The organism is Brevibacillus sp. IT-7CA2 (assembly GCF_949767855.1).
Classification (GTDB): domain Bacteria; phylum Bacillota; class Bacilli; order Brevibacillales; family Brevibacillaceae; genus Brevibacillus.
The window spans coordinates 1-115,343 of sequence record NZ_CATKQT010000004.1; the positions used below are offsets into that span (position 1 = coordinate 1).

Below are 115,343 nucleotides of genomic sequence, written 5' to 3' on the forward strand. Positions count from 1 at the left end.
ACTCTCAGCAGCCTTTTTTTGTTGCGCCCAAGAAGATGATTAAATCACACGTCTTCCAAGCTCAAAGCGTTTTTCCCAGGAAGTCCCTTTGAATTTGGTTGTCGTAACTCCCGGTTTACCGTACGTATGCAGCAGCTTATTGTCTCCAGCGTAGATGGCAACATGGGTAATGCGAGAAGAAGAGCTGCCGTAGCTGCGGAAGAACACAAGATCTCCTTTTTGCAGTTGATCCTTCGACACTTTTTGACCGACTTTGGACTGTTGACGTGAGTCTCGCGGCAGACTTACTCCGACCTCTTTAAACACTCGCTGTGTAAAGGAAGAGCAATCAAATGTACGCGTCGTTTTTTTGCTAGAACCAAATTTATAAGGTACGCCTTTATACTTCAATCCTTCTGAAATGACCTGATCGGCAATATCGGAAGAGGAAGCCGTTTTACTATCTATCTGTTTATTCTGACTACCATCAATAGTACTTTCCTCATTGGCTGTCAGATCATTATTCGTACCATCTTGCACCATTTGATCAAATTGCTCCATTACTGCTTGTTCATTGCCCTGATCTGCAACGGATTCTTCGATATTCTGTTGCAGGTTCTGGTCATTCTTATGTGGATCCTGCTGTTTATCCTGATTATGAGTAGTTGTGGAGGTGAGACTTGTCTCAGAAGCCGCGTAGGCTTGTCCGTTCATGAGAAGAGAAGTTCCCATTAAAATAGCTACGACCGTAGTAGTTGTACCTTTCCAGTTTCGCTTTGTCATGATGTTCCTCCTTCTGAATCGTTGATCTTGTTGTGTGTTTCTCATCCACGCTCTTATCGTACAGAACAAAACTAAGATTCCCGGTAGAATTTCATGAGAGTTTCCTGAGAAAACTGTTGGTAAGATATTCAAATGGAGATGATATGCATGCCTACGCCAGATGGAAAAGGCTATTTGCTGCTCGTGGAAGATGAGCATAACTTGGCAAGATACTTACAGTTGGAGTTGGAGAATGAAGGATTTTCGACGGATATTGAATACGACGGGCTTTCCGGATTAGAAAAGGCACTAACGATTGAGTACGACCTCATCCTGCTGGATGTCATGCTGCCCGAATTATCGGGGATAGAATTATGCCGACGAATTCGGGAAACCAAAGATGTCCCCATTATTATGATCACGGCTCGTGGAGAGGTTCCGGATATCGTGACGGGATTAGACAGTGGGGCCAATGATTACCTGGCGAAGCCGTTTGCCATCGAGGAGTTATTTGCCCGGATTCGGGCCTTATTGCGTCAGCGGGAATCAAAAGCGAATCAAGAGATAGTGGTTGGCCGATTGCGTATCCAGCCCAACGCGCGGCGAGTGTTCCTCGATGAAGAGGAAATCATGTTGACACCACGCGAGTTTGATTTGCTTTATTACCTGGTTCAAAACAAGGAGCAAGCGGTCTCGCGAGAGCAAATTCTCACAGCCGTTTGGGGTTTTGACTTTATGGGGAATACCAACATCGTGGATGTGTATATCCGGTATTTACGGAACAAGATTGAAAGTGATCCATCCGTCAAACTGATTCATACCGTGCGAGGAATTGGATATACACTACGAGATTAAAAGGAGAACGCAGTGCTTACACATCGCAGATACTCACTCAAATGGAGACTCACGCTGTTTTTTAGCTCTGGCATGCTTGTCTTGCTTCTCTTTTTGTCCATATTTATTTTTTTCAGCACCTCTAATCTCGTCCATCAACATGAGCAAAAATTACTCAATCAGAAGGCAACTGCGATCGCAGCCGATTTGAAAACGGAAATCACCGAAGAAGCATCGCTGACGATTACCTATTTGACTCGTTTGTTAACCAATTACGCTGACGTCAATCAATTCATAAACATTAGCGACCAAAACGGCAAGGAAATCGCTTCGATACAGGGAGCCAATTGGACAAAAGAGCCGGAAGACTATTATGAAAGGACCTTGGTCGCAAAAGAACCTGTGCAGCTGCCGTTCACATCGGAGCTTTTGTTTGTGCAAATTTCTACTACGACAGAAGCGCTTGAATGGTATTTTTCCATCTTGCTCACGATTCTTTTTCTCTCTTCCTTTTTTACCTTGCTTCTTTCGGCGATTGGAGGCTATTGGTTGAGTAACTGGGGACTAAAGCCTCTCGATCATCTTATCCAGCAAATCCATTCCATTTTCCCTCAACGGCTCTCCCAACGAATTCACCATCATCGCGTAGAGACTGAAATCTACGAGCTGATCCATGCCTTTAATCTGTTGTTAGATCGTATGGAAGAAGCAATGGTCTATCAGCAGCGATTCGTCACAGATGCCTCTCACGAATTGCGTACACCGCTCTCGATTATTGAAGGGTATGTAAGTCTTCTGCAAAGATGGGGGCAGTACAAACCTGAAGTAAGGGATGAAGCACTCGCTGCTGTTGAGCAGGAGTGTAAACGACTTTTCAAACTCATTGATGACCTGTTGGCGCTAGCCAAATTGCAGCATACCTCTCAACCAGGATCATCGAAAGTCGTTCAGCCATTGACCCCTCTGCTCCTTGAAGTAAAACAAGCGTGGGTACCCATTTTCCCTCCACAAATTAAGCTCCTTTTTGAATGGGAAGAAGCTCTTGTCCTTTTGATGGATCGGGAGCGGATTCGACAGTTATTGGACATCCTTTTGGACAATGCACGGAAATACACAGATGAAGGACAAGTGAAGGTACGAGCATATGGGGATGAAGAGGCTGTGCACATTGTGGTAGAGGATACAGGGATCGGTATTCAAGCAAAAGAGATTCCCCACCTTTTTAAGCGATTTTATCGCGTGGACAAATCCCGCACACGAAAAAGGGGAGGAAGCGGGATCGGTCTGGCCATCGCCCAAGCGATTGTCGCAGATCACGAGGGAAGCATCTCTATTGCTCCTTCCACGGAAAGAGGCTTGATTGTTCATGTTATGTTGAAAAAAGCGGGAATGGATTGACGACACGAATGATTAACGATGGGGCTCTGTGAGCTTTTTCCAAAAAACAGGTCAGAGCGGGCGTGCATTCCAGAGCCTTCGTTTCTCAAGGGTTTTCAGCATCCCCAGTATGTCATTACGATCAAAGACATCACTTTGGATGACTATTTGAATCAAAATACTCAGAGTCGTTCCTTTGAATTATTAGTTCCACCTATCGGGCTTTTTGATAATCGGGATCAGCAAAAAGTCCTTGAATTACTTTCTTTTACAAATGTAGCTCTTCCTGTTTTGGTTTGTTCAGATGACATGGATTTCTCTTGTACAGTTGTCACTAGGAATGTAGAGGAGGCGAAGGATTGCATCAGAATTTGTTGAAGCGTTCAAAGGCTTCATTCATCGTGATTCCCTATGATAATCATAGGGAATTTGTAATTGTTCCGAAAGATGGTCGCACCTATAATCAAATACGTAGCAATGCTACATAAAATCGATAGGAGCTGATTTCAAATGTTAAAAGCTATTTTTTATCATGCAGGTTGCCCAGTATGTGTAGATGCGGAGCAAGTCGTCCTTGATTACCTGGATCAAACAAAGATCGATATCGAAATTGTCCACCTTGGTACAGAGCGGAATCGTATTGAGGAAGCAGAGAAGGCTGGTATTCAATCAGTACCTGCTCTCGTGATTGGTGGAAACGTCTACCACATTAACTTTGGGGCAAGCTTGGAAGATGTGAAAAAAGGCTAAATGAGAAAAGGAGGTGCTATATAGGCGCCTCCTTTTTCCTATGCTTTTACACGACCCTGTTTGGCATTTACAATGGGAAGAAGAATGGAACAGGGAAGGTAAGATACGCTCATGATGTTTGATCCCCAACAACGTAAGGAAAATCGCTCAGCTCGTATCATGATGGCGCTATTTCGTATGTCCCAAGCGATAAAAAAGGTGACCCAGGCAGAGAGTGATGAACAGGGATTGTCACCCGTACAAATTCAGGCGTTACTGTTCACTTTGTACACGAGGAGCGACGTGGCTTCCATTGGTAACTTTGCCAAGGCAATCGGAACGACGCATGTGACAGCCGTAAAGATTATCAATGGACTCGTAACGAAAGGACACATGACGAAAGTACCTAAAAAAGAAGATCGACGAGTGACCCTGCTTCAACTGACAGCAAAAGGGGAAGAAGCTGCATCGAATCTTGAAAAATGGGGGCATACACTGGAGGAAGCCCTTCATTCTATTCCAGATGAGATACTGGAAGATTTCGAGATTGGGCTCGGCTCCGTGATAACAGCGATGCAAAAACGTGGTCATCTGGTTGTAGCGGAGCCCTGTTTAGGCTGCATTCATTTTCGGCCGAATACAGGTGATTCCCATACACCCCATTATTGCGCGTTCATTGAAAAGTACCTCACGTATGAAGCATCCTTGAAAGAATGCCCCGAGCATATTTCCTCTGGGAATGACTAAATAATGATAGGCAATACCTATCGAAATGATAACAACACTGCTATTGTACAATGATTTGCCTCATCATAAACTGATCTTGACTCTCGCATCATCGAACATCATCGCGTTTTACCGTGGCAATTAACTGCTCCATAAAGACTCGGCTTGCTGCACACAAATACTTGTTTTTCCGGTATACGATACCGATTTGCGCCGTGATAGTGGGCTGTTGGATCGGAATCGTGCGAATCCGTTTATCATCGATATAGTCGAGGTAGCCTTTCGAAAGTACCGTGACACCGACACCTTGTCCGACCATATTCGTAATCGATTCCATTGTGGTCATCTCCAAAACAGGTTGTGCCGAGAAGCCCAGCTCCTGACACTTTTCATCAATCAACTGACGCAAGAAGTACGTGTTGGGCAATAAAATGGAGGGGGTTTCTTGCAAAATCGCAAGTGAAACAAACGGTTCCTTCGCGATCGGATGATCCACCGGTACTCCTAATGCCAGATTTTCTGTATAGAGAGGAATGGTTTCCAGATCGTCATGCTCCATAGGCAAAAAAACAATGCCGAGATCGAGTTCGTTTTTCAGAAGTCCTTCGTAAATATTACCGGTTCTCAACCCGAAAATAGACAATTCAACCTTCGGATAACGCTGGTGAAACTCGATAACAGTAGGCGGGAGCAAGTAATTGACTACCGTTAGCAGTACGCCAATTTTTAATGCGCCTCTGCTTAAGCCTTGCAGCTCACTAATCGCTGCACGTGCCTGTGACAACTCATGAAACACATTATAGCTATGGTGAAGCAATGTTTTTCCTGCTTCCGTCATAACCGTTCGTTTGCCGACGCGATCAAACAAGGGCATACCGATTTCATGCTCAAGCAGACGGATTTGCTGACTGAGTGAAGGCTGCGCAATGCCCAATTTCTCGGCTGCGCGAGTAAAATTCAACTCCTGGCACAGTGCCATAAAGTACTCTAATTGCTTGAGCTCCAACGACCATCCCTCCGGATATTTATGATCGAACAATAGGTTTTTCCTATCATTATAGAACAAACTATTATGAATTTGTATGAATGTAGTGCGCATTGCGCATTTCCATAAAAGAATGAGGTGATCGTTTGTGAATATCGAAATCATTTCACTGAATGTAGGTAAACCCAAACAAGTACAGTATCAAAACAAAGAGGTTTCTACCGGAATCTTCAAAAGCCCTGCAACAAAAGCTCTTTATCTATCCTTTTTGAATTTCGAGGGAGATGGACAGGCAGATCTGGTCCACCACGGGGGCAAGGAGAAGGCTGTATGCGTCTATCCGTATGAACACTACCCATTCTGGGAAGCTGAATTACAGAGAGAGCTGGCAATCGGTGCCTTCGGAGAAAATCTGACGATTCGGGGATTAGTTGAGACGGACGTATGCATCGGTGATACCTTTCAGCTAGGGGAAGCAATCGTACAGGTTAGCCAACCGAGACAGCCTTGTTATAAATTATCCGTGCGTTACGGTGTACCTGATATGCTGCTTAAGGTACAGGAGACCGGCTATACTGGCTTTTATTTTCGCGTGCTAAAAGAAGGGCTTGTATCTCATACGGATGGATTGATAAGACTCTCTTGTCATCCAAAAGCGATAACGGTCTCCTATGCAAACCGAATTATGCATCAAGAAAAAGAGAATATCGACGGCATGAAAAAGCTGTTGGAAGTAGAGGAGCTGTCCTCAAATTGGCGAGCGACCTTTACCAAACGATTATCCGGCGTAGAAATTGATACGCGCGAAAGGCTGACCGGCAACTAATCATAGCTACAGCATTTCATTAATACGGACAACAAGTGTTGTAACTCCCGGGAAGTGGATATGATCTCTTCCCCAGTACATATCGGACTGGATGCCAAAATTAAGCTAGGCTGTACCCGAGATGGAAAACTAATGGCCGCCGAAATATTGCATTTGTATGACGGCGGTGCGTATTCCGATCGGGGTGCGGTCATGGTTACTGTACGTCAGGCTTTATTATGAACTGTGAAGGATTGCGGAATAATCACCCGCAAGCAGATGAAGAAACTATCAAAGTCTGGCAAGAATCCAACAATTGCAGATGCATGTCCTATGAAGAAATTCACAATGCGGTGAAGGACGTTTTTACACAAAAAAAATAAGCATAGGTCCTGCCGCCTTTGGTAGCCCAAGGAGGGGAGAGGTTGGAGGAAATCCATCGTATTTTGGAAACCATTCAACGTACCGATCTAAGAAGTGTGCTAGCGACGATTACCCAAGTCGAAGGGAGCGCCTATCGTCGAGAAGGTGTCTCCATGCTGTTTCTGGAAGGTGGTTCCCAAATTGGGGGAGTAAGCGCTGGCTGTTTGGAGGCTCATCTTGCGTCTTTCGTACCTGATATCTTGGAAGCAGGCGTTTCTCGCAGTTTCTTATTCGACATGCAATCACCGGAGATTTTGTCTTGGGGGGAAGAACAAGGGTGCGGCGGTGTCGTTCATGTAACAATGGAGCCGGTTTATGATACGTTACTAGATCATTTATGTGCATTGAAGCATTTCTTGGATCAACAAATCATGGTCATGCACGTTAAAAGATTAGGCTCTGACGGCTCTGTTACCGATTATGCTTTCCTGACCGAAAATCTTCAGTTGTTTGGGGAATGGAGAGGAGAATTTCCTCAAGCACTTGTAGATATGATGTCGACCAAGTCAGAGCCTTCCTGTACGAGCGGCATGAGATTTGTCCCAACTATCCAATCCGATGTTTTCGTGCATCGATATGACCCACAACCGCGTCTGATCATATTTGGTGCAGGACCTGATTCCAGACCGCTTGCTGCATTGGCGGCAGCCACCGGCTTTTCCGTGATCGTCTCAGATTGGAGACCCGCTTTATGCGACTCGACTTCTTTCTGATCAGCAGCTTCGTTATGTAGGAATTTTGGGATCGAAAAGGAGAACGGAACGTATGCTATCAGGCTTACAGGTTCCAATGAACGTTCATTTTCCCGTTGGACTCGCTATAGAAGCTGAGGGACCGGAGGAAATTACTGTCAGTATTCTGGCAGAACTGATATTTGTCCGTAGAAAAAAACGAAAGCAAGAAAGTGATTCCCATGAAGCCGGATAAAATCGTGGGTATATATTTGGCGGCAGGAAAAAGTACTCGAATGGGTTCGGATAAGCTTCGCCTTCCATTGGGCTCTATGCATTTGGGAAGTTATGCGTTGGCAGCGGCTTTACACTCCAAATTGGATTATGTCGCAATCGTATCTGGCGACGGTACGGCAGATTGGATCAATCGTACATTTTATCAGGAGCCCATTCATCGGAAATGGGCGGTATTTCACTGCTCGGAAGCGCACTTGGGGCAATCGTACTCGCTGCGTTGCGGCGTAGTGGCTGCACAAGCGAAGCACGCGGCAGCCCTTATGATTTTGTTAGCGGATCAACCATTGATTACAACAACGATGATCAATGAACTGCTCTTTCACTATCAGGTTACGACCGATGTGGGTTTGGTGGTTTTATTTTGAAGAAATATCAAAAGGGCCTAGAGATTTGAACAAGTTTATGGTCCGCACCATACACGAACGCTCGAATTGCCTATGTCGTAGCCGTTTTCGCTGCTATAGCGTTGGGCTTGGGAAAAGGCTTTTTGGTGGAAGATTTCGTGAGGTATAGTGCTGGGATTGCCGTCTCTTCACTGTTTGATCTGGCTTGTCTATGGCGCAAGCGCTCTTCCTAGCGTTCAAAGGTAAAAGGTCGACTAATCGTAGCAAAATCACCGGCTAAACTGGCGAGTGGCTCCCACGATTCAATGGCGAGCTTGAAATCTCCTGCGTAAGCAGCCGGATCGATATGGACGCATTCCACTGTACCCAATACCACATGATCGCTTCCAAGAGGGAAGATTTGATTCAGGCTTAATTCAAAGGCGATCGGGGCTTGTCTCACTGCTGGAACCTGTACACGAGTACCAGGACGCAGTGTAACGCCGGCAAGCTCAAATTCATTTATACCTGCATCTACGTTGGCAGCTGAGCGAATCATCGCTTCGCCTAATGGACGAGAAACCATATTGATGACAAATTCCTTTGCCTCCCGGATATTTGTAAGGGTATCTTTTTCAGTTCCTTTACGCTCTTCTACCCCGGGACCGATTGAAATCATGAGGGTGGGAGGCTGTCGAGAAGCGATCGTAAAAAAACTGAACGGAGCCAAATTCAAAACTCCACCCTTGCTTATCGTAGAGACCCATGCGATCGGTCTTGGTACTACCGATCCGATCATGAGTTTATACATATGGAATTCACTGATTTCGTTAGTATGAAAAGTGATGGTATCGCGATCTGACATCATTTATCTCTCCCGACTGATTGATTTACGCAGCAATCCCCTTCAGTATAAAGAGAAAGAGATAGAAAGCTAGTACGCACAATTTTGTGAGCGACTAACAAATGGGAGAGTGACATCAATGACTTCTGAAATTTCAGCAACCAAGAAGCTAACGCCTTTTGACTATACGCTATCAATCATTGGTGGGAAATGGAAAATGAAAATCATGTATCAATTAAAAAGCAACGAAGTTTTACGGTATGGTGATTTGAAAAGGAATATCCCAGGAATTACACATAAGATGCTTAGCTTGCATTTAAGCGACCTCGAACAAGACGGCATCGTCCAGAGAGTGGAATATCCTCAAATCCCGCCAAAAGTAGAGTATTCGTTAACAGCTCAAGGTCAGTCTTTACTGCCGATTTTGGAGGCAATGTGCTTGTGGGGGGTAAAAAATCAACCCTAATTGCACGACGCAACTCAACTCCGTTTAGAGAATTGGCTCTTCAGGGAGTTACCTGTCATTAGGTAACCACATAGGCTAAAGGGTAAATCCTTTTACTGGAGAGGAGATTGAGATGTACAACAACTATTACTATTACAATAATCAATGGCATTATCCCATGCTTGCCGGATGGAATAACAACCATTTTCCCTATGGGTGGAGTCCTTATTATTACAGCTGGAGCCATGTGAATGGGGATAGAAACGGGAATCCTTATCAGCGTACCATCGTATTGAGAGATTATGGACCAAAGCCATTCGTCGTGAATATTGAGCAAGCCACAAAGCAAAACAACACATTCCGTACGGCATTATGGACAGGGAAGCACTTGCAGGTGACACTGATGAGTATAAATGTTGGAGACGACATCGGTTTAGAAAATCATCCGAATACGGATCAATTCATCCGAGTAGAAGAAGGTCAAGGACTTGTTCGGATGGGGGATAGACAAGATCATTTAGATTTTGAACAAAGAGTAAATGATAACGATGCCATCATGGTCCCTGCGGGCAAATGGCACAATGTGATCAATACGGGTATTACGCCGCTTAAAGTATATTCCATCTACGCGCCACCTCATCATCCATTTGGCACCGTTCATGAGACGAAAGCCAGTGCCATGGCTTCTGAGCAAATCACTCAATAAGATGGAAGGTATGCCGCTCCTTTTTAAGGGGCGGTTTTTTTTAGTGGGATAGATATTTTCTCAAGGATATTTTCAACAGGCATAGAATATTAACATTATTCACAATCTTCGTTTAAGGAAGGTATAAACCTATGGATAAAGAAGCTCAGAGAATCGACCTTAGACAAGAACCGTTCAACATGAAAGAGCTGCTTCAGTCACTTGTTGAAACGACTACGGACGCGATTTCAGTTAGAGACATGCATGGTAAAATACTTTTTGTGAATAGTGCTTTTGAAAAAATCTATGGTTGGACGTATCAAGACCTCCTGAATGACCCGTACTGTCTCGTACCTGAAGATCTTATTGACGAGACAAAGGAAATTTTCCACGAGGTTAAATATGAAGGGAAAAATATTACGGGATATGAGACCATGCGTCAAAGAAAAAATGGCCAGATCGTGCAGGTTGGTCTAACAGCTTCCCCTATAAGAGATACAGAAGGAACGATTGTAGGCACTTCAGTTATCGCAAGGGATATTACGGACCGCAAAATGGCGGAAGAGGCTCTCGTGACAAGCGAGGCAAAGTACCGTATCCTCGTAGAAAATACAAGCGATGTTATTTGTCAACATGATGTAGACATGAATAATCTTTTTGTATCTCCTTCTATCGAACACCATTTGGGATACACAGCGGATGAATTTCTGCAAACGAATAGTTTTGATCTCATTCACCCCGATGATGTGAAAATCGTAAAAGACCTGCGTTCCTTACTCTCCACGAATCCCCAAAATGTACAAATGGAGATCAGAATACGTCATAAAAATGGATCGTGGGTGTACTGGGAGTCGCGTTGTGTTCCGATTATGTCTGAGAACAAAGAGGTTGATAGCTTTCTATTCGTTTCACGCAGTATCACCGAGCGAAAACAGTCTGAAGAAGCTTTGCGCAAGAGCGAGGAACAGTATAGATTCATTGCCGAACACACAGCAGAATTCATATCTGTGATTGATAAAAACGGTCACGTATCGTATGGTTCACCTTCACATCTGAAGAAATTAGGCACGAACCAAATTATCATTGAAAACATACATCCAGAAGATGCATCACTCGTCTTTGAACGCTTTTCCACTATGCTTCAATTCGATATACCTATTACATGTGAGTATCGATACAGAGTGGAAAACGAGAAATGGATATACCTCGAATCAAAAGGAATGCCTTTTTTCAGCTCGGATGGCGAAAGTCAATACTTTATCAACGTTACACGTGATATTACGGAGAGGAAGCAAAACGAAGAACTACTCAGGAGAACAGAGAAGCTGTCCGTAATTGGTGAATTGGCTGCAAGTATCGCTCATGAAATAAAGAATCCGCTTACGTCATTGAAAGGCTTTATCCAGTACTTGCGGCCAACGCTATCGGAGGGCGTCATTTTTACAGACATTATGTTGTCCGAGCTAGATCGCATCAACTTTATCGTGAGTGAGCTGCTTGTATTGGCCAAACCGCAAACTCTGAATGTGAAGCAGATTCTTTTACACCCTCTCATTGAAAGTGTGGTAAAGTTTCTAGAATCAGAAGCGAATCTAAACAACATTTCGATCAACACCATATTCAGCCATATTCCGATAGCGATCAAAGGAGAAGAAAATCAAGTAAAACAAGTCTTTATCAATATTTTAAAGAATTCCCTGGATGCTATCACGGCGAATGGCGAAATCAGCATTGAAACCACATGCCTACGTGATAACCAAGTGCTGATTCGATTTACCGACAATGGATGCGGCATTTCCCAAGAGCTGCTACCTAGACTCGGCGAACCTTTTTATACCACGAAAGAGAAAGGTACAGGCTTAGGCTTACTTGTCAGCAATAAAATAATGAAAGATCATCAAGGTACCATCACCATCTCAAGTGAGGTTAACAAGGGCACCATCGTGGAAATCATGTTTCCCATTTCGAAATAGGAAGGTGATCCTATTGAATACTCAAATCGTTCGCAATAAGGTAACATTCACCAAATCTCCACCTACTTGCGCTGAAAAAGTCAGAATTTTTAGAGGGGGAGAAAATCATGTGGAGGAAGTTACTGCTTCATCCGCTTGCAGTTCGATACAGCGTGTTTATGATCGGACTGGCGGTCATGGCGTTTGGTATTGGCATGATGATTGAGGCTCATTTAGGTGTTGCACCGTGGGATACACTGCATATCGGATTACAGAAGACATTTGGACTGACCATTGGCATATGGTCGCAGATCGTGGGAGCCATGATCATTCTCGCTTCCTACATCATTGGCAAGATCCGGCCGAACATGGGTATGTTTTTAAACATGTTTTTCTTCGGGCTGTTTATTGACTTATTCATGTGGCTGAACTGGATTCCTACAGGAGAGACCGTTATAGAACGAGCCATTTTGTTTGTTGTCGGTCTGCTCATCTATACGGTCGGCACGGGCATGTATATATCTCCCCGATTAGGAGCCGGTCCACGTGACAGTTTTATGTTAGCTCTACATGAGCGAATGGGATGGGGCATCGGTAAAGTCAGGATCGGTATAGAGTGCACGGTCATGGTGTTGGGCTTGTTGCTTGGTGGGCCCGTTTCGGTGGGAACCTTTGTGACGGCCCTTGCGATCGGACCGCTGATCAAGCTGTTTATTCCGATGTGGGAGCGAATCCTGGCAAAACCGTACGGAACCGCTTAACCAGCGCAAAAGAAAAAGGGTGCTCAAATTGAGTACCCTTTTTCACTTTGTTGCTGCTTGCGTTCAGCCATATAGGATGCGATTCCTAAAATCAGACCCAGTGCTACGAGCACAGCGCCGACCCATGGGAGAGAGGTAATATGAAGATGAGTTATAACCCATCCGCCAATGAAAGCACCAGCTGCATTTCCTAGATTTCCGGCAGAATGACTAGAGGTAGAAGCAAGCGCTGGCGCATTCTGTGCGAGATTCATCACACGCACTTGCAGCCCTGGAAATACAGCGAAAGAAGCAGCGCCCCATAGAAAAATGGTCAATACGGCAGCTATTGGACTGTACAGGGTAAACGTAAAGAGCGTGAGAATGATGCAAATAGTAAAGTAAAGTCCGAGTATGGAGGGCATCAGCTTCCAATCCGCAAGCTTTCCGCCCACGATATTTCCGATGGTCACTCCACAGCCGAAGAGGACAAGAATCCACGTTACATGATACTCAGCAAAACCGGTAATTTGTGTCAGCAGTGGCGTAATATACGTAAATACGGTGAATAGACCCGCGTTGCCCAGTGCTCCGATCAGGAGGTACAGAAGGAGCTTGGGCTTGAGAAGAGAGGTAATTTGCCCAGTGATACTCCCGGTGTTTTCTTGCCGCATTTTGGGGACGAAAACGAGTATTCCGATCAGTGCTATTACTCCCATGATTGCTATAGAGCCAAATGAGGCTCGCCACCCCATGTGTTGACCGATGAAAGTCCCCAAAGGTACACCAATAATATTGGCGATCGTCAGGCCTGCCATCATTATGGAAACGGCTGCGGCACGTTTTTCAGGACTTACAAGACTAGAGGCTACAACAGCCCCAACTCCAAAGAATGTCCCGTGTGTCAAAGCGGTGATCAGGCGTGCCCCCATCAGTATTTCGTAGTTGGGAGCAAAAACAGAGATTCCGTTCCCGAGAATAAATAGAACCATTAGTAGACAGAGTAGCTTCTTTTGGGGAATTCGGTGGGTGAGAACTGTCAGTATCGGTGCACCGATGGCTACCCCTAGAGCATACATGGTAATGAGCTGACCCGCAGATGAGATACTAACATCCAAATCCTCTGCAACATTCGGCAGTAGGCCCATAATGACAAATTCCGTCATCCCAATTGCAAATGAGCCTACGGTAAGTGAGAGCAAAGAGATAGAAGACTTTTCCTTGTTGGCCTGTTTCTTGGTAGTAGTTTGAGATAACGCCATGAAGTCAATACAACCTTTCTGCAGTATAAAATCCCGTTTGAATTGTCGGTTTATAGTAGCGGGTAAAGATTACCTGTTCTACTTTGTTTAGTCAAGGTATTCTTTTTAAAAGTCCCTTGTAAGCAACTCAGCGTGGTAATGAACAATGATGCAGTTGACAGATAACCAAATTGTGGATATGATGTACTCGTTAATAATCGTAATCATTACGGTTTATTTTTTCTAATTCAAATCGTAATGATTACGTTTAACGCGAAATAATTAGCTGCTCATTAAAAATATGGTAAGAGGGTAGGTTGTGATGAAACGGGAAATCGATTTTATAAAGTTTAATCCCACACAAAATATGACCATTCTTGTGAAAAATAATCATCCAGCGGAAGAGTATACGCTCATCGCCTCAAAAATGATGTCCTACGATAGTGTCCATGCTGAACAAGTGGGGTTTATCGAAAAACCGAATCATGATGGAGCGGCAGCCCATCTGCAAATGGCCGGGGGCGAGTTTTGCGGAAATGCATGCATGGCATTAGCGACGTTCATTGCGCATGAAAATGGGCTACAGCATAATGATTGGACCAAAATTGTTCTGGAAGCTTCGGGAACAGATCATTTCGTTGCTTGTCGGGTAAAAAGAATCGAAGACGAATATTACTGCCAAGTTTCGATGCCTCTACCTAAAAAGATCGAGCAACAATCAATCAACTATGAAGGCAACGAAATAAACATGGTGATTGTGAGGTATCCTGATTGCTTTCACATCGTGATTGAAGTGGACCAGTTCAATGAGATGGTAAGAAAACGTGCGCAAACTTTAGCCAAGCTGCTTGGAGTAACTGTAGGGGCGAATTTGATCGGTGTGCTATTGTATCAGCCAGCTTCGAATGAATTGGCTCCGCTTATCTTTGTTCCACCATTAGATAGCATGATCTGGGAAAGAGGCTGTGGGTCAGGTACTGCTTCACTTGGAGCCTATCTGGCTTGGAAAAAGCAAAGCGATATCGCTGCTCCAATCAGGCAACCGGGAGGCACGATTCATGTAACGGCTAATTGGCAAAGCGAAGGAGTAACAAGCCTACAAATTGAGGGGGCAGTCGGAATCGTGGCACAGGGCAAAGCCTTCATCGAGATACAAGATACCGTTTGAGGTTTCACATTTTATATAGCAAGGGGAGAACTGAATGAATAGACCAGAACAGTTGCAACAACATGTGACTGCATTTCTAGAAAGGTTCACCCATTTAGCAGATCGATATGACGGTACCATCTATCACAGCTCGGAGTTAGAGAAGATCATAGATGAGTATTCTACATTCATAACGGATGAAAGAAACCAAGTAGCCTGGGAGCAACTAGAACAGTCAATCGTAAGCCAGTTGAATCAGCTGGTGGAGGATGTAAGGAAAGCTTCGGCGATTTGCGTTGCCATTATGGAGAAATACCGTGCGCTGAAGTTGCTGGATGGGATTGACGATAGGACCGACTACTTTCAAAACATTGAATCATGTATTGAAGAAGAATTTGGGAGTTTCCAAGTTACTGTTGATTCAAAGGTGCTGATGGTTGGTTCAGGCTCATTTCCCATGACGCCATTGTTGATTGCGAAGCGTACTGGAGCGGACGTGGTTGGTATCGACATTGATGAGGAGGCTATCAAGCTAGGGCGGAGTGTTGTAGAAAGGCTGGGAAGTGGATTGCCTATCCGCTTGGAAAAAGAGTTTGTGGAACGACTTGATGTGACGAAGGTTGCAACCCATATCATCTTCAGTTCGACGGTTGCAAACAAATATGACCTGCTGGAACAATTGCATCCATTGACAAATGAACAAGTGGTCGTGGCGATCCGATACGGTAATCAAATGAAGTCTCTTTTTAACTACCCCATGAGAGAGGTAGATGAGCGGAAATGGACGCTGATTGAAACCATCTTGCGTCCTGACCATGTGTTTGATATCGCTTTGTATAAAAAAGCATCGGCTGCATGCTGATCGTAAAAGGAGGTTTCTATGGGGGCTTTGAAACGAATCTTGCTATTGGGAACAGGTCCTGCTTCCATTCAAATGGCTGTCATGCTTAAAAAACAATGGGATTGCTACATTGGGATCGTTGGGCGTGAGTCTGTTCGTTCTGAATCATTCTTCATTGAACTTAAGCAAAATAGGCAGCAGATTCGCGTAGATGTTCAAAATGAAAAGCATCAAAAGATAGAAGGCGACTGCCAAATCGATCATGTATTCCATGGATATGAGACTGTTACAGGGGAATGGGATACCTTCCTATTATCTGTCACTACAGATGCTTACATAGAGGTTTTACAACAAATCAATGATCATGTTTTACAGCAAATAAAGTGCATGGTTTTAGTTTCCCCGACCTTTGGTTCCAACAGTTTACTACGCCATTATCTAAACAGGATTCATTCAGATGCGGAGATTATCAGTTTTTCTACTTACCTTGGAGATACACGCTGGTACCACGATAAGCCTTCCAATCGTGTGATTACGACTGGGGTTAAGAAAAAAGTATACATTGGCTCGACGCACGAACCATCCCAGAATGTAAAAAAACTTTGTGAATTATATGAGCAAGTAGGTATCGATTTGGAAGTCATGAACTCTCCGATTGAGGCGGAAACGAGAAACATATCCCTCTATGTGCATCCGCCACTGTTTATGAATGATTTCTCGCTTCGCGTGATATTTGGAGAGGAACCAATCAAAAAGTACGTATACAAAATGTTTCCAGAGGGCCCCATCACGCAATCTCTCATTCGCGATATGTTGAGCCAATGGAAAGAGATCACAAATGTGGTGGAAAAGCTCAATATGAAAGGAGTCAATTTGCTGAAGTTCATGACGGATGATAACTATCCGGTGAGGCTGGAGTGTCTATCACGTGATGATATCGAAAACTTCGTTCATTTTGAAACCATTCATCAAGAGTATTTATTGTTCATTCGGTATACCTCCCTGTTGATCGATCCTTTTTCGGAGCCAGACTCAGATGGAAGATACTTCGATTTTTCTGCTGTCCCCATCCGGAAAATGTTTATCAATAGAGAAGGGTATTGGGATATCCCGCGCATGCCAAAGGAAGATTACTATCGGATAAAAATCATTCAGGGCATTGCTAGATACATAGAGATCAGTTGCCCTACCATCGATACATTCATTGAAACGTACGAGCGTAAAATTGCGGAAGTTGCGCGAACACGTAAGGACGAACGGTTATCAGATGCATTCGTTGTGCAAAGCTTTGAGGAAGATTTGAAGATGATATGCAGTGAGATTGGCAAGGGTATCGGAACAAAGAAACTGTACTAGTACGTATCTTCAGGAGGAATTGGTATGACAAGAAGAATGGGATATTTAGTAAGGACTTTCATGTTCTCAATCGTACTGCTGGTTGGCTGCAGTAATGGAGATACGGCAAAAACGGAGGCAACCGATACAGAGAAAAAGATCGTGTATGCCACTTCGAAAGATATTAACGATATGAACCCCCATTTTTATTCCGGCTCCATGCCAGCACAAGGGATGGTGTACGAATCGTTAGTAGAAAATACGGAAGATGGGATCAAACCATTGTTGGCTGAATCTTGGGAAGTTTCCAGCGATGGAAAAGTGTACACGTTTCACTTGAGAAAAAACGTGACATTCCATGATGGAGGGCCATTTAATGCGGAAGCAGTGAAAAAGAATATAGAAGCGGTGCAAAGCAATGCAACCAAGCATTCGTGGATCAAGCTCTCCACAAAGATCGTGGACTGCAATGTACTCGATGAATATACGGTTGAACTGGTCTTATCCGAACCGTATTACCCGACACTGGTCGAATTGTCGATGACAAGACCTTATGTATTCATCTCGCCCCAAAATTTTGTGAACGGGGGAACCAAAGATGGGGTTAGTGGTTATAACGGAACAGGCCCCTATAAGCTCACTGAGCATAAAGTCGATCAGTATGCCGAATTTGAAGCGAATGAAAATTACTGGGGCGGCGCGCCCAAAGTGAAGAAAATCACAGCCAAAGTACTTCCCGCAGGAGAGACTACTTTCTTGGCCCTGCAAAAGGGAGAAGTGAACTTTGTATTTACGGATGATCGAGGCGCGAATAGTCTCGATGTAGAAGCCATGAACCAATTCGTTGAATCAGGTGAACACCAAATGATTCGCAGTCAACCAATGAACACAGGCATAATTGTCGCTAATAGCAGCAAAACCGATAGTCCTGTACATGAAACGGCTGTGCGCGAAGCGTTTTGGCATGCGATTGACAGAGAGACCATCAGCAAACAAATATTTGAAGATACTGAACAACCAGCCTATACGCTTTTCTCTTCGAATGTTCATTATGCCAACGTGGATTTAGAGAAGCGGGGATACGATTTGGAAAAAGCGAACAAGATTTTGGAGGAGGCAGGCTGGGGTATCGGGAATGCGGACGAAATCAGAATGAAAAACGGAAAGCCATTAGCCATGAAGCTTTATTATGATGTAAATTCGTCCACTCAAAAAACGCAGGCTGAATTGATTCAACATACGGTAAAAAGGATTGGGGTTCATCTGGAGATTATTGGCGAGGAGTCTTCTTCGATTGCGAACAGAAGGTCTACAGGTGACTATGACCTGCTTTTCAATCAAACGTGGGGACTCGCGTATGATCCGCAAAGCACAATCGCTGCTTTTACTTCCAAGTCTTCCTATTACCATACGACAAGAGGCATCGCGCAAGCTAATGAGCTCTATAAAAAAATAGAAGAAGTCATGGTGACGACTGATGAGGAACATAGAAAATCGTTATATACCGATATTTTGACCATTGTCCATGAGGAAGCCGTATTTATTCCGATTACGAATGGAAGAGTCACGATCTTGGCTCCCAAAAACCTGCAGGGCATCTCGTTTAAGCAAACACAATTCGAGCTTCCATTTGAGCGGATGTACTTTGAATAAATACACAAGAGGAGCGTGCTATGGGCAGATATATCACCAAAAGGTTACTACTATCGATTCCTTTGGTTCTGATCATATCCTTTGTAACGTTTGCCTTTATTCATCTATCTCCCTTAGATCCCGCTGAAGTGGTGCTGCATTCGCAAGGCATACCCCAAATAACGGATGAGTTACTTGCGCAAACAAGAGCGAAACTTGGGATGGACCAACCCTTTCTGACTCGTTACCTAAACTGGCTTGTCTCATGCTTGCAGCTAGATTTTGGAGATTCATATGTAACGGGAAAACCCGTGTGGTCCATGCTAGGACCAGCCTTTCTCCATACAGTAAAGCTGACGCTGGTTTCAACTTTCGCCATTGTTGTACTGTCCATCGTATTGGGAGTAGCCTGCGCATTGAAAGCGGGAAAATGGGTGGACAAATCAGTCAGAGGTGTTTCGTTTTTCTTGACATCGATGCCGTCTTATTGGCTCGCAGCTTTACTAATTTGGTATTTTTCCGTCAAGCTGGATTTGCTTCCGACAAGCGGAATGGAGTCGTTTAAAAGCTATGTATTGCCCGTTGCTGTGATTACAATCAGCTATGCTGGCATCTATTTTCGAATCATCAGAAGTTCCATGTTAAGCAACATGAATGAAGACTACGTTCTCTACGCCAGAGCATGCGGCTTACCGGAGAAAAAGATCACGATGCACATTCTTAGAAATTCATTGCAGGTGGCCATTTCCGTAATTGGCATGGCAATTCCTATTATTTTGGGAAGTACAGTCGTCGTGGAAAACATCTTCGCTTGGCCGGGACTCGGAACACTAAGCGTCAAATCCATTTTAAGCAGGGATTTTCCGATCATCCAAGCCTATGTCCTTGTGTTGGCAGTCGTCTTTATTCTGTTCAACACCGTTTCCGACATCATCAATGTGGCATTGAACCCCAAACTAAGGGATGGTCTTTAGATGAAGCGATTACAAAATGTGTGGAAAGACAAGATCGCTGTCCTATCCTTATCGATTATTACGGTCACAGCAGTGGCTGGGATATTTGCCCCTCTCGTTGCGCCGCATGATCCCGAAGAAGTACATATGGAGCTTCGATTTGCATCCGCATCATGGGAATATCTTTTGGGCAACGACCACCTCGGGCGATGTGTTTTATCCAGACTCATTTACGCGATTCGTCCCAGCATGCTCTGGGTCTTTGCTGCGCTGCTCCTATCTGTATCGATTGGCTCGATTGTTGGCGTTCTTGCGGGTTACTTTCGTGGAAAAACAGATGCTATCTTGATGCGCGTTTGCGATGTGATCCTTTCTTTTCCTGGATATGTCATGACTCTGGCGATCATCGGCATATTAGGAGTAGGTTTTGAAAATATGATCATCGCCTTTGTATTGATCAAATGGGCGTGGTTTGCTCGAATCATCAGAACGTCAGTCATGCAATATGCGGAATCCGATTATGTAAAATTCGCAAAGGCAATCGGTGCAAGCAATATGGCAATCATGATCAGGCACATTGTTCCGGTTGCATTGCCCGACATTGCCGTCATTTCTAGCAGCTCTTTCGGTTCGATGATTTTGCAAATATCGGGTTTTTCCTTTCTGGGTTTAGGCATTCAAGCACCGGAAGCAGAGTGGGGCATGATGTTGAATGAAGCGAGAGACGTCATGTTTTCACGCCCGGAATTCATGCTAGCTCCCGGTTTGACCATCGTGATCGTTGTATCGGCCATTAACTACTTGTCTGATGCACTTCAAGTGGCTTTCGATCCCAAATTAATGACTTCTACATATCAGCAGCAAGGATTAGAAGCAGCCTCTGCCATTAAGCTCGAAGGAAAGGGGGTGGCATGACCGGATGATGAACATTTTGGAGGTAAAAAACCTGAAAATCTGGGACAGTCGCAATGATCGAGTGATTGTTCCAAATAGTTCATTCTATGTGAAGCAGGGAAGCTGCCTGGCCATTGTTGGAGAAAGCGGAAGCGGGAAGTCGGTGACTTGCAAGGCCATCATGAAATTGAATAAAGTCGGGATTCGCCAATCGGGAGACATTCTGTTACGAGGAGAAAACCTCATGGAGCTCTCCGAACAGGAGATGAGGAAAAAGCGGGGGAAACAGCTTTGCATGATTTTGCAGAATGGCATGCGTGCCTTTGATCCCTCGTGCGTGGTGGGCGTTCATCTAAAGGAGACGCTTGTGGAACATTTTGGATGGAGCCGTGACGAGATCATAACCAAAATGAAAATCGCCATGGAAAGCGTCATGCTGAAAGACCCGCTAGTGGTGATGAATAAGTATCCCCACCAACTGTCAGGTGGAACGCTGCAGCGAGTCATGATTGCACTTGCCATCGTATTGAAGCCGGACATTCTGATTGCTGATGAACCCACGACAGCGCTCGATACCATCTCGCAGTTCGAAGTCATTGAACAGTTCCTGCAATTGCGCGAACGAATGGGCTGCTCCATGATCTTTATTTCTCACGATTTAGGGATTGTCAAATTAATAGCAGATGAAGTTCTCGTCATGAAAGAAGGAGAAATTGTTGAAACCGGGACGACCCAAGCCATCTTCTCTGAACCGCAGCATACATATACCCGTTACTTACTCTCCACGAAGCTGGCGATGAATCAACATTTTAAGAGAGTCATGGGAGGAATTAGTGTTGCTGAGCGTTGAGTGCGTGGAGAAATCATATCGGAAAGGCGGATTGTTCTCAAGGGAAAGAGAGCATGTGTTGAAAAACATTAGCTTTGAATGCAAGTCTGGGGAGTGTCTAGGCATTATCGGAGAAAGTGGAAGTGGTAAATCAACACTAGGACGATTGCTATTGGGGATTGAAAAGCCTGATCGAGGTACCATCTTGTTTGAGGGCAAAAAAGTAGAGGACCGAAAAGTGAGAACAGGGAACATCAGCGCTGTGTTTCAAGATTACACTTCCTCCATCAATCCATTTTATACGGTTGAGGAGGCGATTCGGGAGCCTTTACAAATGAAAAGAAAGGCACGGGAAGATGCTCTAAGCGAGATTGACCATTTATTCTATCAAGTGGGGTTGGATCCTTCCTATCGAAAAAAATATCCGCATGAGTTATCAGGGGGAGAGGTTCAGCGGGTATGCATAGCGAGAGCCGTTTCAACTGAACCCAAATGCATCCTATTCGATGAAGCAATCAGTTCCTTGGACGGCTCTGTACAAATGCAAGTGCTTGAATTACTGAAGAACTTGAGAAAACGTTACGACATGAGCTATATCTTCATCACCCACGACATACAGGCTGCCGCCTATCTTTGCGACAGAATCATGATCATACGAAATGGTGAGATCGAAGAGATCGTGAAGGTTGACCAATTAAAAGATGCTCAGTCCGGCTATACGAAGAAATTGTTGCAAATGATTATTGCGTAATGGAATTGGCAATGAGAGTGAACAGAGGAAGGAGCAAGGAGCTATGAGAGGGGCTCTTTCTTGGCCATTTTTGCGATTGTACATCTTGACTCTTTTGTATTTTAGCGCGAACTCTATTCTGAATGTCATTATTCCCTTGAAGGGTGCAGAGTTGGGTGCGACCAATACAACAATCGGAGTCGTTATGGGAGCGTATCTGTTTACAACCATGTTTTTTCGGCCATGGGCAGGCCAAATCATCCAAAAACATGGACCAATCAAAATGCTCCGAACGATTCTTATATTCAATGGAGCGGCTCTCATTTTATATACGTTCACCGAATTAGAGGGCTTTATCGTTGCACGTATTCTGCAAGGGGTGTGTACCGCTTTTTTCTCCATGGTATTACAGTTAGGGATTATTGATGCGTTGCCGGACAAGGATCGTTCACAAGGGATTTCCATGTATTCCTTATGTGCTTATTTACCTGGTATTCTTGGTCCACTACTCGCTCTAGGCATATGGCAAGCAGGGGATAGCCATTTTTTTACAGTTGCCATGGTCACCATTGCGATCCTTACAGGAGTGGTGGGCTATAGTGCCAAAATGGACAAAAAAGTGGCCGAGCCAGATCAGGGGCAGACAGAAAAGGGAGCCACCATGTTTGGTTCCGTAATCTATTTAGTCAAAAACTCTCGTTTACGTAAATGCAGTGTCTTGATGCTTGCGGCATCCATTATTTTTGGAGCTGTGACTACCTTTATCCCGTTGTACGCTGTACAAATCGAATATGGGAATGCAGGAATTTACCTCATGATTCAGGCAGGCACCGTTGTATTATCCCGGTTTGTTTTGAGAAAGCAAATCCCGTCAGACGGCAAGTGGCGTTCATCGTTTATGATGGGAATTATGCTCACTCTTGCAGCAGCGGCGTTAAGTGTAAGCTTTTCTATCCTGGGTGGGGCAGCCTTTTTATACGTAGGCGCCTTATTAATGGGAATAGCTCAAGCCCTCCTTTATCCTACGTTAACGACGTATTTAACCTTTGTTCTGCCGAAGACGGATCGCAACGTGTTAATCGGGTTATTCATAGCGATGGCCGATTTGGGTGTTTCTCTGGGAGGAGTCATCATGGGGCCAGTGGCTGATTATTTCTCCTATTCCTTTATGTATATGATTTGCGCAATCTTAGGAGTGACGATGATCATTTTTGCCTATGAACGAAGCAAAACTTCTGTTGGGGTACAATAAGAGAAATCGTTATTGGACACGTAGGAGAATATTCAGATGGCAAGCCGAGTACATGCTAGGGGATCATACCTAGCGGTTACTCGGCTTTTTCATACGCAGATGCGAATCAAAACACAGTATCTATTTGATCATCATGTAGCGTCACATAAGATAGGGGAAGGTACCTATTTGAAAGGTGCTCTCCGTCTCTTACGATTGGATGATAGAAGAAATAAGATCAGTATGGAGGACCAATGATGGATCAAAGTCCGACTTATTTTGACTGCTATGGAGATGAAGGAAAGGCGATGGATAACGGTTATCTGAAGCAAATTTTCGACCACTTGCAGGACGGAATTATTCTCATGGATCAGGAACGAAAAATTATGGTGATGAATCCATCCGCAGAAAAAATGACCGGTTGGAAGCGAGGAGAAAAAGTGCCGTTCTGCTCCTACTGCCAGAGCAGAGCGCTGGAAGAGGGAGAAGAACGATGTTATTTGCTCGCCAAACGGGAGGTTCCCTATTTTCTTTCTGCGATGCCCACGTATGAAGGACGGTACGTTGACATGGAAATGAGCACGGCTGTCATCTATGAAAATGGCGAACAAAATATGCAGGATGTACTTCTGGTCTTGAAAGATATGACGGTCAAGAAAAAAGAAGAGGAGGTCAGAATCTCCAAGCAGGTGCTGCAAAAAACGCTAGAAGCCCAGGAAAATGAACATAAGCGTCTGGCCCAGGAGCTGCACGACGGCGTAGGACAGTCCTTGTATTCCGTTTCGGTTGGCATTCAAGCGATTCAAACACGTCTCAACCAGGAAGGACAATTCCGGGAATTCATGCAAGAGATCGTGAATGAGCTGGAAAAAGCGATACAAGACGTCAAGTTGTATTCTTTACAGCTGCGTCCGTATAGTCTTGATCAACTGGGGCTGATTCCTACGGTTCGGCATCTTGTTTCTAGCTTGAACAAAGCACATCAGGATGTTTCCATTACTTTTTCCTACAGCAATGTCAGCGATCATTTTCAGCCAATCTTGGAAATCAATCTGTACCGTGTCATCCAAGAAGCTTTACATAATGCACTAAAATACGCGAAGGCGACACTCATTGAAGTCATCTTGTACAAGGAAGACGACCAACTGACTTTGCTGATTCAGGACAACGGAATCGGATTTGTTCGCGATCAGGTTCAGGTCGGTCTGGGACTCAAGCATATGGAAGAACGAGTGGATCAGATGGAGGGGATTCTTCAGATTCAATCCGTGCTCCACGAAGGTACATCGATCAAGGTAACGGTAGTGGGAGAAGGAGGGAGAGCAGAGTGATACGAGTGCTTTTGGTTGATGATCACACGATGATTCGGAAGGGATTGCGTGTGCTTCTCGAAAGTTACTCTCAAATAAAAATTGTCGGGGAGAGTCATACAGGCAACGATGCTATCCTTAAAGCCAATCAGCTGGAACCCGATGTAGTGCTGATGGATTTGTCATTGCCCAATGGGCTGGATGGGTTTACAGCGAGCAATGAGATTCGCAAGTCAAATCCTTTCGTGAAAATCGTCATATTGACCATGCATGACGAGGAGATTTTTGTCCAGAAGGCTATTACCGTCGGAGCCCATGGGTACATTTTAAAAAACAGCCATGGCGAGTTGCTGTTTCAAGCGATTGCGGAAGTCTACAGAGGTAAGCGCTTTTACAAGACTTCCGTATCGCAAGAAATCATCAATCTATGGCTGAAATCGGATGCCAAAACGATGCCTTCTGTTTTAACGCTACGAGAAAAGGAGCTTGTCAGACTCATTGTGCTTGGCTATACGAATAAGGAAATGGCAGATAAGCTGTTGATCAGCGTCAAAACTGTGGAGAACCACAAAACGAATATCATGCAGAAACTAGGACTGGATTCCAAGCATCAATTGATCCAATACGCCATTAAAAATAAATATCTCGATCTGGCATTTTAATGGCCTGATTCCAAAAGTAGGGGACTTCCCCTATATGGAAAAAATGACAGAGGAATAAACTGAATATAGAGACTACACCTCATGAACTATCATCGTACGATTGGAAACCATATCGTCGTCGAAGGAGGAACTATGGCAAAACAAGCTCATTATACGGTAGTCATCGTGGGAGGAGGCTCAGCCGGTATCTCTGTTGCTGCCCGTATCGTCAGGGCTTCCAAAAGGCTCAAGGGACAAGTCGCCATCATCGATCCCGCGTCCAAGCATTATTATCAGCCTTTATGGACATTAGTCGGAGGTGGTGTCGCGAAAAAGGAGGAATCCGAGCGCGACCTTTCCTCTCTGATTCCCGCTGGCGTCGACTGGATTTGCGATGCGGTCACCATGTTTCAACCAGAACAACACACGCTAAGTACGAAGCAAGGGATCATCTTTTCCTATGACTACCTCGTTGTTGCTGCTGGTCTGCAAATAGATTGGGAGGGGGTAAAGGGCCTGAGGGATGCCGTCGGGAAGAACGGCGTTTGCAGCAACTACGCATACCAAACGGTAGATAGTACATGGGAAGCCATTCGGAGCTTTAAAGGCGGCACTGCCATTTTTACCCACCCAAATTCACCCGTAAAGTGCGGCGGAGCCCCTCAGAAAATCATGTATCTGGCTGATGATTACTTTCGCAAGTTACATGTTCGCAACCAATCAGAGATCATTTTTGCATCGGCGAAGGGAAGTATTTTTGACGTTCCCACGTATGCTAATACGCTCAATAACGTCATTCGTCGCAAAAACATCGAAACCAGATACAAGCATAACCTAATGGAAGTGCGGGCGGATTCCAAAGAAGCCGTGTTCGAGAATCTGGATACAAAAGAGCAGGTAGTATGGAAGTATGACATGCTTCATGTGACCCCTCCCATGAAAGCGCCCGATTTCATTGCAAACAGCGCATTGGCAGACACAGGAGGCTGGGTCGATGTCGATCCATTTACGCTTGTGCACAAAAGATTCCCCACTATTTTCGGCTTAGGCGATTGCGCGAATCTTCCCACGTCCAAAACCGGAGCTGCTATTCGCAAACAGGCGCCTGTCGTCGAGAAAAACCTCCTCGCGCTGATCAATGGTACTCCATTGGTTGCCAGGTATGACGGTTATACATCCTGCCCGCTTGTAACGGGGTACAACAAACTGGTGCTGGCCGAATTTGATTACAATCTGATGCCGTGTGAAACCTTTCCTTTTGACCAATCTGAAGAGAGATTCAGTATGTACCTGATGAAAAGAGAACTGCTTCCCATCCTTTATTGGAATGGCATGCTTAAAGGATTGATGTAAGGCAGTCTTGAAAGAGAGGAGGAGAGCATCATTTTGAACGCCAGGAAGGAACAGAGACAAGCTTCATGAAAGATCCCACCGTCCAACAGACACTTCGCTTTACCCAATCGCTGCTCGAAGTGCTCGCGGAAAAATCAAACAAATAATAGACATGTTAAAGGAGGAATGCACCATGTTGTTGCGTTACTTTTATGATGAAAAACTGTCCCATGCATCTTATCTGGTCGGTTGCCAAAAAACCGGGGAGGCGATTGTGATTGATCCCTCCCGCAATCTGGCTCCTTATTTTCAAGTTGCCAAAGCAGAGGGGGTTACCATTGTAGCCGCCACGGAAACCCACATTCACGCTGATTTTGTCTCTGGTGCCAGGGAACTGGGCGCAGCTCATCAGGCGAAGCTGTTTTTATCCAATGAGGGCGACGAAGATTGGAAATATCAATACTTGGAAGGTTTGAACCATCAGCTTGTGCACGATGGGGATCGCTTTTTTATCGGGAACTTGCTCTTTGAAGTCATGCATACCCCTGGCCATACACCCGAAAGCATCTCCTTCCTTTTGACAGACCTCGGAGGGAATGCAGATCGCCCCATCGGGATCTTCACGGGAGATTTTGTCTTTGTCGGCGATATCGGCAGACCGGACTTGCTCGAAAAAGCGGCGGGAATGAAGGGTACGTCCGAATCAGGTGCAAGAGCCATGTTCCAGTCCCTCCAAAAATTCAAGCAACTGCCGGATTATATGCAGGTATGGCCAGCTCATGGCGCAGGAAGCGCTTGCGGCAAAGCACTGGGGGCCGTGCCGTCTTCTACCGTCGGCTATGAAAAGCTCTTTAACTGGGCAATGTCACACTCCAGTGAAGAGGAATTCGTCAAGGCACTCCTGGATGGACAACCAGAGCCGCCATCGTATTTTGCAGTGATGAAACGCGTGAATAAGGAAGGTCCTGCCTTGCTCAACGAACTCCCTGTTGTTCAAGAGTTCAACTCGTTTAAACAGGTAAAGGAATCGTTGGAAAACGGACAGATTGTCGATACGCGTCCTTTCCAGAAATTTGCGAAGGGGCATCTGGAGGGAACACTTCACATTCCTTTTAACAAGTCATTCGCCAACTGGGTGGGCTGGATCGTCGATTACGATCGCCCGGTACATATTCTGGCCACCCCAGATGAGCTGGACGGGATTTTGCAAACCTTGTATTCCGTAGGGATTGATCAAGTAACAGGCTTTATCGCCAGCGGCAAGCTGATGGAAAGTGAAGTGTCTTTACTCGAGACAATCGAAGAGGTAACACCGCTGGAGATTGCAGAACGAGTGGAAAAGGGAGAGGTTCACGTAGTAGATGTACGTAATCTGGCTGAGTGGAAGGAAGGACACATTCCGGATGCACAGCACATCATGCTTGGTACGCTCGCCATGCGGCTGGATGAGATTCCACACGATAAGCCACTTCTCGTACAGTGCCGTTCCGGTGCCCGATCCGCTATTGGCGCAAGCATTCTTCAGGCAAACGGATTCAAGGATGTAATGAATTTGAGCGGCGGAATCTTGGAATGGCAAAAAGACGGCTTGACAGTTGTAGAACGAGGATAAAACGAAGCGAGGTGTTGCAAAGGGTGAGCCTATGACTATCGACCTTGTGATCACTCTGTTTGTTATCGGTTTCGCGGGATCGTTTATCTCTGGTCTCGTCGGAATCGGTGGCTCCATCATCAAGTATCCGATGCTTCTGTACATTCCGCCCGCCCTTGGATTCGTTGCTTACACAGCTCACGAAGTATCCGGAATAAGTGCAATCCAAGTATTTTTTGCCACCCTAGCTGCTGTTTGGACTCTGCGAAAAGATAAGCTTATTCATTACCAGCTCGTTCTGTACATGGGAAGTGCCATTATCGTAGGAAGCTTGGTTGGAGGGTATGGAGGAAAATATCTATCGGCAGAAGCCATCAATATTGTTTACGCCATCCTGGCCACTATTGCTGTAATCTTGATGTTCTTGCCAAAAAAGCGAATGGACGAACGAGAAAATACCGAGGTTATCTTTCATAAACCAACAGCCGTATTATCCGCTTTGATTGTCGGAGGCGCCTCCGGAATTGTCGGGGCAGCTGGCGCTTTTATTTTGGTTCCCATCATGTTGATCATCCTCAAGATTCCGACAAGAGTTACGATTGCTTCATCTCTGGCCATTACCTTTCTTTCTTCCATCGGTTCGACTGTAGGGAAATGGATGGCGGGGGACATATTACTGTGGCCATCCGTGATCATGGTAATCGCCAGTATCATGGCAGCGCCGCTCGGTACGAAGGTCAGCAAACGTTTGGACACACGGATTCTCCAAACCATTCTTGCCTTGTTGATCCTAGCCACCACAATTAAGATCTGGGCTGATATCCTCATATTCATACGTGTGTGAAGATTTACTTTTTTCATAAATAAAATAAAGAAAAATCAATTGTTATTGAACAACATTGACATATCCGAGTAAAGTGATAAGATAAAAAAGAATTTTACGATGAAATTAAATTTCATAGAACATTCTTATCTAGAGTGGTGGAGGGACTGGCCCGATGAAACCCGGCAACCTTGGTCTGATTGACCTTACGGTGCCAATTCCTGCGGAGTTATTCTGCGAGATGAGAAGGTGGGAACCGTGCAATTGCCCCTCTTCTTTTCGGAGAGGGGTTTTCTATATTTATAATTCATAGTATTCATATCATTTCACTTTGTATTATATGAAGGAGGAAACAACGTGCTTCATTATGCGGTAAAGCGTGGCTTTCTCATGATCGTTACCCTTTGGATTATTGTCACGGTAACGTTTGTGACCATGCACCTGATTCCAGGTGACCCGTTCGCGTCTGACGCCAAAATGCTTCCAGAAGAAGTGGTAAAAAACATGCGGGCGGAGTACAACCTGGATCAGCCAATCACGGTACAGTATCTGCTCTATCTGAAAGGATTGCTGCAATTTGACTTGGGGCCCTCTATCCAGTCCAAGACGAGGGATGTGAACACGCTGATTGCAGAGGGATTTCCCGCCTCTGCTGTTCTGGGACTCCAGTCGTTTATTGTCGCGTTGGCAGGTGGAATCACACTGGGAATCGTAGCGGCACTCTATCACAATCGAACCTTGGATTTCTTGTCTATGTTTGCAGCCATCGTTGGGATCTCCGTCCCCAGTTTTATTCTGGCGCCACTTTTGATCAAGTACTTGGCGGTCGAATGGGAGCTTCTTCCCGTTGCTGCGTGGGGGAGCTGGGAGCATTCGATACTTCCAACGCTTGCGCTCGCTATCGGTCCGCTCGCCATTATCGCCCGTTTCGTACGAGCCAGCATGCTTGAGGTTTGGCAACAGGAATACATAAGCACGGCGGAGGCGAAAGGGCTTGGCACCTTTTCTATTGTCGTTAGACACGGGATGCGCAATGCCATTCTGCCGGTTCTTACCTTTATCGGTCCGCTGTTTGCCAACCTGATGACCGGAACCTTTGTGGTGGAAAAGATTTTCGCCATTCCTGGGCTCGGCAAATACTTCGTGGAAAGCATTTTTAACCGCGATTACCCCGTTATTTTGGGAACGACAGTGTTTTACAGCTTTGTGCTCATTTTTACTTTGTACATCATCGACCTACTGTATCGGGTGATTGACCCCCGCATCAGATTGACGAGTGGAGGGAAGTAGCGTTATGGCCAATCCGGCAACACAACTGGATAGCCTGTTTCGACCAGTAGACCGAAACAGGCTATCCGAAGAAATTCGGGAACGTCCCAGTCTTGGGTATTGGCAAGAGGTATTGCAGCGGGTATGCAGCAACAAGCTGGCAATGCTCGGGTTCCTCTTGCTTGCAACAGTGGTGATTCTCTCGATCATCGGACCGATGCTCGTTCCCCACAACCCGCATGAACAGTCATTGACGAAGGGTAATCTGCCGCTATCGGGCGAGCACTGGTTTGGAACGGATGACTTGGGTCGGGACATGTGGGCACGTACCTGGGTAGGTGGTCAAATCTCTTTGTTTATTGGTGTAGCGGCAGCTGCCATCGACCTAGTGATTGGTGTATGCATCGGCGGGATTTCCGGTTACATGGCAGGGAGGAACAAGCTGGGCGACCGTGTGGACAACATCCTGATGCGGTTGGCTGAAATTCTGTACAGCATTCCGTATCTGCTGGTGGTAATCCTGCTGATGGTGGTTCTGGAGCCTGGTCTCACAACGATCATTATTGCCCTTTCACTAACTGGCTGGGTCGGAATGGCCCGCCTGGTCAGAGGACAAATCATGCAGATCAAGCGTCAGGAGTTTGTACTGGCTGCAGAAAAGCTGGGTACCTCTCATGCCAAAATCATCATCAAACATCTGCTGCCGAATACGATCGGCGTCATCATCGTCAACCTGACCTTTACGATACCGCATGCGATTTTTGCCGAATCGTTTCTCAGCTTTCTTGGACTGGGTGTGCAAGCGCCAACCGCCAGCTGGGGAACCATGGCCAATGACGCGCTAGCGGTTATGCTGAGCGGACAGTGGTGGCGGCTGTTTTTTCCGGGATTCATGATTTCCCTTACCATGTTCGCGTGCAACGCGCTCGGGGATGGTTTGCAGGACGCACTGGACCCGCGGATCAGGAAATGAGGGGGAGTACATCGTGAAGCCTTTGTTGGAAGTAGATCAGTTGCGCGTCTCCTTTCGCACGTACGGTGGAGAGGTGCAGGCAGTAAGAGGGGTTTCCTTTTCTGTGAAGGAGGGAGAGACGCTTGCGATTGTCGGGGAAAGCGGCTGCGGAAAAAGTGTGACTGCACGGGCATTGATGGGGATGATTCCTCCGCGATCCGGTCAGGTAAAAGGCGGCAGCATTCAGTTTCGCGGGCGTGAACTGACGGGGCTGACCAAGTTGGAATGGCAGCAGGTTCGTGGCTCGCAGATCGGTATGATTTTCCAGGACCCGATGACCTCGCTGAACCCCACGATGAAAATCGGCCAGCAGATTGCGGAAGGGCTGATCAAACATCGAAAGCAGACGAAGACGGAAGCAAAGGAAGAGACGTTGAAACTGCTGGAGAGGGTAGGCATTTCGGAGGCGGCGAGGCGATTTGACCAATATCCGCATGAGCTAAGCGGAGGTATGCGGCAGCGTGTCGGAATCGCCATGGCGCTTGCCTGCCAACCGCAGTTGGTTATTGCCGATGAACCGACGACGGCGCTCGACGTGACCATTCAGGCGCAGATTCTTCGTCTGATGAAGGAGTTGCAGGAGCAGTTGAACACCTCGATCATTTTGATCACCCACGATCTGGGAGTTGTCGCAGAGGTGGCCGATCATGTAGCGGTTATGTACGCAGGCGTAGTGGTGGAGAGCGGCCCGGTTGGAGAAATCTTTGACAACCCGCGCCATCCATACACACAAGGGCTGTTGCAGTCTGTGCCACGTCTCGATGCAGGTAAAAAAGAGCGGCTGATCCCCATCGAAGGGACACCACCGGATCTGTTTTGTCCGCCTGCCGGTTGCCCGTTCGCTGCACGTTGCCGATTTGCCATGGAAATTTGCTTAGAGCATACGCCGCAATCGAATTCGTTTTTCAATCAGCATGAGGCGAGCTGCTGGCTAAACGACCCGCGTGCCCGGAAAGCAGAAATGTGGATGGTAGCAGGGAGGGAGACACATGGTTGACAACATTGTAGGGGTGGAGAATCTCGCTAAATCGTTTGAGATTGGCGGCGGCCAACGGGTTAGAGCTGTTGACCGAGTCTCTTTTGAAATCAGGCGAGGGGAGACGCTCGGAATCGTTGGGGAAAGTGGCTGCGGCAAGTCTACGCTGGGCAGGACGATCGTGGGCCTGTACCCAGCTACTGCGGGTCGAATCCTGTTTCAAGGCAATGACATTGCCAGGATGGATAGACGCGAGAGACGGGAAGCAAACCGCCACATGCAGCTGATCTTCCAAGATCCGCAGGCCTCACTCAATCCGCGTTTACGAGTGGGGGACATCATCGCCGAAGGAATGGACTCCTATGGATTGGCAAAAGGCAAAGGGCGAGAAGAACGCATCTATCGACTGCTAGAGCTCGTAGGATTGCACCCAAGCCACGCAAAACGCTTTCCGCATGAATTCAGCGGCGGACAGCGACAACGTATCGGAATCGCCCGTGCGCTTGCGGTGGAGCCCAGCTTTATCGTGGCAGACGAGTCCATCTCCGCACTAGATGTGTCCATCCAGGCGCAAATCGTCAATCTTTTAGCCGATCTTCAGGCAGAGCGGTCCATCACCTATCTGTTTATCGCCCATGACCTGTCGATGGTGAAGCACATCAGCGACCGGATTGGTGTGATGTACCTGGGGCGGATGGTGGAGCTGGCACCGAGCGAGGAGTTGTTTGCTACGCCGCTACATCCATACACGCAGGCATTGATCTCGGCCATGCCCGTCTCCCATCCTTCCCAGCGCGAAGAGCGGGAGCAGATTGTACTGACCGGAGAACCGCCCAGCCCGATTCATCCGCCAAGCGGTTGCCCGTTTCGCACCAGATGTCCGGTTGCCCAAGGCGTTTGTGCAGAAACAGCGCCGGACTGGAAGGAGGTGAGGCACGGACACTGGATCGCTTGCCATCTTATACAGTAGATAGAGGAGAACAAGGAGGAAATCATAATGAAAAAGGGATTGCTCGCTTTTGCCGCATTGCTGGCGCTCGCTATACCTGCGCTTTCTGCGTGCGGCAGCGATAAACCGGCTGCGTCTTCCGATCAACAGACGGGAGCAGCCGTCAAACAAGTCATGACCGCTAACCTGCGGGGCGAACCGTACACGTTAGACCCGGCATTCGCTTCTGATACCACCTCGTACTGGGTGATTGACCATCTGTATGAAGGATTGTACCGATACAGCCAGCATGGAGACATCAGCGAAGGCGCAGCAGAAAAGGTAGCAGTCTCCCCGGACGGAAAAACCTACACGTTTACCCTGCGACCCGCGATGAAATGGTCAAACGGCGATCCGTTGACGGCGCATGACTACGAATACTCCTGGAAACGCGTGCTGAATCCGCAGACTGCAGCCTATGAACCATCCGCACTCTACTACATACAAGGCGCGGAGGCATATAACACGGGCAAAGGTAGCGTGGATGACGTTCAGATCAAGGCAAAGGATGACCGAACACTCATCGTCGGATTGAAAGACCCGATCACCTATTTCCCGAAAATCATGATGAGTCGCGCCTATCTGCCGGTGAACAAGAAAGTCGTGGATGCAGACAAAAACTGGGCGGCTGAAGCGAAAGGTATCGTGACCAATGGCCCGTACACCGTGGAGAGCTGGGACCACAACAGTCAACTGACAATCGCCAAAAGTAAGAGCTACTGGGAGAAAGAAAAGGTAACGATGGAAACCGTCCACTTCAAGATGGTGAACGAAGCGACCACCTACTACCAGATGTTCAAAACAGGAGCGCTCGACCTGATTGACTCCTTGCCGATCGACGTAATTGAGCAGGAAAAAGAAAAAGAAGAGTACAAATCATTCCCGGACTACAGCATTTATACGTACACGTTCAACGTAGAGGAAAAGCCATTCACTAATGCGAAAATTCGTCAGGCCTTTTCCTACGCGATCGATCGGGACATCCTGACGAAAAACGTGACCAAGGGAGGCCAGCTCCCGGCGTACGGTTATACGCCATTTGGGGTGAAAACTCCTTCGGGCAAGGACTTCCGAGAAGAAGTAGCGCCTTACTATCAGTTTGATCCGGTTAAGGCGAAGCAGCTCCTGACTGAAGGCTTGAAGGAAGAAGGCTGGACAGAGCTTCCGTCAATTACATTGAAATACAGCACCGCGGAAAACCACAAGAAGATTGCCGAAGCGCTACAAGAAATGTTCAAGCAAAACTTGGGTGTGCAAGTGAAGCTGGAAAATCAAGAGTGGAAAACGTACATCGATACGTTCAAGCAGAAAAACTTCCAGATTGCCCGCATGGGCTGGGGCGGCGATTACTTCGATCCGCTCGCGATGCTGGAGCTGTATACAGGGAAAAGCTCCCGTAACTTCACTAACTGGGCCAATTCGAAGTTTGACGAGCTGATCGAAAAAGCAAAGGTTGAGCAAAAAGAGGAAGCACGCATGAAGCTTCTGCACGACGCTGAAACCATTTTGATGCAGGACATGCCCGTCATCCCGGTTTATTTCAATAACGAAAACTACCTCAACAGCAAAAAGGTCGAAGGCATCCGCTTCAGTGTAACCGGGACACCGGACCTGCGCTGGGCGAAAAGAGTGGCAGAGTAACGATTAATAAAATGTGGTCGTAATCTACGATAACAAGGAGCAGCTGGCCTAAAGCATCTGCTCTTTGTTTTATGGATGAAAGTATCCTAAAATATAGAAGAAAGGAGGATACATGACGATCTATCAATGTGAAATCAGCGGATGATTGTCAGACTATACTGAACTCTTTGCGATTAAGAGCGCCTTTCCTTTCCTATGCTGGATCAAGCCATGAAGAAACTCACGAATGAAGGGGTATAAAACAAATGACAATAACTATGGATTCAAAAGAGTTCATCAATCGCCGTCAAAAACTCGCGGAAAAAATGCCTGACCACAGCGCACTTGTCCTATTTTCAGGGGTTGTCAAGACACGCAGCAATGACGATAAATATCCGTTTTCACCGAACCGCAACTTCTATTATCTAACCGGCATTGCGCGCAGTAACCTCATTCTTATGATCACGAAACGAGCTGGCATCGTGACCGAAACGTTATTTCTTCAGCGCCCAAATGAGCTGGAAGCGAAATGGACAGGGGCCGTCTTATCGGATCAAGAGGCGAAAGAGCAGTCTGGTATCGAACACTTCGACTATCTCGATGAGTGGCTGGAGTCATTTGGAACCTTTATGAGGCGCTGCGAAGGCAAGTACTCGCTCTATCTCGACTTGTATCGCTATTTGTGGAGCGACGAGCAGACTCCTGCAGAGACTTTTGCCGAAGACGCGCAGAAGAAATACCGGACCCTGCAGATTCACGATGCGGGCCCATGGCTGAAAGAACTGCGTATGGTGAAAAGTCCGGCAGAGATCGAAGAAATCAGACGTGCGATTGCGATCACAGATGAAGCAATCCAGCGCATGTGGTCGTATGCACGTCCTGGCATCATGGAATATGAGCTAGAGGCGCACTATGATTTCACGTTGAAGTCGCATGGTGTTCGCGAGCTTCCTTATTTACCCATTATTGCTAGCGGAATCAATGCTACTGTCTTGCACTATGAAGCTAATAATCAGCGTGCGGAAGATGGTGACTTGGTCCTCCTCGATCTCGGTGCAACATCGAACTACTATGCGGCGGATATTTCGCGAACGTTTCCTGTGAATGGTCGCTTTACAGAACGTCAGAAAGCGATCTATCAACTCGTGCTCGAAGCAGAAATCAAGACCATCGAAGCAGTCAAGCCTGGTGGCACACTCACACAACTCAATGATGTCACGAAACAAGTCCTGACAGATGGCCTGCTGCGCCTCGGCCTCATCCAAGAAAGCAGTGAGCTCTCCAAATACTACTATCATTCCGTGGCTCATCACCTTGGACTGGATACGCACGATGTCTCGGATTACAGTGCTGCTTTGCAACCTGGTATGGTGATCACGATTGAACCTGGTCTGTACATAGAGGAAGAAGCGATTGGCATTCGGATTGAAGATAATGTGTTAGTAACAGAAGACGGCTGCGAGGTGCTCTCATCGCAGATCCCGAAGGAAATCGAAGAAGTGGAATTGTTGATCGGGAAAAAGGTGTAGTGAACGCTTACGAGCGAATGGATTTATCCATTATAGAAAAAAACATCCTTTCGATAGGATGTTTTTTTCTATTCAATTTTTTCTTAGTTGGTGAATTCTTGCATATTCATTTATACTTGTTAATGTAATATTTTGTAAATCATAGGAGGTGCTTAACATAAAAGCTTTCGCAAGTTCATTAGAAAGGGACGTCCCTGTGCACCTAGGAACATCCCCGAAAAGAGAATTAGAAGGTGCCCCGAAAAGCAAGTGCACGATCTGGGGCGCGGGAATAGAAGCAAGTCGCCACCACTTGGATCTAGAAACAAGCATCGAACAACTACGACAACAAATGATTGAATTGGCAGGAAAACATGGTCTTACAAGTGACGTAGTTTTGGGTGTAAGCCAGCAATTGGACAAATATATTGTGATGGCACAAAACACCCATAAAGAAGATAGTATCTGGTGAAGGATTCACTATCGGCCTACTAAAAAATGATCGAAAAAGAGGAACCCTTAGCAAAATGGGTTCTTTTTTACTTTCATTTTTACCGCTGGGTGGATGCTGACCGCTACAGAGGAACCACCGAAGGATGAAAAATCCAGTGCGGTGGTTCTTTTTTTCTCTCGTCTCCCATGCCATCATTATAGACGGGGGCGATGAAGGATGTTCCAGGATTTCAAGCTTGTTGGTGACCGTCCAGTCGCGATACAAGTGAAAGAATACGTCAAACGTTTAATAATCAAAGGCGCGCTTCAGCCGGATCAAAAGCTGCCCTCCACACGAGAAATGAGCAGTCTGCTAAAGGTGAGTCGCAATTCGGTGATTGCAGCCTACGAAGGCCTAGAGGATGACGGATTTGCGTATGCGATTCCCGGCAAAGGCAGCTATGTTACCGCTATGGAGGGCCATTTGGCTGCGGATAAAGGAGGAGCTGACGGCACCGACTCCTGGCAGATCGACTGGAAGGCACGAATGAACGAATATGCTGTATCCGCTGCAGAGCTGGATATGATGAAGCAGGGCATTCGCGCCAAAAAAGGAACCATTTCGTTCACAAGCATCGCGCCGGATGAGCAGTTGTTTGATCTGGGGGATGTAAGGCGAGCCTTTATGGATCGGATGGCAATCGAAGGACAAGTGCTGCTCAACTACGGTTATGCCAAGGGCTACAAGCCACTAATCGATTACTTGATGCGTTATATGGAGAATAAGGGCGTCGATTTAAGTGGCAAGGATATGCTGATTACAAGCGGATTTACAGAGGGTTTTGACATAGTACTGTCGGCATTGCGCCCTTCTACCCGCCGCGGGGCAGCCATTTGTGAAAATCCAACCCATCATACAGCGATCAAGAATTTGAAGCTGCAAGGATTTGAGATTACCGGCATTCCGATGGAGAGTGATGGTATTGATGTGGGGGAGCTTGAGGCGGTATTGCAGGAGCAGACAAACAGCTTCGATCTGGCCTATTTGACTCCTTCCTATCACAATCCGACAGGTATTGTCATGTCGCCAGCGAAGCGCAGTGCCGTAATGAAATTACTGATGCGCTATCAGATTCCGGTGATCGAGGATGGATTCAATGAAGAGCTGCGCTACTCGGGAGCGCATGTTGCGCCACTAATCGCGACAGCAGGGCAAGGGAACGGAGTCATTTATATTGGTAGCTTCTCCAAGGTACTGTTCCCTGGATTGCGAGTGGGTTGGGTGCTAGGAGACAAGGCACTAATCGATAATCTGGAAAGCATTAAGCGTGCACGCACCATTCATACATCAACCATCGATCAATCGATACTCTATCAATATTTGCTGAATGGAAATTTCGATAAATATGTAAAAAAGGCCCGTATGGAATATAAGCGCAAATATGAGCTGACGAAGGCATGCTGTGAAGCACATCTCCCCGAGGCGCAACTGTCTGGCGATGGGGGCTTGCATTTATTTCTTACCTTTCCGTCAGCCGTAAATACACGCCAGTTGCTAGAAGTTTGCACAGAACACGGTGTCATTTTTACACCGGGGGACAAATTTTTTATTCAAGAAGGAACTGGGACGAATACCTTGCGACTTGGTTTTTCACGAGTAACAGATGAAAATATCGAGCGGGGTATTCAGATAATCGGCAAACAGGCGCGTCTCTTTCTTAAGGCATAACAATTACAAACCGCACAACCATTTGAAGAAAAATGAGGTGTCAGTATGAAGATAGGCGTTATCATGGGTGGTATTTCTTCTGAGCGTGAGGTTTCTCTGAAGACTGGTCAAGAGATGATCAATCATTTGGATCGCACTCGCTATGAGGCAGTTCCCATTGTCGTTACGCAGCGAGCGGATTTAATCACACAGATTCAGCAGGAAGGCATCGATTTCGCGCTATTGGCGCTGCATGGCCAATATGGTGAGGATGGTACGGTACAGGGAGCGCTGGAGACACTGGGTATTCCATATACAGGAAGCGGTGTCCTGGCAAGTAGCTTATGTATGAATAAGCAACTGTCCAAAATGCTGCTGAAAGAGGCAGGCATTCAAACGCCTGCAGGACTTTACTGGAAGGATGCTTATGATCCTCAGGCGATTGAGCAATTGAGTTACCCGGTGATTGTGAAGCCGAACATGGGAGGATCCAGTATTGGTGTCCAGCTCGTGCATAATGAGAAGGAGCTGCTGTCAGCAGTTCAGGAAGCCAGCCATTTGGATCAGGGAATCTTAATTGAGACCTATTTGAAAGGGACGGAGCTTACCTGCGCGATTCTGGATGGCGAGGTACTACCGATTATCGGCATCCGCTCCGCGCATTCAGAGTGGTTCGACTACCAAGCGAAATATGAAGACGGCGGTGCGGAGGAGAAGGTAATCGAGCTTCCTCCTGTTACTCAGCAGCGTGTGCGCGAGGCGGCGCTCGCTAGCTACCGACTACTGCAGTGCAAGGTCTATGCAAGGGTCGATATGATTTTGTGTGAGGATATGCCTTACGTGCTAGAAGTGAACACCTTACCGGGGATGACTGCCAACAGCCTGTTTCCAAAGAGTGCAGCTGCAGCAGGTATGACTTTTACACAACTGCTTGACCGTATTATTGCGAGCTCGCTCCATGAGCGGAAACAGGAATGGGGGAACAATGCTAACGGATAGCAAATATACTAGTGATCTAACGGAAGAGAAACCCTACATGTAGTGGGGTTTCTCTTTGTTTTCATTGACTGGAGTAGTGAATGACTACGGAACACTTTACGATACGATCTCCGTTGTTTCGATAAATGTGAGGCCTGTCTGCTTTAAAAATAAGAGTATCCTCAGGCTCAACTATATAAACTTGTTCATTGACAACAACCTCTAGCGTGCCTTCATTTACGAGAATGAATTCCTCAACCCCTGTTGAATGCGGTTCTGCTATATGCTCGCATCCTGGTTCAAGGGTTACCGAGAAGATCTCAAACTGTTGTTCTGGATTGTACGGTACCAGTGGATATACACGATACTGTCCGTTATTTTCAATAATCGGATTTACTTCCTTCTTTTTTACGATCGTAACATTCGGCTTGAATTGACTAACGAGTGAAGAAAAGGATAAGCGCAACCCGCTAGCTATTTTCCAAAGGGTTGTGATAGTTGGAGCCGACTTGCCTCTTTCAATTTGTCCTAACATTGTTTTGCTAACACCTGTTATTTCAGAAGTTTTATCCAAGCTCAAGTTTCTTTCTTTCCGAATACGCTTTATGTTCTCTCCAATATTTGTGTGAAATTCTTCCATTAAATACCCTCCATCGAGCGCGGACGCTATATTGTACGTATGTGCGTTATACTTTACAATCGAGCTATATATAGTTTGAAGCAGACACTATATAGTCCAAAATATACGAAAAGAGGCGCTATGTCTATGGAGAACACGATTTTATCAGGGGTTCATCAAGCGATTGGTAACACTCCCATGGTTCATCTTTCTAGGCTAACAGAAAATCTCGATGGAAATATTTTCGCCAAACTGGAATATTTAAATCCAGGCTTTAGCAAAAAGGATAGAATCGCCTTGCAGATCATTGAAGAGGCTGAGAAGGCTGTAATACTAAAACCAAATGATACTGTGGTGGAATTGACGAGTGGCAATACAGGGACAGGGCTTGCGATTGTTTGCGGAGTCAAGGGGTATAAATTCGTTGCTGTCATGTCAAAAGGAAATTCAATGGAAAGAGCGAGGATGATGCAAGCACTGGGAGCAGAAGTTGTTTTAGTAGACCAAGCGCCTGGTTCTCCTATCGGGCAAGTATCTGGTGAAGACCTTGCTAAAGTGGAAGAAGTTGCGCAGCAAATAACAAAAGAAAGAAATGCGTTCCGTGCAGACCAATTTCATCACATTGGCAATATTCATGCTCATGAATTTCACACGGGGGAAGAAATTTGGAAACAAACGAATGGAAAAGTAGACGTTTTCCTTGATTTTGCTGGTTCGGGTGGCACTTTTACAGGTTGCGCAAAAACGTTAAAAAAGTATAATCCCAACATTCGGTGTTATTTAGTTGAACCTTACACCGCACCGTTCTACTCTGGCAAAGCTGCTACTAACCTCAATCACAAGATCCAAGGTGGGGGATATTCCATGGATTTACCCCTTCTGGATAGGAACTTCGTTACAGACTACATCCATGTTACAGATAAAGAAGCGACACAAGTTGCTAGAGAACTAGCAAGAAAAGAAGGAATATTCGCAGGATTTTCTTCAGGAGCAAATGTTGCGGTTGCCTTACAGCTTTTGAAAGGAAAAGAAAAAGGCGCAAATATTGTGTTGACGATTAATGATTCAGGGCTCAAATATCTAAGCACAGATCTCTATGAATAACTTCAACCGTCCGATCATGTAAACCTTCGAGTTTACGAAGCCAGGTGTCAACAACCACCTGGCTTTTTCATGTTGCCACTTGAATCTCAAGTTACTTGAGGTTATATAATTGGTTAGGAGGTGTTGTAACTTGAACGGAAAGGCGAGGAACAGATTAGACACCACACAAAATCAACAAACTGATCGAACAACGAAGGACGTGAAGTTCTTCATCGGACAAGTGGCGAAAATGACAGGATCTTCTGTACCCACTGTTCGTTATTATGACGAGATTGGCCTGCTTTCACCTGCTGAGATAACTCCTGGGGGTCATCGTATGTATACGGCAGAGGAAATATGGCGGTTAAAACTGATCCTAACCCTTCGCTACTTAAACTTTGGTATTGATGAGATCAAGAGAATGTTAGCTGGGGATATACCTGTTGATATGGCGATAGAATGGCAAATTGAAGCTTTGGACATCCAAATGCGTACTCTTGCCAGCATGAAATCCATTTTGGAACAAACAAAGCAGAGTAAGGGTGGCAATGATTCTTTGAGCTATATGCACGAGCTGATTGAATCCATTTCTGCAGATGCATTGGAACGGGAAAAGTTTATTTTGGAAAAAATGGTTTCGTCCGTTTTTCCTGAACAATTCCCAGTTGAATGGCGAGAGATATTTTTGCTAGGGGTTAACGTCTCTTCGTTGCTGGAAGGCAAGCTTTCGGCAGCACAAACAGCTGCATTAGATGAGTTGGAGGGAATGTTTAATGATCCACAGATTGTCCAGGAGATGAAGCAGGATGTTATGACCTTCCTGGAAGTAGTTCACCTGCCTAAGATCAGTGTGGAGATGTGGAGCGCCAGATTGCTTAAAAACCATCAACAGTTGTTGAAGGCAGCGGAGCAACATGCAACTCCAGACAGTCCTTTGGTACAGGCGAATATTCAAGAGTATGTCTCGATGTTTGCCGATGTTGATGAACTTCCTGTCTCGCCGTCATTTTTCCGTCGGTTTGCTGAAAAGTTGCTTTCAAGCCAATCAGAAAATGTCGAACGTTTCAGAAGAATTTGCTCAATCCTGTACCCTAGTCTGCAACCGTATTTGAAAACAAATGAATTATTCTACCAAGGATTACAGTGGAAGCTTCAACAACTGGATGAAGAGTAATGTACTCTTTGTTACAGCATGCGAAGGAGGTGAAATCATCTGTCATCATCGGAAGTTCTTTCAAAAAGAAAAGGGTAGGAGGTGGCATGCTGACACATGAAGAAAAACAAGCGAAAAACGTACAGTGTCTTTTGGGGGGGATTTGTCACTCTATGTATGTTCTTGGTGGTTGGTTGCAGCACGCAAACAACTGTGCCAGCCGAGCAACAGGAGAGTGCTGAACCCAAAACGGGCGGAACCATTACAGTAGCGTACCCTTATGAACCGGATACGTTAGATGCTCACATGTCTGCTGGATCTGCTGGGGTCTATACCTGGTTGCTCGGTGGATCACTGCTATATAAGGATCCTGCCACAAACGAATACAAGCCCTCTCTGGCAAGTAACTATAAAATTTCTGAGGATGGCAAAACGTGGACCTTCACCATTCGTTCCGGGATTACCTTTCACGATGGAACACCTCTGACTGCAAAAAGTTTTAAGGAAACCTTCGATCGTGTTCTCAATCCGCAGACAAAAGCAAAAACAGCCGCTGAAGTAATGGCTCCAATAAAAAGTGTAAGAGCGCCAAACGATCAGACCCTCGTTCTGGAACTACATGATCCTAATACTGCCTTCCTCGATTCGCTTGGGAATTATGTAACACAGCCGCTATCGTTAAAAGCGATTGAAAAGGCTGGAGAGGACTATGGCCGGAGTCCTGTCGGAGTAGGCCCGTGGAAGTTTGAGAGCTGGAAAACGGGCGAAGGTGTCACCTATGTTAGAAATGAAGCTTTTCAGTGGGCAGAGCCATATTATGAAAATCAAGGTCCTCCAAGAGCAGACAAACTTGTCATAAAAGCGATTGCTGACAGCCAACTCAGGTTATCAGCGCTAGAGAGTGATGCTATCGATGTAGCGACGGAAATCCCTGTGAAAGACGCAAATTATTATCGGAATAATTCGAAATATGAAGTGATTGAGCGCTTACGCCCAGGTCTGGGCTTATTGATGGAGATGAATCTGAAGAGACCACCGTTTGAAGATATTCAGGTGCGAAAAGCATTTCAAATGCTCGTCAATAAAGAAGCCATTATCCAAGCTGTTACGCAGGGAGAAGGCGAAGTAGCCCATACACCGTTATCTCCATCGACGCTAGGGTATGACAAATCCTTAGAGAAGTACGGGTACGCGTATAGTGTGGACGAAGCAAAGAAATTGTTGGACGATGCTGGTTGGAGAGTAAACGGAAATGGTGTGAGAGAAAAGGACGGAAAAACACTGAGTCTGAAGTTACTCAGTACCGCAGATTTTGACAAAGAAGCCCAATTGCTCCAAGCCATGCAGGGAGAGGCTGGTATCAACATAATGATTCAGAATCTGGAAATAGCTGGGTACATGCAGGAAGTCGTCAAAGGAAATTTTGATGTAACGTTGATTTCGGGTGCCTATGATGACCCTGATATTTTATACTTTTATTTTCATTCCAGAGGTGTCTACAATCTGTCTGGTGTAAAAGATGACAAGCTGGATGCCCTCCTTTTGAAAGGGCGTACAACCGTACAGACTGATGCCAGAAAGCAAGTGTATATGGATGTACAAAAGCAACTGATTGAGCAAGCGTATGTTGTCCCTCTCTATTACGAGAAGGCCTTTACTGTCTTAAACGCTCGAGTAAAAGGAGTAAAGTGGACATCTGTCATGCCGACATATAATGACAGTTGGATCGAGAACTAACTACATGTCAACAAAGGAGAGAAGCGCATGCAAAATATCGGATGGATTGATTCTTTTGAAAAATATGCTCAAAAAATGATAACAGACAGTCAGGTTCCTGGTGTTTGTATGGGATTAGCAAAAGATGGTCAAATCTTCTATAGTAACGGATTTGGCTTCCGTGATGTCGAACGACAGTTAGGAGTTACAATCGATACGGTATTTGGAATTGGATCCATAACAAAATCCTTTACCTGTGTGGCGGTCATGCAATTACAAGAAGCTGGTAAGTTATCCGTACATGACCCTGTTGTCAAATACTTGCCGGAATTCCGTCTGAAAAATATTGATGTGGGGCAGATCACGATTCATCATTTTATGACGAATACGAGTGGAATTCCTCCCTTACCAACATTTTTTGCTAGTGTAATGCGAAGCTTGGAAGCGAAGGAGTTAGAAGACTTTCCATTCTTGCAAAACCAGACAGATGAAACGGTACCAATCGATACGTACGAAGACCTGATGAGTGTTATTTCTACATTAGATTTAGAGCTTTTAGGGCCACCAGGTACAGAGTTCAGTTATTCCAATGATTGTTTTGCCTTGCTGGGAGCGATTATTACGCGCGTCAGCGGGATGTCGTATGAGGCTTATGTCAAGGAGCATATCATAGATCCAATCGGGATGGAGCACACGAGCTTTTTTCTGGAAGAGCTGAATGGCTATGAGAATATTACAAATCTGTATATCATGCAAGACAGAGGTGATCACAAGGAAGTGATTCCATCTCTGAATTGGTGGGATACTCCCGCTTCTCGGGCGGCAGGATTCCTAAAATCAACGGTGCGGGATATGCTGCAATATACGGACATGTTCTGCAAAGGTGGGCTTACAGCAGGGGGAAAACGTATCCTGACACCTGAAAGTGTACAACAAATGATGACCCCTTATTTTCCGACTGATATGGTACCAGGTCAATTTTACGGGTATGGCTTGGTCATAACCTCAGACTACTACGGAAAAACGCTAGTTGAACATAGTGGTGGTATTAAAGGGGTTACGGCTCAAATGTGCTTCTTTCCCGAAACAGGCCTGGCCGGAGTGGCACTGTCCAATCTAGAATTGTCGCCGGTCTTGGCGGTTATGTTGGGTGCGCTAAATAGTCTGGAAAACCGCCCTCCTGAATCCTCCCATCTGGTTAGCAAGATTGATTTCCTAACCGAGGAAGCTATGGATCAATACGCAGGGGATTATCAATCGAGTGAGTTTGGGACATTGCCGATCCGATTGGAAAATGGTCAGCTGATGCTCTCCTTTTTGGGAGAAAACTACGTAATGAGACCGTTTGCTGAAGATCTCTTTGTAGTCCGGGCTTTTGGAACCGATTTCTCCGCACGGTTTATCAGATTGGGAAATAATGAAATTGTGCGAATGGCTTTTGCTGGAAGACAATTTACTATTCAAGATAAAAAAACGAGTGGGGGAAACGAAAAATGACCCAGCGAGCCAACGTTAGTGATGCGAGATACCACCAGCTTGATGAGCTTTTCTCTACGCTTGCCGAACAAAACAATTGGAACGGCAACATCTTGATCTTAGAAGAAGGGAACGCTTTTTATCAAAATTCCATAGGAATGGCCAATCTGGAAACGGCTGAAAGATTGTCACCAGATTCGGTATTTGAACTCGCATCGGTTTCCAAGGCGTTTACAGCAATGGGCATCATGATCTTGCAAGAGCAAGGCAAGCTCGACTATACAGATAAAATTGACGCCCTCCTTCCAGATTTTCCTTATGCCGATATTACGGTAGAGAATCTACTCGTACACACATCTGGTTTGCCTGATTACATGGAGTTGTTTTCTGAATCTTGGGATAAAACGCGAGTGGCTACGAATCAAGACATACTCGAACAGCTAATCAAGCATCGACCCGATGTGTTGTTTCAACCCAATGAAAAGCACGCGTACAGTAATACCGGCTATGCTTTATTGGCTTCTATCGTAGAACACGTAGCTGATACACGATTTGCCGATTTCTTGCAGCAACAGATTTTTCAACCACTAGGTATGCAAAACACGAAAGTGTACAACCGAAGATATTCTCCTGAGTTGATCCAGCATTACGCCTATGGATACGTGTATTCTCCTCACTCTGAAGCATTTGTGTTACCGGATGAATCGAGTGAGCACGATTTTGTCATTTATCTGGATGGCATTCAGGGAGACGGTGCGATCAGTTCGACACTGGATGACTTGCGTAAGTGGGACAGAGCCCTTTACACAGAAAAGCTGGTAAAAAAAGAAACGCTAGAGAGAGGGTTTTCTCCCGTGCAGCTTACTGACAATAGTATATCTAATTATGGTTATGGCTGGCGGCTGCGTGAAAATCAGGTGACAGGAAAAGTCGTGCATCACAGTGGAGGCTGGCCGGGGTATCGAAGCTACTTGATAAGATATATTCAAACAGATAAAACGATTATTTATCTCACAAACGTGGATCAGGAACGTGAGTTGACGGAAAAGACTGTAGGGGCAATCGAGAATATTTTATTTGAACGACCGTATATCATGCCCTAGCCATTTAAAAAGAGGAGCCGCCATCTGCGGTTCCTCTTTTTTCGTCCTACACAAGCATTTTTTTCACCAACTGTGTCCGGTTGCTGACATCCATCTTCTCAAAAATCGATTTCAAATGCTTTTTTACAGTGACTTCACTCAAATACAAGCGGGCAGCGATTTGCGCGTTCGTCAATCCCTCCAGCACAAGGGCGGCTACTTCCTGTTCTCGTGCCGTCAGCATGCTCAATTCTATCGTTGTGACTATGCCTGGTGACGTCGGTGGAGCAGCAGCTGGAATCGCTTCTTCTTCCAGGGGCAAATCCGCATCCAATCCGGATCGTTTGAGCAGCTTTTGCAAATAAGCGGGGAGATGCTCGCCTTGCGTATCACGGAAAAATACGAGGGTGGGTGTTACTCCGTCATAATTGGTGTGGGTGGCGAATTGGGCAATATCAAATCCCAAACTTTCGTGGGCAGCTTTGAAAAAAGGAAATGGTGCAGGTGAACACAACAAAAATTCTCCGGTGAACATCAAACCATGCAGCATATGACCGATGGCTGTATGTTGGGAAACATCCTCATAATCGTCTTGATGAATGGTGTGAATGAACCAGCCAGCCCGTGTGTGTTCCGGCACGCTGAACCGTTCTAGCTCTTGTTTGGATAGAGCGGTGAAATAGGAACGAGAGCCGGAATGTTCCATCAGGTAAGGAAGGGTTTTTTCGTTGATGGGAACAACTGCGGCAAGAGCCGAGATCGCTCCGTTTTCATTGCGCAGAACGCGAAGCACGTCGTATCCCAGCGAGAATAAACGGTCATGATCAAGCCAATTCAATGGGTACAAGGTTTGCTCCGCTGTCAGGTGAAAATCAAAATCGCGGTTTGTGTGCGGATCAAACAGCTTGATCGTTTTAGGGGAGGGAGAGTGCCGCTGATTGCGGATATACTCCAGCAGTTCCTCCCGATGACCAGTGTGCATCGATTCGAACGGTTTGGGTAATGGATCGAACCAATTTAAAAAGGCGCGAATGAGTGCGTCACCTAAAAAGAAGGTAAGCTCCAAAGCTTCTGGTGTGCGGACCGAATGCGCTGATTTGGTGAACTTCTCATAATAGTAGTGAACGGCCCGCTTCTGCAAATCTGCAAAATGAAGCGGAGTCCGTGCCCGCATATCCTGAGCAATGGATTCTCTCATCAAGGAATGAATCGTCCAGCCGCTGTCCACTTTCCGTACAAATGAAAATCGGATCAATTGGAAAAACTCAGACGCCGTAATTTCCCTTTTCAATAAAAAAGACAGATTATCCTGATTGAAGTGGCGCAAAACAGCAGCTGCTTCCACAAGAGGACGCAAATGCTCGCCGGGAACTTCGCGCAGCCATTGGCTTACGACGAACGGCAGCGTATGCATTTCCTCATGAAAAGCACCGTTTTCTTCCTGATCTCTCGGCTGCAAGGTAAAGGACAGCAATGACAGGGTAAGGGGATGCCCTTTGGAGCGCCGCCACATTTCTTGGATGATAGGCGGTTCAAAAATGTGACAGTAATGCGCATACCGCTCGACAGCATCGTAAGGAAGATGGGACAAAGGGACCCTACTGATGAAGTGCCGCCAACCGGGCGAAAGAAGCCAAGCTTCAGACAGCGGATGCCGCCCTGCGATCACGATCAGGATATTCGCGCTTATTCGTTTGAAAAAATATTCGCGCAGCCAATGGTCCAAGCCGTCCAAGTTCTCGTAAATGTCGAGAAAGAGGACGAGTCTCTGATCAGCTGCTTTTTCATTCAGCTTCGAAACACATTCCTCCAACAATTGGGAAGGATGCTGCTCTTCTCCCTTATGATAAACGTGCAATGCCTGCAAAATTTGTAGGCAAAAATCAGAGGGCGTGTGCCAAAATTGCTCGCTGTCCAAAGAGAGAGTAGCTGCTTGACGCAGATGAGCCTGCCGCCTGAACTCGTCGAGCAAATAGCTTTTTCCCACGCCTGTGGTCCCGAAGAGATTCATGATTTTTTTGGAGCGCCGCTCATCCGCAAGCAACTTCAAAAAATGAAGGACTTCCTCGGTTCGTCCTACCAACAGACGACTTTCCAGCTCTTCAAAGCTATCCTGATAATTCATAGCCTCACCTGCTCCATCACAAGGTTTTACCTTTTTCTTCCTACGATTTTACTACGCTTCTTTTATACTGGGTACTCATATTTATCGCACGGGTATCCTTTTGGATGCATCCTTTCGAGTAATATCGAGCCCCGTATTCTCGGTGTTAGGATGAAAACAGGCGAGTCAACACGAAAGGATGGAGGGAACATGTCAAAGCTAAGCCGCTTGGGTCACATTTCCTTATATGCGCATGATGTTCGCAGATTGGCTTCTTTTTATGAAACCGCACTAGAACTGGCAGTGGTGAACCATAGCGACGAAACGGCATGCTTGGCGATTGATCCGCAATCGGGCAGGCATGATTTGCTCATCCTGAACAATCCGCATCATGTGCATCTGGCTTTTTGGGTGGATACGTTGGATCACTTCAAGGAAGTGTGGAGAAGGCTGACGGAGCACGGTATTTTGGCACATGGTCCGTATGTGGAGAGCGAATATGCACGTTTTTCTTTTCTTGATCCGGAAGGCAATCATGTGGAGATTATATGGGCGCATCGAGGGGAGATACTCCCTCCACAAAGAAGAAAAATCAGCTTTCGGGAGTTAGGGGAATTCGGTGTTAGCCAAGAATAATTATCTATGCAGTGGAGACTGGCTCGCACAAACTATTTCATTCATGGTGATAAGGGAGAGGAAAAAAGAATGTCAACTTCTACAAACACGTTCAATGCAGGGGGAAATACGCTCGGGATTACGACCATGGCTGTGAATCCGGCTTCCTTCCAAGCAGCACCCCAAATGGTTCAGGATCGAATGACGTATCATAAAGCGGTGCTAGAGTCATTCGGGATTACGTCCCTGTCCAGTCTGGGGTCGCTCAAAATCCGCGGAACGATTGTACCTCAGTCGGGATTGACGAAACCAACCCCCACGCTCGTCAGTGGGAATACCATGATTCAGTCTGCGTATCGAATCGACTCAGCCAAATCTACTCCAACGTTGCAAATGTTGAGCGGAAAAGCGGAACTGTTACAAGCAATTCCGTTTCCTAAAAAAATGACGGCTGCATTAGCTGTACCGTCTCCTGCTTCGGCCTTGAATATATCGGTAGACACTGCCTATTGGGCCGCATCGGAAATTTATATCGAGGATGGAACGAATGTTATTTTGAAATATCCGCAGCGCTACTTGATCATCATCGCCGAAAAGTTGACGGTCGGACAAAATGTTACATTTACATGGGAGCGTCCTTACCGCTATGTTCCAGCCAAACGACAAAAACCAATAACACCGCCAGATGCACCGATGTCTTCGACGCTCTCCGGCATTCCGGGTACACCTGGAACACATGGATTGCCCGGAGACCGTGGATTCGACGGCGCTGCTGCTCCTGAACTCGAATTATGGGTCCTCAATATGGAGGGACGTCCTCATTTTGACTTGAAAGGGCAAGATGGCACACAAGGTGGGCCTGGGCAAGACGGTGGAGATGGTGGCAGAGGAGGAAAAGGCAAGCCGGCCGAATTGGATTGGGCAGGTTTCTGCAAAGCCGGAGCAGGAGCAGGTGGAAATGGAGGAAGTGGCGGTGCAGCTGGCTACGGAGGCCCGGGTGGCAATGGGGGCGCTGGCGGTCGGCTGACCCTGTACGCGCCACAAACGATCATCCAAAATTATTCGCAAGGCTTTGCAATCACGATTGAGGGAGGCAGCCCGGGGGCAGGGGGAATTCCTGGCAATCCTGGAGCAGGCGGACCGGGTGGAGCCGTAGGTGACACCAAGAATGGAAAATTCGGTACGGCATGTGGTCCCGGGCCGAGAACGGCAGGTCAACCGGGAGCGCAGGGTTCATTTGCCGATGCTGGTCGTGTCGGATATGCGGGAGGCCGAGTGTCTGAACCTGTCAGCTTTCGTGCCATCGACGCAGATGAATTCAGACGCAAGCTCTTGGAGCCGTCGATCAGCCATGTATCTCCGCTCTATGCATTCGCAGGTGATACAGTGACGCTGGAAGGAAGTCGTTATACCAAAACCGATGTGGTGCTGATCGATGGCACAGAAACGAAAACCCAGGTAGTAAGTGATACTATGCTCCATTTTGTCTTGCCTTTCGTGACAGGAGGTTCCCATACGCTCCAAGTACGACAATCAGATATGACTCTTTCCAGCAAGGCATCCGTCTTCGTGAATCCACGAGTCATTTCCGCCCAACAGGAGAATCAAGTGAAAACACGGGTGAGGCCCGGACAAAAAGTGATCGTGAATGGAAGCGGCTTTTCCGAAGGGACTCTCGTCTTGGTAAACAACCAAGAAATGTCTGATGTACGGATGGTAAGTTCGACGCAAATGGAATTTACCTTGATTCGACCGGCCGATGTTGAGAGCAATCCAGCGGGTGAACAGGTGACCCTGAAAGTGCGGCTTTCCGATGGCACACCTTCGAATGAAATTCCACTGACCCTAGAAACTTTCCATATGCTCGTGATGGGCGATTCCGTGAGCTGGGGGCAAGGCTTGCAGGAGCATGAGAAGTTTTATTCCATCGTGGGTGCAGCCGTTCAGGCCAGAGAAGGAAATATCAAGCAATATACACAAGTACTCGCTCATTCCGGAGCCATTATTGGAGAGGGTAAGGATGATGTAGTGGCCCCCGTAGACGGCGAGGTACCTAAATCGTTCCCAACGATCCTGCAGCAATGTGCGTTCTTCAAAGGCGAGGCTGACTTGGTGGATCTGATTCTTTTGGATGGAGGTATGAACGATGTCGATGTTCGGACAGTTCTGAATCCTTTCCATCCAGCCGATTTGGGGAAATTACATTATGACTATTTCTTTGTGAGCATGAAGAAATTGCTGGTCGAGGTGACGAATAAATTTACACAAGCCAAGGTCATCGTTACCGGTTATTATCCACCTGTGTCTGAAAAGAGCGATATGGCTGTGGTAGAAGCACTATTGATCGGCGTAGGGGCCATTGTCGGAGGTGTCGGCGGCGGTGCAGCCGGAGGAATTCTGGGTGCAGCTGAGTTGGAAAAGGTATACAAACGTTGTGCCCAGCTTGAAGCAGAATCAAAGCTCTACCTGCGTAAAGCCATCGATGAGAGAAATGCGGAGCTCGATAAACCTCGTATCTTTTTCGCCGATCCGAATTTTGGTCCGGAGCATGCGGCGCTGACGGATGATCCCTATGTATTCGGCATCAATTTGGACCTGACTCCTCAAGACCTGATCGCAGCCGAGCGCCTCGTCTCCTGCACAGAAGCAGGGTGCACAGGCTTGGATTTCGAGATTTGCAAGCGTGCCTCGATCGGTCATCCCAATCAAAAGGGAGCCCAAGCGTACGCAAACGCAATCTTGCCTCTTCTGTAATCAATAGAATCATAGGATGCTAGCCACAGATACGCTGTCGGAGGAACTGATGTTCCCTGACAGCTTTTTCATGTGCCCGATCCTTCCATGTTATACAAGCGCTCCCAAAAATCCGTATGGGAGGGAAGGGGGAAAAACACTCGTGATTCAACCGGTGTGCGTTTTATCACATGTCCTGCATGATGAATATGGTACTTTGAAGGCAGTGGAAGATTCCATCGTCACAGAGTCATCGATTACGATCATGTCTGACATAACAGATCTCTTCATCGACGAAACAAGGGGGCGTTCATAATGCTGAAAGGGGGAGGTCCAGTGCTTCCAAGTGAATTGGTGGACGCTTTTGGTCGTGTCCATGACTATCTGCGCATTTCAGTAACAGATCGTTGCAACTTGCGCTGTGTTTACTGCATGCCTGCTGATGGAATGGAATTTGAACCTGATGCAAATATCCTGTCTATAAAAGAAATAACAGAGGTTGTGAGGGCTTTGGCCGACATGGGGGTCAAAAAAGTAAGACTGACAGGAGGAGAACCATTGGTCCGCAAAGGCATTGAAAATTTGGTATCCGCGATAGCCGGAATTCCAGGGATCGAAGATATCGCTTTGACTACCAATGGTATTTTCTTGGCGAGAAAGGCCCAAAAATTAAAAGAAGCCGGCTTGAACCGTGTGAATATCAGTCTGGATACATTGAAAGCGGATCGTTTTTCGTTGATTACCCGCGGTGGAGATGTCCAGCGAGTTCTGGATAGTATAGCTGCATGCCAACAAGTAGGGATAGATCCGATTAAGTTGAACGTCGTTCTTATGAAGGGGATCAACGATGACGAAATAGAAGATTTTCTTCAGCTCACGATCGATAGTCATTTACAAGTTCGCTTTATTGAGTACATGCCCATCGGTCACAACGACATGAGGTGGAAGCAGTCCTATCTGCCATTGTCCACCGTATTAGAACGCTGCCATCATTTGAACTGGAAAGTGGCTGCGAGTCATCATGTGCGAGGCAACGGACCCGCACAAACGTTTCGGATAGAAGGCGCCAAGGGCAGTTTTGGGCTTATTCATCCCGTGAGCGATCATTTCTTCGAAACTTGCAACCGACTTCGTTTGACAGCGGATGGAAATATAAAGCCATGCCTATATTGGTCGGATGAGTTTAACGTTCGTAAGTGCATTGGAAATGATGAAGCGGTACGCGACCTCTTTTTCCGAGCATTGCATTTCAAACCACTGAATCACGAAATGGCCAAAGCTTTCGTCGATGAGAGTCAGTCGCATGCACCAACAGGTAGGCGCATGTCTCAAATTGGAGGGTAGTGTAGACGACATGGATAGAGTAGAAAGCGTGAATCGATTTCACCGAAATGCGGTTCAAGTCGTGGAAGCACAGCGCAGAATTGAGCAACATCTGAACCATCTCGGTGTAGAAGAAGTCTCATTGGAAAATGCCTACAGTCGTACATTGGCGGAGGATATCATTGCGTCTGACAACATGCCTCATTTCCGGCGTTCCGGGATGGATGGTTTTGCGATCATGTCCAGTTCAACTCGCGGGGCATCACCTGAATCTCCTATCCTTTTGGAAGTGATCGACAATATTCCGTGTGGAGCTCTTCCTACAAAAAAATTATCGCAAAAAACAGCCTCCCGAATCATGACGGGAGCCATGGTACCTGAAAATGCAGACGCAGTCATCATGCTGGAAATGACAGACGACTTTGAAGAGCAGGGCAAAACATACATCTCGATTAAAAAAGAAGTCCATCCTGGGCAGAATCTGACTCCGATTGGCCACGAAATCGCAAAGGACGCTTGTGTCCTTCAAAAAGGAACAGATATCCTCGCTGGTGAGACCGCGTTGTTGGCTACATTCGGTTTCTCCCGCGTCAAAGTATATAAGCGCCCAACCATCGCGATATTTGCAACAGGCTCAGAGCTTTTACCTGTAGATGCGCCACTTTGCTCAGGTAAAATCCGAAACAGTAACTCTTACATGCTGGCAGCACTTATTCGGGGGTCAGGAGGGATTCCGTTACTGATGGGTTCCATCCCAGACGAAGCGGATCAGGCACAAGCTCTTATTCTTGAAGCATTTTCCGTTGCGGATTTCGTGATCACATCAGGTGGGGTATCGGTAGGCGATTACGACATTCTCGTAGATATTTTTGAAAAATGGAATGGGAAGGTCCTGTTTAACAAAGTAGCGATGCGACCTGGAAGCCCTACGTCCGCAGGGGTTTGGAATGATCAATTTTTGTTTGCCTTGTCAGGTAATCCGGGAGCGTGTTTTGTTGGTTTTGAGCTCTTCGTTCGTCCTGTAATTTTGGGTATGCAGGGTATTCAAAATCGTTACTTGCAGGACTTTACTGCTTTTCTAGGCGAAGACTTTACAAAAGTAAATGCATATCCTCGGTATGTTCGCGGAAAGTCGTATATAATCGATGGCAAAGTATTCGTAAAACCTGTCGGGATTGATCAATCAAGCGTTACGGTCTCCATTAAAGATTCCGATTGCTTGATCAAGATTCCACCTGGAGGGAAGGGTATGCTACAGGGTGATCTTGTCACCGCCTTGATGCTTAGAGGATAATACTCACCTTGCGGGCGTTATAGTGAAAGTAGCGACCTTACCTTGGAAATAATAGGTAAGAGAGCGTGGGTTGGAAGCGAGAACAGCCAGGTACGAAAGATCTCCTTCTGAATGGTACAATGTAAATATAAGTAGAAATGAATACTATCGGAAGGATGTTTGGCATGAGCGAATCTAATCAGGAGTATATCGTAATCTCCGGTGCGAGGGAAAACAATCTCAAGAACGTATCCTTGCGCATTCCCAAGCGGAAGATTACGATCTTCACCGGTGTATCTGGATCCGGCAAGTCATCGATTGTCTTCGATACGATCGCCGCAGAATCCACGCGATTGCTGAATGAGAACTTCAGCATGTTCGTGCGCAATTTCCTGCCCCGCTATCCGCAGCCGGATACGGACGCGATCGAGAACCTGAGCATGGCGGTTATCGTGGACCAGAAGCGGCTGGGCGGCGGTTCCCATTCCACGATGGGCACTATTACCGATATTTCTCCCATTCTCCGCCTGCTCTTCTCCCGAATAGGTCAGCCCAATGTTGGACAAGCGCATATGTTCTCCTTTAATGACCCCCAAGGCATGTGTCCCGAATGCAACGGGATCGGTCGCAGTCTGAGCGTCGACATGAGCAAGGCGCTGGACATGTCTAAGTCGTTGAATGAAGGGGCAATCATGCTGCCGGACTATAAGGTAGACGGCATGGAATGGAATATGCTCGTGCAGACGGGCTTTGATCCTGACAAGAAGCTGAGCGATTATTCGGATGAGGAGCTTGAGCAGCTGTTGTACGCCAAGGCGAGAAAAGTGGAGATGCAATTCGCCGGGAAAGCCGTGAATATTACAGTAGAAGGCGTCATTGAGAAGTTCACCAACAAATACATCAAGCAGGATCTAAAGACGAAATCTGAGCGTACACAAAAAGCGGTTGCGCCGTTCATCTCCGAAGGCTCTTGCTCCAGCTGTCATGGTGCGAGACTCAATCAGGCCGCACTCAACTGCAAAATCAATGGCCTCAACATTGCAGAGATGTCCTCCATGGAGGTCGGTCGGCTAATCCGGGTCATTCAGGAGATTGACGATTCAGTCGCCACACCGATGGTCAAGTCGCTGACGGAACGGTTGCAGCATCTAGTGGATATCGGACTGGAATACTTGACGCTGGATCGTGAGACGGATACCTTGTCCGGCGGTGAGTCGCAACGTGTCAAGATGGTGAAGCATCTGAGCGGAAGTCTGGTGGATGTCACTTACATTTTTGATGAGCCCAGCGTTGGTTTACATCCCCGAGATGTACACCGGTTAAATGAATTGCTTCAAAAGCTGCGCGACAAGGGCAATACTGTCATTGTCGTCGAGCATGATCCCGATGTGATCAAGGTGGCAGATCATATCGTCGATGTCGGTCCTCATGCTGGCAGCCACGGCGGTACCATCGTGTATGAAGGAAACTTCCAAGGCCTGCTGGAATCAGGGACGCTGACAAGCACTCACATGAAGCGGCCGATCCAACTGAAGCAAGATTCAAGGAAGCCGTCCGGCAAGATGACCATCCAAAATGCCACACTGCACAATCTGCGGAACGTGAGTGTAGATATTCCAACCGGAGTGCTGACAGTAGTTACGGGTGTCGCCGGATCAGGTAAGAGTACGCTGATTAACGATGTATTCCTCAGCAACCATACGGATGCGATCGTCATCGACCAATCGGCGGTAGGCGTGTCCACGCGCTCGAATCCAGCGACCTACACAGGGATTATGGATGATGTGCGCAAGGCGTTTGCTTCCGCGAACAAGGTCAACCAAGGCTTGTTCAGCTTCAACTCCAAGGGGGCTTGTGAGAACTGCCAAGGTCTAGGTGTTGTGTATACAGACCTAGCATTCCTTGAAAGCGTCAAGCTGCCGTGCGAAGTCTGCGGAGGTAGACGGTTCAAGGAAGAGGTGCTCGCGTACAAGCTGAATGGCAAGTCAATTGCAGAAGTGCTAGAGATGACTGTGGAGCAGGCATTGGAATTTTTTGAGCTAAAAGAGGTCGTGCGCAAGCTCCAGGCGATGAGTGATGTGGGGCTGAACTATATTACACTCGGCCAACCACTCAGCACACTCTCCGGCGGGGAATGTCAGCGCATCAAGCTGGCAAGCGAACTGCACAAGAAAGGCAGCATCTACGTGATGGACGAGCCGACGACTGGCTTACATATGTCCGATATCGGTCACCTTCTGGAGATCATGAACCGCCTCGTAGATGCAGGCAATACGGTAATCGTCATCGAGCACAACCTTGATGTGATCAGCCAAGCGGATTGGATTATCGATATGGGACCGGACGGAGGCAGCAACGGCGGTCGGGTGGTCTTCGAGGGCACACCTCCGCAGATCATCCATGCGGAACAATCGATCACGGGAAGATACTTGAAGTAATGCATCAAATCCACTTATGGGATTCCGACATAAAAGCTGCTATGGCATAACGAATTCAGATCTCCTCATGGGAAACCGGAGGAGATTTTTGTAATGCCAAAACAAATATCAGAAAATAAAAAATAGTCTTGACAATAAAGTGAGTGGTCAGTAAAGTGGTGATTACAAGCAACCTATCGATCGATCGATCGACAAAAAACCGCCACAAGTAACTGGACATGAGAGACTCTCGTTTCCTGCAATCATCAGTAGAAAGGAGCGCGCTTTTTTGACGAAAGAAAAAATATTTCAAGCAGCATTACGGCTATTCGCAAGAAAAGGTTTTGAAGCAACCAGCATACGTGATATCGCTCTAGAAGCAGAGGTAACTTCCTCCACCCTCTATCATTACATGAAAACAAAAGAGGATCTGCTCGTTGCCATCATGCAAGAAGGGTTACAGACCCTTCTTCGAAATGCAAAGGAAGTGCTCGCTGAGCTTGAAGCGCCCGAACAACAATTGGCAGCGTTTGTACAGCTTCATGTTGGCAGCCATGCCATTGACAAGCTAACAGCGCTAGTAGTAGATACCGAGTTCCGTGCGCTGACAGGAAATACGCGCGTAGAAATTGCCAGGTTGCGCAGTGAATATGAGTTGCTCTGGCATCGTATTTTAACGGGCGGATTAGAGGGGGGCGTATTTACGATAGAAAATACCAAGCTTGCCGTCCTGGCTTTGCTTCAAATGTGCACGGGTGTCGCCCATTGGTACTCGCCCGATGGCCCAAATTCATTGGAAGAGATCAGCTTGAATTTTTCCGATATGGCGCTTGCACTCGTTCAGGCAAAGCGGAACGGACAGCAACTTACTGTCTCCGATTTGAATCTGCCTGAACCCGCTCGTTTTTTTATGAAACCATGGCTGGGGGCTACTGCGCATGAACATTCTTGATGCCCGTGTCCGCTTGCCACAGCAGTTCCGTGAGGCACGCATAGATGATATGCGAAATGAGTACGTCGCTCAATATGATGCGGTGTTACAAGTAAGATCGACTATCGCGAAAACGCTCGACGATTTGATTCAAGAAATGAAAGAATCAGGAGTAGGTCACGCCATTATGCATGCAGAATACGAATTCGGCGAGGATGGGGATGCGCTGAATGAAGCATTGGCAAAAGTCATATCCGCTCACACCGAGCTCTTCTCAGGATTCGGTACGATTTCAATGGAGCATTTCAGACCGATGCGCGCTGTCCAACAAGTGAGCCGCATTAGTGAGCTGGGCTTTCTGGGAGTAAACATCCAGCCTGCATTTTTTGAGATGCCGATCGATGATCGCAAATTATATCCCGTATACGCAAAGGCTGCCGAGTTAGGCTTGGCAGTAGCCATTCATACGGGAATTAATTATTCGATGATTCATCCCATCCGGAATGAACACCCGCTGTTGCTGGATCAAGTCGCCTGTGATTTTCCAGAATTAACATTGATCGCGTGTCATGGAGGGTGGCCCTGGGTGCCTGAAATGGTTGCCGTAGCGCGCAAGCACCCCAATGTTCTGATGGATTTGGGCGGGCTTTCTCCAAGGTATTTGGGGGTGCAAGGAGCAGGGTGGGAGATGATGTACAGGTTAGCAAACAACCTCTTGCAAGATCAAATCCTCTTTGCAACAGACTGGCCTGTATTTCCTCTGAAACGCGCGATTGCAGAATGGAAGGAATTAAGTTTAAAGCCCGAGGTGCTAGAGAAGGTGCTCGGTTCGAATGCGAGAGCATTGTTTTCCAAAATAAAGGCGGAGGTAAAAAAGAATGATAACACCTAAGGCGGTGGTAGAGTGTGAGATCCATCAAGAGATAGGCTGGATTCACCTGAATCGCCCCGAGCGGTTAAATGCGGTGATTCCACAATTGGTAGAGGAGCTGTATGGATCGCTCGATAAGTTGGAACGGGAAGGAGTAAGGGCAGCAATACTGGCTGGCCGCGGAAATGCTTTTTGTGCAGGACATGATTTGCGTCATGAAGAAAAGCCTGCAAATGAGGCTGAGCTTCGTCTTAATTTACAGAAGATTCAGGATATAACACGAAAGATCCAGCGTGTTCCTTTTCCGGTGATCGCTGCGGTCCATGGTTATGCATTAGGAGCAGGGTGTGAGTTTGCGCTCGGATGCGATTTGATCATCGCCGCTCAAGATGCCGAATTCGGCTTTCCGGAAGTGAGTGTGGGACTTAGTGTTACCGGAGGAATCTCGCATATCCTTCCCATCGCGATCGGACTGGTCCGGGCGAAAGAATTGCTGTTTTCGGGCGAAAGGTTTGGTGCATCGCAAGCACTGCATCTAGGACTCATCAACAAGGTAGTGGATCATAAAGTGTTAGCTGAAGAAGCTGACAAGTGGGCGAAACGGTTAGCTGAGCTCCCGCAAGTAGCGCTTGCAAAAGCCAAATTTGCGCTAAATCGCGGGGCACAATGCGATCTGGAGGCAGCTTTTGAATTGGAGATCGAGCATGCGCTGGCAACCGTGCAAACGATCGAATCCAAGCAGGCGGCTGAAGAGTTCCGAAAAAAAGGATCGGTATAGAGAAGGAGGGCTGAAACCTTTTGGACATGCAAGAAATCAAGTCTTTGACGGCACGGGCCGCCAAACGATGGGGAGAAAAAATCGGGCTTGTCTTTGATGAATGGAATGAACAACTGTCATTTCAGGAGATAGAAGACCGTTCCAACCAGATCGCCAACATGCTCCAAGTGCTGGGCGTAGGCTATGGGGATCGGGTAGCCGTCATGTTGAGGAACCAGCCGGAATTCCCGCTTACCTGGCTGGCGTTGGCAAAACTGGGCGCGACTATAGTGCCGATAAATGTAAATTACAAAGAGTACGAAGCACAGTATATCCTCCACCACTCCGAAGCAATCGTTATCGTAACTTCACAGGAGTTTATCTCCCTGCTACAGAAGATCAAACCTTCCTTACAAACCCTCAAAACAATCCTCTCAGTAGACCAATCAGACGATCCCAACGTTGTCGATTTCAGAACGATGTGTGAAACAGCGTCCACGACTCCAACAGCGCTTACCGTTTTTCCTGAAACTTTAGTCAACATCCAATATACATCCGGCACGACAGGCTTACCCAAGGGGTGTATGCTTTCACATGAATATTGGCTCACCATAGCAAAAAAGATGGTCGAGCAGCATCCCAATTTGACCAAATCAGATGTACTGTTAACGGCGCAGCCCTTTTACTATATGGACCCGCAATGGAATTTGCTGGGTGCGATCGCTGTGGGGGCAAAGCTTGTGGTTCTCGATCGATTTCATCCCTCTACATTTTGGCAGAAAGTACGGCAATATGGCGTTACCTTTTTCTACTGCCTTGGGATCATGCCTACGCTAATGGTCAAAGCACCACGCTCGCCAGTAGACAGGGAAAATAACGTCCGCACCATCCTTTGCTCGGCCATTCCCCCGCATCTGCACCGCGAATTGGAAGAGCGATGGGGCGCGCCATGGTATGAGGTTTTTGGCATGACAGAGACAGGTGGAGATATTTCGGTAAAACCACACGATCATGACCGATTGCTCGGAACAGGCTGCATCGGAAAACCGGATAAAGACCGGACCGTCCGCATAGTTGATATTCACAACCACCCCGTTTCGAGGGGCGAGGTTGGCGAGCTCCTCCTACGCGGCTTGGGGATGATGGATGGCTACTATAAAGATCCTGATGCGACTTGCGCTGCCTTTCAGGGCGGCTGGTTCCACACCGGAGATTTGGTGCGAATGGACGAAGACGGATACATCTATTATGTCGGCAGAAAAAAGGAGATGATTCGCCGGAGCGGGGAAAATATTTCGGCTGCTGAGGTTGAGGAAGTCATGAAAATGCATCCGGCCGTGCAATATGCTGCCTGCCTTCCAGTGAAAGACGAAATACGCGGGGAAGAAATCAAGGCATACGTGGTAGTGAAAGCGGGCCAAACGGTGCCTCCTCATGAATTGATCTCTTATTGCACCGAGCATCTTGCTTACTACAAGGTTCCACGATATTGGGAATACCGCAGTGAATTGCCTCGTACCCCATCTGAACGTATAGCCAAGCATGTACTGGCGAAAGAAAAGGAAGATCTTCGCATCGGTTCCTATGATCGCATTGATGATAGCTGGAGATAACATGCAAATGGAGAGGAAGATATGGATGAATAGTTGGGTAAAGGTACTGAAAGAGCTGACAGAGGCTTCGGGAGTTCCCGGACAAGAACAGGAAGTGCGAGAATTAATGCACACGTACTTGGAACCGCTTACAGAAGAAGTGTTCACAGATAATCTGGGAAGCATAATCGGGCGAAAAACAGGCCTGGCCAATGGACCCAAGATCATGATGATGGGCCATATGGATGAAGTGGGGTTCATGGTAACGCGTGTCATGAAGGATGGATTCATCGCCTTCCAGCCGCTTGGTGGCTGGTGGTCGCAGGTGATGCTGGCACAGCGCGTAAACATTAAAACATGCAAAGGGGATATTGTCGGCGTAATCGGGTCAAAACCGCCGCATCTGCTGTCTTCGGAAGAACGAAAGAAAGTGGTTGAGATCGAGCGGATGTTCATCGATATCGGAGCATCCAGTGCAGAACAGGCAAAGGAGCTGGGAATACGCCCAGGTGATCCGATTGTGCCGATCTGCCCTTTCACGGTGATGGCGAATGACAAGATGTATATGGCAAAAGCGCTCGATAATCGCGGCGGTTGCCTGACAGCCATTGAAGTAATGAAACAGTTGCAACAAACGGATCACCCCAACATCGTATTTAGCGGCGCTACTGCACAAGAAGAAGTGGGATGCCGCGGCGCATTCACGAGCACGTATATGGTGCAGCCAGATCTATTCATTGCATTGGAGACGGGGATAACGTTTGACACGCCGGGAAGCACCGACTCTCCTAATTTGCCTGATATCAAGTGCGGAGGCGGGCCTACGATTGGTCTGTTTGACGGCTCGCTCGTGCCCAATCCGAAATTGCGGGATCTGTTATTTGATACGGCTGAAGAGGAGGGAATCCCGTATCAATATGCTGCTATTTCAGGTGCGGGTACGGATGCAGGAGCTGCTCATATGGTTGGCAAAGGGGCTCCATCTATAGTCATTGCAATCCCTGCGCGTTACATTCACAGTCACGCTTCGATTCTCCATCATGATGATGTGGAAAATACGGTGAAATTGCTGACGGCTCTCGTCAAAAAGCTGGATCAAAAAACGGTTGATTGGCTCAAATCGTAGGGGGCGAGGATATTTCCCAAACAAGGGAGTGGTGTCATTCATGGGGATAAGAAAGCGGGAAACCGCCACGTTTGTGAGCATTGTCCTTTCCTGTTTCGTACTGCTGGCAATCGTGTCCGGCTGCGGGACGCTTGCCACGAAACCAGGTACTGATGAAGGAAAAAAAGATGTCAATATAGCCGAGCAAAAGGGCGGAACGATCACAGTTGCGATCGGCAGTGAACCAGATACACTGGATGTCCACAAATCGACAGCGTTAAGCACGGAGGGAGTCGCACTCAATCTAGGGGGGGCTCTCCTTTACAGAGACCCCCAAACAAATGAGGTCAAGCCCCATCTGGCCGAATCGTACTCCATTTCGGAAGATGGGAAGACATGGACATTTCGCATTCGCAAAGGCGTTACCTTTCATGATGGGACACTGCTTACTGCACAGGCGTACAAGCGAACGTTTGAACGGGCCATGTCTCCGGAAATCGCTCCGAAAGGCGTAGGGATGGTTCTTGGCATCGTCAAATCGATCAAAACACCAGATGATCAGACCCTTATTTTGGAGTTGAATGAACCGTCTGCCACACTCCTCACCTATTTCACTTCCGCGAGCTGGATGCAGCCGCTCTCGGTGGACGCGGTGCAAAAGTTTGGGGACCAATACGGAAGGAATCCGGTCGGTGTCGGTCCATGGAAGATGGAGAGTTGGAAATCAGGAGATTCTATCACGCTGATTCAAAATGATGCGTATCGCTGGGCAACGCCCTTCTTTAAAAATCAAGGACCACCGAGGCCGGACAAATTAGTTCTGAAATTGATTCGAAATCCGCAAACGGCTGTCGCTGCTTTGCAAAGTGGAACCATCGACATCGCTGATCTGCCTGCGAAAGACGCGAAGAAATTCAAAAACAACAATCGTTTTACGGTACTTGAGCAGACAAAGCGCGGCCTAGGGCTGTTTGTCGAGCTGAACTTGAATAACGAGATTTTGCAAGATAAAAACGTACGCAAAGCGTTGCAAATGGCAGTAAAGAAAGATGCTATCGTGCAGTCGCATCTGCAAGGCGAAGGAATTGTTGCAGATGGTCCGCTGCCAGCAAATTTGTTCGGATACGATCAATCCATTGCTCAATATGCATACAAATACAACCCCGAGGAAGCGGTGAAGCTCCTGGAAGAAGCCGGATGGAAACTGAATGCACAAGGGATACGGGAGAAAGCAGGAAAACGGCTTCATTTCGAATTGTTGAGTATGGAAGTATGGTCTCAACCTGCCCAGTTGATGCAAGGAATGTTCAAAGCGATTGGGGTAGACGTGAAAATCATTACTCTGGAAGGTAACGCAGTCGACCAGTTAACTGCTGCCGGCACATTTGACTTGGCGCTGGATGGATACGTCGCTGATGACCCTGATATCTTGTTTCCGTTCATGCATTCAACCCAGATCGGTGGGATGAATCGTTCAGCCATCCATGACAAACCGATCGATTCCTTGCTGGAAAAAGGACAGGTGACGATGAAGAGCGACGATAGAGCGAAAATCTATGAAGATCTTCAGAAGCGCGCTGTGGAGGAGGCGTTTTGGATTCCCATTTACACGGAAAAACGGTTTGTCGTGGTAAACAACCGTGTTCAGGGACTGATGCTTGATCCATCCGGACTGAAATTGTATCAGGACGTGTGGGTTAAGTAAGGAGGAAATAAAAACAAGGAGAACGGGGTCATGAACAATCAGGAATGGATCGTGAGTTATGAGGAATTTGTCCGAGAAACAATGTTGGGAAGCAAGGTGCCTGGAGCTGCAATTGGAGTGGCCAAACACGGACAGCTCGTTTATGCCAAAGGCTTCGGCTATCGTGATGCCGAGCAAGGTCAGGTAGCCACAGTTGATACTTTGTTCGGAATCGCTTCGATTACGAAATCGTTCACCGCTATTGCGATCATGCAGCTACAGGAAGCCGGAAAACTGACGGTTGCCGATCCTGTTTCTCGTATTTTGCCAGAGTTTCATGTAAAAACGGGAAGTGAAACGGAAGCAATCACCATTCACAACTTTCTAACCCATTCCTCCGGTTTGCCGCCATTATCTTGCGTCGATGAAGCACTCAAGCGTGGGATGAATACCTATGAGGAATTGATGACCTATATGGCACAACTGGATTTTACTTTATTGGGCGCACCAGGTACGGAGTTCAGTTATTCCAATGATTGCTATACGCTACTGGGAGCAATTGTTGAGCGGGCAAGCGGCAAGCCATATTCGACGTATGTGAAGGAGCATATTCTCCAACCAGCGGGAATGCAGCATAGTTGCTTTTCTTTGGTGGAGTTGCACGGGTACGAGGATAGGACACCGCTATTTGAGACACCGCCGTTTCAATCATCCGGCGGATTAAAATCAACGCTCACCGACATGATGAGATACACCGAACTGTTTCGAACGAAAGGTTTGATTGGCAAGGAACGAATTCTTCGCACCGAAAGTGTGCAGCAGATGACTACCCCTTATTTCCGATGCGAACATAACCAATATTACGGGTATGGTGTAGCGATTACACCCAATTTCTACGGTGCTGTGATGCTGGGCCATAGCGGCAGAGAGAAAGGGATCCAAGCCTACATGAGCATCATCCCCGAGAACGGATTGGCTGCCGTGGCGCTCACCAATCTCAGCGGTTCGCCGGCTGCCGCATTAGCACATGGGACGTTTCACTGCATCGAGAATCGTCCGGCGAAATCAACGCATGTCACGTATAAGGAATATGACCTCCCGACAGATCGTCTGCTTGAATATGCTGGCGAGTACGGCTCTCTGGAAGGAATTCATCTTCAGGTAAGCGTGGATGCAGCCACGCTGATCGTAACGGTCGATCATTCGGACTCATTCTCTTTAAAAGCTATCGACAAAGACGTTTTTCTCGCAAACGTTGAAGGGTCGGATCAAACCGTACGCTTTATACGAGACGGAAGTCAAACGGTAATTCGCATGATGGGCTCCTATCGCCAAATTCCCAAACGAGTTTAGCTTGTAAGCAATGAATACGCATTCTGGAAGAGAGGAGTGAACGAATCATGAAACAGTATTTGTTGAATCGGATGCTATCAGGAGTGATTGTCCTCCTCGGCATTTCCATCTTTTCGTTTGCACTCGTTCATTTTATTCCTGGAGATCCGGTACGGATCATGTTAGGGGAAAAGGCTACAAAAGCACAAGTGGAACAGTTACGTGAACAAATGGGGCTAAATCAGCCCCTTCCTCATCAGTACCTGACCTACATGGAAAAAGTCATCCAAGGGGATTTCGGGACTTCCTTACAAACAGAAAGACCTGTCATCGTGGAAATGATGGAGCGGTTTCCCGCAACGGCCAAGCTAGCCTTCGCTGGGATTGGCATCGCGGTCGTGATTGGCTTAACGATGGGAATTATCGCAGCGAAATACAAGAATACGCTCTTGGACTTTATGCTGATGGTGGTAGCTTCGATCGGATTATCGCTGCCGAGCTTCTGGTTGGGGTTAATCGTAATCATGTTATTTTCCGTTCAATTAGGCTGGTTTCCAATCGCGGGCGGTACGGGATGGAAGGATCTTATTTTGCCTGCTTGTACCTTGGGCGTTTTGTCTTCCGCGATGATCAGTCGACTGACGCGTTCGGGTATGGTCGAAGTGCTTTCCCATGATTACATTCGAACGGCACGGGCCAAGGGATTGAGGGAGTCGATAATCCTTTTCCGACACGCCTTGTGCAATGTCATGATTCCTGTTGTAACGGTGGTAGGCTTGCAAATCGCGACTCTGCTGGGCGGGGCGGTTATCATCGAACAAGTGTTCAACTGGCCTGGAATCGGCACATTGGCTATCCGTGCGATTTCAGCCCGTGATTTTCCGATGATTCAGGGAATTGTGTTGCTTATGGGCTTCGTCTATGTCGTGGTAAATATGATGGTCGATTTCCTCTATGGTTTGATTGATCCGCGTGTCGACCTCATTACGGAAAAGGAGGGGCGGTAACTTGAATGAGGTGAGCAAAACTGTCGCACATGGGGCAACGCATGCCAAATCCCCGATTTTTCCCAAGCTTGCCTTTTGGGGGAAAATCAAGAAACAGCGAGCAGCAAAACTAAGCTTGGTGGTGCTTTTACTCATTTCTGCGATCGGAATCGTCGGGCCTTGGATCGCTCCTTATGACCCTACTGAAAGTAATTACGAAGCCTTTTTGCAAGGCCCGTCTGCCAAGCATGTTCTCGGAACGGATGCGATCGGCCGCGATTTGTTTTCCCGTATTTTATACGGAACGCGCGTTACGCTTGTGGTTGCTATCATGGCGGTCGGCATCACAGTAGCGGCAGGAACGATGATTGGTGTCATCAGTGCGTATGTGGGAGGATTTATTGATCACCTGCTCATGCGGATTATGGATATTTTGCTCGCCTTGCCGGGGATCATATTGGCCTTGGCCATTGTCGCGGCACTTGGCCCGAGTCAAACCAATGCGATGATCGCAATCGGCATTTCTTCGATTCCCAGCTTTGCGCGTCTGATCAGGGCAGCGACGCTCGTGATCATGTCGTCTGGATATGTGGAAGCCAGCAGATCGATCGGGACGCCGAGCTGGTGGATCATTCTTTTCCAGGTTCTCCCCAATATTACGAATGTATTGTTCGTTTACATGACACTGTTCGTCGGGGGAGCGATTCTCGATACGGCTGCATTGGGCTTTATCGGCTTGGGCGCGCAGCCGCCGACTCCCGAATGGGGGACCATGTTGAATGAAGGAAAAGATTATTTGTCCGATGCCTGGTGGCTTGCGACATACCCGGGATTGGCCATCACCATTGTCGTGTTGGCAGTAAACCGGCTGGGAGATGCCATGCGTGATATTTTTGATCCTCGTACGCAAAAGTAAAAGGGCAATAAGAGGATTGGAGAGGGGATTCCATTTATGGACAATGTGTTGGAAGTGACAGGGCTGACAACCCGGTTCTCGAAAGAGTCGGGTACGATTACGGTTGTTGATCAGCTTGATTTACATGTAAAAAAAGGGGAGACGCTGGGAATTGTGGGAGAGTCGGGGTGCGGCAAGAGCGCCACTTCGCTCTCGCTCATGCGACTGTTGGACAATAATGCTACTTTGACTGGAAGCATTCGATTCAACGGGAAAGAAGTGCTTGCGCTGAGTGAAGCCGAGATGCGCAGTCTCAGAGGTAAGGAAATGGCGATGATTTTTCAGGAACCGATGCATTCGTTAAATCCGGTGTTGACGATCGGCCGACAAATCAGTGAGGTACTGTACGAGCATGAGGCTGAAAGCAAAGCAGTGGTAAAGCAACGGGTACTGGATTTGCTTACCGTGGTGGGCATCTCCCGAGCGGAAGAGATTTACAGGGATTACCCGCACCGTTTGTCAGGAGGAATGAGGCAGCGGGTGATGATTGCCATGGCGATTGCATGCAATCCGTCACTACTGATCGCTGATGAACCGACGACCGCATTGGATGTGACCATTCAAGCGCAAATCTTGAATCTGATCAAAAAAATCAGAAGGGATATCGGGATGTCAGTGATCATGATTACGCATGATTTAGGGGTGATCGCTGAAGTGTGCGACCGCGTCATGGTGATGTATGCGGGACAAGCGATTGAAACAGCGGACGTACGGTCGTTACTGCGCAATCCGAAGCACCCGTACACCGTAGGTTTGCTCCAATCGACACCAAGGAAACGCGAAAAGAGGCTTCACAGCATAAAAGGCAGTGTGCCGACACCGGAAAACAAACCCAATGGGTGCCGGTTTGCCCCGCGATGCGATAGAGTGATGGCAATATGTTGGGAGCGGAATCCTGTGCTCCGTCCAGTGGATCAGCATTCTTCTTGTCGATGCTGGTTATTTACCCAAGACAAGGATCATGAACAAGAAAGCTCGGTGGTAGGTGGATGAAGACTCCCATCCTGGAAGTAAAAGGGCTGCGTAAGCTGTTTCGCATGAAAAAAGGGTGGCTTCAACAACCGCATTATGTTCATGCTCTAAACGGGATTGATGTGAGCGTCTATGAAGGAGAAACGCTGGGGATTGTCGGGGAGTCAGGCTGCGGAAAGTCTACATTGGGAAAATGTATTCTGCGTTTGCTGGAGCCGATCCAAGGCGAAATTCGTTTTCAAGGGAACGAAATAGGAAAAATGAACAAAAATGAAATGCGTGCAGTAAGGCGAAATATGCAAATGGTTTTTCAAAATCCATTTGAAACATTGAACCCGAAACTAACGATCGGGCACATCTTGACGGAGCCGCTGATTTCGCACTGTATTCCCCGAGAGCAGCGACAAGCGCTACTGGAAGAAACGATTGAGATTGTCGGCATGAGCAAGCAGCATCTATCTTGCTATCCTCACGAATTTTCCGGAGGGCAAAGACAACGAATTGGCATTGCCCGCGCCCTGATTCTTCGACCAAAGCTGATTATCGCAGATGAGCCTGTCTCCGCACTGGATGTGTCGATTCAATCGCAAATCCTTAATTTGCTGCAGGATTTGCAAGAACAATTTTCCTTGACCTATGTTTTCATTTCGCATGATTTGAGCGTAGTTGAGCACATTGCCGATAAAGTGGCGGTCATGTATTTAGGTGAAATCATCGAGTATGCTGAGAAAGAGAAGCTGTTTGGACGACCGCTGCATCCCTATACACAAGCATTGCTTTCAGCCAAACCCATCACCGATCCTGATGATACGCGAGAGCAAATTGTGTTGTCGGGAGATCTCCCGTCTCGGTCTAATCCGCCGGAGGGATGTAAATTCCATCCGCGCTGCCGTTCCAGCATGGAAATATGCAAAGTCGAGATGCCAAAGCTGAGTGAAATAGAAGGGCAATCGGTCGCTTGTCATCTCTATCAATCATTTACAGCAATCGATCATTCGTAAAGCAAGGTTGACTGCTCCCCAGTCCATCCTGTGGAGCAGTCGCTTGGATGAAAATAAGGAACGGATCTACGGATAAAAAGGAGGAGCGAAATGTTTGATCTTGGGATCCCGTTTAAAAAAATGAATGGCTGTGGCAACGACTTTATTGTAGTAGACAATCGCGATGGCCTGTTGAACGAGTTTGCGCTTCCAGCCTTTGTCCAAAATGTATGCAGGCGAGGCACTTCAATCGGTGCGGATGGGTTCATGCTGCTGGAGAACTCCAACATCGCCGATTTTAAGATGAGGTATTTTAACGCAGATGGCAGTGAAGGAGAAATGTGCGGCAACGGTGCAAGGTGCATGTCGCGCTTTGCTTACCACATCGGAGCAGCCAAGACGAAGATGAGTTTCGAAACGATAGCTGGCATCTATCAGGCAGAGCTCAATCAGAACGGCGTGAATGTCAAGTTCCCCGACGTTCAATTGCAAGCGCTGAAGCTGAATCAACCATATGAGTGGGACGGACCGAGCGGCGTCTACCACTACGGTGTTGTCGGAGTTCCTCACACGGTCTGGTTTGTCGAAAATGTTTTCGCGATAGCGGACGACCAGCTCAGAGAATGGGGACGAATGGTCAGAAATGATCAGCAGCAGTTTCCCAATGGTACTAATGTGAATTTTGTGGAACTGATTGATAGGCAAACGCTTAGCATCAGAACCTATGAGCGCGGAGTAGAGGCAGAGACCTACGCGTGCGGTTCCGGATCGACTGCTGCAGCAATCATTGCCGGTATTTTAGGACATGTAGACACCTCTGTGAACCTGCTTACTCGAGGGGGACCACTTAAAATTTCTTACCATCTCACAGATTATGCTGCCGAATCTGTTTATTTGGAAGGCAACTCAAAGCTGGTAGCAGAAGGACATTTGTTGCCCGATGCATGGACATGAGAAAGCCCCACATCCGATTCCCTTTTCGATAGCTTGAGCATGGCCACGAATTGGTATGTATCGCCAATGAAGTGAGCTGTTTTTATACTACGAATAAGACATAAGGTGACATATTTAAAGGTCTAAAATGGGAGGAGATCAACGAAAGGGGTAACCACTCATGACACGAAGAATCATATTAGATTTAGCCGTTACTTTAGATGGGTTTATTGAAGGAAAAAATGGAGAAGTTGATTGGTGCATAATGGACGATGAAATGGGGTTTGTTCATTTCTTACATCAAATCGACACTATTCTTTATGGAAGAAAAAGTTATGATTTATGGGGACAATTTACGCCAGAAATGGAACATACCGATGCGGAAAAAGAGATTTGGGCATTGGTTCATCGTAAAGAAAAATATGTGTTTTCCAAGACACAAAAAGGGACTGATCATAAAGCATTATTCATCAACGATAATATTCTTGAAGTAGTCAATCTATTAAAGAAGAAGCCTGGCAAAGACATCTGGCTATATGGTGGAGCCAGTCTTATTACAACTTTTATCAATTTAGGGCTTGTCGATGAATTTCGATTATCTGTTCACCCTGTTATTTTGGGAGAAGGAAAACCGTTGTTTATAGATATAAAACAGAGGTTGAATTTGAGTTTGGTGAATACAAAAACGTTCTCCTCTGGCGTTGTGCAACTCATCTATCATTTGAATGGGAAGTCATATACTGGATAGAAATTTCAATCAAAACAGCAGTGAGTCTAAGACTGTATTTTCAGGTCTTGAGTCGCCGCTGTTTTATTTTTCAGAGTCAGTCCAAAGCCAATTTTTATGAGGCTGGAGATTACATTATCCATTTCATCGCTTTACAGTTATATAACCGAATGGTAATATAATAACCAATAAAAGTAAATTTGAATACTTGGAGGGATTGTATGGACGGAAAGATTATACAGATGGATGGACGGCGTGTCGTTAGCTTCGAGCGTTATTTGAACCATCCGGTAGAAAAAGTATGGAGAGCGATCACGAGCCCAGAGCAAATTGCCAAATGGCTAACTGTGCAGGCTGAGTTGGATTTGAATGTGGACGGCAAACTGTCATTTCGGTGGGAGAATGGAGATCTCGTACATGGCCATTTCACCAAAGTCGATCCCCCGTACGAGTTGGAGTACACATGGCTAGAGCAAACATCGGGACACTCCATAGTGCGATGGAGTCTAAAGGAAGAAGGGGAAGGGTGCCTTCTACATCTCACACACACATTTAACGGACCCGCTATTGTTGCCGATTTTTTGGCGGGCTGGCATGTGCATCTTGATGTGCTGGATATCGTCCTTCATGAACAGTTTCGTCAGTTTCCTTGGGAACGCATGAAGGAAATACGCGAGAAATATGCTTCTAATTCTAACTTAAGTTGAAAGAGCTACGCTGTTGGTTGGGGTGAAGCATTGACTTTACTGAAATATTACTTGGAGCAAGGCTTACTTATGGCGTTGTCCCACGGCATGATTTGGAGATACCGATGACAGAGCAGTACACAAAACGAACGGACAACTTCACGAAATTACAACAATAAAAGCAGGGATTACAATGAAAACCATGAATATATTTGAAGTTTTGGCTGAGCCGCACAGACGGACTATGCTTGATTTACTGCGTATTCGCGAGCGTTCGGTTGGGGAGCTTGTAGACAAGTGCCAATTAAGTCAACCGGGTGTTTCCAAACATCTGAGAATCATGCGGGAAGCTGGTTTGGTTACTATGCGATCGGTTGCGCAAAAAAGCATCTATTCGATACGGCCGGAACCTCTCCAAGAAGTCGATCAATGGCTGGAGTCATATCGTCACTTCTGGTCGAGCAAGCTGGATGAGCTTGAGACATTTCTTGACCACGCGGAAGAATAATAAGCGGTAACAGTTTGAATCCTTGAATAGCCCACTCCTCCTGTTACGGAGAGCATAGTGGGCTATTTGTGCAGTCCGTCCGTTTGATCTGGAAGCATGAAGACAACTGGCTGTATAACATATTGCTAGGTCTGGTCTGTATACCGTGGACAACCGAGTTCAATCGTTCAATATGGCGTACGGATTGAAGGATAGACGGGGATCGTGGTAGAATTTGTCACGAGATCGCCTCTTACTTGAATAGGTTTGACTAATTGTACTGGAGTTGAGATAAGACCATGAAAACGGAAATTATGAATAGATTCATCTCTTACGCACAAGTTGATACACAATCCGATGAGAACAGCGAAACTTGCCCCTCTACACCAGGGCAGCTAGTGCTTGCCCAAATGCTCGTAGACGAGCTGAAAGCCATAGGTATGCAGGAAGTTACGATAGATTCGAACAGTTATGTAATGGCGACCCTACCGTCCAATACAGACAAAGAAATTCCTACAATCGGTTTTCTTGCTCATATGGATACGGCCACCGATTTTACCGGCGCTGGCGTGAAGCCGCAAGTCATTGAAAATTATAACGGACAAGACATTGTCTTGAATGAAGCACTGAATATTGTCCTTACGCCGCGCGAGTTTTCAGAGCTGGCTGGCTACAAAGGCCATACCTTAATTACGACAGATGGTACCACTTTACTTGGCGCTGATGATAAAGCCGGTATTGCCGAAATCATGACCGCTATGGCTTATCTGATTCGCCATCCAGAACTGAAGCACGGGAAAGTGAGGGTAGCTTTCACCCCGGATGAAGAAATCGGCAGAGGCCCAGACAAGTTTGATGTGTCCGCCTTCGACGCATTATATGCCTATACGATGGATGGTGGCCCTCTTGGCGGGATCGAGTACGAGAGCTTTAATGCTGCATCAGCCATCATTACCTGTAAAGGGAAGAATGTTCACCCAGGCTCGGCCAAAGGTAAAATGGTCAACGCTGCTAAAATAGCCATGGAGCTTCATGGAAAGCTGCCAGCTAATGAAACTCCTGAGGAGACGGAAGGCTACGAAGGCTTCTATCATCTGTCTTCCATTCAAGGTGACGTCGAACAAACTCAGCTTCGTTATTTGATCCGGGATCACGACCGTAATCGGTTTCAGGAAAGAAAGTCCGAACTGGCTCGTATCGTAGAAGAATTACAGAAAAAATACGGAGAGAAGCGAATTGAGCTCCAAATCAAAGACGAATACTTCAACATGCGGGAAAAGATTGAGCCCGTAATGGAAGTAGTGGACATTGCTACACAAGCACTAGAAAACCTCGGAATCGTACCGATGATTCAACCGATTCGCGGTGGTACGGATGGTTCCCAGCTATCCTACATGGGGTTGCCAACACCGAATATTTTCACAGGCGGGGAAAACTACCACGGGCGGTTCGAGTATGTTTCCGTTGACAACATGATGCACGCTGTAAACACCATTATTGAAATCGTTAAGCTGTATGAGCAAAGAGCTTGATGGCGAGGTAGCCTTATGATGTTGTCAGGAGGGAACGACCATGATGAAGAATCAAAAAATTGTAATAGTTGGTGCAGGCTTTGTTGGTGCAGCGATGGCCTATTACTTATCAAAGCAGAATCAGAATGTCACTTTAATAGAGACGAATTCGTCTGCTGCATGTGAAGCCACTCAGAAATCTTTCGCTTGGATTCATCCATCGGGCCGGGTATTAAAAAATTTTCAATATTTGTATGATGCTTCGATAGCCGAATATCATGAATTAGAAAAAGAGTTACCCGGTCTAGAAATAAAATGGGATGGAGCACTGACTTGGGAAGTCCCTACAGATATTGAGAAGTCTCGTAAACAATTAGTAAAAAGACAGCAGATCATAGAATTAGAACCGAAACTAAAGGAATATCCCGAGGAAGCTTATTATGCGCATGACGAAGGCTCACTAGATCCAATTTTGACTGCTAAACTTTTAGTGAAAAAAGCAGAAGAAAATGGAGCAAACATCCTGTTTGATACAAAAGTGATGCAAATAATCACAGAGGCTTCTAAGGTTGTTGGGGTAAACACCTCCAAAGGTTTTATAGAATCTGATGTTCTAGTATTAGCAACTGGGGCAGCTATACCCGAACTCTGTAAGCCATTAGGCTTCGATGTTCCTGTCGCTCCTTCGCCTTCTATACTGATTCGAATGAAATCGAAAGAAAAGTTGATCCACACTTTAGTTTCAAATGCTAAGTTTGAAGCGAGACAACTAACCGATGATACGTTACTAGCAGCGGAAGATTATATCGATGAGTCTGAACAAAATGGACCTGAGACTGTTGGAAAGCGGGCGTTTGAAATTCTTCGGCATCATTTAATAGGAGGGGAAAAGTTGGAGCTGGAAAGCATCAAGGTAGGCTTAAGACCCATGCCTGAAGACGGTTACCCCATTGTTGGATTTCATGACCAAATAAAGGGGCTTTATCTGACCGTTATGCATTCAGCTGTTACACTAGCTCCCATCATTAGCCGCTTAGCAGCGAATGAGATCATAAACAACGTACCAATGAAAGAATTAGAGTGCTGCCGACTAATCCGATTTTCACGTGAAATAGATTAGGAAAAGAAGCTCTGCAATGGCATTGGACTCAACGCTGAAGCTAAGCGAGCAAAGGGCGGATGTCTAGTAGAGACGATTCGCCCTTTGTCATGAGTTATTTCAATCTCTTCACCATGTAACTCCATTTTTTCTCTTTGAATAGAATATGTGATAGGAAGCTGCTTTCTCGCAATTGCGTATGGAACGATAATCGCTGGTAAAGCTGCTCTGCCCGGGGATTTTTGCCTGCGACGTACAAGCTTAACTTGTCTAGGCTAGGCTGTGTTTGTGCGAAATTCTGCGCCCACTGCAATAGCAGGTTTCCAATTCCTTTGCCTTGATGATCCGGATGGACAACAACGTCTGTAATATAACATTCACCTGCCTGTGGTTTATGATCTAAGAAAGATAGTCCAATATACATTTTCAGTAGATTCCATTTGCCAAAACGATGGAAATAGTTCCATTCAGGAAAAATTTTCATGCTATCAGATTCGGTTTTCCACTTGATGGATATCGTCCCGATAACTTCACCCGCTTGTAGCGCGACCATTCGTTGACTCGCAGGATCTGTAGGAACATGATCAAATAACTTTTCGAAAAAGAGGGCGAGCTCGCCATCCTTGAGCTTCGTAAGGGTTTGGAATTTCCCGCGAAACCCGTGAACAAGAAGTTGACCAATCTGTTGGTTGTACATGGAATGCATAGGTTCTATCGTAATTGGTGATACAGTCATGATCGGTTTCCCCTTTCGGAATGGGTAGTCGGTTCGATCATAGCTTGTAGTTCATAATGCAACTGGCTTTGACTAAATAGGGATAAGTAAGATCTTTCAATGAGGATCAAGGGTCCCTGTATAACATGAGACTGTGCTGCGGCATAGGCGTAAAACTGTTCAATCACTTGTTCAAGCTCATCCTCTTCATTGACCAGCCTCTGGGTAGACAGATAGTTGCCGCTGGGCAATGAAAAATCGCCAGGCGCTTCTGTTTCCGTGTATAACGTAATGGTACTGGAATTATCCTCGATATAATGGATGTCCGATTCGAACAAGTTCGGGACAGACTTGGCCTGTTCAGCCAACAGTTTGGCGTTTAGCGTCATTTGTGAACTCATTTCCATCCACCGTGCCAAATAAGTGGTTTCGCGCCACTTTATTTGGTAGGGATTCGTGTGAGATTGAAAACTCTTTTGTTCATGCAAAACCTTTGTTATGAATTGCTGAAGCTCTTGAAGGCGAAGCAACTCTTTATTTATTTCTCTCAGAGAACGATTGAGTAGCTGCCCGTATTGATCAGCAGAATAGGAAGTCATGCATTCATTAATCGACTGGACAGGCACTCCCAATTTGCGAAGCAACAGAATATGGGCTAGCTGATAAACTTGATCCATGCTATACATTCGATACTGATTGTTATCTAAGTAAGCAGGTAGAAGAACCCCTTTCTCTTCAAAATAACGAATCTGATGAACAGACACATTCATAAGCTTAGCTAATTCGCTAATCGTGATTTCACTCTTCATAAACGTTACTCCCTTGGAATGTGGTAGATTATCTTAACCATACACCTTGGGTCAGACCTAAGGTCAAGAGGTACGTTCAAAGATAGACTCTTTTGTAGATGCTCTCGAAACCACGCGATATTGACACATCCTTGTCTTTGGAGATATTGTAGATATAATAAATCTATAATAGATTTTAATGACAGGAGGCTGGTGAATATGGGGAATATTTGGAATGAGCGCTTTCATTCGGAAGAATATTATTATGGGGAAGAACCTAACGTTTTTATTCAACAACAGGCTTTTCGGTTAGAACAAGGTCAAAAAGTGATCGCGTTTGCAGAGGGTGAAGGCCGGAATGCAGTTTTTTTAGCAAAAAGAAATCATGAAGTGACAGCCATTGACTATGCGGAGAGCGGATTGCAAAAAACGAAAAAACTGGCTCGGAAGCATTCCGTTGACGTACTTACCCAAAAAATGGACCTTTTAGAAGAGGAGGTACCGAGCGAAGAATATGATGGCGCGATTATGGTATATGGACATTTTTATAAAAATGCGCAGACCATGATTCTGAATAAAATGAAAAAGGCAATAAAGCCTAAAGGAATTATAATGCTTGAGGTATTCTCGGAGGAACAATTGAAGTATGGTACAGGCGGTCCCCAGGATATTGACATGCTTTATGATCCAAAAGAAATTCTTGCTTGGTGCAAAGGTCATGAGGTGATCCATTTCTTCTATGGCGAACAAGAGCGTGTGGCAGGAAAGGCGCACACCGGATTAGCCCATGTCATTCAACTTGTACTAAGAAAATGATAGGAATAACCATTCAAATCATCATATAGTAACACGTTTTTTTGCATCTGCCTTACTCATTCCATTACTTGACCTTAGGTCTGACCTAAGGTGTATGGTTGAGATATTCACTTAGAAATTTTTTAAGAGGAGAAGGGTAGATGAAAAAAAAAATAATGATTTCTATAATGATCATCGTCCTGCTATTTGGCGGTGCAGGATTTTACATATTGGAGCAAAACAGCTTTGATATGGTTGAGCAAGCCGTTGAAATCCAGACATCTGATGGCAAATTGACCGGTACGTTCGTACTGCCTAAAAACTACACGAACAAATTGGGCTTAGTCGTGTTTATACATGGTGATGGACCTATTGATGCCACGCATGATGATGGCTATAAGCCGCTATGGGAGCGGTTAGCCTCACTTGGTTACGCCTCCTTGTCCCTTAATAAGAGCGGAATGAACGGTTCCGAAGGCAATTGGTTACATCAGAGTATTGATGACCGCGTGGAAGAAGCGCGTCAGGCTATTGACTGGGCAAAAGAGCAGCCGATGATTGACGAGAAACAGATTGGGGTTTGGGGAGCAAGCCAGGCGGGATGGGTCATTCCAAAGCTCGCCAAGAAGGAACCGCTCGCATTCAGCTTACTTCTATCGCCCGCCATTAATTGGGTAAGTCAAGGGCAATACCATACACGCAAAAATATGGTGATAGACGGGTACTCAGAAGCGGAAATTCAAGACAAAGAGGCGTATGACCAGCAAGTACTCACGTTATTGGAAAAACAGGCTTCCTATGAGGAGTACGTGAAAATTGCTCGCGAAACTAATTTGATGTCAAAAGACAGATGGACTTTTGTGAGCAAAAATTTCTTGTCAGATGCCACTAATGACCTTCCGAATTTCAATTCGCCTGTGCTCCTGATTCTGGGGGAAGAAGATATACATGTCGATGTGAAGGAAACGGAGAGGGTATATCGTGATATAGTAAACCCTGAGCTGCTAACCGTAGCGGTCTTCCCTGATGCTGATCACTCTATGTTAAGCAAGCAAACGGCTCATTCAATTATGCAGGCAGTAATTATTAGTCTTTTCGCTCCGCGACAAATTACGATACCAGGTTATATGGATGCAATCGAGCAATTTCTAAAGAAACTTCCGAAGCATACATAATGGCATAAGAACTGTTTGGTGAATCTGAAAGGGAAGTGAACATAATGACAAATCCAGTAAGAAGTGCGCCTGTATTTTCACAGACGATCACTGACTTTTGGCGGGAGCAATTTTTGAACGGTGAGATCCTCTATAGCGATCAATCTTTTACTGTTGCCATAAACCCTGCACTTGACGAGGATAGCAGGGGCATGGTGCTGGAAACTTCCGATGGACGAGTGATGGCGGTCTTAACACCTGCGCTCGCTGAGAAATTAGGTCTCTTCCAGCAACAATCCTTGACTGAGTCGATCTTTCGCCAGAAATTGAATGAAGCAGGCGTTACACTACATGGCGCAGACTATCTTTTTTATTTTTCAAAAGCCGATAAGAACGTATTGCTGCAAGAAAACCTCGAAGGTGACCTGCGTCGGTTAACCGAGCAAGATGAGTCGGTTTTCTCCGAGTTTGCATCCTCCGCATCGGAACAAGACTTGGATGACGCTTATGTGGAATTGGATCATTGGGCGGTGTTCGGTTCTTTTGAGCAAAATAGCTTAGTTAGCGCTGCCAGTATGTATCCATGGGAGGAGGATGCGCAAATTGCGGATCTCGGCGTACTAACGCTGACATCCTTTAGAGGAAAAGGTCACGCCCGCAAAGTGGTGCGTTCCATCTGCAAATACGCCTATGGTCAGGGATATGAACCGCAGTATCGATGCCAACTCGATAACCATACGTCTACGGCATTGGCGAAAGCAGCGGGTTTCACGCTGTTTGGAAAGTGGGAAGTGATTTCTCCCGACTGCATGGAATGAGAGTCCCATGTCGTGTCTCATATTGATTGAATCATTCATTTGCTCAGATGGGAGAGACATTCCAAGGAGGGGGCTTTCGCTGTATATGATAAGGAAGGCGAATACCCTCTCAACTATTCCATCGTCAGCGGCAACAACAAAGTGACTCTGCCGAAGAGCGGAATAATCGTATTTGCTGGTGCGCCAGGCTCGGAATTTCAAATAACAATCAATTAAGCCAATTAGGCACAAAAAGCCCACACATTCCGTTTGACGGATAATAGTGGGCTTTTTGTGATGGATCGAATGGAAGTTCAAATTCCTTTTTTCCATTCCGAACAATGAAGCTTGACCGCAAGCTGGAACCGTAAGGAAAAGAGGCTAACGAACTGGTGACAAGATCATAATCAACACGGTCCATGCATACGTTAGAATCAGCAATTCGGAAATGAAAGAGTTCATATATTGGTATCGTGTTCTTACGATTCCCTTAAGAAGGGCATTAACTACTCATAAATCCTTAAGATGAAAAGAGCAAAAAGATGTTGATTTCTCTTGTTAACTGCTATACAAATTAATTAGAAGTATTATTATTTAATACTTAATTTAAATGACAGGAGAGGGACAAATGGACTCTATGGCAACCGCTAACACTGGAAAGTGTCCGTTTTCGCACGGAAGCACTACGAATCACAACCCTAGTGCTACGTCGAACAAACACTGGTGGCCCAACCAGTTGAACTTGAACATCCTGCATCAGCATGACAGAAAATCTAACCCTATGGGCGAAGAATTCGATTATGCAGAAGAGTTCAAAAAGTTGGACTACCAGGCTCTCAAGCAGGATCTTTATGATCTCATGACAAACAGCCAAGATTGGTGGCCTGCCGACTACGGGCATTACGGGCCATTATTTATCCGTATGGCTTGGCACTCCGCTGGTACATATCGTACAGGAGACGGCCGTGGTGGTGCTGGAACCGGCACACAGCGTTTTGCTCCACTTAACAGCTGGCCAGACAATGCCAACCTTGATAAAGCTCGACGCCTTCTATGGCCGATCAAGCAAAAATATGGCAACAAGATCTCTTGGGCAGACTTGTACATTCTCGCCGGCAATGCTGCTATTGAATCCATGGGCGGGAAGACAATCGGTTTTGGAGGCGGACGCGCGGACGTTTGGCATCCAGAAGAAGATATTTACTGGGGTGCTGAAAAGGAATGGCTAGGCGATAAGCGTTACACCGGCGATCGTGAGCTCGAGAATCCGCTCGCTGCTGTTCAAATGGGTCTAATTTATGTGAACCCCGAAGGTCCGAACGGGAATCCAGATCCGCTTGCCAGTGCTCGTGACATCCGCGAAACCTTCAAACGCATGGGAATGAACGATGAAGAAACCGTTGCACTCGTAGCAGGCGGTCATACATTTGGGAAGGCTCACGGCGCAGGAGATGCTGCTCTTGTAGGCCCAGAGCCAGAAGCTGCTCCTTTGGAAGCAATGGGCTTAGGATGGCAGAGCACACACGGCTCTGGTAAAGGTCGCGACGCCATCAGTAGCGGTATTGAAGGTGCATGGACTGCGAATCCGACACAATGGGATAATGGATTCTTTGAACTCTTGTTCGGATATGAATGGGAGCTGACCAAGAGCCCAGCAGGAGCACACCAATGGGTTGCAATAAATCCTGCTGATGAGCATCTCGCACCGGATGCAGAAGATGCGTCCGTGCGTGTTCCAACCATGATGACCACTGCGGATATGGCCTTGCGTATGGATCCAGTATACGAAAAGATTTCTCGTCGTTACTATGAGAATCCAGAGGAGTTTGCAGATGCATTTGCAACTGCTTGGTTCAAACTCACACACCGCGACATGGGGCCTCGCTCAAGATATTTAGGCCCAGAAGTTCCAGCAGAAGATTTTATTTGGCAAGATCCTGTACCCTCTGCTGAATATGAGTTAACAGATGCCGATGTAGCAGAACTGAAAACACGGATTTTAGACTCGGGCCTTACCGTCAGCGAGCTGGTAACAACGGCTTGGGCTTCCGCATGTACCTTCCGTGGCTCGGATATGCGTGGCGGCGCGAATGGTGCTCGCATCCGTCTTGCTCCACAGAAGGAGTGGGAAGTAAATGAGCCGAAAAAACTCGAAAAAGTGCTCACGATCCTGGGAGTCATTCAAGAGGACTTTGGTAAAAAAGTCAGCATGGCCGATTTGATTGTTCTGGGCGGTAGTGCCGCAGTAGAAAAAGCTGCACAAGATGCTGGGTTTGATGTAACGGTTCCTTTTGCTCCTGGACGTGGTGATGCGACACAAGAGCAAACCGATGCAGAAAGCTTCGACGTACTCGAGCCAATTGCTGATGGTTTCCGGAACTATCAGAAGAAGCAATATCGTGTCAGTCCTGCGGAACTCCTGATAGACAAGGCACAGCTACTAAACCTTACTGCTCCAGAAATGACTGCACTTGTTGGCGGAATGCGTGTTATCGGCACAAACCACGGTGGCACACAACACGGTGTATTCACGGATCGTGTAGGTACACTCACGAACGACTTCTTTGTTAACTTGCTAGACATGGGCATACAGTGGAAGCCTGCAGACGGAGGCGTATTTGAAGGACGTGATCCCAAAACGGGGGAAGTCTTGCGTACAGCAACTGCTGTTGACCTCGTGTTCGGTTCAAACTCTGTTCTGCGTGCCATTGCAGAAGTTTATGCACAAGACGATAACAGAGAAAAGTTTGTGCGTGACTTCATTGCTGCATGGGTGAAGGTAATGAATGCAGATCGTTTCGATATTCAATAAGTCTTCAACCACTAAAAACGTCATCCGAATAGGAAAGCAAAGAGCAGTATTTGTTGTTAAATACTGTTCTTTGCTGTGCTTTTCTTTTCTGTAATAATAGTAGTGGTTCAATCTCATTCATTGGTAGGAATGCGAAACCAGCTCTTGAAAACCATCTGAAGCAAGCCTCCAGGTGGTTTTCAATCTTCCCTGTAACAACGAACGAAATGGTTTTTATAGAATTTACAACTTGGAGACAACTGAAAGATACTTTTAACATATGAACGCTATATTCTATGAACTGTAACAAGGGTTTCGTGCCCAAACCAAAAACAAAAAATTTCAGGAGGCATTACCATGAACAAAAAAAATATTCTCGTTTTGTCAATGGCACTAACAATTGTAGGCGGTGCTACAGCAGCGGTATTTGCAAGCGATAACGCAATTAATTCTACGAAAAACAAAGTAGTAACGCTGGCAAGCAAAGAAGGAAGTGGCACAACTCAAACCACTACAAATGATGTAGTCAAAGTAGCAAATGGAAAGATTAGTGATGAAGAAGCGGTAATAATGGCAACCAAAGCTCTAAAAGACTATATGGGGCTTGACGCGAAATCTTTTGGTGAGGCGCGTGTAAATCGAACCAACAACCAAGAAAACTTTAAGTTCTTTATGGATTTATATTCAAAAGAAGATGCAGCTGTATTAAAAGAAAACGCCAAAAAAGATACGGCAAATGTTATCGTGGTACAGTTTGTTCGTGCTGAAGACTTAAACCAGTCAATGCCCGCTTCTAATCGCATTGTCATAAATGAAGCAACGGGGGAAATTGTTTCTTTAACTGCTTTCACTGATGAAAATCGAAGCTCGGAGACTACAATCGATGATGCGAAAGTTAAATCTGCGGTTATCAGCTTTTTTGATCAACAACAGAAAAATGTTAAGGAAAATACGATGAAGGTTAGTAAGAGTGCTAGTTCCGGAACCGTACGTGTTCTTTGCAACCTGGAAGATGGAAGAGATGTAGATATGACAATTAGTCTAAAGAATTATACAGTATCTAGTTATGAGATTAATTATGACAGACTACTCCCTCTACCTTCCGAAGAAAAAGATTACCGTGAGAATTTCAGAGAACTGTAAGTAAATGAAGATATTGTAGGACGGATAAGATGGAGTAAGTGCCCGAAATGGTACTTACTCCATCTAAACCAAAAAGTTCCAGGAGGCATTGCCATGAACAAAAAAAATATTCTCGTTTTTTCAATGGCACTAACAATTGTAGGTGGTTCTACAGCAGCTGCTTTTGCAAGCGAAAATGCGGTTCCTTCTACTAAAAACAACGTCGTAACAGTGGCAAACAAAGCAGGAAATGGCACAAATCAAACCACTGTAGCCAAAGTAGCAAATAGAAAGATTAGTGATGAAGAAGCGGTAAAAATGGCAACCAAAGCTCTAAAAGACTATAGGGGGCTTGACGCGAAATCTTTTGGTAAGGCGCGTGTAAATCGAACCAACAACCAAGAAAACTTTAAGTTCTTTATGGGTTTGGTTTCAAAAGAAGATGCAGCTGTATTAAAAGAAAACGCCAAAAAAGATACGGCAAATGTTATCATGGTACAGTTTGTTCGTGCTGAAGACTTAAACCAGCCAATGGGCGCTTCTAATAACATTGTCATAAATGAACGAACAGGTGAAATTGTTTCTTTAACTGCTTTCACTGATGGAGATCGAAGCTCAGAGACAACAATCAATGATGCGAAAGTTAAATCTGCGGTTATCAACTTTTTTGATAAACAACAGAAAAAAGTTAAGGAAAATACGATGAAGGTTAGCAAGATTGCTAAGTCCGGAACCATACATGTTCTTTGCGATCTGGAAGATGGAAGGGATGTAAAAATGACAATTAGTCTGAAGAATTATTCAGTATCCAGTTATGAGATTAATTATGATAGACTAATCACTCTACCTTCCGTAGCAAAAGACTACCGTGAGAATTTCAGAGGACTGAAAGTGAATTAAAAATTGTAGGACTGATTAGATGGAGTAAGTGCCCGAAATGGTACTTACTCCATCTAACCGTTACAAAAGGAAAGAGGTAAAAACGGAATGATAAAAATTTTAGTGGTTGAAGATGATATTGCAGTAGCAAATTTAATAAAATTGAATTTAAATACGGCAAATTATGAGAGTACAGTCGTTTTTGATGGAGAGGAAGCCCTGAGTGTAATTGAAAGCGATCATTTTGATCTCATACTTTTGGATGTCATGCTTCCAAAAGTTGATGGATTTACTTTATTTGAAAAAATTAAGCCTTTAGGGATACCTGTCATTTTTTTAACTGCGAAAAGTTCTGTCACAGATAAGGTGTATGGATTAAAAGCGGGAGTAGATGACTATATGACGAAACCCTTTGAAGGAATTGAATTACTCGCCAGGATTGAAAATGTATTAAGGCATTACAATAAAAAAAGCAACATCATAAATTTTAAAGACACAGAAGTATACTTGCAAGAAATGAAGGTGAAAAAGAACGGTGTAATGATTGAGCTTACTTTGAAAGAGTTCGAGTTATTGGTGTTTTTAGTACAAAATAAAAACATCGTATTAACGAGGGAAAAAATCATAGAAAAAATTTGGGGATATGACTACATTGGCGAGACTCGGACGATTGACAACCATATACAAAAGCTAAGAAAAAAGCTGGGATGGAAAGATGAAATTAAAACAGTATTTAAATTGGGATATAGGCTGGAGGAATAAATGAAATTTTGGCAGAGGATATTTTTATGTACATTAATCATATTTGAAATCTTTTTTGTACCAGCATCCATCTACCTTATTAATAGCAGCTTTGAACTCAATCTCAATATGGAGATCCGTTCCGGGATAAGTGAACAGGATCGATTTGCTAACTCTTTAGAATCAAATCTATATCTACTTAAAGTTCAAAAATCTTCAACCCCAGATGCAGAAGGAGTTGGCAAACCAAACATAGATTCCATGATTCGTACGTACTTGGACAACCTAGGAGAACAGGATGTGTATTTGGATGTAATAGATGAAAATAAGAAAGTGATTTTTAGCCATTTTAAAAACAACAAGATAACTCTTACTAATCGAGAAGAATTAAACATCCCATCAGATAAAGTAAATTACATCATACGGGATCTAGGGGAAAAGACGTACTTATTTATAGCGAAGAATATTTATTTGGAAAATAATCACTATAAGCTTTCTTACGTGAAAGATATTTCGAGTGTTTATGAAAATAGAGAAGACTTATTAAGCCTTTTAATAAAGTTAAATGCTCTTATTTCAGCAATTTTGGTCATTGTTACCATAATCATGAGCATGTTTATCGTAAAACCGATTAATAAACTTATCCAGTCAACAAGAATAATTGCAGGCGGGAATTTCAGCGAAAGAGTTATGGTCAAATCGAAAGATGAAATCGGGTTGTTAGCGGAAAATTTCAATTTGATGGCCGTTGATGTAGAAGATAAAGTAAACCAGCTTAAAAGATCTTCAGAAGACAAGCAAAGGTTTATCGATAACCTGGTACATGAACTTCGGACTCCTTTAACTTCGATCATAGGCTATGCGGATTATTTACGAACGAATAAATATGATGAAGAGACGTATATCAACTCATTAAGCTTTATCTATGAAGAAGGAAAGCGGCTAGAGAAACTGACATTTAAGCTGATGGAGCTCATTGTTTTGCGAAAAGAAGATTTTGAGTTAAAAAAGGGAAAACTTGACGAACTTTTTGTGGAAATCAAACATTCCTTTATTCCAAAGCTGAACATAAAGAATATGGATCTGGAAATATCGACGGAGCATCTGAGTGTTTTCATGGATAAGGATTTGATGAAAATTTTACTTGCAAATCTGATAGACAATGCGATTAAAGCATCGAAGAACAACGATAAAATACTGGTAAGCTCATACAGAGATGCGGAGTCAAAAATAATTCTTGAAGTGAAAGATACAGGGATCGGTATTCCTGATGACGACATAACAAAAGTGTTTGAGCCCTTCTTTATGTCCGATAAATCGAGATCGAGAGCTAATGGAGGAGGGCTCGGGCTCGGGCTTTCATTATGTAAGGAGATTGCTAACATTCATGACGCTGAAATAAGAATAGAAAGTAAGCTCGGTGGAGGTACAATTATCCAATTGGTTTTTAATTGTTAACAACAGGGAGCGAGTGTAAATTCTAGAGACAACTTCTTTGATACGAGAAACTAGCCATTTTTCATTGGAATTTTTTCAATGAAAAATGGTTTTTTCTGTTTAAAAAATCGTTGTGGATAAAAATGTAAAAAAATTATATGAATTTTTAAAAATATCCTTTACTGGAAAATATTTCTATTCTATTATTTATTTGTGATCGTAACCAAGCACTAACAGACGCGCGTGAAGTTCTGGCTACGAACAAAAAAATTAGAGGAGGAACAAAAAATGCAAAAAGATCTGTTCGATTTGGATGTTCAAGTAAAAGAGGTAAATCAAGTACAATCAGATTCAGTAGTGAGCGACATCATTTGCACCACATTCTGCTCAGTTACTTGGTGCCAAAGCAACTGCTGCTAATTTAGTTTGACGCTGGAGGAGCATCGCGATAAGCGATGTTCTTCCTTTATAGTCTCACTACTTACATGGGAAAGAGGGGTATGAATGGCTAAGCAAATAATAGAGAGGGAGCTGACTACTCTCTACCATGAGAACAAAAAGGAGGGAAACCTATATACCTCAGCAGACTTTTTTATGCTGCGGGTACCTCTGTTTCCAATCGAGGTCTTCCATGAATCAAATAAATCCAGTGATTATCTAGCTGCTATTAAGAAATATGCGAAGGACGAAAAGATACGAGAAGCTATTCTCCTTTCTAGTCCATCTCTGTACGACGCATTGCCGAATCTAGAAGGCGATCCTACTTCTCGAAAAACCAAGCAGGCTCTTTCTAGTTTTGTTCGTTTTTTGTTAAGGATGTGTACCCGTGCCACTCCATATGGCTTATTCGCTGGTGTTGCTCTGGGCTCATTTGCTGACAGGACAAACGTCTCCTTGAAAGACTCACATTTTCACCAAAAACGTACACGTCCAGACATGGAATGGCTGCTTGCAATCATTCAGAGAGTAGAGCAACGACTTGATGTAGTAAAACAGTTGAAAGTACAACGAAATCACGCTTCGGTGCAGGTCGGCGGGCGAATGGAGCTTACGTTTGCCACTGAATACGGGCAAATGAAACGTTTAGATGGTAAACAAAAAGAAAGAATTTCAATCCGTGCTACAGAAGTTGTGCACGCTGTGTTTGATATGGCAAAACATCCGATCCTATTTGAACAATTAATTAGTAGATTGATGGAAAAGTACCCTGAGGCGGGGGAACAAAAAGTAACCGGACTGCTGTGGCAATTATTCTCTCAAGAGTTCTTAATTAGCGAATTACGTCCACCACTAACAGTAGCCACTCCATTTGATTATGTGATGGAGCGCCTTGCGTTACTTGATGGTGTACAGGATATATATTCGGAATTAGCTGAGATTCAAGCAAGAATGAAACAGTACGATGGACTTCCGATTGGAACAGGCATACAAGACTTTCAAGAATTAATTACGCGGATGAAGGCCCTTGAAGCAAGCATGATGCCAGTACAAGTAGACCTCCATGTAGGTACTAACAAAGTATCTTTACACAACGGTATAGGCGAAGAAGTAGCGAAAGCGGTGGAATGTCTGTGGCGACTGTCTTTACCACAGCGAGGAGCGTCCCATCTAAGAAGCTACCATAAGGACTTTTTGGAGAAATACGGAACGTCAAGAGAAGTCCCTGTTTTGGAGCTTCTTAGTGATGAGGTTGGTTTAGGAGCACCGGCAGGATATATGTTTCCACAAAGCAGTAGAAAAGAGCCAGTATCGCCTCTCAAGTATTCTGATAAGCGAGAAGCTAGTTTGATGAGAAAAGTAGTTCATGCGATTGCAACAAAAACAAAAGAGATAGAAATTACGAATGATCTTCTCGATCAGCTAGAAACAGAGCCAGTAGATACGAAATACGCACCAGATTCCTTGGAATTGTACGTGGAGGTAATCGCACCCTCACAGGAAGCAATCGATCAAGGAGACTATCTGCTAGAGGTGGCACCAATGCCTGGTTCCGCTAAGGTGGGTCAATCGTTTGGAAGATTCCTCGATATACTCGGACCAGAAGCGATAGAAAAACATGAACAGATTCATAATCAAATACAGGAACAGCATGAAGATGTGATTTTTGTTGAGGCCAATTATCTTTCAACCGTTGGACGACATGCCAATATCGTTCTCCATCCATCCTTCAGCCAATATGAATTGACCATTGGCACGAATTGTTCAGAGATGGCACAGCATGCCCTTCAACTGGAGGATATTGTGGTAGGTGCCACAATAGAGCATTTCTATCTGAAATCTCGTACACATGGAAAGAAATTAATTATTTCAGCGGATAATATGCTTAATTTCAAGAATGCCCCAAATATTTATCGTTTCTTGCGAGAAGTCTCTATGGAAAATGTACGTCTTTGGAACCCATTCTCTTGGGGAAATATGGATGCATCACCGTATTTGCCACGTGTTCGCTATGGAAAAACCATCTTGTCGCCTGTTATATGGAAGGTGATACCCGAATCTCTGGGGCTGAAGGCAGATCCGAAAGAAGACAAGATCTGGAATGAGGCTTTTGCTGCATGGAGAATGGAGTGGGATCTACCACGATATGTGTACATGGCTTTCGGTGACAATCGTATTTTGTTAGATTTGGATAATCCTTATCATGTAGAAGAGTTGCGTACAGAATTGTTTAAGTCAAAAAACATTCAACTCCGTGAAAAAATCGGGGGTACAGAAGAATATTGGGTCACTGGACCAAAAGGTCATTTTTCCATGGAATGTGTGGTTCCATTGCTGAGGAGACCGCCTATAGAGAAGAGAAAAATTATCCCCTCCTATAGAAATGAAAATGTTCTATCTAAGGAGCAATACATAAAACTCCCTGGAAGTGATTGGCTGTTTTTAAAACTGTATGGGGGCCACCAGAGACAGGATGAATTTATCGTTGATCAGATCCATGCATTTGCGGATTCCATGGTTAAAAAAGGAGTAGCAGATGAATGGTTTTTCATGCGATATATAGACCCTGATCATCATATTCGCCTCCGTTTTCACGGTAAGCCCGAGAAGCTTATGAAGGAGATTTTTCCAGAACTTTACCCTTGGATACAAGAATGTCAGCGAGAAGGATTTATTCAAAGAATGGTAATTGATACGTATGATCGCGAAGTAGAAAGATACGGTGGACCATCGATCATGGCAAATGCGGAGCAAGTATTTGCTAAAGATAGCCAGACGACTGCGAATCTTTTGAGATTGTTGCGGTTTCATCAAACGAATCTAACTGACTATGTTTTAGCAACGATTAGTATTATTGACATAATGACTAGATTCGGACTTAGTTTTGAACAGCAACTGGCTTGGATGGACATGCGTGTGAAAAAGGATGCCCAGAGAGAAGAGTTCCGAAAATGGCGGAAACCATTGCTTACTCTCGCTGATCCGCGGAACGATTGGCAAGGATTGCGAAGTCATCCGAGTGGGGAAGCCATTCGTGAAGCGATGACCTTGAGAGTGGATGTATTGCAGGATTTCGGAAGGCTTGTAGCAGAGGGTGAACAAAACCATTCGCTGTGGAGTTCCCCATCGATGATCATGGGTAGCTTGATCCATTTGCATTGCAATCGCTTATTTGGAGTAAGGCGAGAGATGGAAGATAAAGCAATGGCCTTTGTACGCCATACTTTACACAGCCAGCTTCACTGGAGGGAGAATGCTGGTGACTCCAATTAAGGCAAACAGCAATCGATTCGAAACGATTCGAAACGTATTTGCTTCCTTCTCTCATTGGCCAAGTGTTTTTCATTTACTGTATCAAACAAATCCTCGCTACTTTGTGATTGTTATGATATTGACGATTATAAGTAGCCTGATACCTGTAGGAGTGATTATTGCCACGCAATCATTAATTAATGCGGCAGTTGCCATCTCAGCGGGTGGGGGAATCGTTCCGCTTTTCATCGCGTTTGGTCTTTTCGCGTTTCTAGCCGTGATCCGCGATACTCTCAAACATATTGACCTGGTCTACAAAACGTTGTATCAAGAACTGTTAGCCAATCATGTAAACCTGTTGATCATGAAAAAAGCTACGCGACTTCCTTATTCCAGTTTTGAGGATGCAGGAATTTACGACCAGCTTCAACGGGCAAAGCAAGATTCCACGTTTCGCCCCTATCAGTTATTTCAACAGGTGATAAGTATTATAAGTAATGTGATTGTGCTACTATCTGTTTCCGCTATGCTGATCACTTGGAAGTGGTGGCTAGCACTTATATTGCTCTTGCTACCTATCTGTTCTACTTTCTCTTTTATTCGATTAGGACAAGAGGAATTCATGATTGACCATAACCGCGCTTCTGATCGCCGTAAGCAATATTATCTGATGCATTTATTGACCTGCGATTCATCAGTAAAAGAGCTAAAAACCTTTCAGCTAGGCCCATTTCTGGTCGATAGATATCGTAAATATTACGAGCGATTTTTTCAGCAGGACAAAGCAATGGTGATAAAAAGGACAAAGGTGGCGCTTGGATTTCAGGCCCTGTCACTCCTTGCTGTCGTATCGATGCAGTCGTATGTAGTATGGGAAACGATGTTAGGTACGATTGCAGTTGGCAGCTTAATTGCGTTTATCCAGGCGATATCTTACACCCAAACAACCTCCACAGATCTTATGCAAACGATTTTTAACATGTATCAAAACAATCTGTACATTAGTCAGTTATTTACATTTTTAGCTGTGCCAGATGAGAAAAAATTAGCAATTGCCGAAAGCGATCCTTGTGAGAAGAATGCGTCTGGTTTAGAGTTTCGCAATGTCTCGTTCAAATATCAAGGTGTCGATGCCTACGCGCTACGTAATGTAAGTTTCGCCATTCGTCCAGGAGAAACGATGGCGTTAGTAGGAGAGAATGGTTCGGGAAAATCGACAATCGTAAAATTAATTACGCAATTGTATCAACCGACAGAAGGCGAGATTTTGTTTAATGGTAAGCCGATTTACCATTATGAGGAAAATGAATGGCGCCAAAAAATGAGCGCCTTGTTCCAAGATTTTATTAAATATGAGATGTCAGTCAACGAAAACATTGGCTTTGGTAACTATCTAAAAGCTGATGATGAGGCTGTCATTATCGAGGCAAGCAAACAGGCCGGAGCAGATGAAATGATTAAACGTTTTCCGCAACAATTTCATACACAGCTTGGCAAATGGTTTGCGGAGGGGTATCAGATTTCGGGGGGGCAGTGGCAGCGTATTGCCATCTCCCGCGCTTACATGCGCGACGCGGATTTATACATACTTGACGAGCCGACAGCAGCACTAGACCCTCAAGCAGAGCAAGAAGTATTCAGTCGGTTCCGTGAATTGACCCAGAATAAAATGGGATTATTTATTTCCCACCGATTTTCAACTGTTCGATATGCCAACCAGATTCTTGTCCTAAAACAAGGAGAGATCATTGAAGCGGGGACGCATAAGGAACTACTAGCAGAAGACGGCGTTTATGCATCTCTTTTTCATATGCAGGCTTCTTTTTATCTGGAAGAAACGGATGAATCGACAAGACAGATGGTCGGACAAATGTAAAAGAGAGAGGGAAAGTATGGAGACAAATAAAGTAGTGGTAACAACTAAGCATGCATGGAAAGGGATTAAAAATGAAGAGTTAAGAACAAAGGCTTTATCTACTGCACTCAAGGTAGCTGCGTATTTGCGAGATCCGATTCAGGTAGAAAAGGTCGTAATGGATAAAGATAACATAAGTGTCGCAGGACCGATTCATCAACATCCTTGGGGGGCTGCTACTCTTTCTCACGGATACCCGGGTACGATACTCTTTTTTGCTGAGTTGGATAGACATTTCCCTGATCAAGGTTGGAATATCGTTGCTCATGAACATCTCCTTGCTCTTCAAGAAAAAATTAAGGCAGTAGGGATTTCAAGTGAGTCCATGTGTGGTGGAGTAGCAGGTATTTGCTTTGCTACGCTAGTAGCTTCACGCAATCGAAAGCATTATCAACGCTTTCTTGGACAACTGGATCAATTGCTCGCTACACGAACAGCGGTCATTATTGAAGACGAGTATGTCCTTGATAAAAAAAGAGGAGGAAGTAATCCTCATATCTATGATGCTATTCAAGGTGTAGCAGGCATTGGACGGTACTTACTGGCAAGTAAACAAATCGATATTCTTCATGCCGCCTTACAGGATGTTTTGCGATATCTCGTATATATAAGCCAGCCTAGAGATTATGAAGATGGTAGAAAAATACCCGGGTGGTACTTGACTCAGGAGATGCAATATTTAGACATTGATAAAGAGATGTATCCGAAAGGAAATTTTAACGTAGGTCTTGCTCATGGGATTCCTGGACCATTAGCCTTATTATCACTTGCTTTGAGAGAAGGCGTAGAAGTAACTGGTCAGAGGGAGGCAATACGTAGCATCGCTGACTGGTTGGTGCGGTGGAAGGAAAAGGACGCTTGCGGGATTATGTGGAGAGGTAGAGTGAAATTAGAAGAAGAGCTAGGGGAAGAAATACTATCCCAACAGCCGTTTCGACGTGATGCATGGTGCTATGGCACGCCAGGAGTAGCTCGTTCACTCTATCTAGCGGGTGAAGCTCTGCAAGATTCAACCTATTGTAATCTTGCCATTCAAGCTTACGATGATGTTTTCAAGAGATCAGAAAGCGATTGGAATCTGTATGCAGATACGTTTTGTCATGGAAAAGCAGGACTTTTGCAAATGACGCTTAGAATGGCAACCACTACAGATGACGAACGTTATCAATCACATATCGAGTATTTAGCTAAGTGCCTAGTAGATAATTTTAATCCGTCGCTTCCTTTTGGTTATCAAGATATAGAACCAAATGGTGATGGAAAAGTAGGACTCAATAAGGCAGGTGCACTTGAAGGTGCAGCCGGTATTGGTCTTGCCCTCCTTTCTGCAAGCAGTAGTCAAGAGCCATTATGGGATCAGTCATTCCTGTTGGCCTAAAAGAGGAGAAGTCGAGAGATGACACACGATCCATTTCTGAAGGAGAAGAAACTTTTGGTCGGTATATCAGGCTCGATTGCCGTTATAGGTGCGTCTGCTTATCTTAGTATGTTTCGAGCCCTGTTCAAAGAGGTAAAAGTAGTGATGACAGAACAAGCCGCAACGCTGATCCCGCCGTCTACGATTTTGTTTTACTGTGACGAGATATTTATTGATGAAGAGCCTGGTCTTGAGAAAAAAATGAACCACGTTGAGTTAGCACGTTGGGCAGATCTGTTCGTTGTTTTGCCAGCGACGGCGAATGTAATTGGACAAGCTGCTAACGGAATTGCCCCAAACTTACTAACGTCCACTATTCTTGCTCATCCAAAACCCGTTATGTTTTTTCCAAATATGAATCGCCTAATGTGGACGAAAAAAGCGGTTCAGCGCAATGTATATCAGCTTCGAGAGGACGGTCACATCGTTGTGAATCCAGTAGAAGCTATGGCTTATGAAGTAGCATCTGGCACCACGCAGCCTAACTTCGTCTTGCCACAGGGACCAGCGGTGATGCAGGAAATGAGAAATGTATTACTTGAACGAGAAGAAAGCACAACTACATCTGTATAAGAGAAAGGACTGCTTCGGCTGCTTGTGCCAGTGAAGCAGTCCTTTTTGTATTTACCTTGCGTGAGAAGACGCACCATTCTTACTAAATTGTAAGAAAGAAGGTCAAAATCGTTAGACAAGAGTCATTCAATTACATGAAAGTCTCGTTTATAATCCAGACATAAATAGTTTATAAGGGAGCAGATAAGGTGAAAAAAGTAATAGGTTTCTTATTGGTTATTGTGATTTTTGCAGGGATTGGATTCGGAGTAAACCGATTTGTAGAAGGTCCATCGCAAGCGGTCGATGGTGTTCTCGTAATCGGCACAGAAAAAGATGCGAATAAGGTCAAAGAGTTGTATAAAGATGACACCAAACAAACGGTTGACTACAAAATGAAATTGGTTACAACGATAAAAAAGACGAAACGGACAGAGCAAGATCAGAAAGAAACGGGTCAAGAATTTGAAACTAGAGAGATCAAATATTCGGTTGTTACTCGATCCACCGCTGAGCAATTCGTCAAGAAGGGGATTCTCAGAGCCAGACAAGATCCAGACAGCACGTCTATTATTTCAGACCCTGTTACCGGCATAAAACAATTATCGAATGGTCAAAATCTATTTTACTCTTCAAGTGATTATGAAATGAAGAATGGCCAAATTGATTTGAACGGCAAGATGGTACCTGTAGAGTATGTGAACCATCAGATGTGGATCGGGTATATACCACAAGCGGACCTTGTTATTGTTGACGAACAGACTTACAACCAATTAACCGAAGCAGAGTCAACGCTCTCCTTGATCCAGTTTGAAAATCGCAGCTTCGATTATAAGAAGAAAGATCAGGTGAACCAAGTCTTACAAGAAATCGGGAACGTATATGCAAATAGCGAAGACAAAGTAAACTTCGTAGACGTGCAAGATTGAGTTTGGGTGATGAGAGGGTGAGCTGTATGGAAGTTGTACGAATGGAAAACGTAGTAAAAAGTTATGGGGAAGGAAATAGCAGGGTGGATGCGTTAAAAGGGATTCACCTGTCGATTCAGCAAGGAGAGTTTGTTTCCATCGTTGGTGTTTCCGGCTCTGGTAAAAGTACACTGCTGCATATATTAGGCGGGTTGGATCGTCCAACTTCAGGACAAGTATTCATTGGGGATCATAATATTTACGAGTATACAGATGATGAACTTTCGATATTTAGAAGAAGAAAAGTCGGGTTTATTTTTCAGTTCTTTAATTTGATCCCCGTATTGAATGTCCAGGAAAATATCGCGTTGCCTATGTTATTGGATGACGAACCGATAGATATGACGTATCTGGATGAGCTTATTGAAATCCTGGGGCTCCATGAACGAAAAGACCACTTGCCTTCCGAATTATCGGGGGGTCAACAGCAACGAGTCTCTATCGGTAGGGCCTTAATGAATCGTCCGCACTTGATTTTAGCGGATGAGCCCACTGGGAATCTGGATACACGAAATACGAAGGAAGTCATAGATTTATTACGATTGACTGCTAGAAAATACAATCAAACCATTGTCTTGATTACGCATGATCTCGCGATTGCTTCGGCTTCTGACCGGATCATCACGATAGAAGACGGTACGATCATTTCAGATCAACGGCTTGCTGCGAATTAGCCAAAAGACTGGAGGAGAATGATTTTGATCAGCAGTTATAAACAATTAAGCAGCAAGTATTTAAAAGGGAATATGAAACGAACGATTTTGACTTTGATCGGAATCATACTCTCTGTAGCGTTAATTTCCACAGTCGGCCTTTTTATGAAAGGATCACAGCTATCCCAAATCGAGAACATCAAGAAGATAAACGGGTTTTCTTTTCATCTCGGTATTTCAAATTACGATGAAGCACTATTAAACAAAATCAAATATAATCCCCAAATTGCTTCGTATGGTTTGATGTCTCAGGGCGGAATCGTTCCGGTTGGAGATGGAGATGTTTCTGTCCAAAAGAATTTCGCTGATCATAGCGCCATGGAGTTTTTAACCTACAGTCTCGTTGATGGCAGATTACCAGCCAATGACCGTGAAGCAGTTGTCGATTCATGGACGCTTCCTTATATGAAACAGGGTCTTCAGATCGGCGACTCATTTGAAGTGGATGGTCAAACCTTTCAATTGGTTGGTTTACTCGATAATCGGGCGTTCACTCAGATAAATAAAGTGGGACGTCTCCTAACCTATAAACAAGATTTTGCTATTGGAGAGGGAAGGATCTTAGCCGAAATAAACGAGAAAGCGGACTTTAAAGAGGTTGTAGAGGAGATAAAATCACTTACGAAAGACGAGAATCTGGTTATCAATGAGGAATTGATCAAAGTTTTGAAACCGGGATCGAATCAATCGATTTTGGCCGTGCTCGTCATCGTCGTCAGTATTGTTGTGATCGCGACAGTTGTTGTGATATACAACGCTTTTCAAATCAGCGTCGTAGAGCGAATGAAGCAGTTCGGCTTGCTCCGAGGCATCGGCGCTACGCGAAAGCAAATTAGACAAATCGTGATGAGAGAAGCTGCTGTTCTGGCTGTCATCGCCATACCGGTTGGGCTTGTATGTAGCATACTGGCGGTTGCTGCTCTCCAATCCATTTTCGCAATCATTTTAGAAGATGGTGAAGGTGTTTCGTTCTTTCATATCGATTGGTGGATTTTATTCATCAGTTCGATCATTACGCTGACAGCCGTACTAGCGTCCAGTTATTACCCGGCTTTTTTTGCGGGCAGAATATCTCCACTGCTGGCAATCAGCAGCAGGTTATCCATTAAAAAAGAGGCGATCAAAAAATACAAGAATAACGTGTTGAAAAAGCCGTTATCTTTTCCCTTGAGCCTGGCCTTGAAAAATGTCAAAAGAAATAAAAATCGTTATACCATTACGATCCTATCCATCATTATATCCAGTGTATTGTTTATTACTTTCTCGTCTATGATGGATATCGCATTTGCATCCAAATATGTGAAAGATTTATCGACGAAATCAGATCTATCCATCTATCTGAAACAAGATCATGATGATTCTTCAGCTGAAAGACAGCAAATTTTGGAGCTTTTGAAGTCGGTTGAAAATATATCCGGAGTGAAGGAACAGGACCTCCACTTTGAAATCGATTTGAAGGATAAGACTCAATCTCTTGCAACTGTTGCTCACATCGAGGAGTCTGTTGGAAAAAAACACGCCATTTCCATTGCGAATTACATCGATGAAAATAAAGTGAAGAAAGATTCGGAGCTCGTCATAAAGGTTCTGGTATACAGTTTTATCACCGTCATTTCTTTGATTGGCAGTCTCAATATCCTCAATACGATTACGATCAGCATCATCATCAGACGAAAAGAACTCGCTGCTTTAAAATCTATAGGCATGTCACAAAGGGATTTGAAAAAAATGATCATCTATGAAGCGCTGATTTATGGTTTTTCTGGAAGTTTGCAAGGGATCTTTTTCGGTTGTATACTTTCTTATATTATCTATTTGGCGGCTTCCGGTGTGTTGAGGGTCGAATGGACGATCCCCTACGAAGCTTGTCTCATTACGTTTGTTTCAGCTTTGATCATCAGCTTTTTATCTGTTCTATTACCACTGAGAAAAATTCAAAAAGACAATATTATCGATGTTATCAGGGAACAATAATAGAATGGGCCTGGCTATTTTATAGTCGGGCTATTCGGATTGGTCGATGGCTGAAATGGAATGAGGATAGGGAGAGGACAACCTTGCATAAAATATTGCTTGTGGAAGATGATGAGGCGCTTGGTCTAGCCATCGAGTTCTCATTGAAAAATGAAGGCTATGAGGTGGTCAGAGCCTCTAGTGTAAAAGAAGCGAAACACCAGTTTGATCAACATATTTTTGATTTGGCTATCCTAGATGTCGGCCTTCCAGATGGAAACGGCTATGATTTATGCCTGCATTTCAAAAAACAAAATGATTCATCGGTTATTATTTTCTTAACGGCCTTGGATGAAGAAGCAAATGTAGTAATGGGCCTGGATATTGGCGGGGACGATTATATAACGAAGCCTTTCCGAGTCAAGGAATTCATGTCCAGAGTGAAAGTACAATTGCGCAAACGTGGGAGGTTAGAAACTTCTTCTATCACCTTAGCATCTGAAAATATAATAATCGATACGAATCTAGTCAAGGCTTACAAAAATCAGGAAAGCATTCCATTAACCAATCTTGAATACAAGCTTCTGCTAACTTTCATGATGAACGCCCATAAAGCACTAAAAAGAGATGATCTCCTGATGAAAATATCAGAAGTAGAAGATGCTTTTTTTGATGAAAATACGCTATCTGTATACATTAAGCGTCTAAGAGATAAAGTGGAAGATGACCCCAAAAATCCGCAGTTTATCGTCACTCAAAGAGGATTGGGTTACCGGTGGAATAAGGATGTGAGTAGAGAGTAAGATGATGAAGAATACCGAATTGAAAAGGAATATGACGATACTGGCCGTTCTGTTATCACTATTTACGATTTACCAGTTTATTGCACATCAACTGTTTTATGATGCTTTGAAAAGCGACTCCATTACAACCTGGGGTGAGATTACAGCTAGATTAGTTGAACAAAATCCCGAGAATGAAGCGGAAATTATGAAAGTCTTATCAAGTCACGCATCTAATTCAAGTGAGTATCAGGAAAAAGGAAGAGAGATCTTTAGACAGTATGGATTATATGAAAATTTGGAATCAGAGCTTTTTCCCCTTTTGAATAAACATATTTCCAGCCATAATCAATTGATTTATTGGGGATTGATTTGTTTCGGATTGATACTGCTTGGGGCAAGCTATATGCAATACAAGATGGTCTTTCATAAAATTAGACAACTTACTTCCGCAGCTAAAAAAATAATCGATGGGGACTACATGGTAGTCATCAATGAAAATAAAGAGGGGGATCTCGCCAAACTAGCGGCTTCCTTTCGTTCCATGAAAGATATTATTCGAAAAAGCATGCAGGATCTTCTGGAAGAGAAAGAGTTTTTAGCACAAATGCTACAAGATATCTCCCATCAATTAAAAACGCCTCTTTCAACGATATCCATCTACAATGAAATGTTGTTGAATGCAGAGCTGCCTCGTCAGCAGCAAGTTCATCTCCTGCAAAATAATGAGGTTCAAATCGCCAGAATGAATGTCTTAATTCAAAATTTGTTAAAAGTAGCGAAAATCGACGCCAGAGCTATTTCATTTGATAAAGAGCCAGCCAATTTGGTGGAGACGATCGAGGAAGTTTTGGATCGCTTGACAAGCATGATCAGTGATAAGCATATAGCCATTGACTGGGATGCGCCGAAGGAAATCGTCGTTACCCACGATAAACTATGGATGCAGGAAGCTTTGTTGAACCTTCTGAAGAATGCGATCGAGCATTCCAAACCCAGCAGTACAATCATGATTCAAGTAAAAGCTACGCCGATCTATACGGAGTTGGTGATTCAAGACTTTGGAGAAGGAATTGTACCTGAGGAATTATCTCATATTTTTGATCGATTTTACAAAGCAACAGGTTCTAAAAAGCATGATTCGACAGGGATTGGATTGGCGCTAGTCAAAGCCATTATCGAAGCACATCATGCCTTGATTAAAGTGGAGAGTGAGAAAGACAGCTTTACAAGATTTACAATTACTTTCATGAAGTTTTAATTACAGGAGCAAAAGTAGTGGAGAAATTAGTTTGTGAAACTTCTCTGAATGACATAGTTTATATAGTTATCTTAGGAGGGAACAACATGGAAGTTTTTGAAGAATATTTAGCTCGTATTGATAACCCGCAACATCGTGCCCGAACGGAAGAAGTTTTGGGTTGGGTCACTAAGAAATTTCCAAATTTAATGCCAAAAATTGCGTGGAATCAGCCTATGTTTACCGATCACGGCACATTTATTATTGGCTTTAGCGTAGCCAAACATCATTTGGCTGTTTCCCCAGAAAGGGTAGGGATTACTCGTTTTTCTGATGAAATTGTACGGGCTGGCTATGATCACACCAAAGAGTTGGTACGTATCCGGTGGGATAATCCGGTTGATTTCTCATTACTTGAGAAAATGATCGAATTTAATATCTTGGATAAGGCAAACTGTTCAACTTTTTGGCGGAAATAGCTCAACATCATAAAGCAGATCACTTGATTGGCATAGATACCATTCAGTGATCTGTTTTTATATGTTTCTCTAATCCTAGCTTTTCAAGCTGAAAATAATGTTTTAGATTCAATATTAAAGTGTTAGACTGTGAAAAATAGATTTAGATTACTCTCTCTGTAAAGGCAGTTTAATAGAAAGAACTGGGGATAGGCACCGCTTTGCAACCCGGGAAATCTCGCTTTTCAGGAATTACCCTTATCAAAAAATTGATAAATAAAAGAGGAAGATTGATGGTGTATGCACAAAGCCGAATGGAAGTACTACCGAACGATACCTATGAGCACACGTAACAAGTGCTCCGCGTGTCGATGGAGAGACAGGCTCGCCTATTTCGTGACTGTTTTTGTTGTCATGGCTTTGGGCTTAGGGTCCAGAGCGTTCGCCGATGTGTTGCCTGTCTTTGTAGCTGAGCATTTTGGTGATGCATTATGGGCGTGCATGATCTACTTCGGCTTTCGCACTTGTTATGCTCATAAAAAGATTTCTTTCGCGCTGTGGTGTAGCCTCGCGTTTTGCTTTGCGATCGAGGCCAGCCAATTGTATCAGGCCGGTTGGATCAATTACCTCCGGGGGACAACTATTGGGGCGTTGGTATTAGGAAAAGGATTTTTGACGGCGGACCTTGTACGGTACACTGCGGGAGCTGCCGTCGCTGCCCTGCTGGATCTCGCGTGGCATTGGCGTAAGCGCACGTGATTTTTGGCGGATGTACGACATAACAAAAAATCTATCGTAAACTACTAGGAGGGATCATGTTGCAGCAGATCTTTACCGATATGATTAAACAGGACGTAAAGCCGTTCCTTTCTAAGCGTGGCTTCGCAAAGAAGAATTTGAATTTCACTAAGAGAACAGAAAGCCTCATCTACATGTTCAACTTCCAAAAATCTGCTGGCAATGTAGCGGACAATGTAATGTTTTATGTGAACTGTGGCATTTATGCAGCGGAGTTGGCACAAATACAATCAAGAGAGATTCTAACAGCACCTCAAGAAGCGGAGTGTCACTTCAGAGCAAGAATTGGGGAAATTGTTGAGTCTTTTTCAGATCGATTTTCAATCACTCCTGATACGAATATGGATGATTTAAGAAAAACGTTGCTAAGTGGATTAGATGAGGTTATTCATTTCTATGATACTATGACCAGTGCCAGATCCATTGTTGATTATTACACGTCAGGTCCATTTTTACATCTAAGCGAAGAGAGCTTTCATTTGCTCTTACAATCCAATGATGTAGGAACGGCTAAACATTATTGGAAGGCTTTGCAGGAAAAGTACGGAACAGAAAAGCGATGGACCATATTCGAGAATAAATACTCGGCCATCTTCAATAAATACGGAGTGGAAATTGATAAGCGATAAATCAGCACAAAGGGGTCTCACCAATTCCTAGGGTTATGACATGAACCTAACGTAAAAACAGCGGTCAGTTTAAGACTTGATTTTCAGGTCTTAGGTGGCCGTTGTTTCATTTCGTGGAGTCAGCACAAAACCAATTTATGGTAAAATAGGCGAACAAATAGGCGGGAAATCCATAACGTAAAGTGTATCAAAGCCAATGGAGGAGGGAATTTATGTACGGGTGGTATCCACAAGAGGGTTATTCTCCAATTTCGGCGGGAGAAGGCAGACACTACAACGATTACGAATTACTGAGACACATTGCCAGATTAGAGCGACGTCTGGCGGAAGTACAAGAAGCCTTGTCAGCATGTGCGAAAAAGAATGACGCATTAAAAAAGGATTTAGAAGTTGTTAGACAGCAAAGCCCAATGCAAACTCAAAATGATCAAACCTATCAACAACCAGCAGTAGATAAAGTAAATGTCAAATGTATAGCAGCGACAGGGACATCGGTAACCTTTGAAATATCGGGAAGAAGTTTAACATTTGATAGCGATTATTATGGTAAATATGTAGGCGATTATACCGCTGGAAAAGTATACGTAGCCATGGCGGATTATGGAGCGGGGCAAATCTATCTAACCATTAAGGATGATAATGAAATTTGGCATACATTTAGATATTCACGCTTCGAATCATAATTGACAAGTTGTGCTCATGTGTCGAGTGATACAAACAAGGATACTGACTGCGTATTGCTAGAAAATGCTTATGTCACTCGACATTATACATAATTCGAATAATAGCCTATAAAAAGAGACTTGAATATTCAGGGAAAGTGTAATTAAATGTAATTGTGCGTATAAGTTGGGATAAATTGTATATCTACGAAATATGCAATTTGTTGGAGGAATTTTGAATTTATGGTATAATTGATATGTGGATGAACGATTCACAAAGCAACATAACGCACCTCTAGAAATCCTAAACTACACGAATATCCTAAAACTCCCTCCATCCAGTGGTGACTTACGAGCTGGCACAAGGCATTTCTAAACGCGATATTTAGATAAATTCCTAAATATCTAAAAATGATGGATGAAAGTAGGATGGATTGATTATGTCAATGAATTACGCATTTAAGGCACTCTCTGATCCCACAAGAAGAAAAATTCTTGATCTGTTGAGGGAGAAAGATATGACGGCTGGAGAAATAGCCGATCATTTTCAAATGACAAAGCCCAGCATCTCCCACCACCTCAGTTTGTTGAAACAGGCACAAATGGTTTACGACGAACGAAAAGGGCAAAACATCTACTACTCACTTAATACGACCGTTTTTCAAGACTTATTAAAATGGTTTATCCAATTCCATTAGAAAGTGAGGTAATCACATGAATAAATCGAATTTGTCTATTTTATTTTTTTTCATCAGTGTTGTCCTGGGCGTCATTTGTTATCCCTCCATGCCAGATCAGATGGTAATTCATTGGGGACCAAATGGCGAACCGAATGGTTTTGCTCCTAAGCTTGTGGGAGTATCCTTTATTCCGGTCGTGATGCTGTTTATTTTCGTGGCTGTTCGCAGTCAAAAACAGTATTACCAAAAGTTCCAAAGCAGTCACGATACAATCTTGAATACATTAATGATCGTACTTCTCGTCATCCATGGCGTGATAATCGCATATGGATATGGGTATATGTTAAATATTGGGATTTTTGTCACGCTTATTTTAGGAATTCTCTTTGTAACGATAGGGAATTTTATGCCTCGTTTTCGACATAACTATCTGATTGGGATACGCACGCCATGGTCACTCGCTAGTGAAGAGGTCTGGAAAAATACCCACCTATTGAGTTCCCGTGTGTTCTTCATCGGAGGAATCCTCATCATGCTCACCTCATTTTTACCAACGACCATTCATTATGTCCTGATGTTAATCATTGTATTGGTGACGATTCTGATTTCTTTCGGAAGCAGCCACTACTATTACAAAAGAACAGGAAGGGGAAAGTAGAATGAAAAACTTGAAAATAGCAATTCTGTTATCATTGGTGAGCGCTATTGGTTTTATCGCAGCTATTCCCTATATGCTGGCAATTGGTGGGGATGCATTAGCAATGATACCTCTCCCGATACCGGTTGCAATGGCAATTTTCGTCTTGCAAGGAAGCATCATGGCATTTTTGTTTTCGTGGATTGGATTGACCTTTGCAACCAAGGTGGGGCTGGATGCCCCTGTCATTCGGAAGTGGCTATATAAAACGGGTGGAGAATCCTTCAACAAAAAGGGAATCATTCAGGCAGTCATCTTTGGTTTTGCAGCAACAGGTCTTCTCCTCATACTGGAACTCGCTGTTTTCCAACCATTACTGCCAATCTTGGCAGAAAAAGCCCAAGAAGTAGAAGTGTCGTTTTGGGCAGGTATCCTGACATCCATTCAAGGCGGAGTATACGAGGAAGTCATGGTTCGCTTGTTCATGATGACAATGATCGTGTGGATTTTGAGCAAGTTATTCGGGCGTAAAGCCTCCCCTAAGCCCTGGATGTACTGGGCAGGCATCATTGGGGCAGCACTTATATTTGGGCTTGGTCATCTCCCTGCGGCAAATGTCTATTTCGGTGAGATTACCCCACTGTTGTTCATTCGCACGATCGCCCTTAACGGGGTGGCAGGAATATTATTCGGCTACCTCTATTGGAAGCGCGGGCTGGAGTACGCAATGATTGCTCACGCGATAGGGGATATCATCCTTCATGGTTTTATTAAATAAGACCGCTTCCCACACGATTCCGTTGTGTGTAGAAACATACAATTTCTTTACATTTCGAAAGATTATTCGAGTAAGTAGATCAAAAACTCCGTCGCAAGGGGTTTTTGGTCTTCTTTCCTGTTTCGCAAAAAAGCGGAATGAAAAACAAATTTTAATTTTTATGGAAATTTATTGAATACCAAAAAAATGAGGGGTAATATAGAGAATGGAATTTATTAGGAATAAGGGGGGCATGCCTTGCGTTTTCTAACGAATTTTTCTCTCAGAAACTCAACAGCTATTATTATTATGAGCCTGCTTGTCGTAGTCAGTGGGATCATTGCCGCCATGTCTCTCAAGGTAGAGAACATGCCAGATGTCACTTTCCCTGTGCTTCTAGTCAATACTACTTATCCGGATGCATCACCAGAAGATGTTCTCGATGATGTAACGAAGCCATTGGAACGTGAAATTGGGCATGTAACAGGCGTTAAGGCAGTGGAGTCATACTCAAGCAACAATAGTTCCACGCTACAGGTCTACTTGGAGACTGGTTCAGATGTACAAGCTGTCAGGGACGAGCTGGAAAGAAAAATTTCCAGTATCGCGCTTCCTAGCAAAGTAAGCAGACCGCAAGTGATGATTCAGGGCTTCAGCAACCAACCCGTCTATTATCTGTTTGTGACAGGACAGGATAAGGAGAGTGGACTTGATCATTTTGACAACGATGTGAAAGAAACACTGCTCAAAGAGTTAGAAGGTATTGAAAGTGTTGATAAAGTATCAACAATAGGCGGACAATTCAAAGAAATGAAAATCCTGCCAAATGTAGATGCGCTTAACTACTACGGAATCACTCCGTTGCAGTTGAAACAGCTTTTACTAGACAATCACGTAGCTCTGCCAATCGGTGCGATCACCGAGGATGGGGAAGAGCGCGTCATTCGCGTGGTGAGCCGTTACCTCAATGTGGAAGATATCCGTAACACCAAGATATTCCTCCCAAGTGACCCCAAAAATGGGCTTACCTACGTCAGGCTTGGCGATATCGCAGAAGTCAATTTTGATCAGGTCATTAATTCGATCAGCCGCTTTAACGGCCAGAATGGAATTAACATCAATATTTACAAAACTCGTGACGCCAATGCAGTAGAAACCGGTGATGCCATCAATGAAAAACTATCCCTTTTAAAAGAAGAGTACCCGGACTTAACCTTTACCACGATTTATGACACCTCTGTCGGTATCAAGAATTCGATTAACGGCATGCTCAAGGAAGGCTTGCTCGGCGCTATTATGGCTTCTGTAGTCATCTTGCTGTTTTTGCGTCATGTAAATGCAACCCTCATCGTCCTAGTTTCTATCCCAACATCCATCCTAGTAAGTATGATCTTCATGTCCTGGATGGGCATTACTCTCAATATGATCACACTGTTCGGGATGGCAGTGGCTGTAGGACGAGTAGTGGATGACAGTATCGTCGTCATCGAGAATATTTTCCGCCATTTGCAATTGAACAAAGAGCGCAAGGAAAACTTGATTCAAATTGCCACCCACGAAGTGCTGCATGCAATTACCTCATCGACTTTTACGACAACTGCCGTATTTTTACCCATTGTGTTTGTTGGAGGGATGATCGGAGAAGTATTCCGCCCATTTGCACTAACCGTCGTCTGCTCGTTGTTTGCCTCACTATTAGTAGCAGTGACGATTGTTCCACTGTTAGCGAAGCTGCTGATCCTAAAAGACCACAATATCAAGGAATATGAACATGGGAAAGGATCTAATACGTACAGGAAGTTACTTCACTGGGCACTCAACCGCAAGCCCGCTGTCGGATTTCTGTCACTCGTTCTATTTGTCGCAAGTCTAGCGCTTCTCCCGTATATGAAATACGGATTGTTTCCTGACCCGGAAGCGAAGTTCATATTCGCGCAAGTAACTATGCCAAAAGGTACTCAACTAGATGGTCTCGATCAAACGGTTGCCCAGGTCGAAAGTAAATTGCTGGAGCAGCCTGAAGTAGAGTACATAGAAATCAATCTTGGCTCTGAAAATGAAGCGGAAATACGCCAATCGAATCAAGCTCTCTTAATAATCAAAACAGGGCCAGATGTGAATCTCGACCAAACCATCAAGAAATTTGAGGGAATCGTCAAACCAATGATTCCACTAGGATCTGAAATGGCCTTGACTAAACCTGGTACCAGCGATACCAACAAGTTCAAGGTTATCCTGTACGGACCAGATCTGGATCGTTTGAAAGAGGCAAGCGAAATTGTCAAATCAAACTTGAAAGTAAGTCCTCTGTTGACCAACGTGAAGGACAATTTGAACGATTTCAAAAATGAAGTTGTCATCAAAGTCGATAGAGACAAAGCCTCGGAGCTGGGAGTTTCCCCTGTACAGGTGGCTCAAGAGGTCAACCTCCTAGTCTCGGATACCAAAATTGGCAAAATCAAAGTCGACGACAAAGACTATAGTCTTTTCTTCGGACTCGGTGAAAACCATGCGAAATCGCTAGAGGAACTGAACAATATCTATATTCAAACGCCAAGCAAGCAACAAGTGCGTTTGGTAGACTTTGCCGAGATTGACCAAGAAAAAGTTCAATCACAAATCATGCGCAAAGAGGAAAAACAATTCGTACAAATTACAGCAGATATCACGAGCGACAACAAAGGAGGAGCGAGTAATTTCCTGTTTGCGATGTTGCAAGCGGAAAAATTGCCTGCTGGAGTTACATTGTCATCGGAAGGTGTCTCAAGTGACATGGAAAAAAGCTTTAAAGATATGCTCTTAGCCATTGGAGCAGCCATTTTTATCGTCTATATTGTCATGCTCATCACTTTTGGCAATGCTACGGCTCCGCTCGCGATTCTACTGTCCCTACCACTTGCTGTGATCGGCGGATTATTTGGCCTGTTCATTTCGGATACCGTTCTCGATATAACGGCACTTATCGGCTTTTTGATGCTGGTCGGAATTGTTGTTACCAATGCAATCGTGTATGTGGACAATATCCAGCATCGAAGACTGGAAGGGACTTCTATGCGTGAGGCAGTTGTCGAAGCTGGCGTTACCCGATTACGCCCCATTATTATGACAGCAGTTGCGACAGTCAGCGCGCTCTTGCCGCTTTACTTCGGCTTTTCTGAAGGAGCCTTGATGACCAAAAGCTTGGCGATTGTGGTCATTGGTGGACTTGTTACTTCGACGATCCTGACCTTAATCGTGGTTCCTATCGGGTATGAATTACTGTATCGGATCAAAAAAGAGTTTTTTGCCCCGGATACCAAAGAAGCAGAGATCGAGCCAAGTGAGGATATGTTTATTTCCGTGCTGAGAAGTTTACGCGATATGAAAAAGTCTGGGTAAGTCAGAGGGAGGAATTTACTAAAAATGAAGAAGACGAAGCTAATCAGCTCTGGTGTGACATGTCTTTTAGGCTTGGCGATCATCTCGGGATGCAATTCTCAATCCGCAGAAAAGACCAATTCTAATGAAGGAAGAACACAAATCGAAAGCCAGTCCAAAACTGAGATTGAAACCATTAAAGTAGAGAACTCCGTTGATGTTCAAGTAGAGGAAGTTATAGAAGGAGAACTCAAAGAATCCGACAGGTTGCTGGCGGAGGTATTCGCTAACACGGATGTGGGTATTTACGGCAAAACTACCGGGACCGTCTCGCAAATCCTAGTGAGAAAAGGGGACACAGTAAAAAAAGGGCAAGTCATCGGAAAGCTGGATCAAACCGAAGCGCAATTGAAACTGCGTCATGCTGAGGCGGCATTAGCAGTCGCCAACGCAAATCTAGAGCATACCAACAAAATGGGGACGTCCAGTGAATTAGCAAACAGTCAACTGAAGCAGGCGGAGCAAACCTTTGCGAATGCCAATCGTACGATTGCACAAGGATTGACGCTGGCGCAAGCAAATTACGACCGCGCTAAAAAGCTGTTTGAAGAGAAAGCATTGTCCAAAAGTGAGCTTGAGAATGCAGAAAATGCATATCTGCAAGCAAAAAATCAGTATCAAAGTCAGCTAGATCAGGCGCAAATCGCTTTAATTAATGCTCGGACGCAAGTGAATACAGCCGATAAAAATGGACGAGTCACGCAAGCAAATGTTCAACAAGGAAAGGTTGAAGTGGATATTTCCAGAAATGCGTTGGAAAACACACTGATCAAATCAACAGTAGATGGCATTGTCACCGATATACAAGTCCAAGAAGGCGATACGATCAACCCGCAAAAGCCTATTGCAACGGTAATTAACCTTGACCCGATGATTGTGAAGGTGAATGTGTCGGAAAAAGCGTTGGCAAGCTTCCAAAAAGGAATACAACTAGATTTGCAGGTTCCATCTCAAAATATCAAGGTCAAAGGGAGTATTACCTACGTGGGACTAAAGGCTTCTGACCAATCTAAGCTCTTCCCTGTGGAAATAGAAGTGCCAAACCCAAAAGGTACGCTACTTCCTGGAATGAAGGCGGAAGTGTCTTCAATCAAAGGGCAAGCAGGTATTCTCATACCGACAGATGCCATCCTTGAGCGAAATGGGAAATCGGTAGCCTACGTCGTGAATGGTGAAAGAGTAGCTGAGAAGGAAATCTCGATCGCTTCAAAAGGAATTGAGAAGACGCTTATCGGCTCTGGAGTGAAAACAGGAGACAAGGTAGTTATCAAAGGACAATCACAATTAAAAGATGGCGCAAAAATTCGCATTGTTCCCTAAGTAATATCGAGGAGGATACCTATGCAAAAGATGTACGTTTCCCAGAACCGATGGCTACTCTCTGCAAAAATGACAGCAGAGGCAGAAGTGCTATTATTTTGCTTTCACTATGCTGGTGGTCATGCTGGTATTTATCGGGATTGGCAAAAAAAGCTGCCCGTTCAGATTGGCGTTTGTCCTGTGCAGCTTCCAGGGAGAAGTAATCGCTTTTTAGAGCCTTGCTACACGGATTTGTCTGTAATGATTCGTGATCTGGCAGAAGCGCTACTTCCCTATCTGAATCGACCGTTTGCCTTTTTTGGACATAGCATGGGAACGCTGGTCAGCTTTGAGCTGGCCAGATATTTACGCAAACATTACAACCTCAAGCCGCAGCACCTGTTTGCATCCGGATACCATGCCCCGCATCTGCCTGATCCGGGTGAAGCCATCCATCATCTCCCAGATCATGAATTTCTGGAGGGCGTACGAACGATGAATGGCACGCCAAAGGAAGTTTTTGAGGACAAGGAGATTCTAAACATGCTTCTCCCTACGCTTCGGGCTGATTTCACGATATGCGAGACGTATCGCTATCAAGACGAGCAACCGCTGGAGTTCGGACTGACTGCCATTGGCGGTTGGCAGGACCCGGATTTTTCCGTAACCCATCTCGAAGCATGGAGAGATCACACGAACGCTTCTTTTCAAACGCACATACTGGAAGGGGACCATTTTTTCATCCATTCTCAACAAGACCAAGTCCTTACGATTGTCGGGTCAACTCTTCAAAATTATCTTGCTGGGTACAGGGGGATAGGATGATGACAGGAAAAGCAACACGAGAGGGGACACAGCGCCTAGCACAGGCCAATACCCATCTTTTTTATAAGCAGTTTGGTAGCTTCGATGTGTGGATCAGTCAGGTTGGATTCGGAACGTACCGGATTGATGAACAAGATGAGCAGTACCAGCAGGCACTCCGTAAGGCACTGCTCGAAGGAATTAACCTGATTGACACGAGTAGCATGTATACAAATGGTAGCGCTGAGAAAGTCATCGGTCATGTGCTGAAGCAGCTGATAAGTGAAGAAAAAATAAAGCGGGAAGAGCTTGTAATCGTGTCCAAGGCTGGTATCGTCCAAGGCGAGGATTCCGAAGAGACGACGAAGAGGACAGCGGAAGGCAAACCGTATCAAGACTTCACGACGGTACATGATGGAATGTCGATATGTATCCACCCAGAATACCTTCAAGACCAGCTGACACGCAGTCTGCAGCGCCTGCAGGTGGACACGATTGATTGCTACATGCTGCACAATCCAGAGTGGTATTTACTATGGGCAAAAATGAAAAAGATCAAACAACAAGAAGCGTATGATGAATTATTAGAGCGAATTGAGAAGGCTTTCCGTCATCTGGAGAAAGAAGTAGAATCAGGTCGGATTCAATGCTATGGAGTCAGTGCCAATTCGTTTGTCAGCAATGTCAAGGAATTTGATTTTGTTGCGCTGGATACCCTCTGGGAGATTGCAGAAAAGATTACGCCGAATCACCATTTTCGCGTCATCCAGTTTCCAATGAACATGTACGAATCCGGTGCCATGCTGGAAAAAAGCCATGCGCAAGGCAAGAGTGCCTTGTTATTTGCCAAGGAAAAAGGACTTGGTGTAATGACCAACCGGACGCTAGATGTGACAGCGAAGGAAAAAATCTTCCGCCTGACGAACATCCAACTAGATCAGAGCACAGTCATTGACGAAAAAGAAGCCATTCGTCAAATCAAGGATTGTCTGAATCGTGTAGATGATGTAGAGGATCAGATCGTCTATCGCGTCTTGCCATTACTTAAAATGGAGAAAGAAGATGTGAAAGAGCTAAAGAAAAAAATATCATCTGGAGCTACACTCCGTAAATACTGGAAAAAGCTATACTCTACCACAAATGTGCAAAATGTGAGAAGCTTCTTGTTTGAGCCGGTCATCGAAGATATTCGCAATACGATTAAAAAACATGAGGGCTTGGACGACCAGACGCAGCAATGGCTAGATACCTACAAGGCAACTCTCATGGAGACAGCTGAAGCTTTGAAGAGCTACTACGCCCCCAAAGACTACCAGCGTTCACTGGATATCTCGAAAGAGTTGACGAGGGTGAAACCGTATTTAATGGCAACAGATAACCTCAGCCAAGCTGCGATTAGAACGATGCGCGCCACTCCAGAGGTACACAGCGTCCTCGTGGGGATGAGACGTGAGCATTATGTAGATGATGTACTCATGGAATTGAAGAGACCTTTGGATACGATCATGCAAGAAGAGGACTGGCACACAATGACCCAAACCCTTAAAGCGATTATTGGCTAAAAACACTACCCAAATAGTAAAACCACCTTATGGAATCGTGTGACAACAACGATTTCATAAGGTGGTTATTTTTCATACTTTCGGTTATTTCCACTTGCTGATGATATGCTCACGATCAAACACCTTAATACTTATCTGGAACATGATCAGGGCAACCACCGCACAAATCGTGACCATTCCCAGATAGATTACCGGATTGCTCATCATGGAGAGGAAGATGACCTGACTGACAGCAAGTCCGATGATCGGCAGAACCAGTATGGCACCAAATTGTTGGGCTGCTGCGACATTGTCAACTTTGGAGGAAACAATGACGCTCATGGATACGCTGATGATCGAAATAAATGGGACGAGCAGGAGCATCGCGAGAATAAATACGATGGAAAAATACTCGCTAGCATTGTCAAAGGTTGCAAAGATGAACCCTAGAAAGATTAGCTGGACCACCCAGGTCAGAGCGATGGAAGGCAGGGAGTAAGCTAGGACCTTACCAAGCAAAAACTCCTTGGTGGAAATCGGGGTGACCAGTACGCTTTCCAATGTTCCTGTCATTTTTTCCATGATGATGCTCGTCGTGGCAAATGTTAAGGGGATCATCGCCGGTACGATCAGGAACAAGAGGAAATAGAAGCGGGCAATGGCAATATGACCATCTTCACCTGCCATGTTAAGGAGGGGATTGGTCAATTTCATTAGATCAAGGATGAACTCCATCTTACCGTTTTGGGCAAATACAGTTGTGATCAGTGCTACAACCAATATAACGAATGGTGCAGCAAGATTCGTAATCAATACGGAGCGAGCAGCGAAAAGCTCTTTCCATTCCCGGATAATAACAAATCCCGGCATCCTAGATCGCCTCCTTTTCTTGATTCAACAAGCTGAGATAGGAGTCCTCCAGTGACACGGAGATGGGGGCTATGTAATTGACGGTAATATCCGCTGCGACCAGCTTTTTGATCAGCTGTGGGTTCGAGGTCTTCGGATTGGCTACCCTCAGGTGGAACTGATCTTCGGTGCGCTGATACGTCTCCACTTCCTCGGCGGCTTTAATAATCTGTTCTGACTTTTGAGAATCAGATCCTACATCAAGAAGGACATTGTAGGTGGTCCACTCTTCGCGGAACTTCTGTGGGGTAGTTAAACGAATCACCTCACCCTTAATGATGGCAAATTCATGACATAACTCATCAATTTCTGCCAGGATATGTGAACAAAAGATGATCGTTTTTCCAGCGGCAGCCCACTCGCGAATCAGATCTTTCAGCTTCCGAGTGCTGACAGGATCGAGATTGGCTGTAACCTCGTCTAAGAAAAGCACTTCTGGATCGTGTAATATCGCGCAAACAATCGAAAGTTTTTGTTTCATTCCTTTAGACAATCTGCCAGCAGGATCGTTTCTTCTGTCCCACAAATCGAACTGGCGAAGCAAATACTCGATGCGTGAAGCACGCTTGGCTTTGGGAATCTGGTAGCAAGAGGCGAAGAATTCCAGGTTGTCCAACAGAGAAAGCTTGTCATACACCCCGGGAGATTCTGTTACACAACCAATTTTTTTGCGAATCTCTTCTTTATTCTTGCTGATTTGATGACCGAGGATGGTGACTTCTCCTGACGTAGGCTCAATGAGGCAGGACAGGATTCGGAGGGAGGTTGTTTTTCCAGCTCCATTAGGCCCAAGTAGACCAAAAATTGTACCTTTGGGAATCGAGAGGGAAATGCCATCGAGAACTTTTTTGTCTCCGAACGATTTTTTGAGATCCTTAATTACGATTGCAGGCTCCATAAAAAAATCTCCTTTTCTAGACTTTTCTGTGACTCCGATTGAGTGTACAACTCCCATATTAACTTTTTTATCCAATTCAGAATATTGAAAGTTTGTAAATATATTGAGTTTGTTACAAAAATGGGCAGAAATAACTGGAGATTGAGAAGGAACTTCCTTGTGGCAATTTCATATCTGAGTGATATGTCATGTTAAACGAAGTGCAGCATTGAAAATGGAAGTTGTCAAAAATTGTCACTTTTTACCAGTTCTATACTTACCTCCTTTCATCCCTTAAAAACCAGCAGAGTATAGCCTTTTGGCATTGATTACTCTAAATGTTGGGAACAAAAAATAAAAAAATTTACATACAACCACTTGCAGAAAAGCGTATTTTTGAGTTATATGTAAAATCATGTAACAAAAAGTAAAAATGTGGTACAAATTCCATCTAAAACAATTTTCAATCGAAGTCAACTTTTTGTCAACGAAATTATGAGAAATGCTGGTGATGTTTTTTTGAGAATATTATTCCTAACAACATTCATGAGCAAAGAAAACAAGATTGTGCAGTACTTGGAATCAAGAAACCACAAAGTCATCGTGTGCAATGAAAAGTGGGAACAACAAACCGAATTTTTTGAAGAAATCGACTATATTGTCAGTTACGCGTACGGCTATATTCTGAGTAATCATATCGTTTCCCATTTCAAAGGGCGCATTATCAATCTACATACATCCCTCTTGCCCTGGAACAAGGGGAGAGACCCTGTTTTCTGGAGTATTTGGGATGAGACACCAAAAGGGGTTACGCTACACCTCATAGACGAGAACATAGATACAGGCGATATCCTGATTCAAGAAGAGATTGCTTTTGATGACGAAGATACACTGATCGATTGTTACAACAAAGCGAATCAGGTGATTGAAGACCTGTTCATCCGAGAGTGGGAGAATATTGTAAGTGGGCGGATCACACCATTTCCGCAACCATCTGGTGGAACGATTCACTACAAAAAAGACCGAGATTTCTACAAAAACCTGAATATGACCACCGTAAAAGAGCTGCTGGCATTAAAGCGTTTTTGTGGAAAACGAACACAAGTAGAGAGGCAGAGCGATAAAACCTACCATCAGTTGTTTGAACGACAAGTCGAAGTGTCACCAGACAGTCTAGCAGCTGTATGTCAAGACCAGTCCCTGACATATAAACAGCTTAATGAGCGAGCCAATCAGTTAGCCCATAACCTTTGTGCCAAAGGAGTTAAGCCTGACGATCTTGTTGCGCTCATGATAGATAGATCACTGGATATGCTGGTGAGTATTCTCGCCGTTCTAAAGGCAGGAGCAGCATATCTCCCTATCGATCTGGATTATCCGGATGAACGAATTACTTATATGTTAAACGACAGTAGAGCACCCGTTTTATTGACACAGACTCCCCTTATACAGAAGGCGAAAAGTATCTGCGAAGTAGAAGTGATCGACGTGTGTGACCCTGGTAGCTTTAGCGGCAGAAAAGAAAATCTACCGTACGTCAATCGATCAACAGATCTCGTCTATGTCATGTATACATCGGGATCGACAGGTTTGGCCAAGGGCGTGATGATCGAGCATGGCAACTTGGTAAATATTTGCCAATGGCATCGCCAGTACTTTGAAGTGAGCCCTGAAGACAAAGCCCTTGTCTATTCCAGTTTTTCGTTTGATGGGTCTGTACTGGAAATGTTTCCCTTTCTACTCACGGGCGCTTCGTTACACATCGTGCCAACTGCACTGAAGTATGATCTGATTGCTCTGAATGATTATTGCAACCAAGAAGGCATTACGATCAGCTTTTTTCCGACAGGAGCAGCTGAACAGTTCATGCAAATGGATAATCGTTCTTTTCGAGCGATGCTCACAGGCGGGGACGTGCTAAAAAAGGTTGATCGGCGCGGTGCTTATAAGCTGTACAACTTGTATGGACCGACAGAGTGCACGATCCTTGCTACTGTTTTTGAGGTGGACAAGCAATACCAGAGCATCCCGATTGGCAAGCCTATCGCACACAGCTACATCCTCATTTTGGACGAAAAGCTGGCATTACAACCGATTGGGGTAGCAGGTGAGGTATTTATCCTCGGTGAAGGGTTGGGACGAGGTTATGTGAACCGACCAGATTTGACCGCTGAGAAATACATCATTCATCCGCAGACGGGCGAGCGCATGTACCGCACGGGAGACAGAGCACGCTGGTTGCCTGACGGGAACATCGAGTTTTTGGGCCGCCTTGACAATTTGGTAAAAATTCGCGGATATCGGATCGAGCCAGGAGAAATTGAACCTTTCCTCATGAATCATCCAATGGTCGAAATGGCAACCGTTATCGCCAAACAACGGGAGGATGGCCGCAAGTACTTAGTTAGCTATTATGTTGCTCCTGATGAAATCCCTTTTCACGAGCTGAGGGAATGGCTCGGACATGATCTTCCTGATTACATGATCCCGACGCACTTTGTTCACATGGAGACTCTACCGCTCACCACGAATGGAAAGGTAGACAAGCGGGCGCTGCCAGATATACAGGGAGATGAGGAGCTGCTGAGGGAACATTATGTCGGTCCAACTGATGAGCTTGAACAAC

104 protein-coding genes, 1 pseudogene and 1 riboswitch (1 of these 106 running past the window's edge) are annotated in these 115,343 nt (G+C 45.1%); of the genes and pseudogenes, 95 read left to right on the forward strand and 10 right to left on the reverse strand.

Going from position 1 to position 115,343, the window contains the following annotated elements:
- Nucleotides 1-39: 39 nt before the first annotated feature.
- A complete protein-coding gene (locus tag ACM6JA_RS02520; RefSeq protein WP_414851042.1) occupies nucleotides 40-762 on the reverse strand; it encodes a C40 family peptidase in 723 nt (240 codons plus the stop codon).
- A 147-nt stretch (nucleotides 763-909) separates the two neighbouring features.
- Here ACM6JA_RS02520 and ACM6JA_RS02525 point away from each other — a divergent pair, with 147 nt between their 5' ends.
- The 4 genes from ACM6JA_RS02525 (at nucleotide 910) to ACM6JA_RS02540 (ending at nucleotide 4,428) form a co-directional block, all read left to right on the forward strand.
- A complete protein-coding gene (locus ACM6JA_RS02525; RefSeq protein ID WP_234128060.1) occupies nucleotides 910-1,596 on the forward strand; it encodes a response regulator transcription factor in 687 nt (228 codons plus the stop codon).
- A 12-nt stretch (nucleotides 1,597-1,608) separates the two neighbouring features.
- Nucleotides 1,609-2,973 (forward strand): ATP-binding protein, encoded by a 1,365-nt coding sequence (locus ACM6JA_RS02530; RefSeq protein WP_414851043.1) that lies wholly within the window; start codon nucleotides 1,609-1,611, stop codon nucleotides 2,971-2,973.
- A gap of 489 nt (nucleotides 2,974-3,462) precedes the next feature.
- Nucleotides 3,463-3,702: a glutaredoxin family protein gene (locus ACM6JA_RS02535; RefSeq protein WP_007721758.1), complete on the forward strand. Its 240-nt coding sequence runs from the start codon at nucleotides 3,463-3,465 to the stop codon at nucleotides 3,700-3,702.
- A 111-nt stretch (nucleotides 3,703-3,813) separates the two neighbouring features.
- Nucleotides 3,814-4,428, forward strand: a complete 615-nt coding sequence (locus tag ACM6JA_RS02540; protein ID WP_414851044.1) for a MarR family winged helix-turn-helix transcriptional regulator — start codon at nucleotides 3,814-3,816, stop codon at nucleotides 4,426-4,428.
- 88 nt (nucleotides 4,429-4,516) lie between these two features.
- On the opposite strand, the gene ACM6JA_RS02545 is transcribed toward ACM6JA_RS02540, so the two are convergent.
- On the reverse strand, nucleotides 4,517-5,413 hold the full coding sequence (locus tag ACM6JA_RS02545; RefSeq protein ID WP_414851045.1) for a LysR family transcriptional regulator: 897 nt from the start codon (nucleotides 5,411-5,413) through the stop codon (nucleotides 4,517-4,519).
- A 127-nt stretch (nucleotides 5,414-5,540) separates the two neighbouring features.
- Here ACM6JA_RS02545 and ACM6JA_RS02550 point away from each other — a divergent pair, with 127 nt between their 5' ends.
- From ACM6JA_RS02550 to ACM6JA_RS02575, 6 genes and pseudogenes are all read left to right on the forward strand, one after another.
- Nucleotides 5,541-6,218 carry an MOSC domain-containing protein gene (locus tag ACM6JA_RS02550; protein WP_414851046.1) on the forward strand — a complete coding sequence of 226 codons (678 nt, stop codon included), beginning with the start codon at nucleotides 5,541-5,543 and terminating at the stop codon, nucleotides 6,216-6,218.
- Between the two features lie 42 nt (nucleotides 6,219-6,260).
- A pseudogene (locus tag ACM6JA_RS02555) lies at nucleotides 6,261-6,413 on the forward strand (molybdopterin cofactor-binding domain-containing protein); the annotation flags it as partial.
- 23 nt (nucleotides 6,414-6,436) lie between these two features.
- Nucleotides 6,437-6,580, forward strand: a complete 144-nt coding sequence (locus ACM6JA_RS02560) for a hypothetical protein (RefSeq protein WP_414851047.1) — start codon at nucleotides 6,437-6,439, stop codon at nucleotides 6,578-6,580.
- A gap of 42 nt (nucleotides 6,581-6,622) precedes the next feature.
- Entirely contained in the window at nucleotides 6,623-7,333 is a 711-nt protein-coding gene (locus ACM6JA_RS02565) for an XdhC family protein (RefSeq protein WP_414851048.1), read from the forward strand.
- 25 nt (nucleotides 7,334-7,358) lie between these two features.
- A complete protein-coding gene (locus ACM6JA_RS02570; protein WP_414851049.1) occupies nucleotides 7,359-7,547 on the forward strand; it encodes an XdhC family protein in 189 nt (62 codons plus the stop codon).
- Nucleotides 7,534-7,953 carry a nucleotidyltransferase family protein gene (locus ACM6JA_RS02575; RefSeq protein WP_414851050.1) on the forward strand — a complete coding sequence of 140 codons (420 nt, stop codon included), beginning with the start codon at nucleotides 7,534-7,536 and terminating at the stop codon, nucleotides 7,951-7,953. The genes ACM6JA_RS02570 and ACM6JA_RS02575 overlap by 14 nt, the downstream gene beginning before the upstream one ends.
- Nucleotides 7,954-8,161: 208 nt before the next feature.
- On the opposite strand, the gene ACM6JA_RS02580 is transcribed toward ACM6JA_RS02575, so the two are convergent.
- Nucleotides 8,162-8,776 (reverse strand): flavin reductase family protein, encoded by a 615-nt coding sequence (locus ACM6JA_RS02580; protein WP_414851051.1) that lies wholly within the window; start codon nucleotides 8,774-8,776, stop codon nucleotides 8,162-8,164.
- Between the two features lie 118 nt (nucleotides 8,777-8,894).
- Here ACM6JA_RS02580 and ACM6JA_RS02585 point away from each other — a divergent pair, with 118 nt between their 5' ends.
- The 4 genes from ACM6JA_RS02585 (at nucleotide 8,895) to ACM6JA_RS02600 (ending at nucleotide 12,598) form a co-directional block, all read left to right on the forward strand.
- Complete coding sequence (locus tag ACM6JA_RS02585) at nucleotides 8,895-9,221, forward strand: winged helix-turn-helix transcriptional regulator (protein ID WP_390231282.1); 327 nt, start codon at nucleotides 8,895-8,897, stop codon at nucleotides 9,219-9,221.
- 112 nt (nucleotides 9,222-9,333) lie between these two features.
- Nucleotides 9,334-9,906, forward strand: a complete 573-nt coding sequence (locus ACM6JA_RS02590; RefSeq protein ID WP_414851052.1) for a cupin domain-containing protein — start codon at nucleotides 9,334-9,336, stop codon at nucleotides 9,904-9,906.
- 131 nt (nucleotides 9,907-10,037) lie between these two features.
- On the forward strand, nucleotides 10,038-11,858 hold the full coding sequence (locus ACM6JA_RS02595) for a PAS domain S-box protein (protein ID WP_414851053.1): 1,821 nt from the start codon (nucleotides 10,038-10,040) through the stop codon (nucleotides 11,856-11,858).
- Nucleotides 11,859-11,965: 107 nt separating this feature from the next.
- Nucleotides 11,966-12,598, forward strand: coding sequence for a YczE/YyaS/YitT family protein (locus ACM6JA_RS02600; protein WP_414851054.1), 633 nt, complete (start codon nucleotides 11,966-11,968; stop codon nucleotides 12,596-12,598).
- Nucleotides 12,599-12,621: 23 nt separating this feature from the next.
- Here ACM6JA_RS02600 and ACM6JA_RS02605 read toward each other — a convergent pair whose 3' ends face one another.
- Nucleotides 12,622-13,839, reverse strand: coding sequence for an MFS transporter (locus ACM6JA_RS02605; protein WP_414851055.1), 1,218 nt, complete (start codon nucleotides 13,837-13,839; stop codon nucleotides 12,622-12,624).
- Between the two features lie 301 nt (nucleotides 13,840-14,140).
- On the opposite strand from ACM6JA_RS02605, the gene ACM6JA_RS02610 reads away from it, so the two are divergent.
- From ACM6JA_RS02610 to ACM6JA_RS02720, 23 genes are all read left to right on the forward strand, one after another.
- Entirely contained in the window at nucleotides 14,141-14,986 is an 846-nt protein-coding gene (locus tag ACM6JA_RS02610; protein WP_414851135.1) for a diaminopimelate epimerase, read from the forward strand.
- A 34-nt stretch (nucleotides 14,987-15,020) separates the two neighbouring features.
- Nucleotides 15,021-15,827, forward strand: a complete 807-nt coding sequence (locus tag ACM6JA_RS02615) for a class I SAM-dependent methyltransferase (protein ID WP_414851056.1) — start codon at nucleotides 15,021-15,023, stop codon at nucleotides 15,825-15,827.
- 18 nt (nucleotides 15,828-15,845) lie between these two features.
- On the forward strand, nucleotides 15,846-17,162 hold the full coding sequence (locus tag ACM6JA_RS02620) for an opine metallophore biosynthesis dehydrogenase (RefSeq protein WP_414851057.1): 1,317 nt from the start codon (nucleotides 15,846-15,848) through the stop codon (nucleotides 17,160-17,162).
- A 24-nt stretch (nucleotides 17,163-17,186) separates the two neighbouring features.
- The gene (gene cntA, locus ACM6JA_RS02625; protein WP_414851058.1) at nucleotides 17,187-18,794 is read left to right on the forward strand and encodes a staphylopine-dependent metal ABC transporter substrate-binding lipoprotein; all 1,608 of its coding nucleotides are present in this window, start codon (nucleotides 17,187-17,189) and stop codon (nucleotides 18,792-18,794) included.
- Between the two features lie 20 nt (nucleotides 18,795-18,814).
- Nucleotides 18,815-19,747, forward strand: a complete 933-nt coding sequence (gene opp1B, locus ACM6JA_RS02630; RefSeq protein ID WP_414851059.1) for a nickel/cobalt ABC transporter permease — start codon at nucleotides 18,815-18,817, stop codon at nucleotides 19,745-19,747.
- On the forward strand, nucleotides 19,748-20,641 hold the full coding sequence (gene cntC / locus ACM6JA_RS02635; RefSeq protein WP_414851060.1) for a staphylopine uptake ABC transporter permease subunit CntC: 894 nt from the start codon (nucleotides 19,748-19,750) through the stop codon (nucleotides 20,639-20,641).
- A 7-nt stretch (nucleotides 20,642-20,648) separates the two neighbouring features.
- On the forward strand, nucleotides 20,649-21,470 hold the full coding sequence (gene cntD / locus ACM6JA_RS02640) for a staphylopine uptake ABC transporter ATP-binding protein CntD (RefSeq protein ID WP_414851136.1): 822 nt from the start codon (nucleotides 20,649-20,651) through the stop codon (nucleotides 21,468-21,470).
- Nucleotides 21,457-22,200: an ABC transporter ATP-binding protein gene (locus tag ACM6JA_RS02645; protein WP_414851061.1), complete on the forward strand. Its 744-nt coding sequence runs from the start codon at nucleotides 21,457-21,459 to the stop codon at nucleotides 22,198-22,200. Before cntD ends, ACM6JA_RS02645 begins: the two co-directional genes overlap by 14 nt.
- Before the next feature lie 43 nt (nucleotides 22,201-22,243).
- Entirely contained in the window at nucleotides 22,244-23,431 is a 1,188-nt protein-coding gene (gene cntE / locus ACM6JA_RS02650) for a staphylopine family metallophore export MFS transporter CntE (protein ID WP_414851063.1), read from the forward strand.
- A gap of 233 nt (nucleotides 23,432-23,664) precedes the next feature.
- Entirely contained in the window at nucleotides 23,665-24,741 is a 1,077-nt protein-coding gene (locus ACM6JA_RS02655) for a PAS domain-containing sensor histidine kinase (protein ID WP_414851064.1), read from the forward strand.
- A complete protein-coding gene (locus tag ACM6JA_RS02660; RefSeq protein WP_414851065.1) occupies nucleotides 24,738-25,382 on the forward strand; it encodes a response regulator in 645 nt (214 codons plus the stop codon). Before ACM6JA_RS02655 ends, ACM6JA_RS02660 begins: the two co-directional genes overlap by 4 nt.
- A gap of 132 nt (nucleotides 25,383-25,514) precedes the next feature.
- Complete coding sequence (locus ACM6JA_RS02665; protein WP_414851137.1) at nucleotides 25,515-26,714, forward strand: FAD-dependent oxidoreductase; 1,200 nt, start codon at nucleotides 25,515-25,517, stop codon at nucleotides 26,712-26,714.
- Between the two features lie 172 nt (nucleotides 26,715-26,886).
- The gene (locus tag ACM6JA_RS02670) at nucleotides 26,887-28,305 is read left to right on the forward strand and encodes an MBL fold metallo-hydrolase (protein WP_414851066.1); all 1,419 of its coding nucleotides are present in this window, start codon (nucleotides 26,887-26,889) and stop codon (nucleotides 28,303-28,305) included.
- Nucleotides 28,306-28,336: 31 nt separating this feature from the next.
- Nucleotides 28,337-29,128: a sulfite exporter TauE/SafE family protein gene (locus ACM6JA_RS02675; RefSeq protein ID WP_414851067.1), complete on the forward strand. Its 792-nt coding sequence runs from the start codon at nucleotides 28,337-28,339 to the stop codon at nucleotides 29,126-29,128.
- 122 nt (nucleotides 29,129-29,250) lie between these two features.
- Nucleotides 29,251-29,355, forward strand: a riboswitch (SAM riboswitch).
- Nucleotides 29,356-29,464: 109 nt separating this feature from the next.
- Nucleotides 29,465-30,397, forward strand: coding sequence for an ABC transporter permease (locus tag ACM6JA_RS02680; RefSeq protein WP_414851068.1), 933 nt, complete (start codon nucleotides 29,465-29,467; stop codon nucleotides 30,395-30,397).
- A 4-nt stretch (nucleotides 30,398-30,401) separates the two neighbouring features.
- The gene (locus ACM6JA_RS02685; protein WP_414851069.1) at nucleotides 30,402-31,349 is read left to right on the forward strand and encodes an ABC transporter permease; all 948 of its coding nucleotides are present in this window, start codon (nucleotides 30,402-30,404) and stop codon (nucleotides 31,347-31,349) included.
- 13 nt (nucleotides 31,350-31,362) lie between these two features.
- A complete protein-coding gene (locus ACM6JA_RS02690; protein ID WP_414851070.1) occupies nucleotides 31,363-32,385 on the forward strand; it encodes an ABC transporter ATP-binding protein in 1,023 nt (340 codons plus the stop codon).
- Nucleotides 32,378-33,334, forward strand: coding sequence for an ABC transporter ATP-binding protein (locus ACM6JA_RS02695; RefSeq protein ID WP_414851071.1), 957 nt, complete (start codon nucleotides 32,378-32,380; stop codon nucleotides 33,332-33,334). The genes ACM6JA_RS02690 and ACM6JA_RS02695 overlap by 8 nt, the downstream gene beginning before the upstream one ends.
- Before the next feature lie 27 nt (nucleotides 33,335-33,361).
- Complete coding sequence (locus ACM6JA_RS02700) at nucleotides 33,362-34,993, forward strand: peptide ABC transporter substrate-binding protein (protein WP_414851072.1); 1,632 nt, start codon at nucleotides 33,362-33,364, stop codon at nucleotides 34,991-34,993.
- A gap of 245 nt (nucleotides 34,994-35,238) precedes the next feature.
- Nucleotides 35,239-36,501, forward strand: coding sequence for an aminopeptidase P family protein (locus ACM6JA_RS02705; protein ID WP_414851073.1), 1,263 nt, complete (start codon nucleotides 35,239-35,241; stop codon nucleotides 36,499-36,501).
- 196 nt (nucleotides 36,502-36,697) lie between these two features.
- A complete protein-coding gene (locus tag ACM6JA_RS02710; protein ID WP_007721830.1) occupies nucleotides 36,698-36,952 on the forward strand; it encodes an aspartyl-phosphate phosphatase Spo0E family protein in 255 nt (84 codons plus the stop codon).
- 198 nt (nucleotides 36,953-37,150) lie between these two features.
- Nucleotides 37,151-38,641: a PLP-dependent aminotransferase family protein gene (locus ACM6JA_RS02715; protein ID WP_414851074.1), complete on the forward strand. Its 1,491-nt coding sequence runs from the start codon at nucleotides 37,151-37,153 to the stop codon at nucleotides 38,639-38,641.
- Between the two features lie 45 nt (nucleotides 38,642-38,686).
- Nucleotides 38,687-39,619 (forward strand): D-alanine--D-alanine ligase, encoded by a 933-nt coding sequence (locus tag ACM6JA_RS02720; RefSeq protein ID WP_414851075.1) that lies wholly within the window; start codon nucleotides 38,687-38,689, stop codon nucleotides 39,617-39,619.
- A gap of 61 nt (nucleotides 39,620-39,680) precedes the next feature.
- Here ACM6JA_RS02720 and ACM6JA_RS02725 read toward each other — a convergent pair whose 3' ends face one another.
- A complete protein-coding gene (locus ACM6JA_RS02725; protein ID WP_007721833.1) occupies nucleotides 39,681-40,238 on the reverse strand; it encodes a helix-turn-helix domain-containing protein in 558 nt (185 codons plus the stop codon).
- Nucleotides 40,239-40,364: 126 nt separating this feature from the next.
- Here ACM6JA_RS02725 and ACM6JA_RS02730 point away from each other — a divergent pair, with 126 nt between their 5' ends.
- The 5 genes from ACM6JA_RS02730 (at nucleotide 40,365) to ACM6JA_RS02750 (ending at nucleotide 46,748) form a co-directional block, all read left to right on the forward strand.
- Nucleotides 40,365-41,321, forward strand: a complete 957-nt coding sequence (locus tag ACM6JA_RS02730) for a PLP-dependent cysteine synthase family protein (RefSeq protein WP_414851076.1) — start codon at nucleotides 40,365-40,367, stop codon at nucleotides 41,319-41,321.
- A gap of 199 nt (nucleotides 41,322-41,520) precedes the next feature.
- Nucleotides 41,521-42,474, forward strand: coding sequence for a MerR family transcriptional regulator (locus ACM6JA_RS02735; RefSeq protein ID WP_414851077.1), 954 nt, complete (start codon nucleotides 41,521-41,523; stop codon nucleotides 42,472-42,474).
- Nucleotides 42,475-42,570: 96 nt separating this feature from the next.
- Entirely contained in the window at nucleotides 42,571-44,190 is a 1,620-nt protein-coding gene (locus tag ACM6JA_RS02740) for an ABC transporter substrate-binding protein (RefSeq protein ID WP_414851078.1), read from the forward strand.
- Between the two features lie 27 nt (nucleotides 44,191-44,217).
- Nucleotides 44,218-45,666 carry a serine hydrolase domain-containing protein gene (locus ACM6JA_RS02745; protein ID WP_414851079.1) on the forward strand — a complete coding sequence of 483 codons (1,449 nt, stop codon included), beginning with the start codon at nucleotides 44,218-44,220 and terminating at the stop codon, nucleotides 45,664-45,666.
- Nucleotides 45,663-46,748: a serine hydrolase domain-containing protein gene (locus ACM6JA_RS02750; protein WP_414851080.1), complete on the forward strand. Its 1,086-nt coding sequence runs from the start codon at nucleotides 45,663-45,665 to the stop codon at nucleotides 46,746-46,748. The genes ACM6JA_RS02745 and ACM6JA_RS02750 overlap by 4 nt, the downstream gene beginning before the upstream one ends.
- A gap of 46 nt (nucleotides 46,749-46,794) precedes the next feature.
- Here the strand turns inward: ACM6JA_RS02750 and ACM6JA_RS02755 are convergent, their stop codons facing one another.
- Complete coding sequence (locus ACM6JA_RS02755) at nucleotides 46,795-48,852, reverse strand: LuxR C-terminal-related transcriptional regulator (RefSeq protein ID WP_414851081.1); 2,058 nt, start codon at nucleotides 48,850-48,852, stop codon at nucleotides 46,795-46,797.
- 189 nt (nucleotides 48,853-49,041) lie between these two features.
- On the opposite strand from ACM6JA_RS02755, the gene ACM6JA_RS02760 reads away from it, so the two are divergent.
- The 23 genes from ACM6JA_RS02760 (at nucleotide 49,042) to ACM6JA_RS02870 (ending at nucleotide 74,821) form a co-directional block, all read left to right on the forward strand.
- Nucleotides 49,042-49,467, forward strand: a complete 426-nt coding sequence (locus ACM6JA_RS02760; protein ID WP_414851082.1) for a VOC family protein — start codon at nucleotides 49,042-49,044, stop codon at nucleotides 49,465-49,467.
- A gap of 69 nt (nucleotides 49,468-49,536) precedes the next feature.
- On the forward strand, nucleotides 49,537-52,200 hold the full coding sequence (locus tag ACM6JA_RS02765; RefSeq protein ID WP_414851083.1) for an IPT/TIG domain-containing protein: 2,664 nt from the start codon (nucleotides 49,537-49,539) through the stop codon (nucleotides 52,198-52,200).
- Nucleotides 52,201-52,342: 142 nt separating this feature from the next.
- Nucleotides 52,343-52,495: a hypothetical protein gene (locus ACM6JA_RS02770; RefSeq protein ID WP_414851084.1), complete on the forward strand. Its 153-nt coding sequence runs from the start codon at nucleotides 52,343-52,345 to the stop codon at nucleotides 52,493-52,495.
- The gene (gene moaA, locus ACM6JA_RS02775) at nucleotides 52,495-53,523 is read left to right on the forward strand and encodes a GTP 3',8-cyclase MoaA (RefSeq protein WP_414851085.1); all 1,029 of its coding nucleotides are present in this window, start codon (nucleotides 52,495-52,497) and stop codon (nucleotides 53,521-53,523) included. The genes ACM6JA_RS02770 and moaA overlap by 1 nt, the downstream gene beginning before the upstream one ends.
- Nucleotides 53,524-53,533: 10 nt before the next feature.
- Complete coding sequence (glp, locus tag ACM6JA_RS02780) at nucleotides 53,534-54,796, forward strand: gephyrin-like molybdotransferase Glp (RefSeq protein WP_414851086.1); 1,263 nt, start codon at nucleotides 53,534-53,536, stop codon at nucleotides 54,794-54,796.
- Between the two features lie 164 nt (nucleotides 54,797-54,960).
- Nucleotides 54,961-57,213, forward strand: a complete 2,253-nt coding sequence (locus ACM6JA_RS02785) for an ATP-binding cassette domain-containing protein (protein WP_414851087.1) — start codon at nucleotides 54,961-54,963, stop codon at nucleotides 57,211-57,213.
- Between the two features lie 268 nt (nucleotides 57,214-57,481).
- Nucleotides 57,482-58,144 carry a TetR/AcrR family transcriptional regulator gene (locus ACM6JA_RS02790; RefSeq protein WP_414851088.1) on the forward strand — a complete coding sequence of 221 codons (663 nt, stop codon included), beginning with the start codon at nucleotides 57,482-57,484 and terminating at the stop codon, nucleotides 58,142-58,144.
- The gene (locus tag ACM6JA_RS02795; protein WP_414851089.1) at nucleotides 58,131-59,015 is read left to right on the forward strand and encodes an amidohydrolase family protein; all 885 of its coding nucleotides are present in this window, start codon (nucleotides 58,131-58,133) and stop codon (nucleotides 59,013-59,015) included. Before ACM6JA_RS02790 ends, ACM6JA_RS02795 begins: the two co-directional genes overlap by 14 nt.
- Entirely contained in the window at nucleotides 59,002-59,772 is a 771-nt protein-coding gene (locus tag ACM6JA_RS02800; RefSeq protein WP_414851090.1) for an enoyl-CoA hydratase/isomerase family protein, read from the forward strand. The genes ACM6JA_RS02795 and ACM6JA_RS02800 overlap by 14 nt, the downstream gene beginning before the upstream one ends.
- A 26-nt stretch (nucleotides 59,773-59,798) precedes the next feature.
- Nucleotides 59,799-61,364 (forward strand): AMP-binding protein, encoded by a 1,566-nt coding sequence (locus ACM6JA_RS02805; protein ID WP_414851138.1) that lies wholly within the window; start codon nucleotides 59,799-59,801, stop codon nucleotides 61,362-61,364.
- 25 nt (nucleotides 61,365-61,389) lie between these two features.
- Nucleotides 61,390-62,469, forward strand: a complete 1,080-nt coding sequence (locus ACM6JA_RS02810) for a M42 family metallopeptidase (RefSeq protein ID WP_414851139.1) — start codon at nucleotides 61,390-61,392, stop codon at nucleotides 62,467-62,469.
- 40 nt (nucleotides 62,470-62,509) lie between these two features.
- The gene (locus ACM6JA_RS02815) at nucleotides 62,510-64,153 is read left to right on the forward strand and encodes an ABC transporter substrate-binding protein (protein WP_414851091.1); all 1,644 of its coding nucleotides are present in this window, start codon (nucleotides 62,510-62,512) and stop codon (nucleotides 64,151-64,153) included.
- Between the two features lie 30 nt (nucleotides 64,154-64,183).
- Nucleotides 64,184-65,485, forward strand: coding sequence for a serine hydrolase domain-containing protein (locus ACM6JA_RS02820; protein WP_414851092.1), 1,302 nt, complete (start codon nucleotides 64,184-64,186; stop codon nucleotides 65,483-65,485).
- A 47-nt stretch (nucleotides 65,486-65,532) separates the two neighbouring features.
- Entirely contained in the window at nucleotides 65,533-66,471 is a 939-nt protein-coding gene (nikB, locus tag ACM6JA_RS02825) for a nickel ABC transporter permease (RefSeq protein ID WP_414851093.1), read from the forward strand.
- A 1-nt stretch (nucleotide 66,472) separates the two neighbouring features.
- Nucleotides 66,473-67,366 (forward strand): ABC transporter permease, encoded by an 894-nt coding sequence (locus tag ACM6JA_RS02830; protein WP_414851094.1) that lies wholly within the window; start codon nucleotides 66,473-66,475, stop codon nucleotides 67,364-67,366.
- Between the two features lie 36 nt (nucleotides 67,367-67,402).
- A complete protein-coding gene (locus ACM6JA_RS02835) occupies nucleotides 67,403-68,398 on the forward strand; it encodes an ABC transporter ATP-binding protein (RefSeq protein WP_414851095.1) in 996 nt (331 codons plus the stop codon).
- Nucleotides 68,395-69,378 (forward strand): ABC transporter ATP-binding protein, encoded by a 984-nt coding sequence (locus tag ACM6JA_RS02840; RefSeq protein ID WP_414851096.1) that lies wholly within the window; start codon nucleotides 68,395-68,397, stop codon nucleotides 69,376-69,378. Before ACM6JA_RS02835 ends, ACM6JA_RS02840 begins: the two co-directional genes overlap by 4 nt.
- 90 nt (nucleotides 69,379-69,468) lie before the next feature.
- Nucleotides 69,469-70,311 (forward strand): diaminopimelate epimerase, encoded by an 843-nt coding sequence (gene dapF / locus ACM6JA_RS02845; protein WP_414851097.1) that lies wholly within the window; start codon nucleotides 69,469-69,471, stop codon nucleotides 70,309-70,311.
- A 160-nt stretch (nucleotides 70,312-70,471) separates the two neighbouring features.
- Nucleotides 70,472-71,038 (forward strand): dihydrofolate reductase family protein, encoded by a 567-nt coding sequence (locus ACM6JA_RS02850; protein WP_414851098.1) that lies wholly within the window; start codon nucleotides 70,472-70,474, stop codon nucleotides 71,036-71,038.
- A 200-nt stretch (nucleotides 71,039-71,238) separates the two neighbouring features.
- Nucleotides 71,239-71,724, forward strand: a complete 486-nt coding sequence (locus tag ACM6JA_RS02855; protein WP_414851099.1) for an SRPBCC family protein — start codon at nucleotides 71,239-71,241, stop codon at nucleotides 71,722-71,724.
- 181 nt (nucleotides 71,725-71,905) lie between these two features.
- Nucleotides 71,906-72,211 carry an ArsR/SmtB family transcription factor gene (locus tag ACM6JA_RS02860; RefSeq protein WP_414851100.1) on the forward strand — a complete coding sequence of 102 codons (306 nt, stop codon included), beginning with the start codon at nucleotides 71,906-71,908 and terminating at the stop codon, nucleotides 72,209-72,211.
- A gap of 278 nt (nucleotides 72,212-72,489) precedes the next feature.
- A complete protein-coding gene (gene pepT, locus ACM6JA_RS02865; RefSeq protein ID WP_414851101.1) occupies nucleotides 72,490-73,722 on the forward strand; it encodes a peptidase T in 1,233 nt (410 codons plus the stop codon).
- 40 nt (nucleotides 73,723-73,762) lie between these two features.
- Nucleotides 73,763-74,821 (forward strand): NAD(P)/FAD-dependent oxidoreductase, encoded by a 1,059-nt coding sequence (locus ACM6JA_RS02870; RefSeq protein ID WP_414851102.1) that lies wholly within the window; start codon nucleotides 73,763-73,765, stop codon nucleotides 74,819-74,821.
- Nucleotides 74,822-74,915: 94 nt separating this feature from the next.
- On the opposite strand, the gene ACM6JA_RS02875 is transcribed toward ACM6JA_RS02870, so the two are convergent.
- Complete coding sequence (locus ACM6JA_RS02875; RefSeq protein WP_414851103.1) at nucleotides 74,916-75,536, reverse strand: GNAT family N-acetyltransferase; 621 nt, start codon at nucleotides 75,534-75,536, stop codon at nucleotides 74,916-74,918.
- Nucleotides 75,533-76,324 carry a MerR family transcriptional regulator gene (locus ACM6JA_RS02880; protein ID WP_414851104.1) on the reverse strand — a complete coding sequence of 264 codons (792 nt, stop codon included), beginning with the start codon at nucleotides 76,322-76,324 and terminating at the stop codon, nucleotides 75,533-75,535. Before ACM6JA_RS02880 ends, ACM6JA_RS02875 begins: the two co-directional genes overlap by 4 nt.
- Before the next feature lie 198 nt (nucleotides 76,325-76,522).
- Here ACM6JA_RS02880 and ACM6JA_RS02885 point away from each other — a divergent pair, with 198 nt between their 5' ends.
- The 29 genes from ACM6JA_RS02885 (at nucleotide 76,523) to ACM6JA_RS03025 (ending at nucleotide 110,952) form a co-directional block, all read left to right on the forward strand.
- Nucleotides 76,523-77,119, forward strand: a complete 597-nt coding sequence (locus ACM6JA_RS02885; RefSeq protein WP_414851105.1) for a class I SAM-dependent methyltransferase — start codon at nucleotides 76,523-76,525, stop codon at nucleotides 77,117-77,119.
- A gap of 140 nt (nucleotides 77,120-77,259) precedes the next feature.
- The gene (locus ACM6JA_RS02890; protein ID WP_414851106.1) at nucleotides 77,260-78,273 is read left to right on the forward strand and encodes an alpha/beta hydrolase family protein; all 1,014 of its coding nucleotides are present in this window, start codon (nucleotides 77,260-77,262) and stop codon (nucleotides 78,271-78,273) included.
- Nucleotides 78,274-78,317: 44 nt separating this feature from the next.
- Entirely contained in the window at nucleotides 78,318-79,070 is a 753-nt protein-coding gene (locus ACM6JA_RS02895) for a GNAT family N-acetyltransferase (protein ID WP_414851107.1), read from the forward strand.
- A 607-nt stretch (nucleotides 79,071-79,677) separates the two neighbouring features.
- Nucleotides 79,678-81,861 carry a catalase/peroxidase HPI gene (katG, locus tag ACM6JA_RS02900; RefSeq protein WP_414851108.1) on the forward strand — a complete coding sequence of 728 codons (2,184 nt, stop codon included), beginning with the start codon at nucleotides 79,678-79,680 and terminating at the stop codon, nucleotides 81,859-81,861.
- 336 nt (nucleotides 81,862-82,197) lie between these two features.
- A complete protein-coding gene (locus ACM6JA_RS02905; RefSeq protein WP_414851109.1) occupies nucleotides 82,198-82,983 on the forward strand; it encodes a hypothetical protein in 786 nt (261 codons plus the stop codon).
- Between the two features lie 93 nt (nucleotides 82,984-83,076).
- Complete coding sequence (locus ACM6JA_RS02910) at nucleotides 83,077-83,862, forward strand: hypothetical protein (protein WP_414851110.1); 786 nt, start codon at nucleotides 83,077-83,079, stop codon at nucleotides 83,860-83,862.
- Nucleotides 83,863-83,949: 87 nt separating this feature from the next.
- Nucleotides 83,950-84,603, forward strand: a complete 654-nt coding sequence (locus ACM6JA_RS02915) for a response regulator transcription factor (RefSeq protein ID WP_414851111.1) — start codon at nucleotides 83,950-83,952, stop codon at nucleotides 84,601-84,603.
- Entirely contained in the window at nucleotides 84,604-86,040 is a 1,437-nt protein-coding gene (locus tag ACM6JA_RS02920) for a sensor histidine kinase (RefSeq protein WP_414851112.1), read from the forward strand.
- A 267-nt stretch (nucleotides 86,041-86,307) separates the two neighbouring features.
- Nucleotides 86,308-86,439 carry an FDLD family class I lanthipeptide gene (locus ACM6JA_RS02925; protein ID WP_007729069.1) on the forward strand — a complete coding sequence of 44 codons (132 nt, stop codon included), beginning with the start codon at nucleotides 86,308-86,310 and terminating at the stop codon, nucleotides 86,437-86,439.
- Nucleotides 86,440-86,523: 84 nt separating this feature from the next.
- Nucleotides 86,524-89,730: a lantibiotic dehydratase gene (locus ACM6JA_RS02930; protein ID WP_414851113.1), complete on the forward strand. Its 3,207-nt coding sequence runs from the start codon at nucleotides 86,524-86,526 to the stop codon at nucleotides 89,728-89,730.
- On the forward strand, nucleotides 89,711-91,585 hold the full coding sequence (locus tag ACM6JA_RS02935; RefSeq protein WP_414851114.1) for an ABC transporter ATP-binding protein: 1,875 nt from the start codon (nucleotides 89,711-89,713) through the stop codon (nucleotides 91,583-91,585). Before ACM6JA_RS02930 ends, ACM6JA_RS02935 begins: the two co-directional genes overlap by 20 nt.
- A 16-nt stretch (nucleotides 91,586-91,601) precedes the next feature.
- Entirely contained in the window at nucleotides 91,602-93,002 is a 1,401-nt protein-coding gene (locus ACM6JA_RS02940) for a lanthionine synthetase C family protein (RefSeq protein ID WP_414851115.1), read from the forward strand.
- An 18-nt stretch (nucleotides 93,003-93,020) separates the two neighbouring features.
- Nucleotides 93,021-93,614 (forward strand): flavoprotein, encoded by a 594-nt coding sequence (locus tag ACM6JA_RS02945; RefSeq protein ID WP_414851116.1) that lies wholly within the window; start codon nucleotides 93,021-93,023, stop codon nucleotides 93,612-93,614.
- Between the two features lie 188 nt (nucleotides 93,615-93,802).
- A complete protein-coding gene (locus ACM6JA_RS02950; RefSeq protein ID WP_414851117.1) occupies nucleotides 93,803-94,522 on the forward strand; it encodes a lipoprotein BA_5634 family protein in 720 nt (239 codons plus the stop codon).
- Between the two features lie 26 nt (nucleotides 94,523-94,548).
- Nucleotides 94,549-95,235, forward strand: coding sequence for an ABC transporter ATP-binding protein (locus ACM6JA_RS02955; protein WP_414851118.1), 687 nt, complete (start codon nucleotides 94,549-94,551; stop codon nucleotides 95,233-95,235).
- Nucleotides 95,236-95,259: 24 nt separating this feature from the next.
- Nucleotides 95,260-97,248, forward strand: a complete 1,989-nt coding sequence (locus ACM6JA_RS02960) for an ABC transporter permease (RefSeq protein ID WP_414851119.1) — start codon at nucleotides 95,260-95,262, stop codon at nucleotides 97,246-97,248.
- 83 nt (nucleotides 97,249-97,331) lie between these two features.
- Nucleotides 97,332-98,030, forward strand: coding sequence for a response regulator transcription factor (locus ACM6JA_RS02965; RefSeq protein WP_414851120.1), 699 nt, complete (start codon nucleotides 97,332-97,334; stop codon nucleotides 98,028-98,030).
- Nucleotides 98,031-98,034: 4 nt separating this feature from the next.
- Complete coding sequence (locus tag ACM6JA_RS02970) at nucleotides 98,035-99,270, forward strand: ATP-binding protein (RefSeq protein WP_414851121.1); 1,236 nt, start codon at nucleotides 98,035-98,037, stop codon at nucleotides 99,268-99,270.
- An 86-nt stretch (nucleotides 99,271-99,356) separates the two neighbouring features.
- Nucleotides 99,357-99,728, forward strand: a complete 372-nt coding sequence (locus ACM6JA_RS02975) for an iron chaperone (protein WP_414851122.1) — start codon at nucleotides 99,357-99,359, stop codon at nucleotides 99,726-99,728.
- A 318-nt stretch (nucleotides 99,729-100,046) separates the two neighbouring features.
- A complete protein-coding gene (locus ACM6JA_RS02980) occupies nucleotides 100,047-100,466 on the forward strand; it encodes a DUF2809 domain-containing protein (protein WP_414851140.1) in 420 nt (139 codons plus the stop codon).
- Between the two features lie 56 nt (nucleotides 100,467-100,522).
- Nucleotides 100,523-101,134, forward strand: coding sequence for a DUF4304 domain-containing protein (locus ACM6JA_RS02985; protein WP_414851123.1), 612 nt, complete (start codon nucleotides 100,523-100,525; stop codon nucleotides 101,132-101,134).
- Between the two features lie 212 nt (nucleotides 101,135-101,346).
- Entirely contained in the window at nucleotides 101,347-101,817 is a 471-nt protein-coding gene (locus ACM6JA_RS02990; protein WP_414851124.1) for a hypothetical protein, read from the forward strand.
- Between the two features lie 419 nt (nucleotides 101,818-102,236).
- Nucleotides 102,237-102,494 (forward strand): autorepressor SdpR family transcription factor, encoded by a 258-nt coding sequence (locus ACM6JA_RS02995; RefSeq protein WP_007729097.1) that lies wholly within the window; start codon nucleotides 102,237-102,239, stop codon nucleotides 102,492-102,494.
- Nucleotides 102,495-102,510: 16 nt separating this feature from the next.
- A complete protein-coding gene (locus ACM6JA_RS03000; protein WP_007729099.1) occupies nucleotides 102,511-103,134 on the forward strand; it encodes an SdpI family protein in 624 nt (207 codons plus the stop codon).
- Between the two features lies 1 nt (nucleotide 103,135).
- The gene (locus ACM6JA_RS03005; RefSeq protein WP_414851125.1) at nucleotides 103,136-103,891 is read left to right on the forward strand and encodes a CPBP family intramembrane glutamic endopeptidase; all 756 of its coding nucleotides are present in this window, start codon (nucleotides 103,136-103,138) and stop codon (nucleotides 103,889-103,891) included.
- Nucleotides 103,892-104,128: 237 nt separating this feature from the next.
- Nucleotides 104,129-107,248 (forward strand): efflux RND transporter permease subunit, encoded by a 3,120-nt coding sequence (locus ACM6JA_RS03010; protein ID WP_414851126.1) that lies wholly within the window; start codon nucleotides 104,129-104,131, stop codon nucleotides 107,246-107,248.
- Between the two features lie 24 nt (nucleotides 107,249-107,272).
- Entirely contained in the window at nucleotides 107,273-108,607 is a 1,335-nt protein-coding gene (locus tag ACM6JA_RS03015; protein WP_414851127.1) for an efflux RND transporter periplasmic adaptor subunit, read from the forward strand.
- Between the two features lie 21 nt (nucleotides 108,608-108,628).
- Nucleotides 108,629-109,411 (forward strand): linear gramicidin aldoreductase LgrE, encoded by a 783-nt coding sequence (gene lgrE, locus ACM6JA_RS03020; protein ID WP_414851128.1) that lies wholly within the window; start codon nucleotides 108,629-108,631, stop codon nucleotides 109,409-109,411.
- A complete protein-coding gene (locus ACM6JA_RS03025; protein ID WP_414851129.1) occupies nucleotides 109,411-110,952 on the forward strand; it encodes an aldo/keto reductase in 1,542 nt (513 codons plus the stop codon). The genes lgrE and ACM6JA_RS03025 overlap by 1 nt, the downstream gene beginning before the upstream one ends.
- An 84-nt stretch (nucleotides 110,953-111,036) precedes the next feature.
- Here ACM6JA_RS03025 and ACM6JA_RS03030 read toward each other — a convergent pair whose 3' ends face one another.
- On the reverse strand, nucleotides 111,037-111,801 hold the full coding sequence (locus ACM6JA_RS03030; protein WP_414851130.1) for an ABC transporter permease: 765 nt from the start codon (nucleotides 111,799-111,801) through the stop codon (nucleotides 111,037-111,039).
- A 1-nt stretch (nucleotide 111,802) separates the two neighbouring features.
- Nucleotides 111,803-112,738 carry an ABC transporter ATP-binding protein gene (locus ACM6JA_RS03035; protein ID WP_007729116.1) on the reverse strand — a complete coding sequence of 312 codons (936 nt, stop codon included), beginning with the start codon at nucleotides 112,736-112,738 and terminating at the stop codon, nucleotides 111,803-111,805.
- A 498-nt stretch (nucleotides 112,739-113,236) separates the two neighbouring features.
- On the opposite strand from ACM6JA_RS03035, the gene ACM6JA_RS03040 reads away from it, so the two are divergent.
- Nucleotides 113,237-115,343, forward strand: the 5' end (the start) of a protein-coding gene (locus ACM6JA_RS03040) for an amino acid adenylation domain-containing protein (protein ID WP_414851131.1). Its footprint extends 4,721 nt past the window's final position; only the first 2,107 of its 6,828 coding nucleotides appear in the window; its start codon is at nucleotides 113,237-113,239; its stop codon lies off the right edge, out of view.

Coding starts and splice junctions, on each gene's coding strand:
- ACM6JA_RS02810 (WP_414851139.1), top strand. CDS start 61,390: ATGAATAGTTGGGTAAAGGTACTGAAAGAGCTGACAGAGGCTTCGGGA.
- ACM6JA_RS02535 (WP_007721758.1), top strand. CDS start 3,463: ATGTTAAAAGCTATTTTTTATCATGCAGGTTGCCCAGTATGTGTAGAT.
- ACM6JA_RS02995 (WP_007729097.1), top strand. CDS start 102,237: ATGTCAATGAATTACGCATTTAAGGCACTCTCTGATCCCACAAGAAGA.
- ACM6JA_RS02560 (WP_414851047.1), top strand. CDS start 6,437: ATGAACTGTGAAGGATTGCGGAATAATCACCCGCAAGCAGATGAAGAA.
- ACM6JA_RS02575 (WP_414851050.1), top strand. CDS start 7,534: ATGAAGCCGGATAAAATCGTGGGTATATATTTGGCGGCAGGAAAAAGT.
- dapF (WP_414851097.1), top strand. CDS start 69,469: ATGTTTGATCTTGGGATCCCGTTTAAAAAAATGAATGGCTGTGGCAAC.
- nikB (WP_414851093.1), top strand. CDS start 65,533: ATGAAACAGTATTTGTTGAATCGGATGCTATCAGGAGTGATTGTCCTC.
- ACM6JA_RS02890 (WP_414851106.1), top strand. CDS start 77,260: ATGAAAAAAAAAATAATGATTTCTATAATGATCATCGTCCTGCTATTT.
- ACM6JA_RS02940 (WP_414851115.1), top strand. CDS start 91,602: ATGGAGACAAATAAAGTAGTGGTAACAACTAAGCATGCATGGAAAGGG.
- ACM6JA_RS02740 (WP_414851078.1), top strand. CDS start 42,571: ATGAAGAAAAACAAGCGAAAAACGTACAGTGTCTTTTGGGGGGGATTT.
- ACM6JA_RS02705 (WP_414851073.1), top strand. CDS start 35,239: ATGACAATAACTATGGATTCAAAAGAGTTCATCAATCGCCGTCAAAAA.
- ACM6JA_RS02955 (WP_414851118.1), top strand. CDS start 94,549: ATGGAAGTTGTACGAATGGAAAACGTAGTAAAAAGTTATGGGGAAGGA.
- lgrE (WP_414851128.1), top strand. CDS start 108,629: ATGCAAAAGATGTACGTTTCCCAGAACCGATGGCTACTCTCTGCAAAA.
- ACM6JA_RS02605 (WP_414851055.1), bottom strand. CDS start 13,839: ATGGCGTTATCTCAAACTACTACCAAGAAACAGGCCAACAAGGAAAAG.
- ACM6JA_RS02980 (WP_414851140.1), top strand. CDS start 100,047: ATGAGCACACGTAACAAGTGCTCCGCGTGTCGATGGAGAGACAGGCTC.
- ACM6JA_RS02615 (WP_414851056.1), top strand. CDS start 15,021: ATGAATAGACCAGAACAGTTGCAACAACATGTGACTGCATTTCTAGAA.
- ACM6JA_RS02730 (WP_414851076.1), top strand. CDS start 40,365: ATGGAGAACACGATTTTATCAGGGGTTCATCAAGCGATTGGTAACACT.
- ACM6JA_RS02815 (WP_414851091.1), top strand. CDS start 62,510: ATGGGGATAAGAAAGCGGGAAACCGCCACGTTTGTGAGCATTGTCCTT.
- opp1B (WP_414851059.1), top strand. CDS start 18,815: ATGGGCAGATATATCACCAAAAGGTTACTACTATCGATTCCTTTGGTT.
- ACM6JA_RS02720 (WP_414851075.1), top strand. CDS start 38,687: ATGAAGATAGGCGTTATCATGGGTGGTATTTCTTCTGAGCGTGAGGTT.
- cntC (WP_414851060.1), top strand. CDS start 19,748: ATGAAGCGATTACAAAATGTGTGGAAAGACAAGATCGCTGTCCTATCC.
- ACM6JA_RS02600 (WP_414851054.1), top strand. CDS start 11,966: ATGTGGAGGAAGTTACTGCTTCATCCGCTTGCAGTTCGATACAGCGTG.
- ACM6JA_RS02870 (WP_414851102.1), top strand. CDS start 73,763: ATGATGAAGAATCAAAAAATTGTAATAGTTGGTGCAGGCTTTGTTGGT.
- ACM6JA_RS02885 (WP_414851105.1), top strand. CDS start 76,523: ATGGGGAATATTTGGAATGAGCGCTTTCATTCGGAAGAATATTATTAT.
- glp (WP_414851086.1), top strand. CDS start 53,534: ATGGATAGAGTAGAAAGCGTGAATCGATTTCACCGAAATGCGGTTCAA.
- ACM6JA_RS02585 (WP_390231282.1), top strand. CDS start 8,895: ATGACTTCTGAAATTTCAGCAACCAAGAAGCTAACGCCTTTTGACTAT.
- ACM6JA_RS02675 (WP_414851067.1), top strand. CDS start 28,337: ATGACTATCGACCTTGTGATCACTCTGTTTGTTATCGGTTTCGCGGGA.
- ACM6JA_RS02670 (WP_414851066.1), top strand. CDS start 26,887: ATGTTGTTGCGTTACTTTTATGATGAAAAACTGTCCCATGCATCTTAT.
- ACM6JA_RS02695 (WP_414851071.1), top strand. CDS start 32,378: ATGGTTGACAACATTGTAGGGGTGGAGAATCTCGCTAAATCGTTTGAG.
- ACM6JA_RS02620 (WP_414851057.1), top strand. CDS start 15,846: ATGGGGGCTTTGAAACGAATCTTGCTATTGGGAACAGGTCCTGCTTCC.
- ACM6JA_RS03030 (WP_414851130.1), bottom strand. CDS start 111,801: ATGCCGGGATTTGTTATTATCCGGGAATGGAAAGAGCTTTTCGCTGCT.
- ACM6JA_RS02715 (WP_414851074.1), top strand. CDS start 37,151: ATGTTCCAGGATTTCAAGCTTGTTGGTGACCGTCCAGTCGCGATACAA.
- ACM6JA_RS02850 (WP_414851098.1), top strand. CDS start 70,472: ATGACACGAAGAATCATATTAGATTTAGCCGTTACTTTAGATGGGTTT.
- ACM6JA_RS02975 (WP_414851122.1), top strand. CDS start 99,357: ATGGAAGTTTTTGAAGAATATTTAGCTCGTATTGATAACCCGCAACAT.
- ACM6JA_RS02590 (WP_414851052.1), top strand. CDS start 9,334: ATGTACAACAACTATTACTATTACAATAATCAATGGCATTATCCCATG.
- ACM6JA_RS02795 (WP_414851089.1), top strand. CDS start 58,131: ATGAACATTCTTGATGCCCGTGTCCGCTTGCCACAGCAGTTCCGTGAG.
- ACM6JA_RS02835 (WP_414851095.1), top strand. CDS start 67,403: ATGGACAATGTGTTGGAAGTGACAGGGCTGACAACCCGGTTCTCGAAA.
- ACM6JA_RS02595 (WP_414851053.1), top strand. CDS start 10,038: ATGGATAAAGAAGCTCAGAGAATCGACCTTAGACAAGAACCGTTCAAC.
- ACM6JA_RS02880 (WP_414851104.1), bottom strand. CDS start 76,324: ATGAAGAGTGAAATCACGATTAGCGAATTAGCTAAGCTTATGAATGTG.
- ACM6JA_RS02920 (WP_414851112.1), top strand. CDS start 84,604: ATGAAATTTTGGCAGAGGATATTTTTATGTACATTAATCATATTTGAA.
- ACM6JA_RS02855 (WP_414851099.1), top strand. CDS start 71,239: ATGGACGGAAAGATTATACAGATGGATGGACGGCGTGTCGTTAGCTTC.
- cntA (WP_414851058.1), top strand. CDS start 17,187: ATGACAAGAAGAATGGGATATTTAGTAAGGACTTTCATGTTCTCAATC.
- ACM6JA_RS02905 (WP_414851109.1), top strand. CDS start 82,198: ATGAACAAAAAAAATATTCTCGTTTTGTCAATGGCACTAACAATTGTA.
- pepT (WP_414851101.1), top strand. CDS start 72,490: ATGAAAACGGAAATTATGAATAGATTCATCTCTTACGCACAAGTTGAT.
- ACM6JA_RS02580 (WP_414851051.1), bottom strand. CDS start 8,776: ATGTCAGATCGCGATACCATCACTTTTCATACTAACGAAATCAGTGAA.
- ACM6JA_RS02520 (WP_414851042.1), bottom strand. CDS start 762: ATGACAAAGCGAAACTGGAAAGGTACAACTACTACGGTCGTAGCTATT.
- ACM6JA_RS02765 (WP_414851083.1), top strand. CDS start 49,537: ATGTCAACTTCTACAAACACGTTCAATGCAGGGGGAAATACGCTCGGG.
- katG (WP_414851108.1), top strand. CDS start 79,678: ATGGACTCTATGGCAACCGCTAACACTGGAAAGTGTCCGTTTTCGCAC.
- ACM6JA_RS02800 (WP_414851090.1), top strand. CDS start 59,002: ATGATAACACCTAAGGCGGTGGTAGAGTGTGAGATCCATCAAGAGATA.
- ACM6JA_RS03005 (WP_414851125.1), top strand. CDS start 103,136: ATGAAAAACTTGAAAATAGCAATTCTGTTATCATTGGTGAGCGCTATT.
- ACM6JA_RS02805 (WP_414851138.1), top strand. CDS start 59,799: ATGCAAGAAATCAAGTCTTTGACGGCACGGGCCGCCAAACGATGGGGA.
- ACM6JA_RS02610 (WP_414851135.1), top strand. CDS start 14,141: ATGAAACGGGAAATCGATTTTATAAAGTTTAATCCCACACAAAATATG.
- ACM6JA_RS02785 (WP_414851087.1), top strand. CDS start 54,961: ATGAGCGAATCTAATCAGGAGTATATCGTAATCTCCGGTGCGAGGGAA.
- ACM6JA_RS02910 (WP_414851110.1), top strand. CDS start 83,077: ATGAACAAAAAAAATATTCTCGTTTTTTCAATGGCACTAACAATTGTA.
- ACM6JA_RS02750 (WP_414851080.1), top strand. CDS start 45,663: ATGACCCAGCGAGCCAACGTTAGTGATGCGAGATACCACCAGCTTGAT.
- ACM6JA_RS02930 (WP_414851113.1), top strand. CDS start 86,524: ATGGCTAAGCAAATAATAGAGAGGGAGCTGACTACTCTCTACCATGAG.
- ACM6JA_RS02525 (WP_234128060.1), top strand. CDS start 910: ATGCCTACGCCAGATGGAAAAGGCTATTTGCTGCTCGTGGAAGATGAG.
- ACM6JA_RS02540 (WP_414851044.1), top strand. CDS start 3,814: ATGATGTTTGATCCCCAACAACGTAAGGAAAATCGCTCAGCTCGTATC.
- ACM6JA_RS02665 (WP_414851137.1), top strand. CDS start 25,515: ATGGCAAAACAAGCTCATTATACGGTAGTCATCGTGGGAGGAGGCTCA.
- ACM6JA_RS02655 (WP_414851064.1), top strand. CDS start 23,665: ATGATGGATCAAAGTCCGACTTATTTTGACTGCTATGGAGATGAAGGA.
- ACM6JA_RS02760 (WP_414851082.1), top strand. CDS start 49,042: ATGTCAAAGCTAAGCCGCTTGGGTCACATTTCCTTATATGCGCATGAT.
- ACM6JA_RS02935 (WP_414851114.1), top strand. CDS start 89,711: ATGCTGGTGACTCCAATTAAGGCAAACAGCAATCGATTCGAAACGATT.
- ACM6JA_RS03000 (WP_007729099.1), top strand. CDS start 102,511: ATGAATAAATCGAATTTGTCTATTTTATTTTTTTTCATCAGTGTTGTC.
- ACM6JA_RS03025 (WP_414851129.1), top strand. CDS start 109,411: ATGACAGGAAAAGCAACACGAGAGGGGACACAGCGCCTAGCACAGGCC.
- ACM6JA_RS02915 (WP_414851111.1), top strand. CDS start 83,950: ATGATAAAAATTTTAGTGGTTGAAGATGATATTGCAGTAGCAAATTTA.
- cntD (WP_414851136.1), top strand. CDS start 20,649: ATGAACATTTTGGAGGTAAAAAACCTGAAAATCTGGGACAGTCGCAAT.
- ACM6JA_RS02685 (WP_414851069.1), top strand. CDS start 30,402: ATGGCCAATCCGGCAACACAACTGGATAGCCTGTTTCGACCAGTAGAC.
- ACM6JA_RS02970 (WP_414851121.1), top strand. CDS start 98,035: ATGAAGAATACCGAATTGAAAAGGAATATGACGATACTGGCCGTTCTG.
- ACM6JA_RS02820 (WP_414851092.1), top strand. CDS start 64,184: ATGAACAATCAGGAATGGATCGTGAGTTATGAGGAATTTGTCCGAGAA.
- ACM6JA_RS02925 (WP_007729069.1), top strand. CDS start 86,308: ATGCAAAAAGATCTGTTCGATTTGGATGTTCAAGTAAAAGAGGTAAAT.
- ACM6JA_RS02895 (WP_414851107.1), top strand. CDS start 78,318: ATGACAAATCCAGTAAGAAGTGCGCCTGTATTTTCACAGACGATCACT.
- ACM6JA_RS02700 (WP_414851072.1), top strand. CDS start 33,362: ATGAAAAAGGGATTGCTCGCTTTTGCCGCATTGCTGGCGCTCGCTATA.
- ACM6JA_RS02990 (WP_414851124.1), top strand. CDS start 101,347: ATGTACGGGTGGTATCCACAAGAGGGTTATTCTCCAATTTCGGCGGGA.
- cntE (WP_414851063.1), top strand. CDS start 22,244: ATGAGAGGGGCTCTTTCTTGGCCATTTTTGCGATTGTACATCTTGACT.
- ACM6JA_RS03015 (WP_414851127.1), top strand. CDS start 107,273: ATGAAGAAGACGAAGCTAATCAGCTCTGGTGTGACATGTCTTTTAGGC.
- moaA (WP_414851085.1), top strand. CDS start 52,495: ATGCTGAAAGGGGGAGGTCCAGTGCTTCCAAGTGAATTGGTGGACGCT.
- ACM6JA_RS02755 (WP_414851081.1), bottom strand. CDS start 48,852: ATGAATTATCAGGATAGCTTTGAAGAGCTGGAAAGTCGTCTGTTGGTA.
- ACM6JA_RS02985 (WP_414851123.1), top strand. CDS start 100,523: ATGTTGCAGCAGATCTTTACCGATATGATTAAACAGGACGTAAAGCCG.
- ACM6JA_RS02945 (WP_414851116.1), top strand. CDS start 93,021: ATGACACACGATCCATTTCTGAAGGAGAAGAAACTTTTGGTCGGTATA.
- ACM6JA_RS02860 (WP_414851100.1), top strand. CDS start 71,906: ATGAATATATTTGAAGTTTTGGCTGAGCCGCACAGACGGACTATGCTT.
- ACM6JA_RS02725 (WP_007721833.1), bottom strand. CDS start 40,238: ATGGAAGAATTTCACACAAATATTGGAGAGAACATAAAGCGTATTCGG.
- ACM6JA_RS03035 (WP_007729116.1), bottom strand. CDS start 112,738: ATGGAGCCTGCAATCGTAATTAAGGATCTCAAAAAATCGTTCGGAGAC.
- ACM6JA_RS02745 (WP_414851079.1), top strand. CDS start 44,218: ATGCAAAATATCGGATGGATTGATTCTTTTGAAAAATATGCTCAAAAA.
- ACM6JA_RS02840 (WP_414851096.1), top strand. CDS start 68,395: ATGAAGACTCCCATCCTGGAAGTAAAAGGGCTGCGTAAGCTGTTTCGC.
- ACM6JA_RS02875 (WP_414851103.1), bottom strand. CDS start 75,536: ATGACTGTATCACCAATTACGATAGAACCTATGCATTCCATGTACAAC.